The sequence below is a fragment of the Paenibacillus sp. Leaf72 genome, assembly GCF_001422685.1.
Taxonomy (GTDB): Bacteria; Bacillota; Bacilli; order Paenibacillales; family Paenibacillaceae; genus Pristimantibacillus.
Window position 1 is genome coordinate 288,358 of the sequence record NZ_LMLV01000012.1, and the last position, 115,343, is coordinate 403,700.

Below are 115,343 nucleotides of genomic sequence, written 5' to 3' on the forward strand. Positions count from 1 at the left end.
CGCGCTTTAAACTTGCTTAGTCTAGTCTAACCTAGCCTAGCCTAGCCAAAAGTGCTACGCCTGCGTAGTTGCATAGCGTCCGCGCAGCGATTGCGCCATGGCTTCAATCTGCTGAGGCGACGGCATCTGGAGCCTAGCCGCCGCTGCGGCAAGACCATCCGCCGTCTGACCGCTGCGGATGATTTGCTTGACGGCGTCTGCGAAGCGCTCCGCGCCGCCGCCCTGCGCCAAGCCGACCAGCTCTTCGAGGCTGGCCGTGCTGCTGCTCTCTACGAGCGGATGCGCGCCGGGCTCGGCATCGCCCGCTGCCCGCTCATAGAAGGAGCGGACTAGCGCCGCCCGCTCCTGTCCTGCGCCCTCGGCGACGATGAACGCCTGCACGATATAGGCGTGGGCCTGGCGGCGCTGCGCAATGCCGCAAAACTTAAAGCCGTCGATGCTGAGGTCGAAATCGCCCGGACAATACGCCCCGGCGATTTCGCCTTTATCGACTGGCACGCCAGCCCCGGCAAGCGCGGAGCGAATGAGGCTGTACATCAGCTCAAAATCCTGATGAAAATGAAAGTCGAGCGTGTTCGCCTTAGGCAAAATAAGCGAAATATTGACGACGCCCGGATCAAGCGGCACTGCTGCGCCGCCAGAGTTGCGCACCGCCGTCTTGTAGCCGAGCGATTCAAGCCAGCGGGAGGCGTCGCCCGCCAGCGGCAGCCTGCTGTCGCGCAGGCCAAGTATAAAGGCGCGCTCGTGGCGCCAAATATGGCATATCGCTGGCCCGCCCTGCCCTGTGCTGCGGCACAGCAGCTCATCCAAGGCGAAGGGATAAAGCGGATCGGTCTGCGAATAATCGTTCATCCGGTCAAGCAGCAGCAGATTTTGCAGTCCGGGAACCGGACTTGCTGGCTGGATTGTCATCGTGAGCTGCTCCTCTCTAGGCTTCCTGTTCCTCCATCATACTAAGCGGCGGGGCTAGAAGTCCAGCCTGACTCTATAGAGGAGCGGAAGCAAAAAGGCAAGCTGTTGAATATATTATTTTAAAATATAAGTCTTTATAAGTTTCACCCTTATGGTAGGAAGGAGTGATAGAGTGGACATGGACTTGCTGCGAACGGTATTCCCTGCAAAGCAAAAGGATGGGCATACGCTAATTGGCGAATACACCGTTGGTGAACCGAATGTTTTCTCCTGGGGGGAGGGAACGAAGCTGACAGTCGGCAAATTTTGCTGTATTGCCGGTGGCGTTTCAGTCATGCTCGGAGGGAACCATCGTACGGATTGGGTATCGACGTATCCGTTTACTTCCTTTCTTTCGAAGCATTTGCACATTACCGGCCATCCGCAAACGAATGGTGATGTCGTCATCGGCAACGACGTTTGGATCTGCACGCATGCGACCATTATGTCTGGCATTACGATTGGCGATGGGGCGGTCATTGGCATGAATGCGACGGTAACGAGAGATGTTCCGCCTTATGCGATCGTAGGTGGCAATCCGGCGAACCTCATCCGTTATCGCTTCAGCGATCTCGTCATTGCCAGGCTGCTGCGTATCAAATGGTGGGATTGGCCGCCGAAACGTATTGAGAAGGTGGTGCCGCTCATCGCGTCGCACAACATGAAAGCCTTTCTGGATTACTGCGATTCGCATGGCTACTAAGGAAATGAAGGTGTGGGGGAAAAGCAAAAAAAGACGCGGCAGCCAGCACGAACAGCTGCCACGTCTTTTTTTGCTGATTGTGTCTAGGCAGTGGTATGCAAGGGTTCCTCCTTGCAAATGCGAGTCGCCGCCGGCTATCCGGTCGGCGCCACATCCTGAATGACAGGCAGCCGAATTTCCACTTGCGTGCCAATGCCTTTCTTGCTTTGGAATGACATCGAGCCGCGATGATTGGCAATAATCTGATAGCATACCATCAGGCCGAGCCCATTGCCCTCCTCCTTCGTTGTGAAGAACGGCTCGCCGAGCCGCGACAGATTGTCCTCTGTAATGCCGAAGCCATGGTCGGTTATGCGGATAATGATGCCGGTCGAAGGCGTATAGGACAGGTCGATGTCGAGCTCGCCGCCTTCCGGCATCGCTTCGATCCCATTTTTAATAATGTTGACGAATACTTGCTTTAACTGATTGACCTCGCACTTCATTTCAGGTATCTCAGTATCAAAGCGCGTCGTGAACTGGACATTGCTAATGTTGGCCTCGGAATCGAGCAGCATAATGATGCCCCGCATAATTTCATGAATGTTGGCGCGCTGGAAGCGGCTGGCCTGCGGCTTGGCGAACACAAGAAACTCGCTGACGATAAAATTAATCCGGTCCAGCTCAGACAGCATCACATCGATGTAGGCGGGCGCCAGCTGCCCATTTTTCTTCATCAGCTGTACAAACCCGCGCAGCGTCGTTAGCGGATTGCGTACCTCATGGGCGACACCCGCCGCGAGCTGCCCGACGACGGACAGCTTCTCCGAGCGGCGCAGCACCTCTTCCGTCTGCTTGCGCGCTGTAATGTTGCGCGAAATCGTCGCAATCGCAATAATCTGTTCCTGCTCATTGCGAATGGAAGAGACGGTGATGCTCACATCGAGCAGCCTGCCGCTTTTGTCATAACGCATCGTATCGTAATCGGCAACGGAGCCGCCCTGCTGGATGAACTCCAGCATAAAGGTGCCTTCCATCGCAAGCTCTGGCGGTGTGTTGTTAAGCGGTTGGCCAAGGAGCTCCTCCTCCGTCCAGCCATACATTTTCTCAAACGCTTTATTCATCTGAATGACAGAGCCGTGCAGATTGGAGACATGAATTGCATCGGAGGTATGATTGACGAACGATTCCAAATACTGCTTCGTCTGCCGCAGCTCTTCCGCTGATTCGGTCAGCCGATTCATATACGTATGAAGGTTTTGCCCCATGGCATTCACGCGATTAGCTAATACGCCGAATTCATCATTGCTCTTTAAGGAAATACGGGCGCCGAAGTTGCCATTGGAAATTTCATTGACCTTGCTGACGATTTGATTGAGCGAGCGCACCATGAAGCCGGAAATAAAGTAGCTGCACAGCACCGTCGCCAAAATCAGGCCAAGAGATATTGCGCCTTGCGTCAGAACCTGACGCATCAGCGTCTGCTGCAGGGCCGAGTTGTTGAAGGTAATGCTAATAACGTACGGCTTCGATCCCTGGACGGGAATAAAGCTCTTGATGACCTGCTTGCTGTTCAGCTTGCTTTCAATCGTAACGACTTCGTTTTTCTCAATCGCTTTCTGAGTATTTAGGTGATCGTTATCCGGGTCCTTGTAATAATATTGGCCAAAAATAATGTTGCGAACATCGAGATTATAGACAACGGCCCCATTTTTAATGCTGACAGCAGGCGCTTTGCCGAAGTAGGCAGGATCGAAGCCGGTCACTTCGAGAATATTATTTTTATCACGCAAAATCTGCGCCACGATGGCATCCGCACCATATTTCTTTTTGCTATCCAAAAAAGTTTGCGCATGAATATAAGGATTGATCATATAGTTGGTCGTGCCGTCATAATAGTTGCCCCATTTAAACACTTTTTCGGGGTCGGAGGTGCCGAAGTTGATCGGTCCCGCCCAAAAATGCTCCAGCTTCTGTCCTTCGGGAATCGTGACATTATGCTTCTCGAATAGCTGGGTAAAGGCGGTATACCAGTAGTTCCACGTTTTCGGACTCATATAAAGCTCATCGGGGTTCGTCGAGCGTACCGATAAAATATCGTCTTTCGTCTTGATCCACAGTGTAATGTGATCAACGCCCAGCTCCTTGCTCAGCTGAACCAGCTCACTGTTGCGGACATTTTTAATATCGGGATCGAGCTTGCTTTGTATGGCAATCGCGACAGCGCGCAGCCGCTCCCCCAGCGCGTCCTCCGTCAACTGGCTGTTCTGCTCGGCCGAGGCGATGGAGACGGCTATCTGATTGCCAATAAAGCGCATTTGCTGCTCTGCGTTCTGTTGCAGCTCACCCTTGGAGGACATATAGTAAATCGTAATATTGAGTAGCAAAATCACGGTAACGGTAACCGATATGAGGCAAACGAGCTTCGCTCTGATCGACAAATCCTATTCCTCCTGGCCATGGTCGCGGATGCTTCTGTATTATTTGACATCTTTAAGGCAAATTCCTTGTTTGTGAGAGGAGATAGAGACTATTTTACTGCTTAAAATAAATTTGGAAAATAGTTATAAATGCTCTATATTGGTGTCAAAGAGTCATAAACGGGGGGAGTTGCACGATGTTTAGGCTGAAGAAGAACAATGTCATTGTTTTTCTGCTTGTAAGCGCCATTATTGTTTTGGCAGATGCTCTGCTTGTGCAGTCGCTATTATTCGTTCAGCATGCTGAGGTGCTTGGTACTGCCATCGTAGCAGATTTTGTGCTGGTCATACCACTGCTGCTCTATTTTCTCGTCTATCGAAAAATAAAAAAGCCGTTGCTGGGCGTGCTGCCCCTCGCCATTGCAGGCTATTTCGCAATTCTGATGCTGATGCCGAAAACAGACAATGTGGCTGTTGTGATCGCAAAGTATACGCTGCTGCCGCTGGAGCTTGCCTTCATCAGCTATGAGCTATATAAGCTGTACCGTATTGTTAGAGCATTCAAGAGCAATTGGCAGCCGGATGTTCATCCGATGGATACTATGAGGATCAGCCTGCAAACTGTTGTTCGTTCTCCACGCTTAGCCGCATGGCTTCTGCAGGATATATCCGTCGTTTATTACGCCTTTCTCACTTGGCGACGAAAGCCGTATATCCGCTCGGAGACAGCTGTTTATACTTATCATGAAAATACCAACTCACTCATTATTGTATTGTTTCTCTCAAAAATATTGCTGCTGGAGGGCGCAGTGGTTCACTTTCTGTTGGCGCAATGGTCGCCTTTGGTGGCTTGGGTACTTTCTATAGGAAATGTTTGGTTTATCATTTTGCTGGTGGCAAACTACCGTGCAATGCGCCTGAGCCCGATATTAATGAATGATCGAAGCATCCATATCCAGTACGGCATTCAATTGCGGGTGAAAATCGACATCAATAATGTAGCGTCCGTAAAATTGGTATCGCCAGAGGAGTTGAAGGAACGGAGAGAGAAGGAAGGGCAGGCAGCCATTCAGCCGCACGGTGTGGAGCCGAATGTAAGTATTCGCTTGAAGGAGAACTTAGTGGCCTACGGCTTGTTTAGCAGCCAGCGGAGCGTTCGTGAGGTTTATATCTTTATCGATCAGCCGCAAGTGTTTCTGGCGGATTGCCTCTTTCGCATGAGCATTGCGGAGGATTCGCTGCACGTGGAAGGTTAGAAGGGCTAGCAGCATCAGGCATAAAAAAACCGGCTCCGCTGGTGAAGGGCGATCCCTTCAAGCGGAGCCGGAGGCTCTGGTCTATGCGATTATTGCTCTTTCTTGCGCGACAGCATCGCGAAAGCTCCTACGATAATAAGGGCAATGGCGAGCAGCGGCTGTACGGTGGCAAGTTGTCCCGAGGCAGCGCTCAGCGAGAAGACACCGAAGAACAGCAGCGATAGGACAGTTAAAATGTTGATCGGGATAAGCAGCCACTTGTTGCGGCTGCCAAACCAATAAAATTCAAACAAGCCGACGGCTACCGCCATAATGAAGCCTGGCCACAAAATATGCCATGCCGAGAATAACGTAGAGAGCTGGCAGACGAGTCCAACAGTGAACAAAATGCCTCCCGGAATGAGCAGGCCGACCCCTTTGCCACCTGTCACGCCGAAATACAGCCAGTGGAAAAATAGTCCCAGCGGGATGATGAACATGCTGGCCCAAAAATTTGCGAACACAGCGCCCGCTCCAAATGACTGACCTTGGTTGAAATAAAGAAATACACCAATCAGCATAAGGACAGGGCCGATAATCGATCGCTTTAACATTTTTTGTTATCTCTCCTCTTTTAATTATTTATCCGTTGCTTTTCTTAGCAACAATAGCATAGCACAGGCCCCCGCAGCATGTCGTCATGCTAGAGGTAAAGCCGCAAACTAGACTAAAGTCTAGGCAGCTGGAGGAAACGTCACGGTTTCGACTCTTTTTCACCAAATTTCCTAACAGATATGAGCGAAAAAGCAGCGTCATGGGCCAGCCCATGTTCGCATATTTATCATAATATGCTACGATGGGCATAGGCATGTAGCTTCTAGCGGAGCTTCTGGCGAAGTCTCGGGACGAAGCCGGGTTAAATTGATGGAAAGAAGGAACGGAAATGATCATTATTAAGACCGAAGCGGAAATCAACCGCATGCATGAGGCGGGTAAAATATTGGCGGAATGCCACAGGCAAATTGCCAAGCTCATTCAGCCTGGCATCACGACGCATGAAATCGACCAGTTTGCGGAAAAGTTTATGAAGCAAAATGGCGCAACGCCGGAGCAAAAAGGCTATAACGGCTATCAATACGCGACCTGCGCTTCTACAAACGATATTATTTGCCACGGCTTCCCGAAGAAGGAGAAGCTCAAAGAAGGCGATATCGTGACCATCGACATGGTCGTCAACCTGAATGGCTGGCTTGCGGATTCCGCATGGTCTTATGCGGTTGGCGAAGTGAGTGATGAAGCGAAGCATTTGCTGGCGGTGACGGAAAAATCGCTGTATCTCGGCATCGAGCAAGCGCTGATCGGCAAGCGGATTGGCGATGTGTCTCACGCGATTCAGTCTTATGCTGAGGCGGAAGGCTTCTCGGTCGTGCGTGATTTTATCGGCCATGGAATTGGGAAGGACATGCATGAAGACCCGCAGGTGCCTCACTATGGACCACCGGATAAAGGGCCAAGAATTAAAGAGGGCATGGTATTCACGATTGAGCCGATGCTGAATGCAGGCACGTATTTCAGCAAGCTGGATTCCGATGGATGGACGGCGCGGACACGCGACGGAAGGCTGTCGGCCCAGTACGAGCATACGATTGCGATTACGAAGGATGGCCCGCTTATTTTGACCCAACAGTAGAACTTTACATGTATGTAACGCGAAGAGGGAGAAATCCCTCTTTTTTTTGCATGACAAAAATGGTTAATTCATCTAAAATAAATGGAATGATGGGAATGATCGTCCAAAAGCTCGACCTACATAACGTGATCATTACATGATTTTAGTCATTTTGGGGAGGGTATTCATTTGTTGAGATCGTCAGTCGTATGGAGAAATGCTCTATCTATTGCGGTTACTGTAGGCTTGGTCGCAATGCCCTTTACTGCAACAGCGGCATCTGAGAACAGCAGCACAGTAAAGCTGCGTATTATGGAAACGACCGATTTGCATGTGAACATGGTGAACTATGATTATTTTGCGGACAAGCCGACCGATGAGTACGGCTTTGCCAAAACAGCGACGCTCATCAAGCAGGCGCGCGAAGCGGCGACGAACAGCTTGCTTTTTGACAATGGCGATCTGATTCAGGGCAACCCGCTTGGCGATTACACGGCGGTTATCAATCCATTGAAGCAGGGCGAGACGCATCCGGTGTATAAAGCGATGAATTTGCTCGATTACGATGCTGGGAATTTGGGCAACCACGAATTCAACTATGGGCTGGATTTTCTGAATAAATCGCTGGCGGGGGCAGATTTTCCTTACGTCAATGCGAACATCTATGTGGATGATAAAGATAAAGACGAGTCAAACGATAAAAATCTGTTCACGCCTTATTTGATTTTGGACAAGGAAGTGAAGGATGAGAGCGGCGCCACACATAAGCTCAAGGTGGGCGTTATCGGCTTCGTTCCGCCGCAGGTGATGCAGTGGGACAAGGCGAATCTCGAAGGCAAGGTCATTGCCAAGGATATTATCATAACGGCGGAGAAATTCGTTCCGGAGATGAAAGCGAAGGGCGCGGACATTATTGTAGCGATTCCCCATTCCGGCTTTGAGGATATTCCGCAGGCTGAAAATATGGAAAACTCCGTGCTGTATCTCAGCAAGGTCAAGGATATTAACGCAATTTTGTTTGGCCATGCCCACAAAGTATTCCCGGACAAGTCGTTCGAGGGCAAGCAGGGCGTTGATTTGGAAAAAGGAACGATTAACGGCGTGCCTTCCGTCGAGCCTGGCTTCTGGGGCAATAATCTCGGCATTATTGACCTTGATCTGTTGCTCACAGACGGCAAATGGTCGGTTGTGGACTCCAAGGTGGAGGTTAAGCCGATCTTTGATGCGGTGAACAAGCAGCCGCTCGTAGAAGCGGATCAAGCGGTGCTGGACGCCGTAGAAGATGACCATGAGCATACGCTCGATTACATTCGCGGCCCAGTAGGCAAGACGACGGCGCCTATCAATAGCTGGTTCGCGCTCGTACAGGATGATCCATCGATCCAAATCGTAACGAATGCGCAAAAATGGTACGTAGAAAAGCAAATGCAAGGCACGGAATACGAGGGTATTCCGGTATTATCCGCAGGAGCGCCGTTCAAGGCAGGCGGACGCCAAGGCCCGAACTACTACACAGATATTGCTGCAGGCGATATTGCGATCAAAAACGTAGCCGATCTGTATCTGTACTCCAACACCGTTAACGCTGTATTAGTAACAGGCGCCGAGCTGAAGGAATGGCTGGAATGGTCCGCTGGACAATTCAACCAAATCGATACCAAGTCGACAGCGAAGCAGGAACTGGTCAACCTGGATTTCCCGACCTACAACTTCGATGTCATTGACGGCGTAACGTACCAAATTGACGTGACACAGCCAGCCAAATACGATGCTAAAGGCACAACCGTTCATGAAAAATCGAGCCGGATCGTCAATCTGCAATTTGGCGGCAAAGCGATTGATCCAAAGCAGAAATTCATCGTAGCGTCGAATAACTACCGGGCATCGTCGAGCAAGTTTGCTAACCCGGATGGCAAGCGAATTGTTTTGGCATCGCCGGACGAGAACCGTCAGGTTGTCATTGATTACATTCGCTCCAACAAGACGATTAACCCTGCTGCCGACGGCAACTGGTCGCTTGCGGCGATCAAAGCGGACGTCAACGTTTCGTTCAAAACGTCGCCTGCTGCCAAGACGCTCGCGGATTCGCTCGATGCGCTGTCGTATGTAGGCCAAACCGATGATGGTTATGCGGAGTTCAAGATTAATTTGTCAGCTGGCGCGACAACGCCAACAACTCCAACAACGCCTACGAAGCCAACTGAGCCAGGCCCAACGAAGCCGACAACGCCAACAACACCAACAACACCAACAACACCGACGAAGCCTGCTCCGACGACGCCTACGAAGCCGGCGACCGGTACGACGCAGGATACGGTGTATATCGTGAAGAGCGGCGACACGCTGTACCGCATCGCGCTGAATCATGGCACGACATGGCAGAAGCTTGCCGCCTATAATAAGCTGGCGAACCCAAATCGCCTGTCTATCGGCCAGAAGATTTTGATTCCGGCAGCGCAATAAGCAGAGCTTAGTCTCGCTTGCCTGGGGGCTAGCCATTTGAGAAGAAACACCCTTTCGACATTCGTCCTTGCAGCCCCTGGGTTTCCACGGCTGTTTGGATGAATGCTCGAAGGGTGTTTTTTAATTGTACAAGGGAAGTCCGCTCAAAGTGGAGTCTGGTCTGGAGGACACAGATAACGTTATTTTGTCTAAATCGCAGGGTTTGCAGGTGTTCGCGGACACAGGAGCCGCTATTGGTTCCCAATTCCCTGTTTTAACGCCATGATCAAGGGATTAGCGGATTTCCTGTCCGCTCATATGCCAAAATCGCTCGAAACGCTCAAATAGCGGAATGTCAGTCCTCCAAGAAAAGAGAGAGAATCGTGTCCGTGTAGCTGACAATAATCGGAGCCTCTACGGTAGGGATATATGACTATAATCATTTTAATCATCTTGATTTTCTCCCTAAGGGGGAGTTGAATCCAAGCGCTGCCGTTTCTCCAGATGGCCAATGTAAAATTCGGACTTATTACTATAATGGGCTATTTTATAGAACGGCGCGAGCCGAAGCTGTGGATATAGAGAGTGGGAAGAGCAAGACTATCTACTTTAATGATTATGATCGCAGTCCGGCTGTTCAGTGGATAGGCAATAGTGTGGTGAAAATTGGCAGAGAAACGTTAGATGTTTCGAAAAATGAGGTTTTTGACTTTCGCGATAATTTGCAAGCAAGTAAAACGCTGCCCCCGCAAGGAGGAATATAGCGCTTTGAGGCGCGCTGAAAAACAGATGATCTAGAGCTAGATAGCTCTAAATCATCTGTTTTTTGTGGAGTGGCTATGCCCGTGGGGCTGGACTAGCTCGTCGTTGTGAATGAAAAATGCTTATTCATATTGTTGTCATCCGTCCATTGGATGGCGTCGGCGCCATTGTCGGAGGAGCCGCCCGTAATGTAAAGCACTTTGCGGCTTTTGACGTTCATGATTTTGAAATAACCGCTTCCGGCGCTTAAAATGCGGAATTGCTGATTGAGCCCGCCGTTGCTCGTATATTGAATGACAGTAGCGCCATCAGCAACCGAGCTGCTGGTAATATCCATGACTTTGCCGCTGTTGCGGTTCTTGATCGTGTAATAGCGTCCTCCAACGTCAGTGAACTGCCAGTGCTGGCTTGTCCAACCGCCATCGGTGTATTGCTCGATCTGCACGCCGTCCGTCGTGCCGCCGCTAGTGACGCCAAGGAGCTTGCTGCTGGCGCGATTCGCGATTTTGTACCAGGACGTTGTATTGACAGGCGGCGCTACAGTACCGGTGGCGCTGCCTGTCGCCGCATCAATCGTAAGCTGGTCGGCCCAGTCCAGCGTCATGGTAGTAGACGAAGGGAAGGTAATTGGCAGCCACACATACTCTGAGGTGTTGACCGCACCGCCCCAAGCGCCGGCCCAGCGGTCGCCCATGTAAAGAAACGAAGTAGTGGATGAGCCCTCAATAGGCAGCACATACGTAGATTGCGAGTTGTAAGTATTGCCATTGCCAACGTTCGTCAGGCCGCTCCAAGTACCGGAAATACTGCTGGCCGTCGCATATTTCGCCTGGTTCGGCGCCCAGCCAGTCGCTCCGGAGGTGACGAGGAAGTAGGTGCTGCCCCGCTTGAACATGGCAGGCGCTTCGCGGTATTGGCCAACCCACAGAGTGGAGACGAGCGAATCGACGCCAAGGAAGTCGGAGGTCAGGCGATAAATATTTAAATCGGCGTTGACGCGGGTAGCGGAGATGAGATAGGCGGTGCCATTGTCGTTGTAGACCGTCATATCACGGGAATCGTAGTTCAGCGGACGGAAGCTGCCGTGATACGTATAGGGGCCTTCAATGTTGGTGGAGGAAGCGACAGCGACCTGTGCATCGCCGTAGTCTACGCCGTTTTCCTTATGCATCCACATCACATATTTATTCGTAGCCGCATTATAGATGACTTTGGGGCGCTCAATGTTGGCGGTTGCCAGCTCAGGCGACGAGGTTTTGCTGAGAACATTGGCACGAAGCTCCCAGTTTTTCAGATCTGCTGAGCGATAGACGGAAACGTAATTGACGCCGTCGCGATTTTCGCCAAACCAGTAATAATAGCTGCCTGATTTGAGAATTCCGCCTCCATGAGCTTGAATCGGGTTGCCAGCGGTGTCTTTGAACTGAATGCCATTGTCGAACGTTACAGGAGCAGCGGCCGCAGGAACGGTCATAAGAGTAAGAGCCAAAGCGACGGTGAGCACATACGCGAGCAAAAGCCGGGACTTGCTTTTCATCATAAAAAACCTCCTTGGAATGTGATGAGGCAATCGCAAGCATCGGCGTAAGCATGGACCGCATAGCTGCTCGGAGCCCGGCTTAGGCTTAACTCGGGTTGTGGGGTTGAGTAGGCGAATAACGAGAAAAAAGTAAGCGCTTGCAAATAAGATTGTACAACGACGATGAGGGAAAAGCATCCTATTATTTTTACTTATTTTGGTGGGTAAGCAGTGTATGGAGGGGCATCGCGGCATTTGACGTGAAACCGCTATCGCGGTACGCTAAAAGCAAAATAAAGCCGCCATGCGGTACGGCGATGATTGAGGCGGACAGGGGAGCAGAAGGATGGGAAACAGCCGCGCGAATTGGCGCAATGTCGGGATTTTCGCTCATGTCGATGCAGGCAAAACGACGACGACGGAGCATATGCTGTATGTCAGCGGACGCACGCGGACGCTAGGCAGTGTCGATACAGGAACGACGATAACGGATTCCATGGAGGTTGAGCGGGCAAGGGGCATTTCGGTACGGGCAGCGATGACCGCATTGGAGTGGTGCGGTACGCATGTGCAGCTGGTCGATACGCCAGGACACGTCGATTTTCTCTCGGAGGTGGAGCGTGCGCTGCGGGTAATGGATGGCGCTGTCCTGATCGTGTCCGCAGTGGAGGGCGTGCAGGCGCAGACGGAGCTGATCTGGAATGCTCTGCGCAAGCTGCGCATCCCTACGCTGATTTATATCAATAAAATGGACCGCGTCGGCGCTGATTGCGAAGCGGTGCTTGCTGATATCCGCAGCTATTTGACGGCGGATCTGCTCGCGGTGCAGCGTCCGCTCGGCAGCGAGCAGCAGTTCGCTGGCGCGGAGGATTTGTGGGCGGAGGGCGCGGATGCAGATGCGCGCACGGCGCTGCTTGAGGCGCTGGCGGAGCAGGATGAGCGCCTGCTGGAGCGGTATGTCAGCGGCGAGGAAGTGCCGCTGGCGGAGTGGCGTGCGGCAGCCGCCGCGAAGGCGCGCCGTGCGGAGGTTTATCCGGTGCTGTACGGCGCATCGAGCAAAGGCATTGGCGTGCAAGCGCTGCTGGACGCGATGATCGAATATTTGCCAGCGCCGGGCGGAGAGGCGGAAGCGCCGCCTTCAGGCATTGTTTTTAAGATTGAGCGTGACAAGGTGATGGGCAGGATGGCTTACATCCGGCTATATCAAGGGAAAATCCGCAATCGCGATGTCGTTCGCAATTTTACGCAGCAAATGGATGAGAAGGTGACGCAAATTCGCAAAATGGACGGCTTCCGCTCCGAGGACGCCGGAGAGCTTGCGGCTGGCGGCATTGCTGCCGTATGCGGCATGTCGCATGTGCGGATCGGCGATATTATCGGCAGCCCGGATGCCGTTCCCGAAGAGGCGCGGCTCGCTGTTCCGCTGCTGACCGTTCAAGCCCATTGGGGCGATGCCCAGCATTATCCGGCAATGGTACAGGCGCTTACGGAGCTGTCCGATGAGGACCCGCTGCTCAATGTGCAGTGGCTGCAGGACGAGCGGGAGCTGCATGTTAAAGTAATGGGCCCGATACAGCTGGAAATATTGACGAGTGTTATTGAGCAGCGGTATGGACTTGCGGTGCGCTTCGGTCAGCCATCTGTTATTTATAAGGAAACGCTTGAGGAAGTGGGGGAAGGGTATATTTCCTATTTAATGCCCAAGCCTTGCTGGGCGGTATTGCGGTTTCGGATGGGGCCGGGCGAGCGTGGAAGCGGGCTGCAATATGCTTCGGTAGTACGCTCCGAGGATTTGCTGCCGCAATACCAGAGCGAGGTGGCGCGGCGCGTGCCGGAGGCATTGGAGCAAGGGCTGTACGGCTGGGAGGTCGTTGACCTGAAAGTGACGCTGATTGAAGGGCAGCATCATGTGTGGCATACGCATCCGCTGGATTTTGCGGTGGCGACGCCAATGGGCATTATGAGTGGGCTCGCGTCGGTAGGCACCCGTCTGCTGGAGCCGATTCTCCAGTTCCGCATCGTCGTGCCCGAGGAGGCGGGAGGCCGGGTAATGAACGACCTGTCGTTAATGCGCGGCACATTCGGTGCACCCGTGCTGCATGGCGACAGAATGATTATCGAAGGGCGCGTACCCGCAGCGACTTCGCTGGAATACGCGGTGGAGCTCAGCTCGCTGACGAAAGGACGCGGGACGATTGCCACCTTTTTCGCTGGCTATGAGCCCTGCCCGCTTGATGTGAAAGCCGAGCGCCAGCGGCGCGGTGTCAATCCGTTGGATCAGTCAAAATATATTTTGAGCGTGCGCAAGGCGCTGCAAAATTAGATACGCTAGAGCTGATCAAATTAAGGATTCAGATTATGGGTTCAGATTAAGGATTCAGATATCGTGCCGATGGACTGCTCTCTGCTCTTCGTTTCAGAGGGATGCAACCTGCACAATGATAGTCTTGGCGGACACAGCAGCAGCTATTTCAACCAAATCAAGGGTTTGGGCACAGTCTGCGGACTCAGGAGCCGTTAATTCGCTGCAAATGGCCATTTAGCTGGGGTGAAGAGGGTAATAACGGATTTCCTGTCCGCTTACGGCCCGAAATCGTATCAAAAGCCAGAATAGCGGAACCTCAGTCCTCCAAAAAAGGAGTGAGCATCCTAAGCTGTGGGCAAGTTGTGTACCAACGCGTACCATCTGGGTACCAACAGCGTACCAACGACGACCAAGTTGCGTACCAATCGGTTACCAAGTGCGTACCAAGTGCGTACAAGTGCGTACAAGTGCGTACAAGTGCGTACAAGTGCGTACAAGTGCGTACAAGTGCGTACAAGTGCGTACAAGTGCGTACAAGTGCGTACCAACAGCGTACCAACGACGACCAAGTTGCGTACCAATCGGTTACCAAGTGCGTACAAGTGCGTACCAACAGCGTACAAGCTACGAGATCCCAGCAACCGTGTTCTCAGCAGCATTGGCATCTTGTGGCTTCCTGGCCATGATCGTCAGATGACATTGGCATCGAAAAAGCGCAAAGCAAGGCGCAGCAGGCCGACTCCGGTATATGCACGCCCCTAGCGCCACATGATGAACAGCAAAGACAATATAGACAGCAGAATCGACGTTATGGTCATGGCGAGCAACGGGCGAAGCGCGCGGGAGCGCAGCTCCCTCAAGTTGACGTTCAGCCCTAGCCCGACCATAGCCATCGTCAACAGGATGGTTGTAATCGTGGGAAGGCTGCCTAAGGTCCGAGCGGAAAGTTCCAGCGTCGTGCCTGCAGTCATACTCCCGAACAAGCTGAGGGCGATGAAGCCGAGCAAAAACCATGGGAATTCAGGCTGGGCCTTCATCTCTTGGGCGCTAGCCCCCATCCCGCGGTGGCGGCGGTTCATAATTGCCATCAGTATGAAGCTGACGGGAACGAGCAAAAACACGCGGCTCAGCTTCGCCAGCAGCGCCAGGGCGACAGCATCTTGCCCGGCCGGCTCTGCGGCAAGCGCCACATGGGCAATTTCATGCAGGCTGATGCCTGCCCAAATGCCGTATTGCTCTGCAGTCAGCGGCAGCAGCGGCTGGAGGGCGGTGTAAGCGAGTGCGGCAATCGTGCCGACCAACGCAACGAGCCCGACGCTTGCGGCTGTGTCCTCGCCGCGAGCTTTAAGAATCGGCGATACAGCCGCAATGGCTGCCGCGCCGCAGATGCCTGTGCCGATTCCGAGCAATAGCGACAGCGGCATATCGGCTTTGAGCTTGCGGGCGACAAGCAGGGTGAAGAGGGTGGAGAAGAGAATGGTGGCTGCGGCTTGCAGCAGCAATCCGGTCCCCTGCTCCAGCAAAACGTTCATATTCAGCTTGAGCCCAAACAATATAATCGCAAGCCGCAGCAGCTGCTTGGAGGAAAATTGGATGCCAGCGCGGAGAATAGCCGGATATCTAACGACTTGGCGAAAAAGCACAGCAGCGATTAAGGCAATCGCCATAGGCCCTATGCGGCTGAAGCCGGGAAGCATGGCGAGCGCATAAGCAGCGGAGGCAAAAGCAGCTGTCAGCGCAACCCCGCCCAGCCAAGCCGCAGCATGCCCCTTGGCAAGCCTGCTTAACGCTCCCTGCGGCTCCGTCTTTTCCGAAGAGGGCTGCCTCATCATCATCGCGTTTATTTCTGCTTTCATAGCTGTCACCTCATTCTCATCCTGTAAGCGAAAAGCCCGCTGCTACTGCTACTGCTTCCGACGCCGATGCCGCCAATAGCGGGTGCATGCTTCCTGCTTGTTTTATAAATTAAGCATAAGGGATGGCTTACGATAAGAAAAATAAATTGTTACGATTATAATCATAACTAAATACTTATGGTATTTTCATAAATAGAAAAGACAACAGATGGAGAGAGAGGAGCGTGTTTAAACGATGGATCAATCCCTGCTCGTTTTTATTGCGGTTGCTGAGGAACGGAGCTTCACTCGCGCAGCGGAAGCGCTGCATATGACGCAGCCAGCAGTCAGTCAGCATATTCAGTCGCTGGAGGCGGATTTAGGCACCAAGCTGCTGGATCGCAGCAGCAAGTACGTCCGATTGAATAAAGCGGGTGACATCGTGTATCGCCATGCGAAGGAAATCAGCGGATTGCATGCGAAAATGCAAAGTCTGCTGGGTGACCTGCTTCACACGGCAAGCGGCGCGCTGTCGATCGGCGCAAGCTTCACCTTTGGCGAGTATGTGCTGCCGCATATGATAGCCTGTTTGCGGGTGCGGTATCCGCTTATTACGCCCACAATTACAATCGGCAACACGAAGGACATTGCGGCGCTCGTTGCAGCCCGCCAGCTGGATATTGGAATCGTAGAGGGTGCGGTGCCGGAGCAGGACAAGCTGCAATGCGAGCCTTTTGCCAAAGATGCGATGTATGTCGTTGTTGGCGCCAGGCATCCTTACGCGCGGCAGCATGATATAGAGGCTGAGGCGCTGCTGGGCGAGCATTGGATTATGCGGGAGGAAGGCTCGGGAACGCGGACGGCAATGGAAAAAATGTTCGAGCAATACAATATTCGGCCGCTTAACCCTATGGCGTTTGGCAGCACGCAAATTATTAAGGAGTCTGTGGAGGCGGGGCTCGGCATCTCTTTACTGTCAGAGTGGGCTGTGCGCAAAGAAATTTCGCTCGGGACGCTGAATAGGCTGACCATCGATGGCCAGCCTGTTCAGCGAGATTTTTCGATAATTACGCTGCGCGATTCATTTCATACGAAAGCGGCGGAGCTATTCATTGAAATGGTGCGTGCCCGCGAAGGCATGCCGCAGCAGCCGAATTAGGAATATCCGGGTTCAGTAGCTATAGGGCTACATTCTCTTATGAAAAATAGTCCCTGCCACCCGGCCCATAACCGGCTGCGCTGCTACAGGCGTACACTATGGCGAGTTCCTCCGAATTTATCGGCTAACTCAGCCGGTAAAGCGCGAATGGCTCGCCATGCTTAAATCGCAGGCTGATTTCATTCAGCCGCTCCATGACGGCCGGCTCAGGCTGAAGGCTGGCTGAAGCCAGATTGGCCTCCAGCTGCGCTGTGCTCGTCGCGCCGACGATAACGCTTGCCACGGCGGGCTGCTGCATAAGCCAGTGCAGGGCAAGCACAGCTGGCGTGCAGCCAGCTTCAGCCGCAAGCTCGCCGACTTGGCGGCTGAGCGTGAAGCCTTCGCCGGTGAAGAAGCGGGCGAAGTCCGGATTTTTGTCCAAGCGCGACCCTTCCGGCGCGCTTTGCTGCTCGCTGTATTTTCCGGTCAGCAGGCCGCCGGCAAGCGGAAAATAAGGGATAATGCCGACGCCTTGGTCGAGGCATAGCGGCGTAATGTCGCGCTCCGGCGTCCGGTCGGCGAGCGAATAGCTGGTCTGAATCGACACATAGCGATTCAGGCCAAGGCGGTCGCTGATGCCGAGTGCCTTCATCAGCTCCCAGGCCGCATAGTTCGATGCGCCGATGTACCGGACTTTGCCGGCGCGCACCATATCATCGAGCGCCCGCAGCGTTTCTTCCAGCGGCGTCTCCGGATCGAAGGTGTGGATTTGGTATAAATCCACATAATCCGTCTGCAGCCGTCGCAAGCTTTGCTCCAACTCCAGCTGCAAATGATAGCGGGACGAGCCGCGCTCATTCGCACCGCTGCCGCGCGGCAGCCCGGCTTTGGTGGCAATGACGGCCTCATGCCTCCGTCCTTTAAGCGCTTCGCCGATAATCGTCTCGGATGCGGTGCCCGAGTAAATATTGGCAGTATCCAGAAAGTTAATCCCACTGCCAAGCGCAGCATGTATAATGGAAATAGAGCTTTGCTTATCCGCCCGCGAGCCGAAGGAATTAGTTCCAAGGCCAAGAGAGGATGCTTTCAGTCCACTAGTGCCAAGACGTTTATAGATCATAAGCTAAAGTCACTCCGTTCAACATTTAATTGGTTCCTTTAGGCAGTAGCTTGCTCTTCTGCTGCTCCAAGGCGATCTTTTTAAATACAATAATTTAAAAGTTCTTTAAAAATACGATTTTATTTCACTATAGCATAAGAATGCGGGGGACGACGATGCAAAGAGTGATAGCGCGGGCACAGCTGCTTGCAGATGAAGAAATGAAAGCGCTCGCTTCTGTAGAACGCTTGAGAGAGCAGCTGCTTCCTTGGATTGAGCAGGGCAAGTTTATGACAGCTGCTTTATTTAAATGGGAGCGTAATCTTTTCTTATACGTAGAGAGTCTGATCGATGAACCGCCAGCGCCCGAGGAGCTCATGCGTGATTTGAGCCGTTACTTGGAGCCATGGCCGGGCCAGGCTGAGAAGCGCTTATGGATTCCGATGATTGATGTTTTTCATTTCAATGCGCCAGCAAGCCCGGAGCATTGGCGGCGCAAGGAAGCGGTGGAGCGGCGTGTCGGGCGCGTGGCGCATTTGAAGCCGGAGATGGTGGCGAGCTACATTTATTATCACTACCAGCTGCAGGAGGAGCATGCATTTCATGGACCCAAATATGAAATCATCGCGCTGCACGAAAATTTGCTATTCGGTTATCAGGAGTTTCCAGCTATCGTGGAGGAGCCGGTGCTGCCGCGCAAGCTGAAGACAAACGGAACGCCTGCGGACTGGAGCGAATCGCGAATGGATTTGCATTTTCAGCCATGGCCCGATGGTCATTTGTATTTCAAGCCGGTGGAAACTTGGTTTGCTTTGGGTGAATAAGGAACAAACTGACAAAATTCATCATAATTTTATGAAAAATGATTAGTTAGAATTAAGGGAATCTTAAGATAAATCATGTATAGTAAAGGTACAAGCTGTTTAGGCAGCATTCGAAGCCGGGAGGGGACCTGTTATGCGTGAGCCAGTCACTTATTCCGTAGTCATTCCTGTGTATAATGATGAGCAAATGCTTTACGACACCTACAAGCGGCTAAAACGAATTATTCCGCCTATTGGCGAGAATTACGAATTGATTTTTGTAAATGATAACAGCACCGACCGCTCAGCAGATATGCTTCGAGTCTTTTGTGCAGCCGATATTCGGGTACGTGCGATCCATTTCGCCACCAGCTTTGGCTATGAGGCGGCTGTTGCAGCAGGAGCCGATCATGCCTCTGGCGAACAGAAGATCGTCATGGAGGTATCTGACCGCTTCCGCAGCGTTAGTGCAGGATTGCAAGGGGCTTCTCCGTTTTATGTTGTACGGGCTAAGGAAGGCTTTACCCATTCCCCGCTTTGGGATTTTGCTTCGGAGAGTGCCGCATGCTAATAAATAGAACAGCTGGATGGTTTTTTGTTCGCAAAAAATAACCCTCGCCTTATTAGGCGAGGGTTATTTTTAACTGGAGCGATGCTATTTATGCATATGCGCAGGTTTGTCCTGATGTGCCCCGTAGAAGAGCGGCTGCTGCGGATCTGTTATTGTTCAATGTAAAAGCCGAATGAGTGCAGGTTGTCCGCATTATTGGTCATGGTTAGCGCTTCCGGCAAATCGATTTTGTCAAAGGCGTTGTAGTAAGGAGTTCCAGCAAGCAGCACAATAGCAATGGCAATAGCGAGTCTGCGCACCAACCGCTCGCTTGGGCGGCGATTGAGCTTCGCCTTCGGCAAGGTCACTCTGCTGCTGCGCTCGCCATGAATCATCCAGAGGACGGCAGCGGCGAAGCCAAGCATGGAAAGCGGAATAGTGAGCGGCATCGAATGCAGCGATACGGCGACTGATAAGGTCAGGTAAAAGATCGTTAGCGTACAGAGCGACAACAGCTGGTAGGGCAAAATGAATGCGGGCTCTGAAGCGCGATACAGCATGCGTACAGGCAATGGATCGCTGGACTTCCGTCCTGTGTTTTTCCGCATTCTGAGCAGCTTCGGCATGCTTCTGACCCACAGCAGCGCTAGTGACAGAGTCAAGATCGGTACACAGATGAGCATGCCCAAATCGTAATCCGGAGGGAGCTTGACGGCCATGGTGACGACTCCGCCCAATGCGGCTGCTGTTGGGATGGACAGCACAATTGTCCAAATTAACAAGTTTTTGGCACGCTGGTGCAGCTGCTGCTCGGATTTGCTGTAGAGCAGGGAGGAGGCCTTATTGCCGGCAATCCAAGACAACAGCAGCGCTAGGAATAAACAACCAAGCGTAAGATGAACCAAGGTGATATACAAAATAGCTTACCTCCCAGTATAATAATAACTAGATATATTTTATCGCCTGCGAGCTCCTCGCTATAACAGTCTCTGGTTCAGGTAGTACCTAGACTTTAGACGAGGGAATATCAGGAATGGTTGCTTTATACTACAAGAGTAACCGATTTGAGTCTGGAGGTGAAGAAGCTGCTCGAGCTGCATGATATTATACCGTATTTTTTCTCTGTAAGCATTATCTGCACGTTCGCTTATGCAGCGTATTTCACTTTTCATGCTGCAAGCGAGCCGTCCCGCTGGTCGAAGGACAAGGTCCATACGCCAGCACCTGAACGTATTTTGCCAACTGTTCAACGGGCTCATACCGTTGCGCTCTGGCTTGTACGAAAAGTAAAAAGAAAAGAAGCGCCTGATGGTGATCCCACAGATTGCAGCTCCTCGTTTGTGAAGCAACATCCAAACAAACGAGGAGGATATATATGTTATCTAAATATACAATGGAAATGCTTAAAAAATACCGCTTTATCCTTATTATCGGGCTGCTGCTCATCATTAGCGGCTGTGGTGCGCCGAATGGAACGATTGATTCAGCGACGCCAGGATTTTTCAACCATTACGTTGTTTTCCCCATCTCTTATTTAATTCAACACATTGCGCAGTTTTTTAACGACAGTTTTGGCATGGCGATTATTGCGATTACGTTGCTTATCCGTCTAGCCCTGCTTCCGCTTATGCTTCGCCAATCCAAGAGCCAGCAGGTGATGAAGCAGAAGATGAGCGTTATGCAGCCGCAGCTGAACCAAATTAAGGAAAAATACAAAAACGACAAATCGCCTGAAGCACAGTCGAAAATGCAGAAGGAAACGATGGCGCTGTACGGCGAGCATAAGTTTAATCCGCTTGCCATTGGCTGCCTTCCGATGCTCATTCAACTGCCAATTTTGTCAGGACTGTATTATGCGATCAAAATGACGCCGGAGCTGGCGCAGCATTCCTTCCTCTGGTTCCAACTGGGCGCGCCGGATCACATCCTGCCGTTTCTCGCCGCTGCTATCTATTATGTGCAGTTCCGCGTGTCTCAAATCGGGATTGACCCTGCCCAGCAAAAACAGATGGCGCTGCTTGGTTACATTTCACCGATCATGATGGGCATTTTCTCTTTTACCGCGCCTGCTGCTGTACCTTTGTATTGGGTTGTAGGCGGCGTGTTTATGATTTTGCAGACGATGCTTTCCAAGCGGCTTTACCCAATGCCGACAGTGCCGGCCGCTTCGGCAGTTGAGGCCGCGAAGCCAGCGCCAGTGAAATCCAAAAACAAGAAGCTGCCAGCCAAATCTTAACCCGGTTATGGAATAGACGCTCCAGAGGGCTCTCAACCCTCGGGGCGTTTGTTTTTATTTTTTTGAAGGCATAAGAAAACGGCGGGCAGAAGATTATAAGTCGAAAATCCTATAAAGCACTTTATTATGATACAATAAGTGTAAGGTTTAGTTTGGCATGCGGACAATGGAATGGAAAAAGGAGGCCTTGCACGATGATTAAGCGTTATCCTGCGAACGAGCGGAACTTTTTTGATATTGGTTGGTTGAGGGGCTCACGCAGCTTCTCGTTCGGTGATTATTATGATCCCGATAACGCTCAGTTCGGCGTCATGCGTGTATGCAACGAAGATGAGATTGCGCCGGGCCGCGGCTTCGGAGCGCATCCTCATAGCGACATGGAAATTGTCACCATTGTGTTGAAAGGCCGCCTCAAGCATGAGGATAATTTGGGCAATATGGAGGTTACCTCTGCGGGAGAAATCCAGCGAATGACAGCGGGCTCCGGCATTGTCCATGCAGAATACAATGATTCGGATACCGAAGAAGGACATTTTCTTCAACTGTGGTTTATGCCTCGCGAGCGCGGGCTGACTCCTTCCTATGAGGTGCATCGGTACGATCAGGAGAAGCTGGTCAATGCTTTTCTGCCGATTGTCACGCCGGAAGGAACGAATGGCACAGCGATGATTCATCAGGACATGTCGATTCATCTGGGCCGCGTTGAGGCAGGGAAACGTTTGTATTACAGCCAAAAGGCAGGCCGGCGTGTGTTTCTCATGCTGATTGAGGGCGCTGCCGATGTGAACAATCTTAATATGGTGGCGAAGGACAGCCTTCGTGCGGAGTTTGAACCGGAAATTCTAATCAAGGCGAAGGAAGATACATTCGTCATGCTCATTGATATGCCATAAGGACGGAAGTTTCTGCGCGAGGAGGAGAAAGCGATGAAGGAAACGTTATTAATCAAGCATGCGGTTGGAGGAAGAACCTTTGTAGATTCCAGCAAGCATGGCGTTCATTATCACATTGAGCAGGCTGCTGATTTGTGGGCGTTCACGGTCACTGTGCCGCCGGAGCTTGATTTGGCTAACCTGCTTGCGTGGAAGGAAGAACTGAACGTCTTTCTTTTCCAAGAGCATGAGGATAAGCCAACGGTCAAAATTTGGTTCTATGTACAGGAACAATCTGTCAGCTTTCAAGCTAATGAACGCAAGCTTGCGTTCAAGGCGAAGGCGATGATTGAATATATTCCACACAATTACGGCTACAAGCTGTAAAGCAGGGCCAAGGTGAAACGGCTTAAGCCGTCCTTTGGCGGCGTAGCGCGTTTCAGTCCGAGAAATATAAGCGTATTTATAGATGTAAAACTTATAAATTCTTATATTTCAAGCAAAAACGACTTCGTCGTCCTTCTGTGACGAGCGAAGAGCTTTGCCCTAGAATTCTAAGCGGATATAAGGAGCAAACGAGCAAACTTATACATGCTTAGAATTCAAGGTGAAACGGCTGTCGCCGTCCTCTGGCGGTAATGCTAACGTTTCGCGGTGAATTATAAGCTAAGTATAAAGAGAAAACTTATACTTTCTTATATTTTAATAAAATCGCTCGCTGCTGCATATACATCCTTTATGCGAATGAAGGACAGGGTGCCTTGGCTTGACTTATTCAGGCGTACCGATCAGTTGTACAACGATTCATTGCTTGGGCTCGGGCGGCTGGTAATAAATTGCGTCCAATTCCTATGTATGGAATTTCGCGAATTATCAAACGCTAGGAGCAGGAACAGGATTATCATGGCAATAGCATGTCCAATTAAAGGAGGCGTTGACGATCTATAGTCGGAAAAAGTTTCAAGAGGAAGTCCCTGAGGTCAGCACGAAAATATGGGCTTGTACGAGTGATGTTTGCAATGGCTGGATGCGTGCAAACTTTTCGTTCGAGCAGTCGCCTACTTGCCTGCAATGTAATTCTCCTATGGAAGAATCGGAGAAGATGCTGCCACAGCTCGTCAACTCCAATGATATAAATCGGGCGAAAAACAGCATACCCGTTACGGAATAAACCGAATAAATGGTGGATTCAAACAAAGGGCGCCCATTGGGCGCCCTTTGTTTGGGCAAACCGCCGAAGAGCGTCTGCTGCTGTTCATGCATTGACACCTATCGCGAGTTGTAATTATAATTGTTACATCATGAAGGGACGCAAATGGACGATAGAAATGGAGAGATAGCTCGATGAAACAACAGGTGCTGGCATCACAGCAAAAACCGGCTTCTTCGGCACGAATAGGGATGGCGCTGCTGCTTGGCGCTTTAACGGCCTTCGCTCCGTTATCCATCGATATGTATTTGCCGGCATTGCCGGAGCTGGCAAATTATTTTGGCGCGAGCACCTCCATGGCGCAGCTGAGTTTGACGGCTTGCTTGCTCGGCATTGCTGTAGGCCAGCTCATCATTGGCCCTCTTAGCGATGTTTATGGCAGGAAAAAGCCGCTTATTATTGGACTCATCGTATACGTTATAGCCTCCGTGCTATGTATCGTCGCGCCGTCAATTGAGACCTTCGTGCTGCTGCGGCTCGTTCAAGGCTTGGGCGGGGCAGCGGGAATTGTGCTATCCAGAGCGATTGTGCGGGATATGTATGAGGGGCCCGAAATGACGAAGTTTTTCGCCCTGCTTATGCTGGTGAACGGTGTAGCTCCAATCGCTGCGCCCATAGCAGGCGGCCAGCTGCTGCAATGGACGTCATGGCGCGGTGTTTTCCTCGTGCTCGGTGCGATTGGACTTGTTATGCTGCTTGCTTCATGGCTCGGGCTTAGAGAGACGCTGCAGGAGCAAAATCGATTGAAAGGCGGGCTTCAAAGTACGCTGCGTACCTTCGGCACATTAATCCGGGACCGCGTATTTATGGGCTATGCGCTTTCTCAAGGCTTTGTAACCGCGGCGATGTTTGCTTATATATCGGGCTCTCCGTTTGTACTGCAGGAGATTTTTGGCGTATCGCCGCAAATGTTCAGTTTATGCTTCGCAATCAATGGTTTGGGCATCATTATTGCCAGCCAAACCGCTGGCAGGCTTGCTGGCAAGGTCAGCGAGACGAAGCTGCTTATCGTCGGGCTAAGCATGGCATCTATTGGCGGTGTAGCGCTGCTGCTCGTCATATTAGCCGATCTCGGGCTGATTGCCGTACTCATTCCGCTATTCTTCGTCGTATCCAGCGTCGGCGTCATCCAGACGGCGAGCTTTACGCTGGCGATGCAAAGCCAAGGCAAAGCAGCCGGAAGCGCTTCGGCGCTGATCGGCTTGCTATCCTTCGTCATCGGCGCAATTGCAGCGCCGATGGTAGGTCTGGGCGGCAGCCACACGGCGCTGCCGATGGGCCTTGTTATTGCAGCATCGAGCATCCTTGCTGTGCTGTTCTATGTGTTTATGGCGCGTAGGGGGACCGCAAGTTAGCTGGAAACTCACACAAAAACGACTATCCGAGCAAGTTATCGGATAGTCGTTTTATTTTTGCCGCTATTTTTCGATTCATAGAGGGCTTGATCCGCTTCCTGGAAGCTCGTTCCTTTGGATTCGCCAGGGAGATGCTCATGCAGGCCGATGCTGACGGTGACGGAATGGTTATCCATTTCAGCGATTTTGGTCTGAGAGATGGAAACGCGAATTTCCTCCACGAGCGCAAGCGCCTTCTCCAAACTCTCTTCATGAAGGATGAGAATAAATTCCTCACCGCCATAACGGGCGGCAAAATCATCGGTTTTCAAGTGCTTCAGCAGCGTCGCCGCCATCTGCTTCAGCGTAATATCGCCAACCCAATGCCCATAGGTATCGTTGACATGCTTGAAGTTGTCGATGTCTATAATCGCTAGCTGGAAGTTGAACGGATTAGCCTCTTGGTACTCAATGAGCTTTTCCGCATATTCGTGAAACGTTTTATGGTTATAAAGATCGGTGAGCGGGTCGATTTTCGACATCCGATCCATCACGATATTTTTGATCAGCAGCTCCTGCTCTGATTTCAGCGTCCGGTTGAGCGTGACAAGCAAGCCTCTTGCCCGTTGAATAATGGCGAATCCTACTAGCGCTGTCGTAATTAGAATACCCGCGAAGAAGAAGGCGTCGAGATCTGTAAATCCTTCATCATAATAATAAGAAAAATAAATATAAAACAGGTAAAGCATCGAGACGAGCAGCGAAACAAATAAATAATACGGCCGCAAAAATAAAATCGTAATCAGCATCGGAAGCAGCAGCAAGGCGGGTGCCGTTAAAAGCTGTGCATTTAAAAAAAATAAGAAGCTCATCGTAATGAGATGAGCGCCGATAATGAGTGCTTTTTCGATAAAGCGGTTCGCATAGCGGATAATGACTTCAAGGGATACCATAACGACAAGCAGAAATATGTTTTGCGCCAGGATGTCATAAGTAAATAGTCGGTTTGTGAAAAAGGTATCTTCCGTTGAAGTATTTTGGAGAGCAAATATCGTGTATTGACAAGTAAGCGCTAGTATACATAACACCCAATACACATTGAGCATAATGCGGTACCAGCTTGATGAATCATGTCGGGGTAATGAAGATAGACTGAACATATCTGCCTCTTTTCCAAAATGGTGCCTCCGTTAGATGGCTAGCTGAATAGCTTCGACAGACCATTCCTTCTATCCTGCAAATTCGACACTTATTCATGCGAAATTTAGAGGTTTGCTGTAGAAAATTGTTTATTAAGGTAAAACGAACCTTGAAAACCCGTAAAATGGGCACAACTATTTTACGTATAAGGTATTGACAGCATTTACAAGCGGTGATAAAGTGGCAGAAGATTAAACAAATGGAAAGGAGGATTATGTCTCATGCGTAAATTTACTGTACATCTAGGAAAGAAATTTGATTTTGTAAATATGAATTTAATGAGCGTAATCCATCCGTGCGTTAATTCTCTTTGATGAATAAGGGAGCTTTCCCATAAATCAAAGGCGTATGGTTGTGTTCGATGCAGCCGTGCGCCTTTTTCAATGCTTTTCGACCCGCCAGAGGTCGGTGATGCATGTGAAGGAAGCGTATCGTGTAACCGATGCGTTTCCTTTTTTTTATGGGAAAAATAAACGTTTGGATGGATATGGGGAGGTATCAAAGCAGCGCTATGTTTATCGTACTTAAGAAGCTTGGATGGTTTTTCAAAATGGATTGGAAGCGCTACGCGATAGCGGGCGTGCTGCTGATTTTGGTTGGCGTACTGGATATTATTCCGCCTTGGATGACGGGCTATGCCATCGATGGCATTTCGCAAGGCTCACTTGCTGACAAAGAGTTTTATTTCATCATTGGCGGCTGGATTGCCATTACCATTGTAGGCTACATCATGTCCTATATTTGGTTTTATCAATTGTTTGGCGGCTCGTTCCTTCTGGAGCGCATTATGCGTTCCCAGCTGATGAAGCATTTTATGAAAATGTCGCCGACCTTCTTTGAGCGCAATCGTACTGGCGATTTGATGGCTCGGGCAACGAACGATTTGAAGGCGGTGTCGAACACAGCGGGCTTCGGCATATTGACGCTCATTGACTCGACCTTCTTTATGGTGACCATTCTCGCGGTTATGATCGCTACAATCAGCTTCAAGCTGACACTGGCTGCGCTGCTGCCACTGCCGCTTATGGCACTGGCGATGAGCTATTTCGGCGGCAAAATCCACCACCGCTTCATGGAAGCGCAGGATTCCTTCGGCGAGCTGAATGACCAGGTGCTGGAGGCAGTGTCTGGCGTGCGCGTCATTCGCGCCTTCGTACAGGAGGAAGCGAGCCAGCAGCAGTTCAGCCGCAAGACAGACGAAGTGTATGAGAAAAATATTGAGGTTGCCCGCATCGATGCGCTGTTCGAGCCAACGATGAAAATTCTCATCGGCCTCAGCTATTTAATCGGTCTATGCTATGGCGGCTACATGGTGTTCAAGAGTGAAATTACGCTGGGCGAGCTGGTTTCGTTCAATATTTACTTGGGGATGCTCATCTGGCCGATGCTTGCGATCGGAGAATTGATTAACGTTATGCAGCGGGGCAATGCTTCGCTTGATCGGGTTAACGAATCACTGAACTATAAACCGGATGTAAAGGATGCTGCAGATTTAGTCGCAGTGGATGAGCCGGAGACGATTGCATTCCGTAAGGTGACGTTCCGCTATCCTTCGTCGAAGGTCGATAATTTGGTCAATGTTTCCTTCGCGATCCGCAAAGGCCAGACGCTGGGCATTGTTGGACGCACAGGCAGCGGCAAGACGACGCTGCTCAAGCAGCTTCTGAGGGAATATCCAATTGGCAGCGGAGAGATCTCCGTCTCGAATGTGCCCATCGACAAGCTGGAAATTCAGCGCTTGCTCGGCTGGATCGGCTATGTGCCGCAGCAGCCGGTGCTGTTCTCCCGTTCGATTCGCCACAATATTTGGTTCGGGAAGAAGGGTGAGGCCAGCGATGCGGATTTGCAGCGTGCGCTGGAGCGTGCTTCCTTTGCCAAGGATATTCAGTTTTTGCCGGATGGCTTGGAAACGATGGTCGGTGAGAAGGGAGTTGCCCTTTCAGGCGGGCAGAAGCAGCGTGTGAGTATTGCGCGTGCGCTTATCGCTGATCCGGAAATTCTAATGCTCGATGATGCGCTGTCTGCCGTAGACGGCAAGACGGAGGCGGAAATTATTGAGGGCATCCGCACAGAGCGTGCGGGCAAAACAACGCTCATTACGACGCACCGCTTGTCTGCGATTCAGCATGCGGATTGGATTATCGTGCTCGATGAAGGACGTATTGTGCAGGAAGGCACGCATGAGGAGCTGCTGCGAGCGGGCGGCTGGTACAGGGAGCAATATGATCGCCAGCAGCTGGAGTCGAGTATTGAGTCCTAATAAGCAACGGACGAAAAGTGAAGGAAATGGGGGGCGCTAGGGACAATGGGCTTAACAGGTAAACGATTGTTTCAATACGCCATGCTATATAAGAAGCCGATTATTGGAGCTCTTGTGCTGCTGCTGTTAGCGGTAACCGCAGAGCTCGCAGGACCGTTCATTGCCAAGCGCATGATCGACCAAAACATACTTGGCATTGAGAAGACATGGTATGAGACGGCGAAGCAGGACAGCTTCGCGGTTGAGCATAATGGAAAATGGTACAAACGCGTGGATCACCTGTCGGCTGGAGAGCCAAAGGGTGACAGTGTGCGAATATTGCAGTCGGGAAGAACGTTTTATTGGCTTGAAGGGCAGCTGCCCTTTGAGGATGGAAAGCGCAAGGTAGAGGGTGAGCAGATGACCTTCACGAGCAAAGCGACAGGAGAGGTGGTTGCTTTTCCTGTAACCGCATTGTCTGCAAAAGAGCTGTTCGCCTTCTACAAGCCAGAGACGCCTGGCATTATAAAGCTTGCGGCGCTTTATTGCGTGCTGCTGCTCATAGGCGGATTTTTGACTTATGGCCAAAGGCTGCTGCTGCAAACGTCAGCTAACAGCATCGTCCGCCGCATGCGTAATGATGTATTCGAGCATACGCAGCGGCTACCCGTCAATTATTACGATACACTGGCCGCAGGCCAAGTCGTATCACGGATTACGAATGACACCGAAGCGGTACGGGAGCTATATGTTTCGGTATTGGCGAACTTTTTCTCGGCCATCATTTATATGTCGGCGATTTATGTGGCATTGTTCCTGCTCGACTGGCGTCTGGCGTTGTTCGCGCTGCCGCTTGTGCCGCTGCTGCTCGTGTGGATCAAGGTATATCGCCGTTACGCGGCGTATTACAATAAGGTTATTCGAGCTAAGCTGAGCGAAATTAACGGCATGATCAATGAGGCCATTCAAGGAATGCCGATCATTCAAGCTTTCCGCCGCCAGAAAGAGATGATGGAGGAGTTTGATGAGCTGAATGATCATTATTTTAAATTTCAAAACAAGCTGCTTCATTTAAACTCCATCACCTCGCATAATATGGTTCAGGTCATCCGCAACATTATGTTTCTTGTGGTCATCTGGATGTTCTGGGGCAATTGGTTCGGCACAGTGCTGCTCGTCGGTACGCTGTATGCTTTTATAGATCTCATGAACCGGATGTTCCAGCCGATCGTCGGCGTGGTGAACCAGCTCTCCAATCTGGAGACGGCACGCGTATCGGCAGAGCGCGTCTTCAAGCTGATGGATGAAGAAGGCATTGATGTTGCAACGGGCAAAATCGAGCGCTACAAGGGCGAAGTGCAGTTCAAGGACGTCACCTTCGCCTATAAAAAAGAAGATTATGTGCTCAAGAAGATTTCCTTCGTTGCTCGTCAGGGCGAGACGGTAGCGCTTGTGGGGCATACCGGCTCTGGCAAAAGCTCGATTCTCAACCTGCTGTTCCGGTTCTATGACTTAAAACAAGGCAGCATCTTAATTGATGGCCGCGATGTACGGGAAATTCCGAAGCAGCAGCTGCGCCAGCATATGGGCATCGTGCTGCAGGACCCGTTCCTGTTCACGGGAACGATCGCGTCGAACGTCAGCCTAGGCAACCCGGAAATTAGCCGGGAGCGGGTAGAGCAGGCGCTGCGCGATGTAGGCGCCTACGAGATGTTTATGCAGTTCCCCGGCGGCATCGATGCGCCGGTTATCGAGAAGGGCAGCACGCTGTCTGCGGGACAGCGCCAGCTGATTTCTTTTGCAAGGGCGCTCGCGTATGACCCGGCGATTCTGATTTTGGATGAAGCGACTGCGAGCATCGATACGGAGACGGAAGCGATTATTCAGAAGGCGCTGGATGTGCTCAAAAAAGGGCGCACGACGTTCGTTATTGCCCATCGCCTATCGACGATTCGCCAGGCCGATCAAATTTTGGTGCTGGATCATGGCGAGATCGTTGAGCGGGGCAACCATGATCAATTGATGGAGCATAGCGGCAAATACTTCGCGATGTATCAATTGCAGCTGGGAGCGCCAGTAACGGCGTAGGGCTGAAAGCTTTATTTTCAGCAAGAGTAGGGAACAGGATCGTATAGAATGCAGGGCGGAGCTGATGAGGCTCCGTCTTTTTTTGTTGAAATATAAGAATTACTTTGCCGCCAGAGGACGGCTATAGCCGTTTACGCTTGGTTTTCTGAATAAATCCTCACGATTTTCAGGTAATATTCAGCTAGGTTTATAACTGAGCTAATAATGGATGCCTATGATAGGAAATGTAAGGCAAATTCAACTGAAAGGTGGAATACAGTCATGAAGGGTACGAAAACGATCGTCGCAAGCGCAATTGCATTATCGCTGGTGGTAGGCGGAGGTGCGCTGGCTATACCGGCCATCCATGCAGCTTCAACGGATACAAGCACGCAAAGCGCCGCGGATGGAAGCGGAGCAACGCGTGAGGCAGGCAAGCACAAGGGCGGATCTTTCGGCTTTGGACAGTGGAAAACGCAGCTTGCTGAATATTTGAAGCTTGATGAAGCGACGCTGGATACGCAGCTCAAAACGCAAACGCTTGCCGAGGTCGCCTCCGCTCAGGGCGTAGACCGCGAGACGCTGAAGGCCAAGCTGGTGGAATGGATGGATGCGGCGGCTGCTGCCCGCAAAGAAAAGCTTCAAAGTGAAGATCCAGACAAAGCGTCCGATGCGACAAAAGCAGACAAGCAGTGGGATAGCTCGGCAATAGCTGATAAAATATTAGATTCAAATGGCCAAGCTGGTCTTGGCGGTGAAGGCGGCCATCGTGGCGGTGGCAAAGGCGGATTCGGCAAAGGCGGCTTCGCAAGCGAGGAAACGGCTGCCGTTCTTGGCGTGACGGTCGATGAGCTGAAAACGGAACTGAAAGCTGGAAAATCGCTCGCTGACGTCGCAGCTGCAAAAGGCGTTGATGTGCAGAAGGTCATTGATCAGAAAGTCAGCGAAGAAACAGCTAGACTGGATCAAGCACTTACAGATGGGAAGCTGACGCAGGAGCAATATGATGCGAAAATCGCTAAGCTGACGGAGCGTGTCACCCAGTTTGTTAATGGCGAGTTCACAAAGCCGGAAGGTGATGGCACGGCACGTCAGGGCAAGCATGGGAAGCGTGATACAGCAGTTGAGTCGACGGATGCAGCTGCTGATCAAACTGCTTAAGCTGACGGTATAGGAAAGCATAAGGTGTGGAAAAACATAAATGTAAGATGGAAGAAGCTGCGAGACGGTCATTTTTGGCCGCCTCGCGGCTTTTTTTGTTTGCTTTAAACGCGACGAGTCCCTATACCTCTTTTGAAAATAGCCGCTTGACGTTGTAAGGCTGATTTTGATATAGTTCTATCAGTGAACTATTTCATCATCGAACATTTTAGAGAGAAAGCATAAATGGAAAGGAGGAAGCGGGATGGTAGATCAAAAACTGTTGCTGGACATTATTGCGCGGTATGAGGCGACCTATTTTGCCGTCAATCGTCAAATAAACAGCTTGTTCCGGGAAGCGATGCCGGAGGGGCTTACGGTCGAGCAATATTCGGTGCTTCGTTATTTGCGGAAGCAGGGAAAGACGAACTCTTCCGAGCTTGCGGATACGTTTTGCGTAGGACGAAGCTCCATTACGGCACTAACGACACGTTTATTCGATAAACAGCTCATTGAACGGCAGCAGGACTCGAAGGACAGAAGGGTTACTTATTTGAAGCTTTCGCCTGCGGGCGAGCAATTGACGGATCAATCCGAAATAAAAATTCAAGAGATGCTGGCTCTGCATATTCAGCATTTTGATGAGCAGGAAGCACTGCAGTTTATTACTACCTATGAGAAGCTGGCTAAAGTTATGTCTGGCACGTACGGGATAGAAGGAGGAGAAACAGAGCAATGAAGACGGTAATAAAGCTAAGATGGGTACTCATGCTCGTATGGCTGCTTGTCACGGTCGGATTAATGGTGAGCGCGCCGAATATGGAAGGGCTCGTTCGTGAAAAGGGGCAAGTGTCTGTCCCGCAAGGGTACTCTTCCACGATTGCTGAGAAAATGATCGAGGAGATTGGCGGCAAAGAAGCGGGTAATGGCTCTTCGACCGTGCTTGTCTTCCATGATCCAGAGGGCTTATCCGATGCGGACTTGGCGGCGGCCAAGCAAGGCGTGGAGAAGCTGAAGGCTGGGAAGGAACAGTATCATATCACCTCGGTTACGACACATTTTGATACCGAAGAACTTAAAAAGCAAATGCTGTCCGAGGATGGCAAGACACTGCTGGTGCTTGTGAAGGTGGATATTTCCAGTGGTGATTTGGCCGGGATACGAGACGGACTGTACAGCGCCGTTACGGATGTTCCAGTAACGCACTACTACACGGGCGGCTGGATTATCGGTGACGATGTCGCGTCGAGCGCACAAGAGGGCTTGAAGAAGACGGAGTTTATTACCGTTGGCTTTATTTTGATTATATTATTCCTGGTGTTCCGTTCGGCCGTGGCGCCGATTGTGCCTTTGCTGACGGTGGGCTTTACCTATTTGCTGTCCCAATCCATCGTTGCCTTTCTTGTAGAATATTTTGATTTTCCGCTTTCGAATTTTACGCAAATTTTCCTCGTTGCTGTCTTATTCGGGATCGGTACGGATTATTGCATTTTGCTGATCAGCCGCTTTAAGGAAGAACTGGCGCATCGGGGCGGAGATATTCAGGAATCGATTTTGGCAACCTATAAGACAGCGGGCAAAACGGTATTGTTTTCTGGCCTTGCGGTATTTGTCGGTTTTGCCTCTATTGGCTTTTCGACCTTCGTGCTGTACCGCTCGGCGGTTGCGGTAGCGATCGGCATTGCGATTTTGCTGATTGCGTTGTTTACGATCGTTCCGTTCTTTATGTCGGTGCTTGGCGCCAAGCTGTTCTGGCCGTCGAAAGGCTCGCTTGAGCATAAGGAGAGCGGGCTCTGGGGAGCGGTTGGCAGCTTCTCGCTGCGCAAGCCGCTTTGGGCGCTCGTTGTCGTTATCGTTCTGACGGTTCCTTTTCTAGTGGCGTACAAAGGCAATGTTTCCTTTAACTCGCTCGATGAAATTGGCGACAAATACGATTCGGTGAAAGCTTTTAACCTCATTTCGGAAAGCTTCGGGCCTGGTGAATCGCTGCCTTCGACGGTTGTGGTGAAAACAGCTGTACCGATGGATACAACGGATGGGCTGGCTACCATTGAACAAATTACCCGTGAGCTTTCGAAGGTGGAAGGCGTGGCGCTTGTTCGCAGTGCGACTCGCCCAACAGGCGAAGAGCTTGTCGATCTCATGGTATCTGATCAAGTGGGCACGCTGAAGGACGGCCTCGACAAAGGCGAGGAAGGCCTTGGAAAAATAAGCAGTGGCCTTGCAGAAGCGAGCACCAAGCTGAGCGAAAATGAGCCAAAGCTTAATGAAGCAGCGGAAGGCGCAGGCAAGCTTGCTGCGGGAACGAAGGATTTGAAAAGCGGCATTGTACAGCTAGGAGATGGCTTGAAACGCATTCAGCAAGGGCTGAATGATGGCTCTGCTGGAGCAGGTGAGCTTGCTGAAGGCTTGAAGCAGGCGAAAACGAGCGCCGACCAACTGGCAGCAGCCAGCAAAGAGCTGTTGGCGAATTATGAAAAGCTGGAAGCAGGCGTAGGCCAGCTATCACAAGCCTACGGCGGCATTGCGGCTGGGCAGCAGCAGCTGGCAGGAGGGCTCGCTGATCTTCACAAAGGCATCAGCGGCTTGGGTCAGAAGTATCCTGAGCTGGCAGCCGATGCTGATTATGCGCAGGTGCTAGGCGCAGCTTCCCAGATGGAACAGACGGCGACAGTGCTCAGTGAGCAATTGACGCAAATGAATGGACAGCTGGGCGGCATTACTGATGGCCTGAAGCAGGCGAACGGGGGACTTTCCCAAGCTTCAGCTGGCCAAGGCGAGCTTGCGAAAGGCTTGGAGAAGCTGGCACAAGGCATTTCCCAGCTTCAGCAGGGTATTGCTCAGGCCGCGGCTGGCCAAGGCCAAATTGTAACGAAGGTTCCTGACATAACGAAGGGTGCTGACCAGCTGGCAAGCGGGCAATCCGATTTGCAAGCAGGCTTTGCCGATTTGAACGGTCAGCTCAGCCAGCTGACGGACGGACTTGATCAAAGCGTGGATGGCATCACGCAGGTAAGCGATGGTCTTGGGTCGGCGAAAAGCTATTTGAGCGAGCTCGGCTCCTCGCCAAACAAGCAGATGACGGGCTGGTTTATTCCAGAGGAAGCGATTGAGAAGCCGGAATTTCAGCAGGCTCTTGATGTTTATATGTCCGAAGATCGGATGAGCGCTAAATTCGATGTTATTTTTAGCGGCAACCCGTATGATATGGCGACAATGGCGAAAATCGAAGATTTGAATGCCGCAGTTGGTCGTGCGCTGCAAGGCACAGCTTATGCGCAGGCTGATTATGCGGTAGGTGGAGTGACGAGCTCCAACCATGATTTGAACAATATTTCGAATGAGGACTACTCTCGTACGATGATGCTGATGCTGGTCGGCATTACGATCATTCTGATTTTGTTGTTCCGCTCCATTGTTATGCCGCTTTATTTGATGGCATCGCTTTTGTTGACCTTCTATACGTCAATGGCGATAACAGAAGTGATTTTCGTTCGCTTGCTCGGCAACTCGGGCATCAGCTGGGCGGTTCCGTTCTTCGGTTTCGTTATGCTGGTTGCGCTGGGCATCGACTATAGCATTTTCCTAATGGACCGTTTCCGGGAGTATCGCGATCTTTCGCCGACCCAGGCGATTTTGAAAGCGATGAAGAGCATGGGCGGCGTCATTATGTCGGCTGCGATTATTCTGGGTGGTACCTTTGCGGCGATGCTGCCTTCAGGTGTAATGTCCTTGCTGCAAATCGCGACACTCGTATTATGCGGATTGTTCATGTACGCGCTCATTATGCTGCCGCTGTTCATTCCAGTCATGGTGCGCATGTTTGGCAAAGCCAACTACTGGCCGTTTATGAATGAGAGCGAGCACGAGGCTCGTTATTCAACGACGAAGGATATTTCGCATCATTCCTAAGATTAAGATATGAACCATTCACTAAGCCTTCTTATCCATTGGATAAGGAGGCTTTTTGTGTATGGGCGGCAGTGAAATTGCTATTTTGGCAGATGCGGCGGGCGGCTCCTCGTTCAGAATGCGTTCAGAGGCAATTGGTATAATTAGGGCGATAATAATTGGATTTGGATAGGAAAAAGCATAAGGATAAGGAGAGGAAAGCGTGAAGAAGAAGGGATTCATAGGTTTATTGACCGCTATCATAGCAATCCATTTTATATTTGGCGGACTATATGGAACTGGAACGGTGCATGCAAGCTCCTTGGCCGGACCGCCGCTGGCGGCTATAGCCGGGCATGATTTTACGTATGGCGCTTATGTAGGGGCTCCTTATTATATTGGTATTCAGGATGGAGGCACGAAGGAGTATCATGCTTTTGTGCGATTCAACAAAACGGCGAGCGCACCTGCCGGTTACAAGGTTTACTTGCGAATTAATGTAGGCAATAACCTTGGTGGTGGAGATGAAGGTCTGGCCGTTCGTGGAACGCCTATCGCCAAAGTATGGGCATACAAGACGACGCTCCTTCCAACCAGTGTGGAGAACGCGCATACAGGCTGGCCTAGCATGAGTGATGTGCTGAATACACCCAGCAAGTACGAACTATTGGATAGTGTGATGAGTGGAATTGTCGCTGGAAAGCTGCTTTCCTTCGATGTCACGAATTATTTCAATAATGCTTCGAACGGAATGCTAACATTCTTTCTGACAGGCACAGAAAGCTTGAATGGAACCAACGTTGATCGGTATCGGTTTGATGCCGATCCGTATATTGTTTATGAACAAACCGTTGTGAATCAAGCTCCGACCGTGACAGACTATACGGAATCGGTAGATGAGGACGAATTCGTGACTGGTAACATTGCTGGCTCCGATAACGATGGCGACATGCTGACCTATTCGGTGTCGCAGCAGGCAGCGAATGGGACGGCAACGGTCGATGCGTCAACGGGGGCATGGGAATATAATCCGAATGCGAATTATCACGGTCAGGACGTATTTAAGGTGTTGGTTAGCGATGGCAAAGGGGGGACGGCGACAAGCACGGTTACGATTACCGTCAACCCGGTGAATGATCCGCCTGTTACGAGCGACGACACCGCGACAACCAATAAAAATGAGAAGACGACGGGTCAGGTGACGGCAAGCGATGTGGACGGCGATACGCTGACCTATTCCATTTCGCAGCAGGGGGATCGTGGTTCGGCAGCGGTCGATCCGGCGACCGGAGCATGGGAATATACTCCGATGGATGGTTATTATGGCCAGGACGTTTTCGAGATCGAGGTTAGTGATGGCAACGGCGGCATAGCAACGAGCACAATAAGTGTAACGATTGTGAACGTCAATGTAGCTCCGACAACGTCGGACGATACGGCCACGACCGACGAGGATACAAGTATGACTGGTCAGGTAACGGCAATGGATACGGATGGCGATATGCTGATCTATTCGGTATCGCAGCAGGCAGTGAACGGGACGGCAACGGTTGATGCGTCATCGGGGGCATGGGAGTATAGTCCGAATGCGAATTATCATGGCCAGGACGTATTCAAGATTGAGGTTAGCGATGGCAATGGTGGCATGGCAACCAGCACCATTACCGTAACTGTGACGCCGGTGAATGATCCTCCTGTTACGAGCGATGACACCGCGACGACCAATAAAAATGAGCAGACGACGGGTCAGGCCACGGCAAGCGATGTTGAGGGCGATACACTGACGTATTCCATTTCGCAGCAGGCGGCTCATGGTTCGGCAGCGGTTGATCCGGTGACTGGAGCATGGGAATATAACCCGGATGAGGGTTATCACGGTCAGGATGTATTCAAGATCGAGGTTAGCGATGGTAACGGCGGCATAGCAACGAGTACGATAAGTGTAACGGTTGTAAACATAAATGTAGCTCCGACAACGTCGGACGATACGGCCACGACTGACGAGGATACAAGTACGACTGGTCAGGTAATCGCAACGGATGCGGATGGCGACACGCTGATGTATTCGGTATCGCAGCAGGCAGCAAGCGGAACGGCAACGGTCAATCCGTCGACCGGAGCATGGGAGTATGCTCCGAATGCGGATTATTACGGCCAGGACGTATTCAAGATATTGGTTAGCGACGGCAACGGAGGTACGGCGACTAGCACCATTACCGTAACTGTGACGCCGGTGAATGATCCGCCGACAGCTGCGGATGATTCTGTAACGACTGATGAGGACACAGCGGTTACCGGACAAGTATCGGCAAACGATGTGGAGGGTGACACGCTGACTTATTCCATTTTGCAGCAGGCTACCCATGGAATCGCAACGGTTAATTCGACGAGCGGAGCGTGGGAATATACTCCGGACGCTAATTATTATGGTCAGGATGTATTTAAAATTGAAGTAAGCGATGGCAACGGAGGCACGGTGGTTAGTACGATATCGGTTACGATTACCCCGGTAAATGACGCTCCCGAATTGACGGGTATTGCCGCAACTCCATTAGAGCTATTGGATACGGATACGGAGCAACCCTTTACTGGCGTATCGATAGAGGATGCGGATCCCGATCAGACGCTAACGGTCAGCATCGCACTGGATACTGCGGCAAAAGGCGAATTTACCGCTGCCTCCCTTCAGGCATCCGGCTTCAGTCTGGTTGGCAGTCAATACGAGGCAAGCGGAACAGCCGATGATCTGACTATAGCCATTCGCCAATTGGTATTTGCGCCGAAGGCGAACCGGGTTGCTCCGGGAACGACGGAGACCGTTGTTTTAACTGTGACGGTGGATGACGGGATAGCTGCGCCAGTTGTGGACAGTCAGACTTCTTTGGTTGTGACGTCGGTGAATGACATCCCGACGGTAAGTGCGATTGCCAATCAAAGCATAAGCAGAAATACAGCTACGCAGGCTCTAAGCTTTACTATTACAGATCCTGACGCAGAGCCGAGCGATTTTACAGTAACTGCAGAATCGAGCAATACCGCTCTTGTTCCGCTCAGCGGAATTACACTAGCGGGAAGCGGGAAGCAGCGCACGGTTACCGTGGAGCCTGCTCAAGGAATGCAAGGCTCAGCTGCCATTACGATCCATGTATTGGACAGCAGTCTGGCGGAAGGCACAACGAGCTTTACGGTGACTGTGGGGAACACCAAGCCTGTTGTGACGACGATTGCTCCTCAGCAAATGGATGAGGACGATGTATTGGGCTTGACACTGTCGGGTACGGATGAGGATCAGGATGCGCTGACCTTCCTAGTCGACGATCAGGCGGAGCACGGGCAAGCGGTTATTATCAATGGCAATCAACTCACCTACACGCCGAATCAGGATTTTAACGGGGACGACAGCTTTACAATAAAGGCCTTTGACGGGGTGGATGAATCCGATCCGGTTACGGTCCAGGTGACGGTCACGCCGGTGAATGACCGGCCGGCAGCTGAGAATGCAAGCTACGATGTAGAAAGTCTGACATCTTTGACCCAAAAGCTGCATGCAACGGATGTGGATGGAGATTCATTGACCTTCCGCCTGCTCACAACCGGTACGAAGTCCTCCAGCGTGACGATTATTAACGGCGATGAGTTTGTTTATGTGCCGAGTCCTGGTCAGCTAGGGGCAGACAGCTTCACATATGTAGCTTCGGACGGACAGGAGGATTCTGATACAGCCGTTATTACAGTAAATATTACACCTTATGGAATTAGCGAATTAGGGGCGCTTTCGACCAGCACGGGCAGCCTTTCTCCTACTTTCCACAAGGATACGCTGAGCTACGAGCAAAATGTAGCTTATGCAGTTGAAGCAACGACGATTACAGCTGAAGCCTTTGATCCGCTTGCGACGGTAACGATAAACGGCCAATCGGCAGAAAATCCGGTTACAGTGCAGTTAAGTGTCGGTCTGAATGAAATTCCGGTCACGGTTATGGCGGCTGACTCAACAAAGCCGAGCCGTACTTACCTGGTGAAAGTGACCCGCGCCCAGCAAAGCTCAGGTTCAACTCCTTCAACAGGCACTTCCGTACAAACGGGGACAGTGGCAGCGGGAATCGGCATTTCAGTATATGTAGACGGAGTGAAGCAAGAGCAGACGGCTACGGTGCAGACGTTCACCAGCAATCAGCTGCGCTATGCGACAGTAACGCTCGACAACGACAAAATCATTAAAAAGCTAGAGTCCGAATCCAATCGCGAAGTCACGATTCCGTATACAGAAGCCGCAGATAGCGTGAACAGCTTATTGAATGGTCAACTGCTCAAGGTAATGACAGATAAAACGGCGACGCTTGAAATTCAAACGGCCTCAGCCTCTTATGCATTCCCGGCTTCGCTTATCCCTGTGGATGCGATTGCCAAGGAGCTAGGAGCGCAGAACAGCTTAAAGGACATTATTTTCAGCATCACAATAGCAAAATCGGCAAAATCGGAGTCTGATCAAGTATATGCTGCGGCATCCGGCCAAGGTATGGAGATTGCCGCCTCGCCGCTGGAATTCCATATTTCAGCTTCTTACAACGGAAAGCAGACGGCTGTCTCCACTTTCAGCGGCTATGTGCAAATGATGATTCCAATGCCGGAGGGCGCTGATGCGAGTCGTATTACGACAGGAGTCGTGCTGCATTCCGATGGACAGCTCTATCATGTACCAACCAATATTACGAAGCTGAACGGGAAGTATTATGCAGTGATCAACAGCCTGACGAACAGTACGTACTCCGTCATTTGGCACCCGCGGGAGATGCAGGATCTGGCGAAGCATTGGAGCCGCGATGAGGTGAACGACCTGGCCTCCCGCATGGTTGTACAAGGGACGAGCGAGACGGCCTTCTCTCCGGATGCTTCTATTACCCGCGCTGAGTTTGCGGCGATTATCGTACGTGGTTTAGGCTTGCGCCCAGCGGCTCTACAAGGGCAAAGTAAGTTTTCAGATGTACAGGCCGGAAGCTGGTATGCCGGTTATACGGAAACAGCTGCGGCTTATGGTCTTATTACCGGCTATGCTGACGGCACATTTGGCCCCCTAAAGACAATTACACGCGAGGAAGCAATTGCGATTATCGCAAGAGCTGTAGCTTATACGAAGCTGAGTGCTTCGGGATCTATGGATAAGCTGTCCGCTTTCGTGGACCAGAATGAAATCAGCAGTTGGGCGAAAGATGCTATGGCCGCTGCGGTTGAGCTTCAAATTGTGACGGGGAATTCCGGACAGCTGCATCCGCAGGACGACATTACCCGTGCGGAGGCTGCTGCACTCATTCGCAGACTTCTGCTGCAGGCTGATTTAATCAACGGGTAGTCTGCTAAACAATCGGCACAGAACAAATAATCCGAGGAGGAAATTAAAATGGCAGATTCATATTTAGGCGAAATCAGGCTGTTTGTCGGCACGTACGCGCCGCAGGATTGGGAACTATGCAACGGGCAAGTGCTGCCGATTAAGAATAATGAGGCGCTGTTCGGCCTTCTCGGGGCAACCTACGGAGGGGACGGGCAAACGACGTTCGCCCTACCGGATTATCGGGGCCGGGTTCCCATTCATATGGGGACCAGCTCAACGGGCAGCAAATTTTCTCTGAAAGATAAAGGCGGTAAGGAGACGGTTCAGTTGACGCAGGCACAGCTGCCGGCCCATACGCATATGGCGGCAGCCCAGCAGTCCGCAGGCGATGAGGCGTCTCCGACAGGCCATTTTTGGGCGGCGAGCACGGTCAAGCAATATTTTGAAGGAACAGCAGCGCCTAACGCCGCGATGAACAAAACTGCTTTGTCCACGGTAGGTGGCAATCAGGCACATAACAATATGATGCCTTTCATGGCACTAACTTATATTATTTGTATGCGAGGCACCTATCCGATGAGGCAGTTTTAAGCATATAAGACAATAGCTAATCAAGAGGAGGAAGGCGTTTATGGAAGAATGGTTTCTTGGCGAAATACGTTTGTTTGCAATCGACTACGCTCCTGTAGGATGGGCCCAATGCAATGGACAAATACTTAAAGTGAGTGAGAACCAAGCTTTATTCTCGATAATTGGCAATAAATTCGGTGGGGATGGCCAAGCCACTTTCCAACTGCCAAATTTGCAGGGAAGGGCTGCCCTAAACCCAACAACAGACGAAGTATTCCCTGTATATTCGAACGGCGGAACAGAAACGCATGCCTTGACGATAAATGAAATTCCCCAGCACACGCATTCGCTGTCTGCCAGCTCAGCCACAAGTACAAAGGGCGCGGCTGCCTCCAATGTATGGAGTGAAAGCAGCGCAAAGGCCTACAGCAAGACGGCGAACGGGTACATGTCGCCTCAGGCAATCGGGATGATGGGCGCGGGACAGGCCCATTCCAATATGCAGCCCTACGTGGTCGCAAATTTTTGCATTGCAATGACAGGGACTTATCCACCGAAAAATTAATTAGAATCAGAAAGCGAGGCTTGACATGGACGCTTTTATTGGAGAAATTCGCTTATTTACAGGAAACTTCGCTCCGCGGGGCTGGGCCTTTTGTCATGGACAGCAGGTTTCTCTCCCGTACAATCAACCATTGTACTCGATAATAGGAGGTGCGTTTGGCTCGGACTATAAAACGTATTTTACATTGCCTGATTTGCGGGGCCTAGTGCCGATACATCAAGGCAGCGGGGTAGATCTGACTCCGAGGAAGTGCTATGAAAAGGGCGGCAGCATGACAGAAACGATTACCACCTTTGAAATGCCGAATCATACACATCAGTTGAACGCTCAGACATTGGGAAATACGACGGATACAATCAATAATATTTGGGCCACTACACCGCGGGGTACTACAGTTAGTGTGTATAATGAAGAACAGCCGAATGCCAACATGCATGTGAATGCTATAACTGCAAGCGGGGGGTCTCAAGCACACAATAATATACAGCCATACTTGGCGATAAATTATATTATCTGCCTGGATGATGGCGTGTATCCGGTTAAAGCTCAGTAGCAGCAGCGGAGAATAGGATAAAAAAGAAGCGGCCCTGCACAAACGCGTTGGCGAATGTGCAGGGCCGCTTCTTCTTCATGATGAATGGCAGAAGGTTGTATGCTGCTTCCTTATGCCATCGTCTGCGATAGCACGATGCCGCCGTAAGCGAAGGCGACGCAGATGACGATCGCCGGATGGATCTTCTTGCGCTCCATCGCCCAGTAGGCGACGGCGGCAATGGCAAGTGTCTGCCAAAGGCCGGCGGATTGCACGGCTGTGCTTGCCATTTGCCAAGTGAGCAGCAGCATCATGATGGCGACAACGGGTTGCACGAGCAGCGTCATCCCTTTGACGATGGGAGATTGGCGATGCTTTTGCAGCAGCTTAAGCAGAAAAATCAGCGCCACAGCCGAAGGTACAATCGTTGCTGCAAGCGCGATTGCCATGCCTGGAATGCCGTATACATCATAACCGACGAACGCGGCGATTTTCGTAGCAATCGGCCCCGGAAGGGCATTGCCAAGCGCGAGTATGTTTGAAAATTCAGCATCGGTTGACCAGTGGTAACGGTCCACGACCTCATGATACATGAGCGGAATGGAGGCAGGACCGCCGCCATAGCCTAAAATATTTGCGAGAAAAAAACCAATAATTAAATCCAACCAATCCATAGTGACTGCTCCTTATGCGCTCGCGCTCGTATTGTTGTCTTTATCGCGCCGATTGTTTCTCCACTTCTTCACCCAGGCGGCAGCCTTGAAATGCATCGCCCCATAGAGAAGGAAGGCGGCAATAACGACCGCATCCTGAATATTCACGACCTGCAGCAGCAGAAAAGCGAGCGCACAGCTGATGAGCCCAGTTACCCAGCCCAGTCCCTTCACCGCACGGTTGCCGAACTCATATGCCATTACGCCAAGCATGACTGCGATAACGGGAATAACCGCGGCGATCATTCCCTGCACAACAGCCGAGCCGCTAAGAATTTGTACAGCGGACAGCAAGGCGATCATCGCGATGGCCGAAGGCAAAATATGAGCAAGTACAGCGGCGAGCGCGCCCAGCCAGCCTTGCAGCCGGTAGCCGAGATAAGCGGCCATCTTGGTGGCTATGGGTCCGGGCAATGCGTTGGCCAGTGCCAAAATTTCAGCAAATTCCTCATCATTAATCCAGTCGTAGCGGGTAACCGCCTCATGCCGAATTAAAGGAATAACAGAAGGGCCGCCCCCAAAGCCGAAAATGCCCGTTTTAAACATCGCCAAGGAAAGCTGTCCATATGCTTTGGCGCTTGTTGTCGTCTCCATTTTTTACAGCCTCATTCCCATTCTACTTTTGTAGCGATTGATTAAAACCTGGCAATCAACGCTCATGATGCCGGGCAGCGGGTACAGTTTTTCTTTCAAAAATAGCTCCATTTCCTGATTGCTGGTGAACAGGCCATGCATATGCAGCTTGCTGGGGCCTGTCATGTGATACAGACTAGTGACGACGGGCTCCTCGGATAAGCGATCGGCTACTTCATGCAGAAATTTAGGCTCCACCTCGACATTGAAAAAAGCCGATACCGTCACGCCAATTTTCTCCGGATTGATGACGGCTGTGAAGCGCTCAATAACGCCTTGCTCCAGCAGGGTGTTGATTCTGGCTTGCACAGCAACGCGGGATAAACCGATATCCTTGGCTAAGTCAGTGTAAGATATCCTTCCGTTAATATGCAGGGCAGCGATGATTTTACGATCAATATCGTCAATGGCGTGCTCCGCCTGGGCGGGCGGCATTTTGGATTGCATATGAAAAGCTCCTTTTGCTCCTTCGAGCGAGAATATCAAAACGTATGTGATAAGTTCGATTCGATTACGATATGAATAAATATATAACCAAATTCATTCCTTATCAATATGAAATTTGTCAATCGTGGGCAAAAAGAATTTTATAGTTGCCACTAGCCGAACTGCCATGTTACTTTAATACTCAATAGATCATGTCAGATAACTTGACTTATAAAGGGTGGAATAGCATGAACAAGCCGATAATCGGCACGAAGGCCATGGTTGTAAGCCCCCACCATCTGGCTTCGGCAGCAGGGGCGCGAATACTAGAGCAAGGCGGCAACGCCTTTGATGCTGCAATTGCGGTCAGCGCTTGTCTAGCTGTCGTCTATCCGCATATGACGGGACTTGGCGGAGACTCGTTTTGGCTCACATACGAACATAAGGAACAGCAGGTGAGAGCCTATAATGCTAGCGGGCGATCCGGCAGTTTTGCAACGCGCGAGGCTTATGCTGGCGAAGCTGCGATTCCGGTACGCGGGCCGCGCAGCGCTATTACAGTTCCGGGCATGGTGGACGGCTGGCATGCCGTGCATAGCCAATATGGGCGTCTGCCTTTTGCACAGGTGTTAGATATGGCTATTGGATATGCGGAAGACGGCTTTCCGATGTCGCCGGATCAATATGAAAATACGGTGCAGCATGCGGACATGCTGGCACAATTTCCAGCTACTGCGGCGGTATACCTGCCGCAAGGGCGCGTTGTTCAGGCGGGGGAGCGCTTTGTGCAGCGCGACCTCGCAGCGAGTCTTCGCGCTATCGCGGAGCAGGGGCGCGATGCTTTCTATAAAGGCGATATTGCGGAGCGGATCGCTGCTTATTTGCAGAGCAGCGGCGGGCTGCTGACCAAGGAAGATTTTGCCGTGCATGCGGGCGAATGGGTTGCGCCGCTTAAAGGCTCTTACCGTGGGCATGACGTGTACCAGGTGCCGCCGAACTCGCAAGGCTTTGTGGCGCTGATGGCGCTGCAAATGTTGGAGAACTATGATCTGAAAAGCTACGGGCATGGCTCATACACGTATTATCATCTTATGATTGAGGCGCTTAAGCTCGGCTTCCGCGACCGCAATTTATTTTTGACGGACCCTGCTTTTGCGGAAATTCCGCTCGAACGCTTGCTGAGCTCTGCCTATGCGGCGGAGCTTGCAGCTTCTATTAAGCTGGATGAGGCCTGCTCCATCGATACGAAGCCTGTCGGCAATGATACGGCCTATGCGGCGGTCGTGGATGAGGAGGGCAACGCGGTTTCCTTCATTCAGAGCTTGTATTTTGAGTTTGGCTCAGGCGTTGTAGCTGGGGATACGGGCATTTTGCTGCAAAATAGAGGGTCCTTCTTCTCGTTGGAGCCCCAGCACGTGAACCGTTTGGAGCCGCGCAAGCGGACTTTCCATACGCTGATGCCAGCCATGGCGTGCCTGAATGGCAAGCCAAGCCATCTGTTCGGCACGCAGGGCGGCGAAGGGCAGCCGCAGACACAGGTGGCGATCCTTACGCGGATGATTGATTTTGGCATGAATCCGCAGCAGGCGGTGAATGAGCCGCGCTGGGTGTGGGGCCGCACATGGGGAGCGCAAACACAGGAGCTGAAAGTAGAGAGCCGCCTAGCAGACGAGGTTACGGAGCAGCTTGAGAAAGCCGGGCATGATGTTCGCCGCATGAAAGAGTTTGACGGCATTATGGGCCACGCCCATGCGATCACGATTAGCAAGGACGGCGTCCTTAGCGGCGGAGCTGATCCGCGCAGCGATGGAGCGGCAATTGGCTGGTAAGCGGCTCGACTCGGAAGTGTGTGCAAAACGTATGGCAAAGAGTAAAGCAGATCGGCTGTGATGGGCAGCCCATTTTTCAGCCGCGAGTGCGGAGTTGGTTGTAGGCAAAGATACCGAAATCGGCCTGATCGCTAGAATATAGGCGGAGCAGGTTGGACAGGAGAGACAGCAATCATGCAGCATAAAATAATGGATACATTCCATGCTTTTATTAAGCCGGAGCTCACGCTTCCGGCAACTCATACGGGCAATTTAGACGGCCTACGTTTTGCGGTTAAGGATGTGTTCGCGATTAAAGGGCATATAAGCAGCGCGGGCAACCCCGACTGGCTGCGCACACACGAAGCGGCGGAGCATACCGCCTCAACCATAGAACGGCTGCTTGACGCGGGAGCGGCACTGACCGGAGCAACGCATACCGATGAATTAATGTACAGCATCAATGGGCAAAACGCCCATTACGGCACGCCGATTAACCCGCTTGCGCCGGGTCGCATACCGGGGGGCTCTTCCAGCGGTTCTGCCGTGGCCGTTGCAGCGGGGGCAGTGGATTTTGCACTCGGGACGGACACAGGCGGCTCGGTTCGCGTGCCCTCCGCCTATTGCGGCGTCTATGGTTTTAGGCCGACGCATGGCGCAGTTGCGATGGATGGCGTCATTCCTCTGGCTCCGAGCTTTGATACGGTAGGCTGGATGGCACGGGACAGCACGCTGCTGCTGAAGGTTGGCGAGCTGCTGCTTGCTGCGGAGGCGGCCGCCCGAGTGGAGGGCGATGCAGCTGCTGCTGCGGATGTAAAGCTCTTCAGCCGCTTGCTGATCGCAGAAGATGCATGGAGCAAGGCGGATTCTACTAGCGTACTACAGCTGAGACCATTCGTTGCTGAACTGGAGGCCGTTATCGCAAATACCGAGCGGCTGACGCTTGCCCCAGAAGGGCTTGACCAGTGGCTGGAAGCATTCCGCACGATTCAAGGTTTGGAAATTTGGCAGACGCATGGCGAGTGGATTACGCGCGAGCAGCCTGCTTTTGGCCCAGGGATAGCGCAGCGATTTCGCTGGGCGAGCACTTTGCGCAACGAAGACAGCGAGCAAAAGTTAGAGGAACAGTGCAGCATTCGTGCCAAGCTGCGAGAGCTGCTTGGAATAGATAGCCTGCTTGTCCTCCCAACCATTCCCGGAACGGCGCCGGACCGCCACATTAGTGGAGAAGCGGCAGACAAGCAGCGTGCTCTAACGATGCAGCTATGCTGTATAGCAGGGCTGTCAGGCTTGCCGCAGGTAACGCTTCCGGTTGGCGAGGTGGATGGGGCACCAATTGGTTTATCCATTATTGCAGGGGCAGGGCAGGATTTGAAGCTGCTGCGATGGATAGTGCAGCATGCGGAATTATGGGAGCGAAGGAGAGGCGGCAACATAAAATGAAGCTGGTGACGATCCATTACGAGGGTGTGGAGCAAGCGTGCATTAAAATTGAAGATCGCTATGTGCGGCTCTATACGATTAATCAGTTGGAGCAGATGGGTTGGCCCATTAACGTGTTTGAACTGCTGCGATTAGGGCAATTGGATGCGTTGACGACATGGTATAACGAGGGCGGTCGTGAAAAGATCGGAGCGATGGAGTTTGTGCAAAGCGAAGCGATGACAGCTGCGCCATTATATCGCCATCCACGAAAAATTTGGGGTATCGGCATGAATTATGTGAAGGAAGCGGCCAAGCGTGAGATACTATTCGCTGAAGCTGATCCGGTCAGCTTTATGAAGCCGGATACGTCGCTTATCGGCCCAAATACGGCAATTGAGCTGCCTGCCCAGCAGACGGAGCATGTGACGGCGGAGGCTGAGCTGGCGATGATTATCGGGCGTACTTGCAAAAATGCAACCGAAGCCGAAGCAATGGGCTGCGTAGCGGGTTTTGCCGTATCAGTCGACGTAACGGCTGCGGATATTCATGCCAAGCATCAGCGTTTCCTGACGCGTGCCAAAAGCTTTGATACTTTTTTTGGCTTCGGCTCGGAGTTGATTACGCGCGATGAAATCGCGGACTTACCCCAGCTGGCAGTGGAAACCTGGCATAACGGCGAGCTTGTCCATCGCAATGTGCTGGCTAACATGATTTATCAGCCGGCGTACCTCGTCGCCTTTCATTCGCAGGTCATGACGCTGCTGCCCGGCGATGTGATTTTGACAGGGACGCCTGGTGCAGCCGTCATTCGCGATGGCGACGTCATCGAGGCGCGCATTGCCGGCTTTGAGCCGCTGCTGCATCCGGTTAAAGCGGATGTTCAGGACAATCGCTTACTGAATCAGTCAGAAACAGAAACAGAAAGCTGAAGAAGCTTTAGCAGATAATTGTGATCCCAACCGCAAATTTTCAGCTTGGTGCGCATGCTGCCCTTCATTGTGTTTTCTTTCTTTACCAGATTAAGGGCAAGATGACGCAAGACATTGTGGTATTCTGCCCCATGCCCGCTGCAAGGTCTTTGCGAGAAGCAGTTTGGCTAAAATCCATTCCTTTACGGTCCTGTGCCGCAGGGAAGTCTGCTGCAACAGAAGATGCTGCATTATTGTAAGCAGGTGGAACTGGCGTTTGCGCAGGAGTCCAATCAACGAACTTCCGTCATGAAGCACAAGAAGGTGCCGATTCGTACAACCGAACACGTTGAGAAATATGTAGCCCAAGAGATTCAGGTTTAGCTAATCTCGCTAACGCTTCAGCAATTTTACCCTGAAAATAAGTTTTCTGAATATTCATTCTTCGGAATAACTGATGTTTTATGCTAATGGCAGTGCCAAAATTTTGATTAAAATATTTTTTTTGGAGAAAATACTAGTAATAATGGATTGAATGTTTTATAATATGAAAAATACAAAAAAATGGATTGAATGATTGTTTTAGAGAAAATTACATACAAAAAGACCGATATCAGTCTACTTTGGACGGTGAGCTGATATCGGCCTGGCAGCCTAGTTTGTTTTTGATGCAAAAAAAAGGCTATTCCTAGTTTATCAGATTATATTTCGCTTGTAAAGAATTCTGAAGTAATACTTTGAGGAAGCTAAATTAAAGTGATTTATTAGAGTTTGTGTAATTAATGTGGCTCAATCTAAAAATTTGTGGTTTACAATCCAAGGTGAATTTAAGGTGGGTTCCTGAAGTGAGTGAAATAGTGCTTTGTTAAAGAGTTTCAATAAGCTAAATTGGATATGAAGAAGTAAAAGATTAACAATATTGTAGTCTTTCGCAATTAAATGAAGCAAATCGGGGTCTGAATTGAACTGTTTACGACACTAGAAAATGGGCGCTTTCTACGGATCCTATTCTTGTTTCTGGCTGACGTACTCGGCATCAATGTGGTGGCCGATCATATAAACATTGATGTTTCAAGAAAACCCTTGTCCCATCTGCCGAGGCGAATGACGAGAGGATATCATTATAAAATGAGGAATGTATTAAATGAAAAAAACAATAATAACAGGTAAATTTTTATTAGCAACTATTTTATTTGTTTTTATTATAGGGTGTAGTTTGAATAAATCTCCAGAAGAAAAAGTGAGCATATCGATTTTATATAGTTCTCTCTCCGAATTTAAAAACGACGTAGGGGATTCTATTGACGAGAAATTTGATGATGTAAATATTAGAGTTATTGAGTATAAATCTGTACTTGGTGAGGGAATGTGGAACGATTTTGAATATGTCCCTGTTTCAGGGGGCGATTGGGATGTGAAATCTTTAATTGATTTGATAAATAAAGAAAAACCGGACATTATTTATTTTCCAGCCTCTATTTTTTCAGTTTTCATTAACGAAAATATGTTGCAGGATGTTACTGATTACTCAAAAACGAATTCTGAAGTTTCAGGGATAGACCCAGTTATATTGGAAGCAATGCAAACGATGGGTGATGGAAGAATCTATTTTCTTCCGGACTCCATGGCATCACAAGCTGTCTACTATAACAAAGACATATTTTTGGAATATGGAATTTCAGAGCCGGCCGATTTCATGAGTTGGGACGATCTTTTTGAATTGTCTTCCAAGATTGCGCAGCAGGGTGTTCAAGACAATATTTCTGGGTTGCAGACTCCCAATTACAGCCTTGTTGATATATTTCTACAAATCGGCAAACAGAATGGTTTGAGTTGGTACGATTCAAATAAAAATAAAGCGTTTTTTTCGAGTGAATCTTGGAAAAATGTATTAGGTTTAGTTATTCAAAAGTATAAGTTGGACAGCAAAACGCAAATTTCGGATAAGCGGTCTTCTGAATTGTTTATCGATGGTAAAACAGCAATGGTTTTAGACACCTTTCGATTGAGAGATGAACTTGTGAATCATCAAGAAATGAATTGGAGCGTTGTCACACAACCTGTAGGTGAATTTTTAACGGATTCGAGCAGCTCGCTTGCGTTCCAATATCTGAACGGAATATACAATCAAACCCCACAGTCAGATAAGTCACGAGAGATTTGGTCCTACCTGAATAGTGAAGAGATTTCTAGAAATAAACATAATGCAAATATGTTCAGGTACACATTGCCTGTAAGATCCAATCTCATTAGCGATAGCGATATGAGAAATCTCGCCGCATTCTATAAATTAAAACCAATGGTTACCTCAGCAAGTAGGGAAAACGATTTACCTATTGCATCAGAGAATGCTGTGAAGTTGTATTTATTTGATCAGATGCAAAAAATTATAAAAGAAGAAATTAGCATTGATGAGGCAACATCTTTATGGGAAGTGGAAGTACCCGCAATTTTAATGAAAAAATAAGTGGAAATAATTTTAAGATGGAGGATTAATGAATAAGAAGATTAAATTGATCTTAGTTTTTAGCGCTTTTTTATTACTAGTTGGATGTGTTTCATCTCCGAGGAAGGAAGAAGAAAGAGATTATTCTAATCAAACTATTCGTATTTATACACCCGATACAGAACAAATTTTTTATCGAAACTACGGAAATTACATTCTTAAGCAATTTCCTGGATTAGATATTCAACTTATTCAAGCAAACTTTCAATTAAGCGGGAAAGATAGGCTAGAAGAAGTAAAACGAGTGTCTCCGGATTTATCTATATCAAACTACACGGAGTATAAGAAAATGCGAGATGAATCTTACTTAATAGATCTTAACCCGATGATACAGCAGGCAGGATTTGATTTAAACAAATATTACAAAGATATGGTAAGCATTTTGAGCCAAGATGGATCATTATACGGTTTATCCCCTCGAGTTAATGTTTTGGGATTCTATTATAATAAAGAGTTATTTGATGAAAAAGGAGTTTCTTATCCAACAAGCGGAATGGATTGGTATGAATTCCTTCAAATGGTTGGTAGTTTTACAGACGGAATATCGGGTCTTGAAACGAATAGAGCTCCTAGTTCCATGCTTATGATGATTGCTGCCACGAATAAATGGAGCTTTATTAATCGTGAAAATAATAAAATTATGTTTAACGAGCAAGATTGGGTACAAGCAATAAACAGCATCGTTTCTTTATATAAGTCGAATTCTATTGGGAAAAAGGGAGGAAAATTGTTTATAGAAGGTAAATCGGCATTAATGGATTCGTCAATTTCTTTTGCTGATGAGCTTATTTCAAAGAATAATCAGCTTTCTTGGGGATTTGTTCCTTCACCAGTAAATACAAGTGAAAAAGCAGAAAGTCGCAGTGTTTTTTTGGATCAAGTTTTTTCGATTCCTTCTACCTCTGTTCAAAAAGAAATATCTTTAGAAATAGTAAAAGCAATTATGGACGAAGAAGCAGCGGACTATATTGATAGCAATCAGTTGTTTCCTAATATCTCAACCTTGTCGAACCGTATGAAAGATTATCATGGAGTAGACTTAGAAGCTTTTTGGCAGCAATCCATTGATGCAGATCCAGGCATTAACTTTGATGAATCGAATTATTCATGGGAATTCGTCGAAGAATTTTATGATATATTGAATAAAAGTCTACAAATGGCTATTGATGAGGATCTATCAGTAGAGGACTGCTTTGATATGATTCAAGAGAAAACGATTGAAGCCTTTGAGAAGGAGAGATTGCGGAATGAATGAAACAACTGAGCATCACCAGTTTTACAAGTCTAAAATTGAATACAAAATTGGGAGATATATTCCGAATAGTATTCGTCTATTTGAAGGATTTCCTAAAGAAGATATGTCTTGGATAAAAGAAAGTAATTATGGAAGTGTTCTTTATTTTTTTGGTGCTAATTGTCAAGCGTGTGATATTGAAGTCGCTTTTAAAACCTATTCAAATCATAAGGAATTTAATTATGTAATTTTTTGCGAAAATTATAATGATGAATTATTGAAAGAATATCAAACTAGGCATGAAAGTGTGAAAGTATATGCTTATAATTCTAGATGTATAAGCAGTGAAATAGGTGTTAATGTCGTTCCGTTTATGTTAGTGGTCAATAAAATAGGTCAAATAATTACTGCGGGAGTTGTTAATAGCTATGATCACTCACAAGAACTGTTAAGTCCTTTGGTACGCACTGTACAGAGAAGTATATGAAAAGGTTCTATAGTGTAATTAGGTTATCCTTTAACTCTTTTAAAGAAGTATATAGTTTTAATCGTTCTATTGTTTTGTTTGCGATTTTAGTGCTATTTGTTAGCGCATTAAGTACATATTTCAATATGTACTTATCCAAAGTGATCGTAGATACCATATTTAATAAAGACCTAAAATTTTTTTACTTGTCGTTGATATCGCTGATAGTCATACAAATAGTTAGTAATTACTTAATATCTCTGTCTTATTCTAAAAATAATGAATTAAATTATGCCTTTAATAACAAATCTGATGAAGAACTAATTGATAAAATTGAGAAGATTGACTTGATACATAAGGAAAATCCCAAGTTTAATGCCGATTTTTCATATCTTCAATACGTTAAGGGCAAAACCTACGAATTATATAATCAATTAAATGAATTCGGATTGAAAGTTGTGTCACTTTTAATTGGCATGCATTTCTTGTTCAACATTAATCTATTGTTTTGTATTCTTGCAGTTTTCTTTGGAATTATTAAAGGGTTATTTAATGTAAGGCCTGTTAAATCTAGAGTAAAGATAACTAAAGAACTGCAACGAAACGCAATAAAGCATAGCTACTTATACGACTTACTCGTTGGCATGAAAAACCAAAAAGAATTAACAATCTATAGGGCATTCAATCATTTTAAACAAAAGTGGAGGTTGCAGAAGGAGATATTTGATCAACAGCAATTGAAACTTGAAAAAATCAATAACAGCGTATTTAGACAACAGGAGATTTTAGAAATAATATTCAATGCAATAATAGTCGTGTTATTTGCAAATTTAGTAAAGTTTAATAATTTTACAATGGGCGATTATGTTTTAACAACTATGGCGGTAAGTGTTACGATATCAAATATTTCCATGGTCATTGGAGATTATACTCGGATGTTCGAAAACTCTGATCATTTTAATAAGCAAGCTGAAATTGATTCGTATTATAGAACCTTTCTGGATAACCCGAATGATGGACAATTAGATTTTAGTTTGCTGAAAAATATAAAGATTTCGGATCTTAATTTTTCTTACCCTAATAATTCAGTTGAAGTATTGAAAAAAATTAATTTAACGATTAATAAAGGTGACACCGTTGCAATACTGGGTGAAAATGGATCAGGAAAATCAACGCTAGTCAAAGTATTGCTCGGTCTCTACGAGACGAAAAAAAGTCATGTGCTTTTTGATGGAATACCGATGAATTTGATTAATAAAGAGAGTATGTTCAAGAAAACAAGTGTAATTTTCCAGGACTTCCTTCAATATCATACCACAATACAAGATAACATTGGAATTGGTGATCTTGAAAATTATCATAATGAGAAACGCATGCTTGAAACCTTAGAGAAAGTGGATATCAAGTCGCTTGGTTATAATCTTCAAACAAGCATTGGGCTTGTTGATGAAAACGCTATTAATTTATCAGGAGGTCAATGGCAGAGAGTGGCTTTAACAAGATTCTTTTTTAAAGAAAATCTTGAGTTGGCTATTTTTGATGAACCTACCTCAGCATTAGATCCTCTCACAGAACTGAGACTATTTAAAGATATTTTATCTCGTTGCGAGGAGATTACAACTATAATTATCTCTCATCGTGTAGGTATCGCAAGAAAGGCAGATAAAATCGTTATTATGGAGAATGGAAGTATTGTAGAGCAAGGCACACATAAAGAATTGATTGATTTAAAGAACATATATTATGATATGTGGATGTCTCAACAAGAGTGGTATCAAGAAGATGAAAAAGAAGTATTAATTAGTACTTCAATCTGAGATTTAAATTAATTAGGTGGAATTAGGAGGGGAAATATGAATAGCACGAGGGAAATTGATGAGGATTTATTGGGTGCTTTTCTCACCTTAAAGTTTATAGATTCAAAGGGGGAAAAGTCAACTATTAGTCGTGGTGAAGGAGAAACGATACTATTCTTCACATCTCTTTACTGTATACATTGTATAGATCTATTACCGCACCTTATTGAAATACAGAAGCTGGTTGAAGAATCTACGATCATCTTGTTTTCCGATGGTAGTTCTGAGGAACTTAGTGATATGATCAATTATTTTGATTGGCCATTCCAAGTTCTTCGATATGAGGAAAGCAATATGGAAGATTATTTTCCTCAGGTAATGCTCCCGTTTACTGTTATTTTAGATACAAATAATAAAGTTAAACATGTGGCTACAATTTATAACAAGAATGATTTTATGGTGACACAATTTGATTAAACTCTAATAAAAATACTGCTCAATTTTGAAAGGAGGTGATAAATATGGGATGCCCTTGTCCAGCAGGATATTCACTTGCATCTTCAACGACACAAAAGACTTATTGTAGTAATGGCTCTTGTCAAGATGGTGGTACCTTCTACACTAAAATTTTATATGCTCAGATCATATCGATTTGCCTTGACGCTAAAGGTGTAGGTAAGCCGGTTGGTTGTGATCAAAAAGTTGGTTGTTGTGCGTAGCTGCTAATGAAATAAATGAAATGGAGGAAATTAGTTTCCTCTATTTCATTATTCTAATTTAAAGGAGAATTGTCAGTGCACACACAGCTCATAGTTTGCGATGAGATTTCTTTTGATATTCATAAAAAAAAACATGTTTTAGGATTGGTGATAAACCAAATTAAGGTTCAGGTGCTTCCATCAGTCGTCAGTTTTTCATATTTGCTTAAAATAACGAACATGCCTATAAATCAGGAGGTTCTTACAGAAATGAAGGTCGTTAATTCACGACAAGAAATTTTGGGCTCCACGACATATTACAATAGAAATTATAGAACAAATAGTGAAATTCCAGGGGTAGATCAAAATTATGATATCGACTTACTTGTAGAGGAAACGGGACCTATATTTCTTGAATGTTATATTAATGATAACAAAATGAATTGGTATCCTATTGATATTAGTTTTGAAGATGGTTACCAGTCTTAATGTTTATTTACTCAATAATAATAAAAATGATTACTGAGGGGTATTGGTAATGGTGTTTCTCCTCTATACTGCTAATATAATTATTGCTGTTTCTTTTTTGTTAGCTTTTAATTCTAAGTTGAGAAATATATTCAATTTTCAGTTGGAAATTTCATCCTATAATATTTTACCATTTAAAACCATTTCTATAGCTGCAAGGTTAGTTATCGGTTTGGAATTATTATTGGCTATTGCATTTATTTTTGATTTATGGGAAGTATGGAGACAGGCAATGAGCATCATACTGCTTGTTTTTTTTAGTATAATCACATGGAGAAAAAATCGTGGAAAAGCACAAAATTCTTGTTCTTGCTTTGGAGAAGTATCATTTTTAAATAAAAACCCATTACTAAGAAATGGATTATTAATACTATTTGTTTTAATTACAATGTATAATGCTGAAATTCCTATTAACACAATTGTTTCTCTTCAATTAATGTTTTTATCTATTTGGTTAGTTTTGTTGATTGAAATTTTGTTTATAAAAAATTGGGTTAAAAGGATATAATGATAATTAAATTGATTATGTATACAAACACTGTAATTTTTATAATTGTATTTATTTTATATATTCTAAAAAAATCCCGAAATATTGCTGTTTTGCGGTCGCTCTACTCACAAATATCTTTACTACTTGTGCAAAATCAAATAAGGGCAATCGTTCTTGACTATAAAAATGCTTCCTATGAGCAGATAGACCGTTTACTTTGCGAGTCAAGTATTTCTGAGCAAGTTATATTTTTTTCAGCTCCGCACTGGTTATACATAATCAAAAAAAAAACTTGGAAGAAACACAAGGTTTTTCATATTTCCTCTTTGGAGAATATTGAGATTAACGAAGGTTCGGGATATCTTATTTATTGCAAAAAGAATAAAATTGTAATAATTAGAGAATTAACTGAATACTTAATACATTTAAAAAGAAAATTGTAACTACTTAGGTAACACTTAAGAAGCGAACTGTCCACGGAGGGAAATGGCGAGAGCCTTGATGACTTCCCAGTTTTCTTTCTGAAATTCACAAAGAAGGTGCGTAGCCCATTCATGCCCGTCTGATGATTCAATACTGAGACATTCCAGCAATAAATGAGCGATGCACAAGACATGTTTATAGTGATAATCCGTGTTGAAATAGGTGCTAAAACAGTTATGGACGACAATCCCTGAACAAAAGGGTAAGCAGGCGATAGAAACTATCGGCTGCTTACCGCGACCCTGATGAATGCCTGAACAGATCCAGTGCGGGTCCCCCTGTATCATGATAGTTGTCGTACCTCTCAAAAGACTTAAAGACAGCAAAGAGTGTCACTTAAAGCTGACCTTTTCGAAGCTATGGGAACAGGAAACACCAGAGTAGGCTAATTCCTTCTAAGATGACTGGTATTATTGGGAAACTCATAGTCAAATTTCAGATATGATAAAAGCCGATTCGTCAGCATCAGCAGGGCACCATATCTTACGGCGGTTTACATCCAAAGAAACCAACGGCATCTTTGAGACTATAGATGGGCTTGTGCAATGCGTGAAACGACGAGCGCATGGTTACAGATCGGTTAGAAACCTTACTAAGATGATTTATTTAATCACTGGAGGATTGAAGCTCAAAATGGCCGTATCTGACAAAGAAGAACCGTAGATCAGTTTGGAGCCACAACCCGCTCATCTCACCGAATACGATTCCTTTGTCCAAGTTTTATAGGTTTCAACTACCTAAGCGAAACTGTGAGTAGCCCTCTATTTGATGTTCGATTCAATATGTTATGCCATCTCATCCCGAATCGACTCAATCAAGCCTTTCAGCTTGTTCGCCGACTTCTGGAACAGCGCCGTTTCTTCGTCCGACAGTGTCAGCTCCAGAACGTTGCGGATACCGCTGCGATCAACGACGCATGGAACGCCGATGTATACATCGGATACGCCGAGGTAGTTGTCGAGCAGGGTCGATACGTTCAGCACGGCGCCTTCATCTTGCAGAATCGCGGTACAGATGCGGTCGAGTGCCAGAGCGATGGCGTAATACGTCGCGCCTTTTGCTTCGATAATTTGGTAAGCGGCATCGCGTGTGCCGGTGAAAATCCGTTCTTTCTGTTCGTCGTTCAGTCCGAGCTCTGTACCCGCAACGTTCGACAGGCTCCATACCGGCAGCTCGGAATCGCCATGCTCCCCGATAATTGGGGCGTGGACGCTGCGCGGATCAATGTTCAGCTCTTCGCCAATCAGATAGCGGAAGCGTGCGCTGTCGAGCAGCGTGCCTGAACCGATGACGCGGTTAACGGGCCAGCGCGATTTTCGCAAGGAGAAGTAGCTCATGACGTCCACTGGGTTCGAGGCGATCAGCAGAATGCCATCGTCATTATATTTCAAGACCTCATCAATAATTTGGTCAAAAATCGCTACGTTGCGCTTCAGCAGCTGAATGCGCTCTTCGCCTGGACGCTGGGCCACACCGGCCGTAATAATAATGATGTCCGCGCCTTTGCAGTCCTCGTAAGTGCCTGCCCATACCTTCGTGCCGCCAAGGAACGGCATGCCGTGGTTCATGTCGAGCGCATCGCCGATCGCTTTCTTCTCATTGGCATCGATAAGCACCAGCTCATCCATGCGATTGCGAAGCAGCAGTGTATAAGCGGTTGTTGAGCCTACAGCCCCAGCGCCAATGACAACAATTCTTGATTTTTTCATATCCGATCTCTCCCCGTCTAATGGTGTAGTTGCTTCTAGTTTTGCTTTTGCCATTACTCCTGAATTACTTCTGCAATGCCTTCTGTTCTTGCTCTTGCGCGTGATCCTCTTTGTCGAAATAAGGCTTGTTCACGAAATAATACATATATCCCATTAATACGCCGCCGCCAATCAGATTGCCCAGTGTGACAGGCACAAGATTGTGAATGACGCCGCCGTAAGTAATCGTGTCTGGATGGTCGACGACTAGTGCAATAGCAAAGGTGCACATGTTGGCAATGCTATGCTCGTAGCCCGAAATAAAGAAGCAGAAGACGAACAGCATCATGGAAAACATTTTTGCCCCGTCATGCTTCATGCCCATCGGGATAAAAAAGGCGAGACAGACTAGCCAGTTACATAAAATCGCCCGGAAAAAAAGCTCCATCGACGACGTATGCATTTTCGCTTCGACGACACTGAGCAGGAACGTATTGACCTTCTCGCTGTCGAACAGTCCGGTTGTCATAATGAGCAGGGCGAACACGGCTGCGCCAAGCAGGTTGCCAGCGTAGCTGGTCAGCCACATTTTGATGGCGTCGGTCCATTTGAGCTTGCGCCGGAGCGCGGTAAACGAATAATAAAACGTATTGCCGGTAAACAAGTCGCCGCCGCCGTATGCGATGAGAATAATCGCAGCTCCGAACGTTAGCGCGGCCATCGGATAAGCGAGTGGAGAATGCTCGGCGTAAAAAAAGTTACCCGTCTTAAAGGCGACTATAACGCCAAAGCCAATGAACATGCTGGCGAGCATGGACCTGGAAATATACCGGATGCGGCTTTGCTGAAAAATCATATGCTTCTTGTGTGCGAGTTGCTCGACCTTGCGTAGCGGTTCAGTTTCCATGAGCATTCACTCCTCTTGCTGCTTACTGAGGTTAGAATAACACAGGAGGGACACAGTCGATTGTGACATTCCTCACAGGTAAAGGCGAAAATTGTTACAGAAATAAGGGATTCCCGGCGGAGTGGACAACTACTGAGCTAATGATTATTCCTGTAATGGCAAAAATTAGGTAGTCTTCTTGTAGATGCAAACGGAGGTGCACATCTATTTGCATAAATATAGCGGCATTAAAGAATGAGGCTTCACCACAACCAAATTAAATGGAATAAAGGAGAGTTTATTCGATGAAAAAATGGATTGGTGCTCTATTATCTTTGGCCCTTATTATTGCAATTGCTGGTGTGCAGCCTGCCCCTGTATCAGCGGCAGAAGTTGTAAACGCTACCATTATTGTTCCTAAAAATACGACCTATGACGGCAAAGGCAAAGTTTTTGTCGCGAACCCGAGTACGTTAGGGGATGGCAGCCAGGCTGAGAACCAGAAGCCGGTATTCCGTCTGGAGGCAGGCGCAACGCTGAAAAATGTCATTATCGGCGCTCCTGCTGCCGACGGCGTTCACTGCTATGGCAGCTGCAATATTGAGAATGTGACATGGCAGGATGTAGGCGAGGACGCTTTGACTCTAAAATCTTCCGGTACCGTTAATATTACAGGCGGCGGCGCATATAAAGCCTATGACAAGGTGTTCCAAATGAATGCATCCGGCACGATCAATATTAAAAATTTCAAGGCCAATGACATCGGCAAGCTCGTTCGTCAAAATGGCGGCACCTCTTATTCGGTATCCATGAATGTTTCAAATAGCGATATTTCCAAGGTGAAGGATTCCATTTTGCGTACAGACAGCAGCTCCACAACGGGCAAAATAACAAACACGCGCTATTCTGGCGTGCCGACGCTGTTCAAAGGTTTTGCATCCGGCAAAACCAGTCAATCCGGAAACACGGCTTATTAGGCAATCCTTCCAAAAAAAGACGCGGCAATGCCGCTTAAGCTTTAGCTTAAGCCTTAGCTTGAACCTGAGCCTGAGCCGCAGAGCCTAGCGTTTGGAAGGATAGCCGTCCCCCGTAAGTAAGCCTGTTTATAAATCATCAACAGGGCCTGTGCCGAGATTAGGCGGCATGGGCTCTGTTTCCCATTTGGCGACAATGAGCATATCCAAATGTCTGGCGGAGCGTAGCAAATCCTGCACAATCGTTTTGCGGACGAGCATTTGCCACGGCGGCCGGCGCGATTGTCCAATAATGAGCTGGGTCGCTTGCAGGTCAGCCATCTGTTTCAGCAAAATTCCGCTAATTTCCTGGCGTCTATCTGCCGCACTTACCGCCAGCTGGCCGCCAAGCCGCTCGCACAGCTGCCGCAGCGCATGAAGCCGCTTTTGCTGCACCTCGGTTTGCTGAATTTTACGGCTGTGCACATAATGGACATGCCATTCTGCCTTCAAGCGGTGAGCGATGCGAAAGCCGCGGCGAATCAGCCTTTCCGCCTGATCACCCAAATCGATGCATACAAAAATCACCTCGCGCTTGCGCCAAGGTCCCCGAAGCGAAGGGCCGCGTTCCCACGACTCCAGCCGTTCATCGACATCATCCGCAATTTCGCGCAGCGCCAGCTCTCGCAAGGCAATCAAATTGCCGATTTTGAAAAAAGAGCCCAGCGCCTGCTCCACCTTTTCCTGCTTGTAAATTTTGCCGTCGCGCATGCGCTGCGCCAGCATTTGGGGCGTAACGTCAATGAGCTCGATTTCACTTGCCATTTGTAAAATCGCGTCCGGCACCGTTTCTCTCACCCGCACACCGGTCAATTGCTCCACCGCGTCATTCAAGCTTTCCACATGCTGCACGTTCACGGTGGAAATAACGGAAATCCCGTTTTCCAGCAGCAGCAAAATATCTTCGTACCTTTTCTTGAGCAGGCTGCCGGGCACATTCGTATGGGCAAGCTCATCGATCAGCACAACCTCGGGGCGGCGCGCGATAACAGCCGTTGTATCCATTTCCTCAAGCCGCGCTGCCCCATAGGGAATAACTGCCCGGGGCAAAATCGCCAAGTCGCCGACCTGCTCGGCCGTTTCCTTGCGTCCATGCGTTTCCAGCCAGCCAATGACGACATCTACGCCTTTACGCTTAAGAATGTTACCCTCCTGGAGCATTTTGTACGTTTTCCCGACGCCAGGAGCGGCTCCGATATAAATTTTGAACGTGCCGCGTCGCATGCGCTGGGCCTGTTCCTCCATCTCGCGGGAGTCCAGACGATGAAAAAGCGCCTCCTGCCCGCCCCAGCGGGTTTTAACGGGCAAAATCCGCTCTCCCTCATGCTCCGCCCGATCCGTCATCACAAACACGTCGATGTTCCGTATTTTACGGAGCACGCGGTTGACGATAGAGCCTTGCAGACGCTCCTGCCATGCTTTCTTCTTGGAATGGCCCATCACAATGCGCGTCGCATGCTGCCGCGTTGCATATGCCACAAGTGCGGCAGGCAGCTTGCGCGCATGCGCCAGAGGGAGCTCCTCGAACGCGCCGCCGACCTTCGCCACCAGCTTTTGCATCGAGCGTTTGATCGTTTGCTGCTCCTTCGATAAGCTGCGGCCCGGCAGCAGAAAGGTGACAACGGCAAGCTCGCCATGCAGCCGCTTGGCAATTTGCTGGCCCCGGCGCACATATAGGGAGCCGTTGAAGTGATATTGCGCCGACACCACAATCCGCTCGGCTGCTCCTGATGGGCCGCTTAAGCCCAACGCTTCGCGGTGCTTTTCCAGCGTTTCGTGAACACCCTCTGCCATGAGGCAGAGAGCGACTTCACGCAGAACAGCCAGATTGCCGGGCAGCCGCATAGCCGGATGGAGGGAGCTGCCGAGCAGTCCCTCTTCCATCCGGCTCAGCATCGTCTCAGGAGAGACATCAATGAGGCGAACCTCATCGGCCCATTCCAGCGTGTCCGCCGGAACCGTCTCCTCCGCACGAATGCCCGTCATTTTGAAAATAACCCCGTCCTCGCCCTCCAGCTCGTAGACATTAATCGTCGTAATGATGCTGATGCCATGCTCCAGCAAATATTGAATATCCTCCAGCCGCATCTGGAAGCGGGCGCACGTACGGTTGCGATGGGCGAGGCCATCGACGAGCACGACCTCCGGGTTGCGGGCGAGCAGCGCCTCCAGCGGCAAATCCTGCTGCTCCTTGCCATCGCGCTGCCACTTAATGCTCGGGACATGCTCCAGCTCAGACTCAAGCGCTGCTTGATTCCTATTTGTACTTGGAGCTGGCGTTAAGGCGCAAATGACGACATCAATGCCCTGCTGCTTCAGCAGCTGGCCTTCCTGCAGCAGATGATACGTTTTGCCGGAGCCTGCGACCGAGCCAATGATGATTTTCAGGCGTCCCTTATGCAGCCGGGAGATAGAAGCCAATATCTCCTCCGGCGTCTTGCGTTGATACGGTGGCATTCTGCTCCCGCCTTCTTTTTTATTTGGCGATTCGAGTGGATAAAGCCAGATTCAGCTCCAGCACATTGACGCGCTTGTCACCGAAGAGGCCGAGCTCGCGTCCTTTCGTATGCGCGTGTACAAGTTCTTCAAGCTCTGCCTTCGGCAGTCCTGTCAGCTTGCTAATTCTTGCAATTTGTACGATAGCCGACTGCGGCGTAATATCCGGGTCAAGCCCGGAGCCGGAGTTCGTTATTAATGCAAGCGGCAGCTGAGCAATCGGCACCTCGGGATTATCCTGCTGCCACTGGGCGATAGATGCTTTCATGCGAGCCAGCAGCTCCGGGTTCGAAGGGGCATAGTTGTTAGAGCCGGAAGCTTCCGCCTTATAGTCAATGCTCGACACCCGCCCCTGAAAATAGCGCTGATCGGTGAAAGGCTGACCGATCAGCGACGAACCAACGACGTTGCCTGCGCTGTCCTTGAGCAGGCTGCCATTGGCCTGGGCCGGGAACAGCAGCTGCGCGGCGCCTGTGCTCACAAGCGGATACACGATACCGCAAAGGAGCAGAAACAGCAGGCTGGCGCGCAGCGACATCCCGATTACGGAAGATGGGGAGGGCGGCACTGATGAAGACGAAGCGGATGGCATAGGTGACGATGGACGTTTTCCTTTTAAAATAGCATGCATAGCACAATTCCCTTCTTTCTAATTAAAGGTTCGTTTCATTAATAGGCCGCAGCCGATCTGGACGGCGTTAAATCCAAATATGAACCATCATGTCGATGAGCTTAATGCCGATGAACGGCGCGATCATGCCGCCGAGCCCGTAAATGAGCAAATTGCGGCTGAGCAGGCGGGCGGCGCTGAGCGGACGATAGGCGACGCCTTTCATCGCTAGCGGAATGAGCAGCGGAATAATGATCGCATTAAAGATGAGCGCGGACAAAATCGCCGACAGCGGCGAGCCAAGCTGCATCACATTCAGCGCCTGCATTTGCGGAATCGCCAGCATAAACATCGCGGGAATGATGGCGAAATATTTGGCTACGTCATTGGCAATGCTGAAGGTCGTGAGCGCGCCGCGCGTCATAAGCAGCTGCTTGCCGATCGAAACGACCTCTATAATTTTGGAAGGATCGGAGTCCAAATCCACCATATTGGCAGCTTCCTTCGCCGCCGTCGTGCCGCTGTTCATCGCCAGGCCGACATCGGCCTGCGCGAGTGCGGGCGCGTCATTCGTCCCGTCCCCCGTCATGGCGACGAGCTTGCCTTCCGCCTGCTCGCGCCGGATGACGGCGATTTTATCCTCCGGCTTGCTTTCGGCAATAAAATCGTCGACGCCCGCTTCTCTGGCGATAGTTGCCGCCGTAAACGGATTATCGCCCGTACACATAATCGTTTTGATGCCCATCGCTCGCAGCTGGTCGAACCGTTCCTTCATGCCCGGCTTGACCGTATCCTTCAAATAAATCAAGCCGAATATGTGCTGATCGACGGCGATAGCGAGCGGCGTGCCGCCTTCCTTGGCAATCCGCTCCGTCTCCTGAGCCAAATCAGCGGGTATGTCTCCTCCTTGGGCGAGCACCCAGCTGCGAATCGCTTCAACGGCTCCTTTGCGCACGAGCCGTCCATCGGCCAAATCGATGCCGCTCATCCGCGTCTCGGCCTGAAAGGGAACGAATTGACCGCCTTCGCCAAGCGCGGCATCGTAGGTTTTATCATGCTTTTTCATCCATTCCAGCACTGAGCGGCCTTCCGGCGTTTCATCCTGCAGGGAGGAAATAGCGGCCCATGCCGCTGCCTCATCTGCCCCAGCAGTGCCCACCGGATTGATTTCGCTAGCCATCCGATTGCCGAAGGTGATCGTCCCGGTTTTATCCAAAATCATCGTATTAATGTCGCCAGCTGCTTCGACCGCCTTCCCGGACATGGCCAGCACATTGAACTGGGTGACCCGGTCCATGCCGGCGATGCCGATGGCGGACAGCAGGCCGCCGATTGTCGTCGGAATGAGGCAGACGAGCAGCGCGATGAGCACGGGAATTTCCAAATTGACGTCCACATAAGCGACAATCGGGCCAAGCGTGACGACGACGATGAGGAAAATAATCGTCAGGCTTATCAGCAGCGTGTTCAGGGCAATTTCATTCGGTGTTTTCTGCCGCTTCGCGCCTTCGACGAGCGCGATCATCCGGTCGATGAACGTTTCACCGGGCTCGCTCGTGATTCGCATTTTGATGCGGTCGCTGATGACCCGCGTTCCGCCCGTCACGGAGTTGAAGTCGCCGCCCGCCTCCTTGATGACGGGTGCCGATTCGCCGGTAATAGCCGATTCATCGACGGAAGCGAGGCCTTCAATGACCTCGCCGTCGCCGGGAATCATTTCCCCTTGCGAGACGATAACGATATCCCCTTTGCGCAGCTCCGTAGAAGGGACGATTTGAATGCTGTCGCCCAGCAGCTTATTCGCCATAATTTCCTGCTTCGTTTTTTTCAGCGAGCCAGCCTGTGCTTTCCCGCGGCCTTCGGCTAAAGCTTCGGCAAAGTTCGCGAACAGTACCGTAAAGAGCAAAATAATAAAAACAGTCAAGTTGAAGCCGATGCGATCCTGCGAGTCGAAGTACCCTGGAAATAGGGTCATGAGCAGAACGATCAGCGTTCCAATCTCGACAACGAACATGACCGGATTTTTCATCATATGGACCGGATTCAGCTTGAGGAGGCTCATCTTTAGCGCCTCGGTCACGAGCGGTCCGGTGAACAGTTTTTTAGCACGTTGGTCATTCATAACGCTTACCCCTCATTTCCCTTTAACGGATCGTTAAAAACTCGGCAATTGGCCCTGTGACAATGACGGGCAGAAACGTGAGCGCGCCGATCAAAATAACGACGCCCATTAGCATAACCGCAAATAGCGAATTGTCCGTTCGGAACGTGCCTATCGTCTCCGGCACCCACTGCTTGCGGCTGAGTGATCCGGCTACAGCTAGCAGCGCGATCATCGACATATATCTGCCGAAAAACATCACGAGCCCGGTCGTTATATTCCAGAACGGTGTATTGTCGGCCAGCCCCTCAAACCCGGAGCCGTTGTTGGCGGCCGAGGACGTATATTCATAAAGCACCTGCGTAATGCCATGAAAGCCCGAATTGGATATAGCGCCTTGCCCCAGGTCGGTTAGAAAAGCCGCTGCCGTTGGCGCGAGAATAATAAACGGATGCACAAGAATGGCGATAGCAATGAGCTTCATTTCGCGCGGCTCTATTTTTCGTCCGAGAAATTCTGGTGTCCGTCCGACCATCAGCCCGCAGATGAACACCGTCAGCATCGCATACATCAGCATATTGACGAGCCCGACGCCTTTGCCGCCGAAGACGACGTTCAGCATCATTTGGGCAAGGGGAACGAGCCCGCCAAGCGGAGTGAGCGTATCGTGCATCGAATTGACCGAGCCGGTCGTGGCCGCCGTCGTCACCGTCGTGAACAGCGCGGACTGGGCGATGCCGAAGCGAACCTCCTTGCCCTCCATGCTGCCTTGCGAAGCGTCGATGCCGAGTGTGGCGATCAGCGGGTTGCCGCTTTTTTCAGCCGTATAGGAAATCGTAAGAAAGATCAGAAACAGCGCCATCATCGCCGAAAAAATAACCCAGCCCTGCTTGCTGCTTTTCGCAAACCGGCCATACATGAAGGGCAGCGCGGCAGGCAGTGCCCACATGGACAAAATCTCAATGACATTCGTCAGCGGGTTGGGATTTTCGAACGGATGGGCGGAGTTGACTCCGAAAAAACCGCCGCCATTCGTGCCAAGATGCTTAATCGACTCCAGCGAGGCGACTGGCCCGATGGCGATATGCTGAACCGCGCCCTCGAGTGTCGTAACGGTCAAGGTAGGGCTAAGCGTTTGCGGCACTTGCAGCGCCACAAGCAGCAGCGTAATGATAATAGCGAGCGGGAAGAAAATCCGCGTATGTGCTTTGACGAAATCCTCGAAAAAGTTGCCGAGCGTTCCGCCTTTGCTCGTAATGCCGCGCACGAAGGCGACAGCAACGGAAAAGCCGGTAGCGGCGGACGTAAACATCATCATCGTAATGACGGCCATTTGCGCAAAATACGTCAGCCCTGATTCGCCGCTGTAATGCTGGAGATTCGTATTGGTCATAAAGCTGATGACCGTATTTAGGACGAGTGTCGGCTCCATGCCGCCGATTCCATTCGGGTTAAGCGGCAGACCGCTTTGCACCCTCAGCAGTACATAGCTGACAGCTACGAGCACGAAATTGAGTGTAATAAAGCTGAGCGCATATCTTTTCCAGCTCATGCCTTGGCGATTTTTGAGCCCGATTACTGCATATATGAGCGCTTCGATTCGTCCAAACAGCTTGTCAGTACGGTTTGGAACGTTTGAAAACACGGAATATAAATAATGCCCAAGCGGCTTTGCGATCAGCATGATCATGCCGACGACTACCGCCATTTGCAAGACGTCCACAGCTGTTCCTCCCTTGCTATAAATGATGAAACGTTATTTGCTAAAATTTTTCCGGATGGAGCAAGGCGTAGACGAGATACACCAGCAAAGCTCCTGTAACGAGCAATATGACAATCATCCCCGTTCCTCCATTTCGCTAATGGACCGATCGCACCAGCGTATAAATCCGGCAATCAGCCCGAAAGCTGCGATTAAGGTCAAAGCCATTCCGATATCCAGCATAGCTGCATCGCTCCTTATTTCGTTTTATCCCTAGTCATTTTGGAAAAAAAGGCAACAAAAAAGAAGCCTTGGGCAAAGAGGACTCTTCACCCGCAGCTTCCTTCATCCGGGCATCATACGCCCCTGATTCGCCTGCGATAAGTGTAAGTGTGGCCTCTCCCGTTGACGCTTGCGAGGTTAGCTGTCGGATTCGGGCGCGAGAGACGCCCTACGCTTGGCACTTATCGTGCCCTTGCGATTCACCCCGTGACGCTCCCTGCCATCGTCCATTGGACAACGACAGAGAGCCGTCGATGGTTCCCCCGTTTCTGCGGCAGTGCAGAACTCAGCGTTTGAAACAAAATGCCTGCCGATGTTGCGAGTGCTATTTTCGAAAAAAAGACAACAAAAAACCACAGAGGCGTATGACGCTCTGTGGCCTGATTTACAAGGTCACAATCGTTCACCATTCCTCTCTACACCTGCGCTTACGAGGTTAGCTGTCGGATTCGGGCGGTGAGAGTCGCCCTACATTTGCCTGGAGTTTCATGACACTCCTGCAAACGATTCACCCCTGCGCTGCCAGCTTCCGACTCTCACATCGGATGGCTGCAGTGCGTTTGGTTCCCCCGCTCTTCGCCTATTGGGCGAAGACTCAGCGATCAAGCAAAAACGACTTCGTCGTCCTTCTGGGACGAGCGAAGAGCTTTGCCCTTAGAAATATAGAGAAAGGATAACGAAAACCTATACTTTCCTATATTTCAAGGTGAAACGGCTATCGCCTTCCTTTGGCGGCGCAGCGCGTTTCAGTCCGAGAAATATAAGCCTATTTATAAGTGCAAAACTTATAAATTCTTATATTTCAAAAAAAGGTTCATGCATGCTATGAATCATACTCCCCCGCCGCGATTGCTGTAAAGGAAGCTTACGCCGCAAAAGAGAGCGAATGCAGCGGATTAGTTTGATTTTAAACGCTTACAACGAGATTTATCTTTAGCAAGGTCGATTTATCTCGCGATTTCTTTAAAATATAGGAAAGCATATGATTTTTTTCTTCCTTTCTCTATATTTCATCGCGAAACGGTAGCTTTGCCGCCAAAGGACGGCTTCAGCCGTTTACGCTTGTTTACTCAAAGCACCCCCTCTTTCCAGAAAACAAGGAAACGAATATGATAAATAGCATGCTGACAGAATCAGGTGTTTGCGGCTGCTCGGCCGCGTATTTAAATAGCGGGGGGATGAACGATGTATAAAGTGCTGCTGGTAGATGATGAAGAAGAGACGCGCAGCGGGCTGCTGCACGAAATTGCATGGGAGCGCCATGGCTTTGAAATTGTGGATACGGCGGCGAACGGCAGGGAAGCGATGGAGCTGATCGAGCGTCTGGAGCCGGACATCGTAGCGACGGATATTAGCATGCCGTATATGAACGGCTTGGAGCTGGCGGAATGGACGAGGAAGACGTATCCGCTGACGCGCATCGTTATTTTTTCCGGCTATGATGAATTTGAATATGCCAAGCAGGCGATTGGCTTGCAGGTGGATGAATATATTTTAAAGCCTTTTTCCGCGCAGCAGCTGCTTGAGGTGATGGACAAGGTGAAGGAGCGGCTGGATGATGAGCGTGAGAAGCGGGAAAATATGCAGCTTTTGCAGGAGCATTACCGTACAAGCCTGCCGGTCGTAAAGGAGCTATTCCTGTCGTCGCTGCTCACCCGCAAGCTTCCGCTGCGGCATATTGAGGAGAAGGCAGAGAAATATGGGCTGGATTTAGCGGGCGAGGCGTACATTGTGTCTGTGCTGCACACGCATGTATTGGAAGCGCTTCCTGGATTGCCGCTCCGCGCAGCGGAAAGCTCGCTTGCGGCCTCCAGCGATCTCGACCTCAAGCTGTTTGCCCTGCGCAATGTGGCGGAAGAGGTGTGGGGCAGACTCGGACTGGGCAAAGTTTTTCTGCATCAGGACCAGGTGGCGCTGCTCGCAGTTGGACGGGGAGGAAGCGCGCAAGAGCTGATGGAGCGGACGCTGGGCGGGCTTGCTGAAATGCTGCAAAATGTTCAGAAATACTTGCGTTTTCCCGTGACGATTGGGGTCAGCTCAACGCTGGCGGATGTCGCGCAGCTAAAGCAGGGCTATGAGGAGGCGCAGCAGGCGCTCGATTATCATAATTTGGTGGGCAGCAACCGGATTATCTGCATTGACGATGTAGAGAAGCGCTATGTTGAAGAGCTGCAATTTGACGAGCTCAAGGAGCAGGCGCTCATTCGCTGCCTGCGCGTAGGCACGCATGAGGAGCTGAAGCAGCTGGTGGCTGCGCTTTTTGACGAGATTGAAGGCGTCCATGCCGCTTACCGGGAATACCAGCTTTACATGCTGGAGATGATGACGGCGGTCATGAAGCTGGTGAGGGAGGCAGGGCTGAACCTGTACGATATCGTAGGATACGAGCTGCAAATTTATGAGGAGCTGCAGCAGCTTAGCGGGCTGTCGGAGACGAGAAGCTGGTACATGTCGCTCTGCGAGAAAATTCGCCATCATATCGCCAGCCGCAGGCAAAGCTCCTACAAGCAGCTGGTCGAGGAGGCTGTGCGTTATACGAAAGCAAACTTCCATGACAGCGAGCTGTCGATTGCCCGCTTGTGCAGCCATCTGCATATTAGCGCTGGGTATTTCAGCAGCCTGTTCAAGAAGGAGGTGAAGCTGACCTTCGGCGGTTATTTGCTTCAGCTGCGGATGGAGGCGGCGAAGGAGCTGCTGCGGGCGACGGAGCTGAAGACGTTCGAAATTGCCGAGAAGGTCGGCTTCTCGGACCCGAATTATTTTTCACTATGCTTTAAGAAAAATGTCGGCGTCTCTGCCAAGGATTATCGCAATCAGGCGATGAATATGGATGCGCCATGAGGAAGCGCAGCATCCAGTTTCTCATTTCAGTGGCGCTGTCGGTATTTGCGGCTGCGGCGATTATAATGGTCAGCGTGCTGCTGTTCAACAAGTTTTCGCAGACGGCAGAGACGAATGCGCTGCGCAATACCCAGCAGGTCGTCGATCAGGTCAGCTACAATTTGGAGGATTATATCCAGGGCATGTCGGAAATTTACGGCGTTCTCCACGATACAATCAGCCGCAGCGGCGATGTGAACGAAGAAGAGCTGCGCAGCCAGCTGAATACGATCATCGGCATTCGGGGAGAAATTGTGTCGCTGGCCGTCATCGGGCATGACGGCGAGGTGATGATGAGCATTCCCGGCGTTGCGCTCAAGGAAAATTTGAGTCTTTACAATCAGCGCTGGTTCCAGAGCGCGCTTCAAACGCCGAACCATCTCAGCTACTCGCTGCCGCATGTGCAGAACATGTACAAAATGCAGTACAAATGGGTTGTCTCGCTGAGCAAAGGCATTACCGTAGTAAGGGGCGGGAAAACGGAGCATGGCGTGCTGCTGCTGGACGTCAATTTTAACAAAATCAATCAGCTGTCCTCGCGGGTTGTGCTCGGGAAGAAGGGCTACGTCTACATTGTGGACGAAAGTGCGGGCAATATGGTGTACCATCCGCAGCAGCAGCTCATCTACGCCGGGCTGAAAAGCGAAAACGTCGAGCAGGCGCTGAAATATACGTTCGGCAGCTTTCATGACGAATCCGGAGACGAGGATAAAATGATTACGGTGCAAACGATCGGCAACATCGGCTGGAAGGTGGTCGGAGTGTCCTTTACCGATGAGATTATTACGACAAAGCGCGAGCTGAACGATTATTTGCTGAATCTGCTGCTGCTTTTGCTTGTATTCGTCATTGCGCTGTCGTGGCTTATTTCGCGCATTATTGCCCGTCCGATCCGGCAGCTGGAGAAGTCGATGAAAAATGTCGAGCGCGGCGATTTCCATACGATGACGACCATTCGCGGGCCGCTGGAAGTAGAGCAGCTGTCCAGACGCTTCAATTTGATGGTAGCGCGAATCCGCGAGCTGATGCAGCAAATTGTTGTGGAGCAGGAGGCGAAGCGCAAATATGAGTTTGAGGCGCTGCAATCGCAAATTAATCCGCATTTTTTATACAACACGCTCAATACGGTCGTGCGCATGGTCGGCATGAACCGCAACGAGGAGGTGGTGACGACGATTACCTCCTTGTCGAAGCTGTTCCGCATCAGCCTTAGCAAAGGCAAGCCGATGATTCCGCTGGCGAGCGAGCTGGAGCATGCGCGGAACTATCTCATCATTCAAAATATCCGTTTCAAAAATAAATTCGATTATGTGTTTGACGTCGAAGAGGCCGCGCTGCCCAGCTTGTCGCTCAAGCTGATTTTGCAGCCGCTGCTGGAAAATGCCATTATGCACGGCATTGAGCCGTCTGTCGATAAAGGGTTGATTACCGTTCGGGCATGGATCGAGGCTGGGCAAGTGTACTTGCAGGTGAGCGATAATGGGCTCGGGATGAGCGGCGAGCAGCTGGCGGCGCTGCTCACGGGAGAGACCAACAGTAGTACCGCCAAGCCGTCTGGATATGCTGGAGACCGTAAGGCTGATCGTGACGGCACCATTGGAGGGGCTGCTCCAGAGGCTTCTAAAAGGTCAACCTCCGCCAATTTTGCATCGAGTTCTGCATCCAGTGCGGCTTCCGGCGCGGGCTCCGGCGTAGGCGTGCGCAATGTGCATGAGCGGATTCGGCTGTTTTACGGCGAGCCGTATGGCTTGCAGTTTGAGAGCGAGCTGGAGGAGGGAACGACCGTGACGATACGTTTCCCGTTCAAGCCAGCTGGCGCTGAAGCCGACGAGAGGAGTGAGGAAGGATGAGCGTAAAACGCAGGTTGGGACGGCTCACTATGCTGTGCATGGTGGCTATGGCTGCGCTGCTGCTGGGCTCCTGCACGACGCATCCGGCAGAGGACAGCGCCATTCAGCGCGAAAATATCGACATCAGCCTGCTGCTCAAGCGGCTGGACGGCGACTACTGGAACTCCGTCGTCATGGGCGCCGAAGCCGCATCGAAGGAGTTTAATGTGACGCTGCATATTTCCGGACCGGATAAGCAGGGCAGCCCGGAGCAGCTTTTGGAGACGGCAAAGCTTGCGCTGGTGCATCATCCTGATGCGGTCGTATTTGCCTCCGGAGACGAAGCGGTTACGACCGGCATTGTCGAGGCTAGCAAGGCAGCACGGATTCCGCTCATTGCGATTGACACGGAGACGGAGGAAGCGGGCATCAGCTCGAGCATCACGATTAATCATCATCAGGCGGGACGAGCGGTTGCCCTCAAAATGAGCGAGCTGCTGGCAGGCAAAGGCAGCGTCGCCCTGCTGACGGACGGCCTTGGGGACAACAACCAGCTGCGCCGCGAGGAGGGCATTAAGGAGGCGCTTGCCGAGGAAAGCGGCATGGCGCTTATCGGTATTGAGCCCTGCTTGGAGGCTGACGGCAACTGCCGAAGCGTCGTCAGCAGCTTGCTGGACGAGCAGCAGGTGGATGGCATATTGGCGCTTAATGTCCAAGCCGCCGTATCAGCTGCCCTTGAGGTGAAGCAGCGGGGGCTCGGCGGCAAAATTAAAATTGTCGCCTTTGACAGCTCCATGGAGCTGCTTGAGCTGCTGCAGGAGGATCAGCTGCAAGCGGTGCTGGTGCAAAATCCGTTCAGCATCGGCTATCTTGGCATCAAAAACGCCGTACTCGCTTTGCGGGGCGAGGAAGTGCCACTGCATGTAGCGATGGAAGCCAAGCTGGTAAATAGCGACACGATGTTTTGGCCTGAAAATCAGCGGGTGCTGTTTCCCTTTATCCAGAAGTAAGGAGGATTTTAATAAAAATGATGAGGATTTTACATTCGTTTCCGGCCCCGTTTCAGCCATAATGAGGACACGAAAGAGAAACAGAGCTGCACACGCTCATCAGCATGAACTAAAAATGGGGAGGTCATGATGAAATGAAAAAGGTAACGGCTGCGCTGCTGATCGGCGCATTGACGGTAGCGGCAGGCTGCTCGGCATCAAACGGCAACGCAGGGGGAAGCGAGGGCGACCAGCCGAAGGTTGGGGTCGCGATTTACAAGTTTGACGATACGTTTATGACAGGCGTCCGCAACGCGATTACGGAAGCAGCGGCAGGCAAGGTGCAGGTGGATATCGTAGACAGCCAAAACTCGCAGCCGACGCAAAATGACAAGGTTGACCTATTCATCACGAAGAAGGTCAAATCGATGATCATTAACCCGGTAGACCGCACAGCAGCGGGCGTCATTATTGATAAAGGCAAAGCAGCGGACATTCCGGTCGTCTTCGTTAACCGCGAGCCGCTTGCGGATGATATGGCGAAATGGGATAAGGTGTATTTTGTCGGAGCGAAGGCGGAGGAGTCGGGCACGATGTCTGGCGATCTCATCGTTGATTACTGGAAGGCACATCCGGAAGCGGATAAGAATGGGGACGGCGTACTGCAATACGTCATGCTCAAGGGCGAGCCGGGCCATCAGGATGCCGAGCTGCGGACGAAGTTTTCCGTGCAGGCGATTGAGGATGCAGGCATCAAGGTCGAGAAGCTGGCAGAGGACACAGCGATGTGGGACCGGGTAAAAGGCCAGGAAAAAATGGCTGCGTTCATCGCTTCCCATGGCGATAAAATCGAAGCTGTCCTCGCCAACAACGATGATATGGCGCTCGGTGCGATTGAAGCGCTGAAGGCGGCGGGCTATTTTACAGGCGATAAATATATTCCGGTTGTCGGCGTAGATGCTACGGCTCCTGCGATTCAGGCGCTGGATGAAGGCACGCTGCTCGGCACAGTGCTCAACGATGCGGTGAACCAAGGCAAGGCGACGGTCGAGTTGTCCCGCGTACTGGCTGCTGGCGAAACGCCGAGCAAGGATAACACCGGCTTCGACATTACCGATGGCAAATACGTGTGGATTCCATACCAGAAGGTAACGAGCGAGAACAAGGATCAAGTGCTGAAATAGTCGCCTGAGAGGGCGAGCGGAATAAAGCGGTACGAAAGGAGCAAGGGAAGCATAAGGCTGGCGCTGCCCTTGCTTTTTTTAAACGGTAGCTTTGCCGTCAGAGGGCGACAGCCGTTTACGCTTGCAGCAAAACGAGCATTGCCTCCAAAGGCTGGCAGTGCCGTTTAAACACGGCTATTTACTGGATAACTTTAACTTAATTGTTTTGTAAAGGGGTGTTATACAAATGCCAGAGCATCCGGCTTATGTGCTAGAGATGAATAACATCTCCAAATCTTTTCCCGGCGTGAAGGCGCTCGACGATGTGACGCTGAAGCTGCGCCCCGGTACGGTACATGCCTTGATGGGTGAAAATGGTGCAGGAAAATCGACGCTGATGAAATGCCTGTTCGGCATCTACAAGCCCGATGGCGGCGAAATCATGCTTGCCGGGCAGCATGTGCACATCAACAGCTCGAAGGACGCGCTGGCTCTCGGGGTGTCGATGATCCATCAGGAGCTGAACCCGGTGCCGCAGCGCGACGTCATGGAAAATATCTGGCTCGGGCGATTCCCGACCAGAGGTCTAGGGCCTTTGCAATTCATCAACCACCGCAAAATGCAGGAGGATACGGTGAAGCTGCTCAAAGATCTGGAGATGGATATTCATCCGAAACAAAAGGTAGGCGACTTGTCCGTATCGAAAATTCAATCGCTGGAAATCGCCAAAGCGGTATCGTTCCACTCGAAGGTCATCGTCATGGACGAACCGACCTCCTCGCTCACCGGAAATGAAGTGGAGCAGCTGTTCCGCATCATTAATGAGCTGCGGCGGCGCGGTGTATCAATTATTTATATATCCCACAAAATGGAAGAGATATTGCGTATTTCAGATGATGTAACCATTATGCGAGATGGCAAGCATGTCGGCACATGGGAAGCGAAGGAGCTGACGATTGATAAAATCATTACCCGCATGGTGGGCAGGGATTTATCGAATCGTTATCCAGAGCGGACGAACGTGCCGGGCGAGGTGCTGCTGCGGGCAGAAGGCTTGACCTCCGTGCATCCGCATTCGTTTAAGGATGTTTCGTTCGAGCTGCGCAAGGGCGAGATTTTGGGACTCGGCGGGCTTGTAGGAGCGCAGCGGACCGAGGTGATAGAAGCGCTGTTCGGGATGCGGGCGCTTAAGCGGGGCAGCATTCATCTGCATGGCAAAAAAATAAAGCTGAATGCGCCATCGGACGCCATTCGCCAGGGTATTGCGCTGCTCACCGAGGAGCGGCGGGTGACGGGGATTTTTCCGGTGCTGACGATTGCGGAAAATACAGTCATTGCGAACTTGGGCAGGTTCAAGACGCCCTATGGTTTAATTAGCAATGCGCGGATAGGCGAAGTGTCGCAGCAGAGCGTAGAGAAGTTTCGGGTCAAAACGCCATCGACCAAGCAGCTCATTCGCAACTTGTCCGGCGGCAACCAGCAGAAGGTGCTGCTCGCCAGATGGCTGCTGACCGACCCGGAGGTGCTGCTGCTGGACGAACCGACGCGCGGCATCGATATCGGAGCGAAATATGAAATTTATTCGTTCATGATCGAGCTTGCCAAGCAGGGCAAAAGCATCATTATGATTTCCTCCGAAATGCCGGAGCTGATCGGCATGTCCGACCGCATCATCGTCATGCGCGAGGGGCGCATATCCGGCATCGTAGACGGCAAAGCGGCGACGGAAGAAGAAATTATGCGGCTTGCCGCACAGTAGTAGCGGGCAGGACAACTTGGAGGAGTGAATACGATGAATGCACTGGATGCAAAAGGAGTTAAGCATTTTTTCTCCCAAAATGCGATTTATATTATATTGGTTCTGCTTATTATTGGCATAGCAGTTGCTGACCCGAATTTTATCGGCATTACGACGCTGCGGGATATTTTGCTGCAATCGTCGACGCGGGTCATAATCGCTCTAGGCGTAGCGTTTGTGCTGATTACGGGCGGAACGGATTTGTCTGCTGGGCGGATAGTTGGCCTGAGCGCCGTCGTCTCTGCGTCGATGCTGCAAATGTCGGATTATCCGCGCAAGTTTTTCCCAAATTTGCCGGAGCTGCCGATTATCGTGCCGATTATACTGGCGATTGTCGTCGGTTTGATTTTTGGCTTGATCAACGGCATTATTGTCGCAAAATTTCATGTTCCACCGTTTATTGCGACGCTTGGCTCAATGGTTATCGTATATGGCGTAAACTCGTTTTACTTCGATATGAAGCCGAACCAGTCGCAGCCAATCGGAGGCTTAAGCAAGGAATTCAGCAAGCTGGGGACCGGGTATATCGGGCCGAACGGCACGTATTCGATCCCGTATATCGTCATCATAGCGATTGTTGTCTCGTTTATCGTCTGGGTCATCTTCAACAACACGCGGCTGGGCAAAAACATGTACGCCATCGGCGGCAATATCCAAGCGGCTAATGTATCGGGCATTAATGTATCGCGCAATTTGATTTATATTTATGCGATTGCTGGCGCGCTGTATGGGCTGGCAGGCGTGCTGGAGGCTGCCCGCACGGGGGGAGCCACGAACAATTACGGCAATATGTACGAGCTGGATGCGATTGCGGCCTGCGTCGTCGGCGGCGTATCGACCGCAGGCGGTGTCGGGCGCGTGCGCGGCATACTCGCCGGAGTGCTCATTTTCAGCGTCATCAACTACGGTCTGACCTTTGTCGGCGTAAGCCCGTACTGGCAGCTCATTATTAAAGGGATGATTATTGTTGCTGCGGTTGCATTTGATATTCGCAAGTATGTGGCGAAGAAGTAGGGGCGCGGCGATTTGACGAGGCAGTGGCAGGAGAAGTTTTTGCTTTCTAGGTGAGGAATGCGGTCTTGGGGCCGCATTCTTTTTTTGTTATATACAGGTTTAATCCGTGTCGTAGAGCGGCAGTATTTTCTTTTAGCATTTCTTCAGATTCATTTAACGCTGTTTTCATCTTGCCTTCCTATACTTAGCTAAACTACAACGAGTAGGGTAGGTGGAGAAGGATGAGCGGAAATTCGAAATGGTTAAAATGGCAGCTTGGAGCCGCAGGCGCGGCGGGCATTTTTATATTATTCAGTACGGTGCAAAATACAGCGGCTTTTCAGGCGGCGCAAACAGCGGCGGCCGAAGGCAGCACAACCTCCGGAACGGAGCGGCAGGGCGATCAGCAGGATACGGTGGACCAGTGGATGTCCACGGGATCTAGCGACAGCGGCAGCGGCAGCTCGGATTGGAATAACGGCAGCAGCGGAAGCAGCTGGTCAGACAGCTCCAGCGAAAGTGGATCGGATAGCTCCAGCTCAGGCAGTCGCGGCAGCGTAGACGACCGGAGCAGCAGTGGAAGCGGCAGCTCCAGCAGCTCGGGCGGCATGCGCTCCCAGTCAGGCAGGTCCTAACGATGAGCGGGCGGGGGACGATACGGTTTCGGGCGATGAATACGAATGTCGAGATTATACTGGATTATGCAGCGGATGAGCCCCGCACGACAGCCTTTTATGCAGACCGCGCTCGCGACTGGTTTGAGGCAGTGGAGCAGCGGTTTAGCCGCTTCCGCCCGGATAGCGAGTGGAGCAGGCTTGGCCGCTCGGCAGGCAGCTGGGTCGTCGTGTCGGACTGGCTGTTTGAGGTTATTGCAGCGGCGGAGAGCTATCGCCGTCTGACGGCAGGGGTGTTCGACCTGCGGATACTGCCGGGGCTGGAAGCGTCCGGCTATACGGAATCTTTCGAGCACGCGGCGGCGTTCCAGGCGGGAGCTGGCGGGGCTGAGCGGCGGAAGCTGAGCCCTGCTGGCGAGCTGGAGCTGGACTATGGCATGAAGGCGGTGAAGCTCGCCGAGGGAACGAGTATCGACGCCGGCGGCATCGCCAAAGGCTGGGCCGTGCAGAAGCTCGCCGATTGGCTGAGGCGCAGCAGGCGGATTCCGGCAGGCATCGTCAATGCCGGAGGCGATCTGTATGCGTGGAACAGCGGGGACGCAGCGGCGCAGCCAGCCATTATTGATCTCCAGCATCCATGGGAAGCTGGAGCAACGGTTGGGGAGCTGCTGCTCGCTAACGGCGCAGTTGCGACCTCAGGGAAGCTGGGCAGGCAGTGGGGAACGGGCAGCTCGGCCGCGCATCATTTGATCGATCCGCTGACGATGCAGCCAAGCGTCAGCGATGTCGTTCAGGCGACGGTTGCGGGTCCCGATGCCGTCGCTTGTGAAATATGGGCGAAGACGCTGTGCATCGCCGGCCGCGATCAAGGCTTGCGGCTGATGGACGAGCATGCGCGTGACTGTGAAGCCGTTATTTTCATGAGCGGCGGCGAGATTGTGAAATATGGTAAAAGCCGCAAGTCCGGCTTGGAGTGGAATATCCGTGAGCCGCTGCATAGAGCGGGAACCGCGGAGGCTAGGGGTAGAGCCAGCAGCGGAAGCGAAATCGAATGCGAAAAGGAGGAGTCAGCATGACAGAATGGATTTTGAGCTGGCCGACATGGCAAATGACGCGGGTGCTCGGCATTGGCTCTTACTTGATGCTGTTCGTCGGCATGTCGCTGGGCATGCTGTACAGCTATCCGTTTGTGAAAGGGCCCAGCAAAGCCCGCGTGTACAATTGGCATATCCGTTTCACGAATGGGGGAACGCTGCTGGCGCTGCTGCATATGGCGGTGCTCGTCATTGATACGTACACGCCATTTACATGGGGCGAGCTGCTGATTCCTTTTACCGCGCATGATCATCCGGTGATATATGGCATAGGTACGCTTGCGCTTTATGGCATGCTCGTGCTGATTTTGACCTCGGACCTGCGTCCGAAGCTGAAGCGCAAAGTGTGGCTCGCTATACATATGTTAGCCTACCCGATCTATTTACTGGCTTTGTTTCACGGCATATTGGCTGGAACGGATACACAGCTTGGCCTTGTGCAGTTCATGTATGGTGCGACGTTAATCGTTACCGTAGGCTTGTTTTTGGGACGGGCGACCGTCAAGAAAAAGCCAGGCGCTGCGAAAAATCGGGATGTCGTGGCAAAAAGCGGGTAACTTATCCTGTTTTTCCTGTAGGATCGTATAGGTTTAGACAGCTTGCGGAGAAGATAGTAGAATGAATGGGAACTGGTATGAACAGGCGGCTGGTGCGAAGGGCGACCTTCAAAGCTGCTGGATATGGAGGAAACCAAGTGAGCAATCTTCTAGTTATTTTCACGGGTGGGACGATTGGCAGCAAATCTGGCGCAGGAGCGATTAGCGTGCGTGAAGCAGGCTCCTATGCGATTATTGAAGGCTATCAATCGGACCCCCGTTACCGCGAGTCTGTAAAGCTGGAATGTGTGCAGCCGCTGAATATTCTCAGCGAAAATCTGGTGCCAGACGATTGGAATGTGTTGATTGAAACGATCCGCAGCGCGGACTTGTCCCAATATGACGGCATTATCGTCACCCATGGCTCGGATACGCTTGCTTATTCGGCTGCAATGCTTAGCTATATTTTGTGTGATAGTCCCATCCCGATTGTGCTGGTGGCCAGCAACTATCCGCTTGGCGATCCGCGCAGCAATGGACTGCGCAACTTTGCCTCGGCCGTTGAGTTCATAGATGGCGAGAAGCTGAAGGGCGTCTACGTCGTCTATGAAAATAGTGCAGGCGAGGCTATCGTGTATTTGGGTACACGCGTCACGCAAGCGGTGTCGTTCACTGACCAATTGGAATGCCCGTATGACGTGCATTACGGCATCATGAGCGAGGGCAAGCTGATCGTCAACGAGCATCCTTACAACCCATCTGCACAGGAGCTGCATTCTCGCAAGCCTGCCCCGAGCCCGTTCACCGCTGGCAAGGATAAGCTGCAATCGGGCCTGCTGTATGTGAAGCCGTTTTTGGGCATGACCTATGATTATTTTGATTTTGGGCAAAAAGCGCCGAAGGCTGTCGTTCACGATCTGTTCCACTCCAGCACGGCGAATACGAGTGCGAGCGAGCGCCATTCCCTGCTTGCATTCGCCGGGTATTGTGCCCAGCATAGCGTAGACTTGTATTTGTGTCCGCTCAAGGACAGCTCGGAGACGCTATACGCGTCGTCGGTCGCTTTGCAGCAGGCGGGAGTGGCCTTTATCGAAAATATGTCGGTGGATGCGGCGCTTATGAAGCTGACGCTTGCTTATTCCCTTTATGTCGATAAGCAGCAAATTCGCGAGTTTGTGATGAACACACCGCTTTTCTATGAGTTTGTAGCATCTCGCTGATGGACATGCTATCGTTGTTTGAGTAAGCAAAGCAAGTGGAAATATCCAATACGAAGGAGCTGATTGAACATGACGCAAGTGCAAATTGGACAACAGGTTGAGAATTTTACATTGCCAGCCTCGAATGGCAAGGACGTATCGCTGCAGGACTATAAGGGCAAGAAGCTGGTCATTTATTTTTATCCGCGGGATATGACACCGGGCTGTACGACGGAATCGTGTGACTTTAGAGATTACAATGGACAATTCAAGACGTTCAATACCGAAGTCATAGGCATCAGCCCTGACGATCTGGCGTCACATGATCAGTTCATTGCTGCTCATGAGCTGCCTTTCCTGCTGCTCTCGGATACGGATAATCAGGTTGCCGAGCAGTTTGGCGTATGGAAGCTGCGCAGCCGTAATGGCGAGGAATTTATGGGCATCGAGCGTTCAACCTTTCTGATCGACGAGGAGGGCAAGCTGGCGAAAGAATGGCGCAGTGTCGTCGTTGAGGGCCATGTGCAGGAAGTGCTGGAGGCGGCGAAACAGGCCTAACAGGCGCGGCAGGCAAACAGCATGATAGATGACAAGCGATTTTGTGAAAAATAAAGCGGCAGGCAGGATTAGAGCATTATGCTCTGATCCCGCCTGCCGCTTATTTGCGTCATTTCTGCGGTTCGCGGTCTGGCAGCTGGCTAACGTAGCTGTCGGAGAGCTGGAGCAGCTCCAGCGCGCGGTTGTATTCATCCTCGGTTGCTTTCTTGGCGCTTTCCATGCCATCGCCTGCGAGCGGGTGATGGGTGCCATCGTCGTAGCCGCTGCCGGACAGGAATAGCTCTTTGCTGCTGACAAAGGAGCCTGTCGGCAAATAATAGCGCTGTGGCAGCAGGTTATACGAGCTGCTGTTCAGCAGATCTTGGCCGAAATGAATTTGCTTATCCAGCGAAACACCAAGCAAGTTCGAAACCGTCGGCAGCAAATCAACCTGCCCGCCAAGCTGGTCAAACTCCTTCGGCGAGGTAATGCCCGGAGAAGCAATAATAAGCGGAATATTAATCATATCGGTATAGCTGTACTCATAACCGTAAATTTCTTCCATTAGCGCTTTATCATCGCGATCCAGCGAATAAATCGGCAAGCCCAGATGGTCGCCGTATAACACGATTAGGCTGTCATCCCAGAGGCCGCGCTGCTTGAGATCGTCAATAAATTGGCCAAGCACGTAATCCGCATAGTTCTGGGCGCGAATGTAGTCGCCGACGAACGTGCCCTCGTAACGCTCAGGCAGCTCCATTTTATACTTCGTATCCGGTATGGTGAAGGGGTGGTGAGCGGTCATCGAAATGACTTGAGCATAAAATGGCTGGTCCTTGCTATCCATTTTCTCCAGCTCAGCCGCTGTTTTCTTATAAAGCACCTCATCGGAAGCGCCGAAAAACACCGTATCGTCCTCACCGAAAAAGGCTTTATCATAATAGCGATTGAAGCCAAGCGCCTGATACAGCTCGCCACGGTTCCAAAACTCCACGACATTCGTATGGAACGTCGCCGTATCATAGCCGTTTTCCGTCAAAACCCGCGGCAGGCTCGGCAGCACCTTGCCAGCATACACTTGGGTAGCTGCGCCATTAGGCGGAATATAATAGGACGTGTTTACAATGAATTCAGCATCAGACGTATTGCCCTGACCCACGCCTTGGTAAAAATGCTTGAAATAATAGTTGTCCTTCGCCAGCTTATTCATATTCGGCGTAATTTCCTTGCCGTCAATGGTGAGGTCGATGAGGAAATTTTGGAATGATTCCAGCTGGATAATAATTAGGTTTTTGCCTTTGGCAGCCCCTTGCAGCTGCGGCGCAGCGACAGGCTCAAGCGTCTTGAGGCTGTTGATCTTCTCCTGCGTAATGGTAGAGGAATCAACAAGCTCGGGTTCTTTTTTGCCAAAAATCGTATAGGCCTCATAATTCAGGATGCCCATTTGCTCGGCTTTCACAATTTCATTCATGCTCGCGCTATTCGGCAAAATGTTGAATAGGCACAGGCCGAGCGATACCGCGAAGACGGTCGTTAGCATTCTTTTGCTCACACGAGTCTGGCTGGCGGTTTTCCAATACTGCGCCTTCTGCTTGCGAACGAGAAAATAAAACATAAGGATTACATCAATAAAGACGAGTAAATAATACGGGTCCATCAGTGAAAATACGCTGTTGCTAACCGCCGTTACCTGATTGACCTGCTTTAGGGCAGAGGTGGTGACGATGACGCCGTAATATTTATAGTACATCAGCACAGCAAAGAGAATGGCTGTTATTAGCAAATTCGCTGTTAAATAATACGTCAGCTTGCGTTTTGTTGCGAACCACTCAATGAGGCAAAAGACGATTAACGCAAATGGAACCTCCTTGAACAAGGTGCTCCACGACGGGCTTCCGAATACAACCATCCAAGTAAGAAAGCTTTTGAAAAGAACAATAATGGAGAAAACAATAATCGGTCTGGTGCTGAACAGACGTTTTGGTGCAGATAAAGTCAAAGTATCGCCTACCTTCCCTCGACAAATTAAGGCCGAGTCCCTCGTAAATTTACGATAAATTCATACTTATTATGCCTCTTCCTATAGTAGAATGTCAAAATGCAAAATTAGCCCTATGCCGCATATTCGCGGAGGAGGCTCACAAAAATTACATAGGAAATTTCGGCAACCTTTTAAGACAGATTGAAGTCTATTAGGTATAGTATAAAAAGAACAGACTAATCGTTTATTACCCTTTTTCCTGTAAATTAAACCATATAAGGAGTGCATCATGAAGAGAAAACGCAGAAGAGCGGTCGTTATTTTGTTATCTTTATGCCTAATTGCGATGGCTGTTATAGTAATTGTGAAGTTTGATAAAACGGCGGCTCAAGCGCCAGGTGATACAGCGGCAGTTGTTGCGCCAACAGTGGAAGCGAGTGCCGAGGTGGACGCTTCGCCATCCGTATCGCCGATCGAGGAAAGCACGACGCCGGAGGCGACAGAAACGGCAACAGCGGAAGAAACACCAACAGCAGAAGAAACGCAAGCGGCAACGCCTGCTCCTACACCATCTCCGACTGTGAAGCCGACCCCAGAGCCGACAGCAACGCCGAAGGCAACAGCAAAGCCTTCCAGCGGCAGCTCTTCTGGCGATTTGGATGAAGGCTTAGCCGTTGTAGCAGAGCCGGAAAGCGTCACGGCGCTAGTGAATAAGCAAAACAAGCTGCCGGATGATTACGAGCCTTCCGAGCTGGTATATCCGGATGTGGCATTTATTTTCAGCGAGAAAATCGATAAGCGCAAAATGCGCAAAGTAGCGGCGGACGCTTTGGAAGAGCTGTTTGCAGGAGCGAAGAAGGACAAAATTTATTTAGCTGGTGTGTCGGCCTACCGTTCGCAAGCGACCCAAAAGGCGCTGTTCGATCGTTATGTGAAAAAGGATGGCCTGGAGAAAGCCAGAACGTACAGCGCTATCCCGGGGACGAGCGAGCATCAGACTGGGCTTGCGATTGACGTGTCTGGAAGCGACGGCAAATGTGCAGCCGAAAGCTGCTTTGGCGGTACGGATGAGGCGGTATGGCTGGGCAAGCATGCCTATGAATATGGCTTTATAATCCGTTATCCTGAAGGCAAAGATAAAATTACCGGCTATAAATACGAACCGTGGCATCTTCGTTATGTAGGCAAGGCGCTGGCGAAGGAATTGACGGATAACGACGAGACGCTGGAGGAATATTACAACGCCATTCCAGTAAGCAAATAATAGCGGAAATGCAGCGTTTACCGAGTCTGGGCATGAGCTCAGGCGGGTAGACGCTGCTTTTTTCTGTGAAAATATTGCCGCTTTGCTATCCGCTTCAGAACGATATCTAGATCTTTGCCTCGAATGTGCGGCAGTCTGTTTCCGCAGATTCGGACGCCCGCTTGCCGCGGTTGCTTGCTACAAAAATCGAAGCAGCTCCGCAGTGGTTGCCGGCGGTTCAGAACTTGCAGGAATTGACGAAAGCACAATACGTCCTTTGCCATTGACAGCTCACCTCCTCAGCTATAGGATGGACAAATTAAGGATCAATTTATACAAGTGAAGGGAATGGATGCTGATGGGAACCAGGCTTTATTACAATCATGATGCGGGAGTAGATGATCTCGTTTCTTTATTTCTAGTTTTGCAAATGAAAGAGGTAGAGCTAGTCGGTGTATCGGTCATCCCGGCTGATGGCTATTTGGAGCCCGGCATGAAAGCCAGCCGCAAAATCATTGACCGCTTTGGACGCGGCGATGTCTCGGCAAGCGTCGAGGTAGCGAGATCCAATTCTCGCGGGCGCAATCCATTTCCTGCGGAATGGCGGATGCATACCTTTTTCGTCGACGCGCTGCCGATCCTTAACGAGCCGGAGCAGATTAAGACGCGTGAGGCGGAGCTGCCGGCCCATCTTCATATGATTGAAGCGATTCGCGCCTCGGATGAGAAAACAGCGCTGCTGTTCACTGGACCGCTGACGGATTTAGCCCGTGCATTAGATGAGGCCCCGGATATTGAAGCGAAAATCGAGAAGCTCGTCTGGATGGGCGGAACGTTCAATGAGAAAGGCAATGTGCAGGAGCCGGAGCATGATGGTACCGCAGAGTGGAATGCGTTCTGGGACCCGGAAGCGGTAGAACGGGCATGGGCCAGCGAAATTCCGATCTTCCTCGTTGCTTTGGAAAGCACGAATAAGGTGCCGCTGACGGTGCCGATTCGCAATCGCTGGGCTTCGCTGCGCCGTCATGAGGGTATGGATTTTGTCGGGCAATGTTACGCCGCCTGTCCGCCGCTTGTATATATGGAGACGAATTCGACGTATTACCTGTGGGATGTTCTAACAACGGCAACGGTGGGCGATTCAAGCCTCGTCTCGATGAAGATGGTCCACAGCAAGGCGATCGCGCATGGCGCCAGCCAAGGGCGCACCATAGAAGCGGCGGATGGCCGTCCGGTCAGCCTCGTGTACGATGTGGAGCCGGAGCGTTTCTTCGACTATATAACGGAGCTGGCCTGCAGCGCAGAGCTTAATCCGGCGTAAGAAGGGTGTCCAGCGGGAATTTTAGTAACAGGAAGGATACTGGGTTTGCTTTTGCTGCATTGTTTTTGCTGCATCTTACAATGTAAGAGTAACTGTGAATAAAACGTTTCAAGACTTGTTGTGCGGTTTATTAATATGAAGAGGCTTCTGAATTCATTTTGGAAAAAAGAAAGAGATGAGGCTGATGCGCTTCATCTCTTTTTTGCTTAAGTAACATACTTAAGCGGCATATTTAAAATGTTTTTTCTAGAAGCATGGTGAAAAAGGCGGAGCGGAATGAAAAGGTTGGACTGTAGAAGCGTTAGCGTTCGTTTTTGCCCTTGAATGTCCACCTGTGGTGGCTCATTCGATGACATTCAAGGGCAATGACGATCGGAAGCCAATCTTTTCATGCAGCGCAGCCTCTTTTTTCACCAATGCTAGAACGACGCTTTAAATTAACGCTAGTCCATTTCATAGATCGAGCCCGATTTGCTAGCATAAAGCTCAGCGTAGACCTTCTCCGCATAAGCATCGGTCATGCCGGAAATATAATCCGCGACGAAGCGCGGCCAAGTCCAGTTTTGCTTATGCTGCTCATAATTGGCAATCCAGTCTGGCGGAATGATGAGCCGTCCGTGCTCGGGGATGCGGAAGCTCTCCCACAGTCTGCGGATCATAATTTCGCTGCGTTTTTGCAGTCGTTGGACGCGGAAATCTTTAATCAGCGTCACCCATGCCAGCTTCTTGAGAATTTCCATCGTCCGCAGCAGCTCCAGATCCTGCTGTCCATCCTTGACGAAGGTAACCTTCTTCCAGCCTGGGGTAGAGGAGTCAATAATGCCGACCTTTCCGGCAAAAACGCTGACCCAGCGCGCTTTCATCTCCCTGCGCGTACGCGACGTTTCCTGATCGTACAGCGCATACAGCTCTTCCCATTGCTCCAAATAAGCGGCGAGCACCTTCTTCACCATCGCGGGAATGTCCACCTGATGCCAGCCAACCTCCATATTGCCTTGGTCCTCAACAATTTCCTGTACCAGATGGTCAATTAGGCGCTGATCTTCAAAAAACGTGCGATTCATCTGGATTTTGCCTGCACGGATGCCATCCTCAATATCATGGGTGGAATAAGCGATATCATCGCATAAATCCATCAGCTGTGCTTCGAGGGTGGAACGGCCCTTGGGCATTTTCCAAGAATGGCGCAGCTGCTCAATATCTGCCCATTCGGAGCTGTACAGCCCTTTAAGACGTCCGGGCTCATCCAGCGAATAAGGGTATTTATTCGTAGCCAGAAGCACGGCTGCGGTCAGATCAAGCCCGCTGCCGCTGCCGGCGCGCTTCTCCAGAAACATGAGGATGCGGAAGTTTTGCGCATTACCTTCATAGGTCATGCCATGCTCTTCATGAAGCAGGTGATCGAGCACCTCTTCGCCTTTGTGGCCGAATGGCGGATGGCCCAGATCATGGGCCAGCGCCGCAATTTCGACGACGGCGGGATCGAGCATCAGGCCGGGATGTTCTTTTTTAGCTAAAAAGGCATATTGCTTGCCCAGTCTCCGCGCAACCTCACGGGCGATTTGGGAAACTTCAAGCGAGTGCGTCAGCCGCGTGCGGTAATAATCGCCAGAACCAGCGCCGAACACCTGTGATTTTCCCTGCAGCCTGCGAAAAGCGGGGGATTGAATCAAGCGGGCATAGTCCCGTTCATATTCGTCTCGTTCTTCACTGAAAGTTCCCAGCGCAGGTTCGTCCAATCGTAGCTTGCGTAAGTCCATTGTTGTTCCTCCCATGCCGCTCCAGCAGTTCTTTTGAAAAATTGTAGCATACTTTCATGTTTGAACATATACCGCCCATAGAGTATGATTTGATTAATTATAAAAAAATGTGCATGTTGTAAATGGCATAACGGGGGAGCTTTAGCGATGACTACGTATCAAGACTTTTATTTCATCTTCACCTTGCTGAATATATTGCTCGCTTTCGCCCTTGTCTTCTTGGAGAGACGCAACGTCAGCTCTACTTGGGCTTGGATTATGGTATTATCTTTCATCCCTGTATTCGGTTTTATTCTTTATTTGATTCTCGGCCAGCAGCTGCGCAAGCGCAAATTGTTCAAGCTGCTCGGAGACAGCCAGCGCATCATAGAAGATACCGTGGATCGGCAGAAGCTTCAGCTTCAGGATCGCAACACCGTCTTTCATGATGCCGAGACGAACAACTACCGGGATATGATTTTTATGAATTTGGTCAGCAGCTACGCCTTGTTCTCGCAAAATAACGCCATTCGTATCTATACGGAGGGCAACGAAAAATTCGACGCGCTAATTGCGGATATCGCCTCCGCAGAGCATCATATTCATCTGGTGTATTACATTGTGCGTAATGATGTGCTGGGCAACAGGCTGCTCCGAGCATTGGTAGCGAAAGCGCAGCAAGGCGTAGAGGTCAAGTTTCTCTATGATCACATCGGGAGCTCGGGACTGCCGCGGTCGTTTTTCAACAAGCTGCGGGAAGCAGGCGGCAAAGCGCAAGCCTTTTTCCCCTCGCGCATTCCTTATGTAAATTTAAAGCTGAACTATCGCAATCATCGCAAGCTGGCCATCATCGACGGCATGACCGGCTATATTGGCGGATTTAATGTGGGAGACGAATATTTGGGCTTGGACAAGCATTTCGGCGAGTGGCGGGACACGCATTTGCGGGTGAATGGACATGCGGTGCATCAAATGCAGGCACAGTTTCTCATGGATTGGAATCTCGCGTCGTCAGGCACGGTGGAGCTGAATAGCAGCTATTTTCCGGTAATCAAAGAAGGCGGCGGCATTGGGATGCAGGTTGTAGCCAGCGGCCCAGATTCCGAGGATCAGCAAATTAAAGATGCTTATATTAAAATGATTTATTCGGCAAAACGGTCGATTTGCTTGCAGACGCCTTATTTTGTGCCAGACGAAAGCTTAATGACCGCCCTGAAAATTGCCGTCCAATCCGGTGTGAAGGTGCAGGTTATGATTCCGAAAAAACGCGATCATTTCTTTGTTTATTGGGCGACCCGCGCTTATATTGCCGAGCTGCTGGCAGGCGGCATTGAATGCTATTTGTATGAAAAAGGCTTCCTGCATGCCAAAACAATTGTCATCGATGGCAAGATCGCTTCGGTGGGAACAGCGAATATTGATATTCGCAGCTTTAAGCTGAATTTTGAGATGAACGCTTTTATTTATGAGGAAAGTACCGCGGGACAATTAAAGGAGATTTTCGAGGCGGATATTGAAAATAGTATCAAGCTACAGAAAGACGAGTTTGCAAAGCGTCCGCTCTTTGAACGCTTCAAGGAGTCGATCAGCCGGCTGCTCTCACCGATTCTGTAGGCAGCATAAAGGGATTCCGCTTATCGATGATAACCGGAATCCCTTTAACTTTCTGACTCACTTCTATTCAATTTATTCAAACGCTCCATTCCAAAGTTCGCATTTCCATGTACAACTTCCATTCATTATTGCACTTGCCATAACCGAATGAACTCTCATTGAAAACCAAACTATCAAAGTTAAGTATTGCTTGAATTATTGGTATTGCTAGACTGGGTGACGGTGCAGCCTTCTCGCTTGCTCATTATGGTGAGTTCCCGCATGTCCGGATGATCCTTGCAATCTCCTCTCCGTTTAAATGGGTGACATGCTTCGCTTACGCTACTCCAACGGGCTATCCCCTCTCGATTAGGATAGGTACATCATATCTTATTATTTGAAATTTGTAAATATTCAGAATATTACAATTCCTTATTTTTCGCAAAATGATTCCAAAGTCTTGAGCACTTGGATTCAGCTTGATTTTGGCAATAGGCCATAAGGGCATAGAGGTGGGGTTGACTGATTTTGACAACATAATTATACTTAGTCTAAATCAAAAATTGAAGGAATGAAGGCCTTATGGCAAAACTAAACTTAACGGTTCAGCGCAAGGCGATTTTGGACGTGATCCAGCAATCTCACGACCATCCGGCAGCAGCTGATATTATTGAACGTTTGCGGAGCAAAGGCTTTAACTTTGCTTACGGAACGGTATACAATTCGCTTCGTTATTTAACCGATGCAGGGGTGATCCGCGAGCTCAAGCTTGGTGAGGCGGTTAGCCGTTACGATGGGCGTACGGAAGAGCACCAGCATGTCATGTGCAGCAAATGTGGGCGTATTGAAGAAGTGATGATTGAGGTGCCGCAGGAATGGACGCGCCGAGTTGCGGAGGAAACGAGGTTCATTATTCACCATTCACATATTGTGTTAGAGGGGGTTTGCGAGTCATGCGCGAGCCAATCGTAACGAATGAGGACAAACAGACAGCTTTAAATGGAAATAAGCTTGCCGGGCTGAATCAGGACAGCTTTGAGCCGGGTTTCACGGAGCAGGCGGACGCAGATATGCTGCTGGAAGGTGCGGTCTGCTCCATGACGAAGCGGGTTATGGTTGTCAGTCCGTTCCCGCAGCGGGTGCATAGCCTTCTGCAGCTGCTTGCCGCAGATTGCTTTGATCTATTTACGCTGCACGATTTGAATAGAGCGTTCGTGCATAGTTTGCAGCCCGAGCTGCTGATCTATGATGCGACGCCGTATGTCCAAGGCCACACGGATGCGGTAGAAGCGCTGCAGGCTGCTTTGCAGCACACGGCCCATCTTAAGGGAGTGCCGATTTTGTTCCTCGCAGGCGCTTCGGCAGGGGTGATCCGCCATCTGCTGCCTGATGCCGCAGCTATGATTGAATGGCCGGCAGTGCCGCAGGAGGCCGTTAACCAAATCAACCGCATGATGGAGCAGCAGCCACAATCGAGCCCAGTGGTCGTATCCGGCTACCATTATAAAGATCTGACGGTCGATCTGAAAAGAATGGCCGTTTTCCGCGGCGAGCAGCGCATTGATCTGACAAAGACGGAATACGATCTGCTGCTCATGTTTATTACGTCCGACGGCTCCGTGCTCTCACGCGAGACGATGTTCGATTCCGTATGGGGCAGCCAGTTTCTCGGCGGCAGCAACGTAGTAGATGTGCATATTAAGTCGCTCCGCAAGAAGCTGAAGGACAGCGCAGTAGCGCCGAAATATATTGTGACGGTGCGCGGCGCGGGCTATCGGCTGGCGGATGAGGCAGCTTCATCTTAATGAAAATACCACTGGGGGTATAGCAGCCCTCAGTGGTATTTTTTATATGAAATGGTGTTCATCCGATCTTCATCATACGTTCATCTAAAATTCATGACAGGCATCGTTTGGTCTCGCTATAATAAGGTTAAATATTTAGACCAAGTCTAAATCCAAATCGGAGGTAATAACGATGACCAATACGACGAATGTAACGAATACGAATCATCAATCTAATGCGAACTACATGACGACCAATCAAGGCGCGCCTGTTGCCGATAACCAAAATTCGCGCACGGCCGGACAGCGCGGCCCTACGCTGCTGGAGGACTATCATCTGCTGGAGAAGCTGGCGCATTTTGACCGCGAGCGTATTCCAGAGCGGGTTGTCCATGCCAGAGGCGCTGGCGCGCATGGCGTATTCCGCGTAGAGAACAGCATGGCTGCTCATACGAAAGCTCATTTCTTGCAGGAGGCGGGAGTGGAGACGCCGGTATTTGTCCGGTTTTCGACCGTCATTCATGGAACGGGTTCACCTGAGACGGCGCGTGATCCGCGCGGCTTTGCGGTGAAGTTTTATACGCAAGAGGGCAATATGGACATTGTGGGCAACCATCTTCCGGTATTCTTCATTCGCGATGCGATGAAATTTCCGGATATGGTGCATTCACTGAAGCCGTCGCCGCAGACGAATGTGCAGGAGCCTGGCCGCTATTGGGATTTTATGACGCTGTCGCCGGAATCGACGCATATGCTGACATGGCTGTTTTCCGACGATGGCACGCCTGCGACCTACCGGGAAATGGATGGCTTTGGCGTGCATGCGTTCAAGTGGATTAATGCCGAAGGCAAGCTGACCTACGTGAAATACCACTGGAAATCGAAGCAGGGGGTGCGCAATTTCACCGCTGAGGAGGCTTCGGAGATGCAAGGGCGCGATTTTAACCATGCGACAAGGGATTTGCACGATTCCATTGCAAAAGGAGATTTCCCGGAATGGGATTTGCATGTGCAGCTGCTGCCTCCTGAGCATATGGAGCGCTACTCCTTTGATCCGCTCGATCCGACCAAGACGTGGCCGGAGGATATGTACCCGCTGCATAAAGTCGGTACGATGACACTTGATCGCAACCCGGAAAATTATTTTGCCGAGGTAGAGCAGTCGGCATTCTCGCCGAGCGCTTTGGTGCCGGGCATTGAGCCGTCGGAGGACAAATTGCTGCAAGGCCGTTTATTCTCCTATCCGGATACGCAGCGTTACCGTCTGGGCGCGAATTATTTGCATATTCCAGTCAACTGCCCGTATGCGCCTGCCCGCAACCATCAGCGTGACGGAGCGATGACGATGAAAGCCGATTCCTCCAGCGTCAATTATGAGCCGAACAGCTTGAGCACAAGCCCGCAGGAAGCTGGGCAGGACCACGCCGACCATGCTGTTCCTGTTCACGGCTTTGCCGGTCGCCAGAAAATCGATAAAACCGATGATTTTACGCAGGCAGGCGAACGTTATCTTTCCCTTGCGGAACCACAGCAGGACAACTTGGTGAAAAATTTGATCAATGATTTGGGGCAGACGAACGCGGATATTCAGCTGCGTGCCATTTGCAACTTTTTCCGGGCCAACGTGGAGCTGGGGATGAGACTGTCTGAAGGGCTGGGCGTAGATATTCGCAAGCATATGCCGCAGCGTTAAGCAGACTCAGGGTACAGCGGAAAAGGATGCTTTTATATGGAATAGAAGAATGAAGCAGCAGACAAATGGCAGAAAAAAGGCAAGAAAAACAGGCGGGTACCCTGATCAATGGGGGCTCCGCCTGTTTGCTTTTATTTATTTTCCTCCTGCATCAAGCAGTTGGGAAATTATGCTGCAGCTGCTAGTAAACAGCCGTTTTTCTCCCCCCAATGATGACCGTCAAGTCGACTGTTACTTCAAGCGTAGGCCTCTGTTTTATTTGCTTTACAAGCGATTCTTTCATTCTCCAGGACAATGGCGTCATAGCAATGAAAGGCTCAATCAGCGGCTGGTGCAAAAGAAAGCGGTAGTGCAGCCGCCGGCTGCCCAGCACTTCAAAATATTCGCTAAAACGCTCTATAGTCGCAAGATTATCGTAAACGTTCCTCTTAAGATTCGTGCTGTGACTGCTATCCGTGCTGTTGTATAGCAAGGAGCGCAGCTCCTTTAAATAATCAGGTCCAGGAAAAACTTTAATGACATTGCCTGTATCAGCAAGCAGCCGCTGGAACTCGGCATAATTGGAAGGTGATAGGATATTGACGATGAAATCAAAGGAGTGGTCGGCAAATGGGCTGTAAGCCAAGTCTGCGACGCACCAGAATGCTTCGCCGTTATTTTTCGAAGCAAGCGCTATTGCCTCCTTGGAAATATCTAGGCCTGCCGCCAGCACCGCAGTATCTGAATTGCGGCTGAGCTGCTGCTGAAGCACGGACAAATGCGAGCCTTCCCCGCATCCAGCGTCCAGCAGCCTGATAGGCCCAGTCCGATCCTGCCATGAGCCGTTTATGCTCTCGGAAATATGGGAGAGGACGGGAGCGAAGAAGCCGCTGTCCATCACCTTTTTCCGCGCCTCGAATAGCGTTTTTTCGTATTTTGTACGCACAGGGCGGCTTAGAAAATGGACATAGCCATGCTTCGAAAGATCGTAGCTATGCTTGCTGCTGCACACCAGGCTTCGGCCGTCCCGCAGCTGCATGGAGCCTGTGCACATCGGGCAGCGGAGCAAATTGGAATAAGCGGGGGAGGTTAACGCCACCGCGAGCTTTTTTCTATTTTCACGCATTGCAAAAAGCACCTCATTCATTTGATTTGAGTAAATGAAAGTAGGCACAGATAAATAAACCTAGCTCCTTTGCACGAAAAAAGCTTGGCTCATCCTTCTGTACCTCTCATTAACGCAAACGAATGAATTTGATGATCATGCCGAGTTAACACTCCCACTGATGAATTTGAACGCAGAAGCTGCCGAAAGGCGCTTCCCTCAATAGATTATAGCAAAAAATCAACGAGCCTTCTCCTGATCAATATCGGGAAAAGGCTCATTTATTGGAGTGGACAGGTTTTTTGATGAGTACTCCACTAAGGAGCAATGCTTCCATCGCGAAGGGGCGGAAATCAAAATTCCTATTTTCACAAACTTTATAAAGGTGTTGTAATAAATGCGTTTTATGGTTAATATTGTTTCGGAAATGGCGATTATAAAAGAACGGGATGTGAACAGCGATGAGTACTGAGAACCCGTATGCCGGGCATGTAGTTCCAACCAATAATGATAGCGAGACTACAGGATCAAAGGTTTATACGCTAGTTTCTTTGATTGTTTTGGGTATCGGTTTATTGATGGCATTGGTTGGCTTTGGAAAAGAAATCATGATGAGCATGAAGGATTATAAACCGTTTGCTGGCATGACGGACTCGGCTTGGGTGGGGCTTCAACATTTGCGAGCTTTAATGGAATCATCTGAGTTTATGCATGTCGTAGGCAACACAGTCACCTTTAACCTGAAGTTTGCGGGCCTCGTATTTGTGCTTGGGGCTCTAGCGGGGTATGCCCTGCTTGCCTTGCCTTCCAAGATGCGGCAGGGAGTCGTTATGCTGGGAGCCTTGATTGTTTTTGTGCCTGCTAGCGTCTACAGCCATTGGTGGATGTATGTGCTTGGCAGCGAGCCATTTTTGCAGGAATCGGTAATGAGCATTCTGCATCCGCTGCTCAGCGCTTTGAAATATGCGGGTATACCTATCGCTATCATCTTTGCTGCGGGTGAGGGCCGGAGCCGCAGGGATGCTTGGCTGCCAGTCAAAGGGGCAGGCCTGTTTGCCCTCTCATCGCTTGCCTTTATAGGCAGCGGTTTGTTTTCCATGACCTTTCTGTTGTCGAATCCGGTGACTATGGGCTCAACGGATGTGTTGGACATGTATATATTAAGATCAGGACTGATGCAGGCCAACTTCAGTTCCAGCGCCGCCGCCAATGTGCTGCAAATGCTGCTGTCAGCCGTGTCTTTGCTGCTCCTGTTCATTCCGCTGCGCCTGCTTTACAAGGCGACTTTCCTCGGAGAACGAGAGCTAGAGAAAAAGGTTGGTTATGCGGGACGCGCCATTACAGCAGCTGTGGTTTTTGCACTATTTACAATCATTTATTTTCTGCCTTACTGGGTGGAAGGCGGCTCGTTTGAGCCATTGCCAGAGCAGGGATGGCCGTCTTTTGGCTCCTCTATTTTATTATATTTCCTCATTTCGCTGGCAGGAGCGATTCCGCCGGCCGTGATTGCAATGGCGATGGCTGGGGCCTTTAGATCCAAGCAAAAAATAATCGTGTGGTCAGCTTCTATTGCCCTTTCAATTATTACCCTGTTAACCATTCAACCGTTTAAAATATCCAGTTATATGACCATTCGAGAGATGGGAATGTTGAATACGTTGTTTGCCGTTGTAACAGTCACCAGCTTCTCGGCAGCGGCAGTTTGGGCGGTCGCCGCTGTGCTGCGGCTGGAGGCCAAGCTGTCTATTCTCACGCTGCTGTCCGCTGCAGGCGGCATGCTGCTGCTTCAAACAGCACTGAATTACGGCAACTTCGTGCCTTCCTATCTGTACATTACAGATACTCATCGGTCGCCTGTAATGATGTTTATGCAAATGACACGAAGCGCGGAGATACTCAGCCAATCAGGAGAGGCAGTCATGAGAACAATTGGGGGGCTGTACGGCTATTGGATTGCCCTGCCGCCATTGCTCTTGTATGTGGCCGCGCATATGTTCCTTCCCAAACGGCAGCTGCTGCTCATTTTGTCAGGCGGGTTAAAAAAGTAGAAGCAGCTGAGAACGATTTTATCAAATAGGCAAACCATGCTGAAAATAAAGCAAAGGCGAGCGGAGTGATCTCCGCTCGCCTTCTTTGCCCTTGCTTGCGGCTCTAGCCGCTGCGCTGGAACTGGCTCATATACAGCTCATAGTAGAAGCCTTGCTGTTCTAATAGCTCGTCATGCGTGCCGCGCTCTTTAATGCCGCCGTCCGCAATGACGAGAATTTGATCCGCCTGGCGAATCGTGCTGAGACGGTGGGCGATCACAAAGCTGGTGCGCCCTTCCATCAGCTTGCGCATGGCGGCCTGTATATGCATTTCCGTCCGCGTATCAATGCTGCTTGTCGCCTCATCCAGAATGAGGATGGACGGATCGGCAAGCACAGCGCGGGCGATGGTCAGCAGCTGCCGCTGCCCTTGGCTGAGGTTGCCGCCACCAGCGGTGAGCGGCGTGTCATAGCCCTGAGGCAGCTTGCTGATAAAGCTGTGGGCGTTCGCCAGCCGCGCTGCTTGCTCAATCTCCGCGTCGGAGGCGTCCAGCCGACCGTAACGCAAATTTTCACGAACGGTATCGGAGAACACATAGGCATCCTGGAGCACAATGCCAAGCTGGCGGCGCAGGCTGTTTCGGTCCAGCTCGCGAATATTGGCATCATCGATTGTAATTTTGCCATGGTCAATATCATAAAAGCGCGTTAGCAAATTAATGATCGTTGTTTTGCCGGCTCCGGTCGGACCAACGAGAGCGATCATCTGTCCAGGCTTGGCCTCGAGCGATACATGGCTCAAGATCGGATGGCCTTCGCGGTAGCTGAACGATACGTCGTCGAAGCGGACATGGCCGCTGCATGCTGCAAGCTGCTTGGTGCCATCGCCTTCGTATTCCGTATCGGTATCGATCAGCTCAAATACGCGCTCGGCGCTCGCCACAGCAGATTGCAGCAAGTTAAACTGATTCGCAAGCTCGTTCAAAGGGCGCTGGAATTGCTTCGAGTAGTTCAGGAAGCTGACAATGATGCCGACGGTCGTCCAGTGATGCAGCGCCATCCAGCCGCCAACGGCAGCGATAAGGGCAAAGCTGAGATTGTTCATGACGTTCATGAAGGGGCCGATTGTTCCTGAATAAATTTGCGCTTGAATGCTCGCATTCGTCAGCTCGCCGTTCATTTTATCGAATTGCTCCGCAGCCCGCTGCTCGCGGCGGTACACCTGCACCACCTTTTGCCCGGCTACCGTTTCCTCAATAAAGCCATTCAGCTCGCCCAAATGCTGCTGCTGCTTGGAGAAGAAACGGCGGGTGAAGCCCGCCACCTTCTTAGTGAACAACAGCACGAACGGTATCGTTACCATGCTAAGCAGGGTCAGCCATAGATTGAGCGACAGCATAATGGCGAGTGATCCGGCAAGCATGATGACGCTGGACAACAGCTGCGTGACGCTTTGGCTGAGCGTACTGGACACATTTTCAATATCGTTCGTTGTCCGGCTCATCAGCTCGCCGTTCGTCTTGCCGTCGAAGAAGCGAAGCGGCAGCAGCTGCAGTCGGCCGAACAGGTCGCGGCGCATGTCCAGCACCGTATTTTGGGATGCGCTCACAACCAGCTTCTGCTGAAGCCAGGTCAGCACAGAGCTGCCTGCATATACAGCAAGCAGCAGGAAGCATAGCGACAGCAGTCCGTCATAGCTGCGCGGAATGATGTATTGGTCGATGGCGTAGCCAATGAGATACGGCGCGGCGAGCGACAGTAGCGTTGCGCCTATTGTTGCAAGCAGCACGCTTATTAACGTTGTGCGGTAGCGGCTCAAGTAGTTCCAAATACGGCGCAGCGTCTGGAGCGTATTTTTGGGCTTGGCTTTTGCGGTTGGAATGCCCGGAGGACCGCCGCGCATTCCAAGGTTCGGCAGAGCCGGAGCTGACGCTGGCGGGCGCTCACTAGGAGAGAAATGCTTAGGATCAGCCATGAACGGTCGCCTCCTTGCCAGCCTGCGACTGGTAAATTTCTTGATAAAGCTCAGAGGTGCGCAGCAGCTCGCTATGGGTGCCCTCTGCGGCAATTTGCCCGTCATCGAGCACGATAATATGATCGGCGTCGATGACGGAGGAAATGCGCTGCGCGATCATAATGCTGGTGCGTCCGTGCATCAGCTGCCTCAGTGCCGCTTGGATCTTCGCCTCCGTTCCCATATCGATGGCGCTCGTGCTGTCATCGAGAATGAGCACCGATGGCTGGAGCAGCAGCGCACGAGCGATCGACAGCCGCTGCTTCTGCCCGCCGGACAAATTGACGCCGCGCTGGCCAAGCTGCGTGTCGTACCCTTCGGGAAGGCGGGTAATAAAATCATGCGCCGCCGCTGCCTTGGCGGCGGCAAGCATTTCGGCTTCGGTGGCCTCTGGCTTGCCGAAGCAAATATTTTCACGAATGGTGCCCGTGAACAAAATCGACTCCTGAAGCACGATGCCAATATGGCTGCGCAGGCTATTAAGCTCAATGTCGCGCACATCAACACCGTCCAGAAGCACGCGCCCTTGTGTGGCTTCGTACAACCGAGGAATCAGGCTGACTAGCGTAGACTTGCCTGATCCGGTTGCTCCAATCAAAGCGAGCTTCTGTCCCGGCTTAGCTGTAAAGCTAATGTCGCGCAGCTCATACGCCTTCTCTGCCGCAGCTATGCCCGCATAAGCGAATGAAACATGCTCGAACGCCACTTCTCCCGTTGTATCGTTATGTTGGGCAGCCGATTCGGCTGAGCGAATTTCCGATGACGTGTCAAGCACCTCCTGCACGCGCTGTGCAGAAACCTTCGCCGTCGAGAAGCGGACGAGCATCATCCCAATCATCGACAGCGACATCATAACCTGTGTCACATAATTAATAAAAGCAATTAAATCGCCGACGGGCAGCGTACCTTTTTGCACATCAAGACCGCCATACCAGAGCACGGCAGCAATCGCCGCATTCAAAATAAAAGTGAGAATCGGCATATTAATGGCGACCAATTGCATCGCCTTAATAGCCGAGCCCGTATAATCCCGATTCGCACGGCCAAACCGCTCGTTTTCATAGGTGGAGCGGACAAATGCTTTGGCGACCCGGATGCCGGTAAAGTTTTCTTGCAGCACCGTATTTACCGCATCCAGCTTCGACTGCATGCTCGCAAACAGCGGCAGAGTAGAGCGAATCAGCGCAAACATAACGATGAACAGCAGCGGAACGACAATGGCGAGAATGAGTGCCAGCTTCGGGCTAATAGTAATCGTCATAATAATGCTGCCGATGGCCAGCATTGGCGACCTGACAAAAATGCGCAGCAGCATCTGCACCATCGTCTGGAGCTGGACAATATCACTCGTAAGCCGCGTAATCAACGATCCGGTCTTAAGCTCATCCAGGTTTCGGAAGGAAAACGTCTGTACCTTGCGGAACAAATCGCCGCGCAGATCGGCTCCGAATTTTTGCGAGGCAATGCTGGAGTATACGGTGCAGCCAACCCCGCCAATCAGGCCAACTAATGCAGCTGCAAGCATATATAAGCCTGTTATTTTGATATGGCTTAAATCGCCTTTAATGATGCCTTCATCGACAATGCTCGCCATCAGCTTAGGCTGGAGCAGGTCCATGCATACTTCCAAAACCATCAGCAATGGGGCAAGCAATACAGCGACCCAGTGAGGTTTTAAATATCGCGCAAGCTTGAACATCGTCCACTTCCTCTAATCCTGATTTCCCTCGGCAGGGTTCATCGCGTTTATATTATCGCCAATTCGGTGCAGCATCCCTTTGAGGATTTGTTTTTCTTCCTCGCTGAAGCCTTGCAGCGACTGCTCCTCCAGAAGGTGAAGCGTCTCGCGCAGCTTGCCAAGCATCGCTTTTCCTTTGTCGGTCATAAAAATGCGCGACACGCGCTGATCACGTTGATCGGCTTCCCTGCGGACAATGCCGTTCTTCTCCATCCGGTTCAGCATCACGGTCAGCGTTGCCGCTTTAATATCAAGCTCCTGTGCCAGCTCGTTCTGGCTTCGTCCCGGTCCACGCTCCAAGGCGAACATCAGCGGCGGCTGCCCCGGATAAAGATCATAATCCTGGAGCTGGGCATGCAGCTGCTTCTGATGCTGACGGGTTAAATGGCGGAAAATCCGCGTAATATGGTCAGGCCCTCTGCGAAATGGCATAGCGGCACCCCTCTCTTTTTGAACATCATGCAGAAATTAGTTTGTCGACTAACTATATTTTAAAACGAGGCTGGAACCGCCGTCAAGCTTTATCCTTAGCGTCATGCAGCCTAATCCTAGTAATCATTGTGGTATTATAAAAAGTATTTTTGTATAAATTTGTATTGAATGTTATTGGTAACTATATTAAAATATGAATTGAGATTAACATAATTTCCTTATTTTATAACATAATTGATTGGAACCTAATAGGCAGATAAGGGAGGGGTATATTTTTTTAATGGGGAATAATCAGTTATGGTAGTTTTATGGGAATTTTACGGAAATGAAAAATCGAAAAAGATGGAGGAAAAGACAATGAAAAGAAAGTACGTGACTACGCCTTTTTTAGTTCTCATGCTGTTTTTCGTAATGGCTCTTCCTATTTCAGCCGAAGCCGTCACTTTTAATCAACCGGAATTGCTGCCCGCTGTTCAAGCAGAACCTGATTTAATCGGGGAAGTAGAAAGCATTCAAACCGATTGGGAAAGCGGTGTAGCGCTCAGTGCGTCCGATCTTTTGAAAAAACCGAATCCAGCAAATGCGGCAAGCCGCTTAAATTATAATGTGGAAGGAGATATCCTGTTCCATAGCAGCTCATTAACGGCGAGCAATCCGCAAAATTTTTATTTCTTTAGTTTGGCGACAGCACGCAGCATCATTTTTCGGACTCAATCTGCCAATGCCAGCTACCGTGTAGATTTGTACCAGATTGATTGGAGTACGGGAACGGCTTATCCGACAGGCATCGGCAATACAAGCGGCAATCTGTCAGCTGCCAACAATTTGCCGGCTGCCGACTTTGGACTATTAGTTACTTCTATGGGCACAGTAGGAGACACCTATACTATCCAGTCCAATGCTTCCGCTCCAAATGGCGCCATATCATATAATAGCGTTTCAAATCTTTTGCAATCCGTGGTATGGAAGTATTCGAATAATGATTTATATCTCAACAATAAGCAGGTTGCCAATACGACCAATGCTGCGAATACGAACCCGCAATTGGATTGGGAGAGAGAGTATTATTTTTCTTATGGAGGCAACTATCAATCACGCACTCATAGCATTTCAGATGCACGAGTGAATTATATTACAACGGCGGTAGACTATCATTCTACTTATGCAAGCTCCAACAATGCCGTACTTATAGTATTGAAGGAAGATACATTATTCACGTATCACTATTCGTCCTTCGCCTCTGGCCCTCCAACGCAGTATTTTCAAACCTTTGTTGATACGAAAGGGTATACAACGCCAAGACGATTTGGCTTGCTGGACATGCTCGGAAATCCCCAAATTTTAGTTTATGACTTGAATACGAACAAGGTTATTGATTTTGTCAGCGACTTGAATTTCTACTATGCAAATGGAATCGAGCCTGCGCCTACCGTTAATTACTATAACTAGATTCGTATAAATACTGCCTAGAGCTAGCATTGAATACAAGGCAGGCCATGACAAAAGCTATCCCCTACACCGTTTTTGAACGGCTTCAGGGATAGCTTTTTCTATTATTTGTGGTTTCAATGCTGTTGTTACAAATAAAGGCCCTATCTAATCATCATCCTCCAGCAGCTCGGTCAGCTCGGCGCGGTATGCATCGTCTGCTGTTTTGTGAACCGTGCCGTATGGATGCTCGGCAGGCGCATAGATGCTGTGAATTTGGCCTGTTCGCGAATACGATTTTGGCGCCAAAGCGGGCGTTTGTCTCACAACCGCCCTGGGTTCCTTATTTCTCTTGTTACAAATGAACGCCATCCGAGGTGTTGACCGCTTCATTCAGAACGCGCTAGAACCAGCGGTTTTAAGAGATTAGACAATATTTGCAGCGGCCTGTTTTTTGAAGTAGGATAAAGAAAGAAAAGGCATTCTTTTAAGAGCAAGGGGGTAAAGGGCGGTGCAGCTGTCTACTGAAACGATTCAGGTAGGCTTCATTATAATGTCGGCTATCGCAGGGCTTATGCTCATCTTATTGCGTATCCGGGCAGGCAAGCAGCCGACTACCCTTCGTAAAATCATTATCCCGCCAGTCGGCATGTCGACCGGTTTTATGATGTTCCTGGCACCTATGACTCATATTCCATGGGGCTGGGGGGTCGCGGCATTCGGGACAGGCCTATTGATATTTTCTTTTCCGCTGGTCGTATCGACCCGGCTGGAGCGTATTGATGCCGATATTTATGTCAGGCGTTCCAAAGCTTTTATTTTCATCATGCTGACCTTATTCATTATTCGAATGGCACTGCACAGCGTTGTGGAGCAATATATGTCGATTCCGCAGACGGGGGCGATGTTCTATCTCGTGGCCTTCGGCATGATTATTCCGTGGCGGCTGGCGATGGTCAATGATTATCTCAGATTGTACAAGCTTTCTTCATAGATGGAGTCGGATAAAGGGTAGAGCTGCCTAAGGGGGAACCGAAATGGACGGATCATTGACAGAACGTGTAAAGCTTACGCAAAAGAGGCTTCGGAAACGGACGATTACCGCCGTTCTTACTGAATTTGATCATAAAATCATGAGACTGGGCAGCGAGAAGCGCGAGGAAAAGTACCGCAAAATGTCGCTAAGCCCGTTTTCCTTTTTTCGCGGCAGCGCCTATTTATTTTATATGGATGTCACAAGGGAATGGTTTCCCTATCACACGCCGGCAGAGCGTCCAACCTGGATTCAGGGAGATTTGCATTTCGAAAATTTTGGGGCTTTCCGTAACGAGCAGGGGACGCTTGTCTATGATGTGAATGATTTTGACGAGGGCTATTTGGGCTCGTATTTATATGATTTGCTGCGCATGTCGGTCAGCATCGCACTTGTGGGCCGCATGAAAGGCGAGTCGGAGGAAGCCCAGAAGGAGCAAATGGAAGCTTATCTGCGCGCCTATGTAAAACAAATGTGGAAATTCGTTAAGGGCAAGGATGATCCGGCTTCGTTCACGATGGATGAAGGGCGGGCAAGCGGCAAGGTCAGGAAGCTGCTTCGCAAGCTGCAGAAGCGCCAGGAGCAGCATTTTTTGGAAAAGGTTACGGCGCTCGTTCAGGAGCATCGCAAGTTCGCCCATACGGAAGAAATCGTCGCTCCAACGGAAAAAGAGCGTGCTGCGCTTCTTGAGGCTTGGCCGCAATATGTGGAAAGCCTGCATGCTGATGATGCGCAGGAGGCTGCCCATTATCACATTAAAGATATAGCGGTTAAGCATGGCTCTGGAACAGCCTCGATCGGGCTGGACCGTTTTTATGTACTGATTGAAGCGGGCAGCAGCGAGCAAGGCCACGAGGATGATATTGTGCTGGAAGTGAAAGAGGTGCGCGTTGCGGTTCCGGCTTATTTTCTGCCCTATGATGATTCGTTCTGGACAGCGTTCGAGCATCAGGGCAAACGCGTGACGATGACCCAGCAGGCGATGCACCATGAGGCTGATCCGTATCTCGGTCACCTGACGATTGGCAACAGGCAGTTTTATGTGCGTGAGCGCTCCCCTTATAAGAAGCGGCTCAAGCTCGAATCGCTGGAGACCGCTGAGGATATGCGAATCGTAACAGAGACGATGGGCAAGCTGACCGCGAAGCTGCATGCGCGTGCAGATCGGGATGTGCAAAGCGGCGTTCTGGATTATCACAGCGAGCAGGCAATCGTCAAAGCGATGGGCAGTGACGAGGAGGCCTTTAGCCGGTTCATTGCAGAGTGGGCGATGTCCTATGCGGATCAAGTGGAGCAGGATTATGGGCTGTTTGTAGATTGGCTGGGCAATAAGTCCAATGCGGACTAGCGGATAGTGTGCTCCGCAACAGCTGCCAAGCGTGGAGGCAGACGGGAAAACAGGTTGGAAGACAGAAAAATAAACCTACTAATAGGAGTGTGCATTCATGTCTATTTACACTTATCAAGCGGATACGATAACAGGAAAGACGGTTAGCCTGGAGGATTATAAAGGCAAGGTTGTTATTATTGCTAATACGGCAAGCAAATGCGGCTTTACGCCACAATATGCTGATTTGCAAAAGCTTTATGAGCAGTACAAGGATCAAGGTCTGGAAATACTCGGATTCCCGAGCAATCAATTTGGCGAGCAGGAGCCGGGCGAAAACTCGGATGTACAAAGCTTTTGCCAGCTGAACTACGGCGTAACCTTCCCGCTGTTCGCGAAGACGGATGTGCGGGATGAAACAGCACACCCGCTATTCAACTATTTGACGGCAGAGGCGCCGTTTAACGGGTTTGATACAACGGAAGCAAGCGGCAAAATGCTAAGCGCATTTTTGACCGAAAAGCTGCCGCATTTTATGGATGGAGACTCGATCAAATGGAACTTCACCAAGTTCCTCATTGACCGTGAAGGCCGTGTCGTCAAGCGTTTCGAATCGACCGAGGAGCCGCTCAGCATGAAGGAAGATATTGAGAAGCTGCTATAAAAATGCTGCAATAAAAAAAGGAAGCGGCCTTCGTCCTAAGTTTCATCGGACGGAGGTCGCTTCCTTATTAAAGCCAGGGAAAGACCTCTGAAAAGGTTTCATAGCGTCAATGATTTGGAGCTAGGCTGCCCGTAGTCATTCTCCCTTTGATATCCCTCGATCCTCCCAGCGAACAAGCCGGGGGTTCGCATCAAGAATCGAGGCATAGTGGGCAAGGCTGCGCCATTTGCCATCCGGGTCAAGCTGCATATGCCGCTCATATTTGCGAAGGCGCTCCTCCGCGCATCCTGCCCAGCCGAAATGCTTGATGCGCAGTTCGGTCTGCGCTCCGGGAAGCGCGCAGCAGGTAAGCGGAAGACGAGGCGCATGCTGCGCCCATTGCGGGTAGGCATAATGGTAGCCTGGCAAGTAGCGAGCGAGCGCCACCGTCGGACGTTGATGCAAATTCCACAAGGCATCCTCCCGGTAATGCGTTGCTGAGCCCCAGAAATCATACTTTCGAAAAGCAAACCAGTCGTACTCGCCCTGATTAATCAGGCTCCGCATCTCAGCCTTGGCAGCATCCTCATAAAATTCGTCCGCATCGACCGCAAGCAGCTAATCCGGCTCGGTTTCTTCGGCTGCGCGCCAGAGCATTTGGCGCAGCCACCATTCGCAGCCGAACAACCGCTCCTCGTTTTCTACCAGCTTCACGACTTTGCGGCTGGCGCTGCATATCGCGACGGTTGCATCGGTGCTGGCATCGTCCACAATGACAATTTCATCGACGAAGCTGGACAGGTCGGCAAGCAGCGTCTCCAAATAACGGCCTTCCTCATTGCGTACCTGCATGATAGCGGTGAGCTTATTGCCTGATATTTTGCGCGGAATACGAAATGGCTCCAAGCCGCTCATGGCTGAACCTCCCTGCCGTGATGGTGCGCCTGCTCCATTACGATGCTATCGAGCTTGGCGAGTTCAATGATGCTGCTAAGTGCTTTGTTGTTAGTCTCCGCCGCGATAAGGCAGCTGTGAATCGCTTCATGGCGCTTGCCCTGCAGCAGCAGCACCGTGCTGGTCATCAGTTGAAACTGCTCGCGTTCAGCTATGCTGCCGAGCGGTTCCTTCGCCAGCAGCAGGTAGGCACATTCCAGTCTGCCGCTTTGCAAATAAAGCTCCGCAAGCAGCCTGCGGGCTTCCGGCTCGGCTTGCTGTGGCTCAAGCAGGGCAATCGCGGAGCGATAATCATCGTTGAGCCGGTACAGCAGCGCCTTGGCTAATAGGCGCTTGCCACCATCCAGCCATCGGAGCAGCCGCTCGCCCTGCCGCTGCTCCTCTTCGGTGAGCGCAGTATACAGATAGGTGCGCACCGCATCATCCGTCAATCCCAGCTCGAGCTGCATGGCGGAACGAAACCGATAAATATGCTGCAGCGCCTGCTCGCGCCCATCCAGCACTGCTTGCTCGAAGGCGGCGAGCAGCTCGCTCTGCGCTCGCAAGCTTTCGCCGATCAAGTAACGGTATAACGCATGGGAAAAAAGCTGATCCGCCAGCCGCTCTTTTCCTGCAGCAGACGGGCCAGCCGCACGCGTCTTGTCGGCTTGCTCCTCATGCCAAATCGCGCGGTAGCGCTGCTGCAGCCGTATGAGCGTCTTCGAGGCATAGCCGTCCAAATGCCATTCAATCGCTTGTCTCGCCAGCAGATCGGACGTTTCGTCGGTGCCATCAAGCAGAAAAACATCGTCACGGCAAAAGGCCTGCTCCAAATAATATGCCTCCGTATAGGCAATGACGAGCGTCGCCCGCGCGCACAGCCAACTGCGGTAGGAGCGCCATCGCTCTTCTTCCTGGGGCTCTGAATCGGGAAAGTAGGCAATCAGGCAACGCGTTGCCAGCGGTGCTGCAATATGCGTCCAGCAAGGATGGAGCACTAGCGCGCAAGTGCTGTCCCAATCCAGCTCAGGCAGACGAGCGAGCGATAGGGGAGCAATTGCTGAGGTGATTGCCCAGTCAGGGAGCGCATCCTCGGCGACCATGTAGATTTGGCGCTGCTTTCCGAGCTTAGCCAGCCAATCGCGCTCCGCCGCCGGGAACGCTCCAAAACGGCTGTAGGGAAAAATAACGATCGGCTTCCCAGTCATGATGTCTTCACCATCCGTTCAGGTTGCCCCAGCCTCTGGCAGCGCACGCCGTGCCGCGAGCAAATACATGATTAATAGAACCTATGAAAACAAAGGTTGATCACATGCCATCTATTTTATTATCCGGTCCGATGATCTTATAATTTTGCGGGATTTTGTGTATTATAGAAAGATATCTATTTTTCGTGGGAAAGGTTGGTCACAATGGAAAACAACGTGGACACAAAGCTGTCATCCTCTAACTTTATAAAAAATATTGTGAGCGAAGATTTGAAGACCGGCCATGTTCAGGAAATCGTGACGCGCTTTCCGCCGGAGCCGAATGGCTATTTGCATATTGGACATGCGAAGTCGATTTGTCTGAATTTTGAGCTGGCTGACGATTTCAAAGGCAGAACGAATCTGCGCTTTGACGATACGAACCCGGTCAAGGAAGATACCGAATACGTCGATTCGATTCAAGAGGACGTGAAGTGGCTGGGCTTTGATTGGGACGAGCTTCGTTTTGCCTCGGACTATTTCGAAGAGCTTTACAATCGGGCGGTGCTGCTCATTAACAAAGGCAAAGCATACGTATGCGACTTGTCCGCCGAGCAAATTCGCGAGACTCGTGGAACGCTGACGCAGCCGGGACAAAACAGCCCTTACCGTGAGCGCAGCGCAGAAGAAAATCTCGATCTGTTTGCCCGTATGCGTGCCGGAGAATTTCCTGACGGCTCCAAGGTGCTGAGAGCAAAGATCGATATGGCTTCGCCGAATATTAATCTGCGTGATCCGGTGCTGTACCGTATCGCTCATGCCCACCATCACCGGACTGGCGATGCGTGGTGCATTTATCCGATGTACGATTATGCGCATCCGATCAGCGATGCGATTGAAGGCATTACCCATTCCATCTGTACGCTGGAGTTCGCCGATCACCGCCCGCTCTATGATTGGGCGGTCGCTGAATGCGAGATGCCGGCGGTGCCTCGTCAATACGAGTTCGCTCGTCTGAACGTTACTAATACCGTGATGAGCAAAAGAAAGCTGAAGCAGCTTGTGGATGAGGAAGTTGTAACTGGCTGGGATGATCCGCGCATGCCGACGATTAGCGGTCTGCGCCGCAAAGGCTTTACAGCGGAAGCGATTCGCGCCTTCTGCCGCGAAATCGGGGTTGCCAAGGCGAACAGCACGGTCGATGAGCGGATGCTGGAGCATTTTATCCGCGAGGATCTTAAGCTTAAGGCGCTTCGTACGATGGCTGTATTGCGACCGCTCAAAGTCGTCATTACGAACTATCCAGAAGGCCAAACCGAGCTGCTGGATGCAGAAAATAACGCCGAGAACGAAGAAATGGGCATGCGCCAAATTCCGTTTGGCCGCGAGATTTATATTGAGCAGGACGATTTTATGGAAAATCCGCCAAATAAATATTTCCGCCTGTTCCCTGGCAATGAGGTGCGTTTGAAGCATGCATATTTCATTACTTGCCAAGAGGTTGTGAAAAATGAAGCCGGCGACGTTATTGAGCTTCGCTGCACATACGATCCGGCAACGAAAAGCGGCTCGGGCTTTAACGCCCGCAAGGTGAAGGGAACCATTCACTGGGTTGAAGCGTCGCAGGCGGTGCCTGCGGACTTCCGCTTGTTCGAGCCTCTGATTACGAATGAAGCAGAAGAGGATGGCAAGCCATTCCTTGAATGCATCAACCCGAACAATCTGGAGCAGCTTCAAGGCTTCGTAGAGCCGAACATGAAGGATGCCGAAGGACAGGCGAAGTTCCAGTTTTTCCGCCACGGCTATTTCAATGTGGATCCGAAGGATACGACGCCGGAGAAGCTTGTTTTCAACCGCATCGTTTCGCTGAAAAGCTCTTTCGATCCAGCGAAAGCATAATAACAGCGGTCAAGCAATAGGATAAGCCGTGAATGCCTGCCTTATGGGTGGTGTTCGCGGCTTTTTGCTTTTTTTGAGCTGCAAGCAGGAATTTGTCACTTTTTGGTGAATTTTACCTAGTGGCTGCTGCGAAAAAAAGAAAGCACAAAAACATAACTAGGAGCTGAAATGATGAAAAAATTGGAAATTAAAGGGATAGGTACGGTCAGTGCTTTTAAAGCGACGGCGTATATGATGATTATTCCTTCTGCCCTTTTATTTTTATTAGGAATTGGCTTGTTAATGGTAGGGTTGATTACTGGGGAACCTACCGTCTTGATCCTCGGTATAACCTATACATTAATGCCGGTTTTTCTAATTGGTATCTACGGTGCAATTAGCATGCTTATTGCTTTGCTGTATGGCGTATTGGCCAAGAAATTCGGCGGCTTGGAGCTGATCGTCGAAGAGAAGACAGAGCTGGATTTAACGAAGGGGCCAGCAGGAAACGGCTATGCGCCGGGGCCGCAGTCCAATTTTAGCCCGTCCAGCAGCCCAATTAACAGCCCGTTCAACTCTGGAAGCGCGAACCCGCAATCCAATATGACGCCGCCTCCACTGCCCAATCTGCCTACAGGCCCTGATCAAAACAACAATACGTAGGTGCCGTTTGGATTCATTGCCTCTATTCGAAATAGGAGTCCGGAAATAGTTTCAACCATGAAATCCTTCTGATCTGCAAGAAGGATTTTGTTTTGTTCTCTTAGATGCTGGGTGTCCAGTTCAACCAATAAACGAAATAGGGGGATTACATTTGGATACAACGATCGTAAGAGAAGCACAGCGAGTGGCAGCTTTGGCGGCGAGGGAGGCGGGAGCGCTGCTGAAAAAGCTTTTTGAAAAGCTGGATTCCAGTGCCTTTCAGCATAAAGACGAATCTGGCGACTTGGTGACCGAAGCCGACCACAGGGCGGAAGCGATCATTTTGGGCAAAATTAAGCAGGCGTTTCCGGGACATCAAGTGATTTCGGAGGAGGCGGGGGACAACCGCTTGGCCAGTGACTGGCTGTGGTTGGTTGATCCGTTGGATGGGACGAATAATTTCGCGGTCGGGATGCCGTTATTTGCCGTATCCATTACGCTCATGTATCAGCGCGAGACGGTTATGGCGGTCATTTATGAGCCGCTGACGGACCGCTTGTATGAGGCGGTGGCAAGCGGCGGCTTTCGCTGCAATGGGCGAATCATTCGAATGGGCGAGCCGCGTCCCTTCAAGAGAGCGACGGTCGGCTGGATTCAAGGGCATAAAGTACAGCAGGAGCAGCGGGCAGTAAGGTTGCGCCAGCATATTGATGCAAACACGAAGCGAATGATGCGGCTGTGGGCGCCTACTTTGCAATGGAGCATGCTGGCGAAGGGCGATTTGGATGCGATTATTTTGTACAACTCGGAGGGCGAGGATCTTTATTCGGGGATGCTTATGGTGCGCGAGGCTGGCGGCGTCATTACCGACTATGATGGCAGGCCATTCGCGGGCATGAGCAGTGAGCCATACCTCATTGCATGCCATCCGCAGCATTTGCCTTTTTTTCGCGGGCTTGTGCATAATGGTCTTGTTGGGAAGTAAGCGAAGCTGATTTACGAAACCGCTAGACCAAGCTGGCAGCAGCAGGAGGTTTACGAAATGAATCTATCTATTCAAGCAGGGTTAATAGGGCTTTGTATTGGGGATGCATTAGGCGTTCCTGTGGAGTTTTGCAATCGAAAGGCACTAGAGAAAGCACCTTTAACGGACATGGTCGGTTATGGCTCGCATCAGCAGCCGCCGGGCACTTGGTCGGATGATGCGTCCTTGACCTTATGTCTGGTGGAGAGCCTTGCTTATTGCAAAAGCGTAGAGGTGCATGATATTGCGAGCCGCTTCGTGGAATGGAAGCGGGGCGAGCGCTGGACGCCGCATGGCGAGGTATTTGATATTGGCATAGCGACTAGCGAGGCGATCGACCGTCTTGCGCGTGGGGCAGAGCCTGAATTGGCGGGCGGCAGCGGCGAATACAGCAATGGCAACGGTTCATTGATGCGTATTTTGCCGATGGCCTATTGGATGCATGATGCTGGCATAGAGGAACGGTCGGCTGCGGTTGGCAGGGTTTCATCGCTAACCCACAGGCATCCTATATCGATTATGGCCTGTGTCTATTACACGGAGTATGCCGTGCAATTGTTGAAGGGCCACAGCCCGCAGGAGAGTTATGCGGCAACGAATCGGACAATCCAGCTGTTTTATGCGGGCCACAGCGATCTGGATCGTTTTGAACGTCTGCTTAGCGGGCAGCTGGCAAGCCTGAAGGAGGACAGCATTGCTTCGTCAGGCTATGTCATGCACACGCTGGAAGCCAGCGTCTGGAGCCTGCTGACGACCGACAGCTACGCCGCAGCAGTACTTCGCGCTATTAACTTGGGCGAGGATACGGACACGACAGGTGCGGTAACAGGCGGTCTTGCGGGCATCTATTATGGTCTGTCGTCCATTCCCTCGCATTGGCTGGAACAGCTTGCGCGAGCGGATGAGCTATTTCAGCTATGCAACAGCTTTAACGAAGTGCTTGCGGAGCCAAAGCGATAGGGTTATTTGGGGCTGGCTAGGCTCCCACAGATTGACTTGTTTTTCTTTGTTTAACTTTGCATAACCGTTCCCCAGCCCCAAATATAAATAACCGCCGCCGATTCCCTTAGCTCCACCTGGGGGCGGCGGTTTTGCGTATTAATGGCTCGTTGCTTTAGTAAAGCGATTGCGCGGCAGCGGCAGGTTAAAATGCTCCCGCAGGGTAACGCCTTCATATTCAGTGCGGAAAAGGCCGCGCTGCTGCAAAATCGGCACGACAAGGTCGACAAACAGCTCCAGCCCATCCGGCAGCAGCGGAGCCATGAGCATAAAGCCGTCAGCCGCCTGCTCGGCGAACCATTCCTCCAAAGTGTCCGCGATTTTCTCGGCGGTGCCGACGAGATGTTCCCCGCTGAACGAGCCTGTGAGAAAGGAATACACCTCGCGCAGCGTCGGGTTTTCCCTTGCAATAACCGGCTGGTGCTTGAGGTAGTCCGTTTTGTTCAGCTTAATGCGGTCGAGCCCGACCTCGCGAGCGCGTGATTCCAGCGTATAGCCAGAGAAATCGATTGCCTGAAAATAATCCGCCAGAAAGCCGATGCCCTGCTCCTCTGTAATCAACGCTTCAAGCTCCTTAAGCTTCGCCCGCGCTTCCTCCTCGGTATCGCCAATAATCGGCGCTATGCCTTGCAAAATATATATATCCTCAGGTGCGCGCCCCCATTTAGCAGCTTTCCCTTTAAACGATTGATAGAATGCCTGTGCTTCCTCCTTGCTGTGCTTGATAGAGAAAATGACTTCCGCCGTTCGCGAGGCGAAGTCCTGCCCGGCCTCAGAGTTTCCGGCCTGCACGAGCACAGGATGCCCCTGCGGCGAGCGGCTAATATTTAGCGGCCCTTCCACCGAGAAAAACTTGCCTTGATGCTGAAGACGATGCAGCTTCTCCTTGTGGAAAAACTGCCCTGATTCCTTGTCGCGGATGAAGGCATCGTCCTCCCAAGAATCCCATAACCCTTGCACGACCTCGAGAAATTCCTCCGCCCGCCTGTAGCGAAGACTATGCTCGAAATGCTCATCCCGGCCAAAATTGCGTGCCGTATTCCCTGACAGATCCCGTGTAGTGACGATGTTCCAGCCAACCCGCCCCTTGCTGATCTGATCGGCAGACAGAAGCAGCCGAGCCAAATTGAACGGCTCAATATAAGAGGTTGAGGCGGTGGCGACTACGCCGATATGCGTCGTGGCGCATGCTAAAGCCGTAATCAGTGTAATCGGCTCGAACCGGCTTAGTATGTTTGGATGAGACTGCTCATTAATCGCCAGGCTGTCCGCGATAAAAGCGATATCGAATTTCCCGCGTTCAGCGGTTTGGGCGAGCTTCCGGTAATAGTCGATGTCGATGCTGGCATCCGGCTGTGCATGGGGATGGCGCCAGCCCGCCACATGCATGCCAGTGCCAACCAAATAAGCGGATAATTTTATTTGCCGGCTTTTTCCCGCAGTTTGTTGGGACATGTCAAGCTCCTCCTCGATAAATATGTATAATATTAAGTGAACAGGGTGGAATAGTTTGTTTTAATTTATCACCTTCATTTTCTAGCGTCAATCCCGATTATTGCCAAAAAAAGAAGTTGACACCGCCAGGCAATTGCTTTAAATTTATAAATCAAATAGGAATAGTTGGTTTTTGGGCGATCAGCCCATAACTAGTTGACCAGAACACTGGAAACTAAACTCTCCACCGAGCAGATTGAACGGTGCTGAAGTTTGGTTTTTTTTATTTAAATATAGGAAAGTATATGATTTCGCCATACTTTCTCTATATTTCTCGGACTGAAACGCGCCGCGCCGCCAAAGGACGGTGACAGGTGACAGCCGTTTCACCTTATCAGGGAGGAGAGGAGTTTTTCCGCATGATCGTCATAAAGGATTTGCACAAAACCTATACAAGCGGAAGCAGCACGATTACCGCCTTGAATGACATTAATCTGACGATTGATAAGGGGGATATATTCGGCATTATCGGCTTTAGCGGGGCAGGCAAATCATCATTGATCCGCTGTCTGAACCGGCTCGAGGAGCCTGATTCGGGCTCGATCGAAATTGGCGGCAAGGTGCTGACGGATCTGTCTGGCAAGGAGCTGCGGCTGGCTAGGCGGAAGATTGGAATGATTTTTCAACAGTTTAATTTGCTGGATTCACAAAATGTGTTTCAAAATGTCGCGTTTCCGCTTCAAGTGGCCGGTTATCCAAAGCCGTTCATTCGAGAGCGCGTGCGGGAGATGCTGGAGCTGGTCGGGCTGACCGACAAGGAGCATATGTATCCGTCCCAGCTCAGCGGCGGCCAGAAGCAGCGGGTGGGCATTGCCCGGGCGCTTGTGAATGAGCCGGATGTGCTGCTCAGCGATGAGGCGACCTCGGCGCTTGATCCGCAGACGACCTACTCCATTTTGGAGCTGCTCCAGGATATTAACCGCAAGCTGAAGCTGACTATCGTCTTAATTACACACGAGCTGGATGTGCTTCAGCATATTTGCCGCCATATGGCGGTCATCGAGCATGGCTCTATCGTCGAGACAGGGACGGTCGACAAGCTGTTTATGAACCCCGTCAGCTACACCGCCCGGCGTTTCGTCAGCATCATCGATTATTATCGTGACAAACGGTCGATCATGGAGGGGCTGGGAGCAGGAATATGAGAGATGATCTGTTCGAGCTGCTATGGGAGGGACTGCTGGAGACGCTGTATATGGTTGCTTGGTCTTCGGTATTTGCTTTAATCATTGGCATTTTGCTAGGCATTACGCTAGTCGTCAGCGAGAAGGGCGGCATTTTGGAGGCGCCGATCATCAATAAAATCATTGGGACGGCGATTAATGGCGTGCGCTCGCTGCCCTTTATTATTTTAATCGTGCTGCTGCTGCCGTTGTCCCGGCTAATTGTAGGCACCTCGCTTGGCCCGACAGCAGCCATCGTCGCTTTATCGATTGGGGCCTCGCCGTTTCTAGGCCGCATTATTGAAAACTCCTTAAAGGAGGTGAGCGCGGGCAAAATAGAAGCGGCCAAAGCGATGGGAGCGACGCCGCTAACCATTATATTCCGCGTGCTGATTCCCGAAGCGCTTCCGGCGCTTGTGCGGGGGATGACCATCGCTGTCATTGCGATTACGGAATTTACAGCGGTAGCAGGAGCGATTGGCGCAGGGGGACTTGGCAGTCTGGCGATCCGCTTCGGCTATCAGCGGTTCCGCGAAGATATTTTAATTGCGACTGTTATCGTCATTATTTTGTTAGTGCAGGCGATTCAGCTGTCAGGCGATAGCGTAGCTAAAGCGATTTTGAAAAAGCGTCATCTAGGGTAGCTATAGCGGCCCTCAAACCTAAATAGAGAAAGCAGGAGAGTAACCATGAAAACGATGAAAAAAACGAAATGGACCTTTATATCCGCCCTTATTCTTATGTTCAGCCTTATTGTCTCTGGCTGCGGTACCGCAGCCAATAATGCCCCGGCAAGCTCGCCGGAAGCGAGTGCAGCCGCAAGCCCTGCCGAGTCGACCCAGTCGCCGGAGGCTTCCGCTTCGGCAGCCCCGCAAGAGGCAGTAACGCTTAAAGTAGGCGCTGCTCCAGTGCCGCATGCTGAGATATTGGAGTTCGTTAAGCCGCTGCTAAAGGAGCAGGGCGTTAATTTGGAAGTCGTTGTGCTCGATGATGAAGGCCAGCTCAATCCGGCGCTGTTTGAGAAGCAGATCGATGCGAACTACTTCCAGCACGTTCCGTATCTGGACTCGATTAAAGGGGAGAAGGGGTATGATTTTGCGGTAACCGCGAAGGTGCATGTCGAGCCGATTGGCTTTTATTCCGAGAAGCTGAAAGCGAAGGGTGACATTGCGGATGGCGCAACGATTGCGATTCCGAACAACCCTTCGAATGAATACAGGGCGCTGGTGCTGCTCGAGCAGCAAGGGCTGATCAAGCTGAAGGAAGGCTTGGAAAATACGTACGAGGCAACGCCGAAGGACATCGTAGACAATCCTAAAAATCTCAAGTTTGAGGAAGTGGATTCTGCAACTTTGCCAAGGGTATTGCCTGACGTAGATGGCGCCATTATCAACACGAACCTGGTTTTGGAGGCGGGCATTGATCCGAACAATGCGCTGTTCCGCGAGGATGCAGAATCGCCTTACGCCAACATTATCGTCGTCCGCAGCGGGGATGAGAACCGCGAAGAAATTAAGAAGCTGGATGCGGTGCTCGTGTCGCCCGAGGTGAAAAAGTTCATTCAGGACAAATACGGCGTGGCGGTTGTGCCAGCTTTTTAAAAATAAAAGAGGCCAAACGGCAAGATAAGCTCGGCGAACCCTTGAAAAGTATGTTCCGTACCGCTGCTGCGGGAAAGAACATGCTTTTTTATTTAAACCAGCCCTTCTCCTTAAAACGGGTAATCGCCTCAATTCGATTGCTCACGCCCAGCTTATCCAAAATGACCGAAATATAATTGCGCACGGTGCCATTGGTCAAATAAAGCTGGTCGGCGATTTC

General features: G+C 50.4%; 95 protein-coding genes, 1 pseudogene and 2 riboswitches (1 of these 98 running past the window's edge). Of the genes and pseudogenes, 65 read left to right on the forward strand and 31 right to left on the reverse strand.

Features of this window, described 5'->3' with window-relative positions:
- Window positions 1-54: 54 nt before the first annotated feature.
- Window positions 55-912, reverse strand: a complete 858-nt coding sequence (locus tag ASF12_RS16025; RefSeq protein WP_056036515.1) for a lipoate--protein ligase family protein — start codon at window positions 910-912, stop codon at window positions 55-57.
- Window positions 913-1,090: 178 nt separating this feature from the next.
- Here ASF12_RS16025 and ASF12_RS16030 point away from each other — a divergent pair, with 178 nt between their 5' ends.
- Window positions 1,091-1,654 carry a CatB-related O-acetyltransferase gene (locus tag ASF12_RS16030; protein ID WP_056036516.1) on the forward strand — a complete coding sequence of 188 codons (564 nt, stop codon included), beginning with the start codon at window positions 1,091-1,093 and terminating at the stop codon, window positions 1,652-1,654.
- 134 nt (window positions 1,655-1,788) lie between these two features.
- Here ASF12_RS16030 and ASF12_RS16035 read toward each other — a convergent pair whose 3' ends face one another.
- The gene (locus ASF12_RS16035) at window positions 1,789-4,074 is read right to left on the reverse strand and encodes an ATP-binding protein (protein ID WP_056036518.1); all 2,286 of its coding nucleotides are present in this window, start codon (window positions 4,072-4,074) and stop codon (window positions 1,789-1,791) included.
- A 176-nt stretch (window positions 4,075-4,250) separates the two neighbouring features.
- Here ASF12_RS16035 and ASF12_RS16040 point away from each other — a divergent pair, with 176 nt between their 5' ends.
- Window positions 4,251-5,309, forward strand: a complete 1,059-nt coding sequence (locus ASF12_RS16040) for a hypothetical protein (protein ID WP_056036520.1) — start codon at window positions 4,251-4,253, stop codon at window positions 5,307-5,309.
- An 89-nt stretch (window positions 5,310-5,398) separates the two neighbouring features.
- Here ASF12_RS16040 and ASF12_RS16045 read toward each other — a convergent pair whose 3' ends face one another.
- On the reverse strand, window positions 5,399-5,902 hold the full coding sequence (locus ASF12_RS16045) for a hypothetical protein (RefSeq protein ID WP_056036522.1): 504 nt from the start codon (window positions 5,900-5,902) through the stop codon (window positions 5,399-5,401).
- A 329-nt stretch (window positions 5,903-6,231) separates the two neighbouring features.
- Here ASF12_RS16045 and map point away from each other — a divergent pair, with 329 nt between their 5' ends.
- The 4 genes from map (at window position 6,232) to ASF12_RS16060 (ending at window position 10,163) form a co-directional block, all read left to right on the forward strand.
- Window positions 6,232-6,978, forward strand: coding sequence for a type I methionyl aminopeptidase (map, locus tag ASF12_RS16050; RefSeq protein WP_056036524.1), 747 nt, complete (start codon window positions 6,232-6,234; stop codon window positions 6,976-6,978).
- Between the two features lie 234 nt (window positions 6,979-7,212).
- Window positions 7,213-9,420, forward strand: a complete 2,208-nt coding sequence (locus tag ASF12_RS16055) for a bifunctional 2',3'-cyclic-nucleotide 2'-phosphodiesterase/3'-nucleotidase (protein WP_081418868.1) — start codon at window positions 7,213-7,215, stop codon at window positions 9,418-9,420.
- Window positions 9,421-9,544: 124 nt separating this feature from the next.
- A complete protein-coding gene (locus ASF12_RS34520; protein WP_155973193.1) occupies window positions 9,545-9,685 on the forward strand; it encodes a hypothetical protein in 141 nt (46 codons plus the stop codon).
- Window positions 9,686-9,803: 118 nt separating this feature from the next.
- A complete protein-coding gene (locus ASF12_RS16060) occupies window positions 9,804-10,163 on the forward strand; it encodes a DUF5412 family protein (RefSeq protein WP_268795443.1) in 360 nt (119 codons plus the stop codon).
- Between the two features lie 92 nt (window positions 10,164-10,255).
- On the opposite strand, the gene ASF12_RS16065 is transcribed toward ASF12_RS16060, so the two are convergent.
- The gene (locus ASF12_RS16065; protein ID WP_442952535.1) at window positions 10,256-11,698 is read right to left on the reverse strand and encodes an RICIN domain-containing protein; all 1,443 of its coding nucleotides are present in this window, start codon (window positions 11,696-11,698) and stop codon (window positions 10,256-10,258) included.
- Between the two features lie 328 nt (window positions 11,699-12,026).
- On the opposite strand from ASF12_RS16065, the gene ASF12_RS16070 reads away from it, so the two are divergent.
- Complete coding sequence (locus ASF12_RS16070) at window positions 12,027-14,003, forward strand: GTP-binding protein (RefSeq protein ID WP_056036530.1); 1,977 nt, start codon at window positions 12,027-12,029, stop codon at window positions 14,001-14,003.
- A gap of 740 nt (window positions 14,004-14,743) precedes the next feature.
- Here ASF12_RS16070 and ASF12_RS16075 read toward each other — a convergent pair.
- Entirely contained in the window at window positions 14,744-15,841 is a 1,098-nt protein-coding gene (locus ASF12_RS16075) for a YeiH family protein (RefSeq protein ID WP_155973224.1), read from the reverse strand.
- A 235-nt stretch (window positions 15,842-16,076) separates the two neighbouring features.
- On the opposite strand from ASF12_RS16075, the gene ASF12_RS16080 reads away from it, so the two are divergent.
- Window positions 16,077-16,979, forward strand: a complete 903-nt coding sequence (locus ASF12_RS16080; RefSeq protein ID WP_056036532.1) for a LysR family transcriptional regulator — start codon at window positions 16,077-16,079, stop codon at window positions 16,977-16,979.
- A 124-nt stretch (window positions 16,980-17,103) separates the two neighbouring features.
- Here ASF12_RS16080 and ASF12_RS16085 read toward each other — a convergent pair whose 3' ends face one another.
- Window positions 17,104-18,078, reverse strand: a complete 975-nt coding sequence (locus tag ASF12_RS16085; RefSeq protein ID WP_056036533.1) for an aldo/keto reductase — start codon at window positions 18,076-18,078, stop codon at window positions 17,104-17,106.
- Window positions 18,079-18,233: 155 nt separating this feature from the next.
- On the opposite strand from ASF12_RS16085, the gene ASF12_RS16090 reads away from it, so the two are divergent.
- On the forward strand, window positions 18,234-18,881 hold the full coding sequence (locus ASF12_RS16090) for a hypothetical protein (RefSeq protein WP_056036535.1): 648 nt from the start codon (window positions 18,234-18,236) through the stop codon (window positions 18,879-18,881).
- A 133-nt stretch (window positions 18,882-19,014) separates the two neighbouring features.
- Window positions 19,015-19,431 (forward strand): glycosyltransferase, encoded by a 417-nt coding sequence (locus ASF12_RS16095; protein ID WP_056036537.1) that lies wholly within the window; start codon window positions 19,015-19,017, stop codon window positions 19,429-19,431.
- A 149-nt stretch (window positions 19,432-19,580) separates the two neighbouring features.
- On the opposite strand, the gene ASF12_RS16100 is transcribed toward ASF12_RS16095, so the two are convergent.
- A complete protein-coding gene (locus tag ASF12_RS16100) occupies window positions 19,581-20,327 on the reverse strand; it encodes a hypothetical protein (RefSeq protein ID WP_056036539.1) in 747 nt (248 codons plus the stop codon).
- A gap of 458 nt (window positions 20,328-20,785) precedes the next feature.
- Between ASF12_RS16100 and yidC the strand changes: the two genes are divergently transcribed.
- The 5 genes from yidC to ASF12_RS16125 all read left to right on the forward strand — a co-directional run bounded on the left by yidC (window position 20,786) and on the right by ASF12_RS16125 (window position 25,083).
- The gene (yidC, locus tag ASF12_RS16105) at window positions 20,786-21,646 is read left to right on the forward strand and encodes a membrane protein insertase YidC (RefSeq protein WP_056036542.1); all 861 of its coding nucleotides are present in this window, start codon (window positions 20,786-20,788) and stop codon (window positions 21,644-21,646) included.
- 194 nt (window positions 21,647-21,840) lie between these two features.
- On the forward strand, window positions 21,841-22,539 hold the full coding sequence (locus ASF12_RS16110) for a pirin family protein (RefSeq protein ID WP_056036544.1): 699 nt from the start codon (window positions 21,841-21,843) through the stop codon (window positions 22,537-22,539).
- A 33-nt stretch (window positions 22,540-22,572) separates the two neighbouring features.
- On the forward strand, window positions 22,573-22,905 hold the full coding sequence (locus tag ASF12_RS16115) for a hypothetical protein (protein ID WP_056036546.1): 333 nt from the start codon (window positions 22,573-22,575) through the stop codon (window positions 22,903-22,905).
- A 547-nt stretch (window positions 22,906-23,452) separates the two neighbouring features.
- Complete coding sequence (locus ASF12_RS16120; protein ID WP_442952533.1) at window positions 23,453-23,689, forward strand: cold-shock protein; 237 nt, start codon at window positions 23,453-23,455, stop codon at window positions 23,687-23,689.
- 173 nt (window positions 23,690-23,862) lie between these two features.
- Complete coding sequence (locus ASF12_RS16125; RefSeq protein ID WP_056036548.1) at window positions 23,863-25,083, forward strand: Bcr/CflA family multidrug efflux MFS transporter; 1,221 nt, start codon at window positions 23,863-23,865, stop codon at window positions 25,081-25,083.
- 35 nt (window positions 25,084-25,118) lie between these two features.
- Here ASF12_RS16125 and ASF12_RS16130 read toward each other — a convergent pair whose 3' ends face one another.
- The gene (locus ASF12_RS16130) at window positions 25,119-26,168 is read right to left on the reverse strand and encodes a GGDEF domain-containing protein (protein ID WP_056036550.1); all 1,050 of its coding nucleotides are present in this window, start codon (window positions 26,166-26,168) and stop codon (window positions 25,119-25,121) included.
- 605 nt (window positions 26,169-26,773) lie between these two features.
- Here ASF12_RS16130 and ASF12_RS16135 point away from each other — a divergent pair.
- The 9 genes from ASF12_RS16135 (at window position 26,774) to ASF12_RS16175 (ending at window position 42,619) form a co-directional block, all read left to right on the forward strand.
- Window positions 26,774-28,522, forward strand: coding sequence for an ABC transporter ATP-binding protein (locus ASF12_RS16135; protein ID WP_056036552.1), 1,749 nt, complete (start codon window positions 26,774-26,776; stop codon window positions 28,520-28,522).
- A gap of 45 nt (window positions 28,523-28,567) precedes the next feature.
- Window positions 28,568-30,589 carry an ABC transporter ATP-binding protein gene (locus ASF12_RS16140; protein ID WP_056036554.1) on the forward strand — a complete coding sequence of 674 codons (2,022 nt, stop codon included), beginning with the start codon at window positions 28,568-28,570 and terminating at the stop codon, window positions 30,587-30,589.
- Window positions 30,590-30,850: 261 nt separating this feature from the next.
- Window positions 30,851-31,729, forward strand: a complete 879-nt coding sequence (locus tag ASF12_RS16145) for a hypothetical protein (protein ID WP_056036555.1) — start codon at window positions 30,851-30,853, stop codon at window positions 31,727-31,729.
- Between the two features lie 244 nt (window positions 31,730-31,973).
- Complete coding sequence (locus tag ASF12_RS16150; protein ID WP_046231224.1) at window positions 31,974-32,447, forward strand: MarR family winged helix-turn-helix transcriptional regulator; 474 nt, start codon at window positions 31,974-31,976, stop codon at window positions 32,445-32,447.
- On the forward strand, window positions 32,444-35,620 hold the full coding sequence (locus tag ASF12_RS16155; RefSeq protein WP_056036557.1) for an MMPL family transporter: 3,177 nt from the start codon (window positions 32,444-32,446) through the stop codon (window positions 35,618-35,620). The genes ASF12_RS16150 and ASF12_RS16155 overlap by 4 nt, the downstream gene beginning before the upstream one ends.
- A gap of 202 nt (window positions 35,621-35,822) precedes the next feature.
- Window positions 35,823-40,949, forward strand: a complete 5,127-nt coding sequence (locus ASF12_RS16160; RefSeq protein WP_056036559.1) for an Ig-like domain-containing protein — start codon at window positions 35,823-35,825, stop codon at window positions 40,947-40,949.
- Between the two features lie 48 nt (window positions 40,950-40,997).
- Window positions 40,998-41,522 (forward strand): phage tail protein, encoded by a 525-nt coding sequence (locus tag ASF12_RS16165; RefSeq protein WP_056036562.1) that lies wholly within the window; start codon window positions 40,998-41,000, stop codon window positions 41,520-41,522.
- 40 nt (window positions 41,523-41,562) lie between these two features.
- Window positions 41,563-42,066 (forward strand): phage tail protein, encoded by a 504-nt coding sequence (locus tag ASF12_RS16170; protein WP_056036568.1) that lies wholly within the window; start codon window positions 41,563-41,565, stop codon window positions 42,064-42,066.
- A 25-nt stretch (window positions 42,067-42,091) separates the two neighbouring features.
- Window positions 42,092-42,619: a phage tail protein gene (locus tag ASF12_RS16175; protein WP_056036570.1), complete on the forward strand. Its 528-nt coding sequence runs from the start codon at window positions 42,092-42,094 to the stop codon at window positions 42,617-42,619.
- 110 nt (window positions 42,620-42,729) lie between these two features.
- Here the strand turns inward: ASF12_RS16175 and ASF12_RS16180 are convergent, their stop codons facing one another.
- The 3 genes from ASF12_RS16180 to ASF12_RS16190 are packed head-to-tail and all read right to left on the reverse strand — an operon-like array spanning window position 42,730 to window position 44,391.
- Window positions 42,730-43,272, reverse strand: a complete 543-nt coding sequence (locus tag ASF12_RS16180) for a chromate transporter (protein WP_056036572.1) — start codon at window positions 43,270-43,272, stop codon at window positions 42,730-42,732.
- 12 nt (window positions 43,273-43,284) lie between these two features.
- Window positions 43,285-43,905 (reverse strand): chromate transporter, encoded by a 621-nt coding sequence (locus tag ASF12_RS16185; protein WP_056036574.1) that lies wholly within the window; start codon window positions 43,903-43,905, stop codon window positions 43,285-43,287.
- A gap of 3 nt (window positions 43,906-43,908) precedes the next feature.
- Complete coding sequence (locus ASF12_RS16190; protein ID WP_056036576.1) at window positions 43,909-44,391, reverse strand: Lrp/AsnC family transcriptional regulator; 483 nt, start codon at window positions 44,389-44,391, stop codon at window positions 43,909-43,911.
- A gap of 227 nt (window positions 44,392-44,618) precedes the next feature.
- Here ASF12_RS16190 and ggt point away from each other — a divergent pair, with 227 nt between their 5' ends.
- The 11 genes and pseudogenes from ggt to ASF12_RS33765 form a co-directional block, all read left to right on the forward strand.
- The gene (ggt, locus tag ASF12_RS16195; protein ID WP_056036578.1) at window positions 44,619-46,199 is read left to right on the forward strand and encodes a gamma-glutamyltransferase; all 1,581 of its coding nucleotides are present in this window, start codon (window positions 44,619-44,621) and stop codon (window positions 46,197-46,199) included.
- Between the two features lie 174 nt (window positions 46,200-46,373).
- The gene (locus ASF12_RS16200; protein WP_056036580.1) at window positions 46,374-47,621 is read left to right on the forward strand and encodes an amidase; all 1,248 of its coding nucleotides are present in this window, start codon (window positions 46,374-46,376) and stop codon (window positions 47,619-47,621) included.
- A complete protein-coding gene (locus tag ASF12_RS16205) occupies window positions 47,618-48,532 on the forward strand; it encodes a fumarylacetoacetate hydrolase family protein (RefSeq protein ID WP_056036582.1) in 915 nt (304 codons plus the stop codon). The genes ASF12_RS16200 and ASF12_RS16205 overlap by 4 nt, the downstream gene beginning before the upstream one ends.
- A gap of 1,123 nt (window positions 48,533-49,655) precedes the next feature.
- A complete protein-coding gene (locus tag ASF12_RS16210) occupies window positions 49,656-50,978 on the forward strand; it encodes an ABC transporter substrate-binding protein (protein ID WP_056036584.1) in 1,323 nt (440 codons plus the stop codon).
- Window positions 50,979-51,006: 28 nt separating this feature from the next.
- The gene (locus ASF12_RS16215) at window positions 51,007-52,272 is read left to right on the forward strand and encodes an ABC transporter substrate-binding protein (protein ID WP_056036586.1); all 1,266 of its coding nucleotides are present in this window, start codon (window positions 51,007-51,009) and stop codon (window positions 52,270-52,272) included.
- Entirely contained in the window at window positions 52,265-52,738 is a 474-nt protein-coding gene (locus tag ASF12_RS16220; RefSeq protein WP_056036588.1) for a hypothetical protein, read from the forward strand. The genes ASF12_RS16215 and ASF12_RS16220 overlap by 8 nt, the downstream gene beginning before the upstream one ends.
- A gap of 326 nt (window positions 52,739-53,064) precedes the next feature.
- Window positions 53,065-54,534 (forward strand): ATP-binding cassette domain-containing protein, encoded by a 1,470-nt coding sequence (locus ASF12_RS16225; protein WP_162241902.1) that lies wholly within the window; start codon window positions 53,065-53,067, stop codon window positions 54,532-54,534.
- 36 nt (window positions 54,535-54,570) lie between these two features.
- Complete coding sequence (locus ASF12_RS16230; protein ID WP_056036592.1) at window positions 54,571-54,990, forward strand: TlpA family protein disulfide reductase; 420 nt, start codon at window positions 54,571-54,573, stop codon at window positions 54,988-54,990.
- Window positions 54,991-55,307: 317 nt separating this feature from the next.
- Window positions 55,308-55,700, forward strand: a complete 393-nt coding sequence (locus ASF12_RS16235; protein ID WP_056036597.1) for a hypothetical protein — start codon at window positions 55,308-55,310, stop codon at window positions 55,698-55,700.
- Between the two features lie 49 nt (window positions 55,701-55,749).
- Window positions 55,750-56,247 carry a MauE/DoxX family redox-associated membrane protein gene (locus ASF12_RS16240; RefSeq protein ID WP_056036599.1) on the forward strand — a complete coding sequence of 166 codons (498 nt, stop codon included), beginning with the start codon at window positions 55,750-55,752 and terminating at the stop codon, window positions 56,245-56,247.
- Between the two features lie 876 nt (window positions 56,248-57,123).
- Window positions 57,124-57,375 (forward strand): annotated as a pseudogene (locus tag ASF12_RS33765) (transposase); the annotation flags it as partial.
- 122 nt (window positions 57,376-57,497) lie between these two features.
- Here ASF12_RS33765 and ASF12_RS16250 read toward each other — a convergent pair.
- Window positions 57,498-58,421 carry an L-lactate dehydrogenase gene (locus tag ASF12_RS16250; protein ID WP_056036602.1) on the reverse strand — a complete coding sequence of 308 codons (924 nt, stop codon included), beginning with the start codon at window positions 58,419-58,421 and terminating at the stop codon, window positions 57,498-57,500.
- 64 nt (window positions 58,422-58,485) lie between these two features.
- Window positions 58,486-59,307 (reverse strand): formate/nitrite transporter family protein, encoded by an 822-nt coding sequence (locus ASF12_RS16255; protein WP_056036604.1) that lies wholly within the window; start codon window positions 59,305-59,307, stop codon window positions 58,486-58,488.
- Window positions 59,308-59,591: 284 nt separating this feature from the next.
- Here ASF12_RS16255 and ASF12_RS16260 point away from each other — a divergent pair, with 284 nt between their 5' ends.
- A complete protein-coding gene (locus tag ASF12_RS16260; protein ID WP_056036605.1) occupies window positions 59,592-60,263 on the forward strand; it encodes a pectate lyase in 672 nt (223 codons plus the stop codon).
- Between the two features lie 126 nt (window positions 60,264-60,389).
- Here ASF12_RS16260 and ASF12_RS16265 read toward each other — a convergent pair whose 3' ends face one another.
- The 5 genes from ASF12_RS16265 to kdpF all read right to left on the reverse strand — a co-directional run bounded on the left by ASF12_RS16265 (window position 60,390) and on the right by kdpF (window position 67,347).
- On the reverse strand, window positions 60,390-62,756 hold the full coding sequence (locus ASF12_RS16265) for a histidine kinase (protein WP_056036607.1): 2,367 nt from the start codon (window positions 62,754-62,756) through the stop codon (window positions 60,390-60,392).
- A gap of 19 nt (window positions 62,757-62,775) precedes the next feature.
- Entirely contained in the window at window positions 62,776-63,387 is a 612-nt protein-coding gene (kdpC, locus tag ASF12_RS16270; protein WP_056037065.1) for a potassium-transporting ATPase subunit KdpC, read from the reverse strand.
- A gap of 106 nt (window positions 63,388-63,493) precedes the next feature.
- Window positions 63,494-65,527, reverse strand: coding sequence for a potassium-transporting ATPase subunit KdpB (gene kdpB, locus ASF12_RS16275; protein WP_056036610.1), 2,034 nt, complete (start codon window positions 65,525-65,527; stop codon window positions 63,494-63,496).
- A gap of 22 nt (window positions 65,528-65,549) precedes the next feature.
- Window positions 65,550-67,229, reverse strand: a complete 1,680-nt coding sequence (gene kdpA, locus ASF12_RS16280; protein WP_056036611.1) for a potassium-transporting ATPase subunit KdpA — start codon at window positions 67,227-67,229, stop codon at window positions 65,550-65,552.
- A gap of 40 nt (window positions 67,230-67,269) precedes the next feature.
- The gene (gene kdpF, locus ASF12_RS36570; protein WP_081418871.1) at window positions 67,270-67,347 is read right to left on the reverse strand and encodes a K(+)-transporting ATPase subunit F; all 78 of its coding nucleotides are present in this window, start codon (window positions 67,345-67,347) and stop codon (window positions 67,270-67,272) included.
- Between the two features lie 255 nt (window positions 67,348-67,602).
- Window positions 67,603-67,792: riboswitch (cyclic di-AMP (ydaO/yuaA leader) on the reverse strand.
- Between the two features lie 108 nt (window positions 67,793-67,900).
- Window positions 67,901-68,101, reverse strand: a riboswitch (cyclic di-AMP (ydaO/yuaA leader).
- A gap of 574 nt (window positions 68,102-68,675) precedes the next feature.
- Between kdpF and ASF12_RS16285 the strand changes: the two genes are divergently transcribed.
- From ASF12_RS16285 to bcp, 11 genes are all read left to right on the forward strand, one after another.
- The gene (locus tag ASF12_RS16285) at window positions 68,676-70,331 is read left to right on the forward strand and encodes a response regulator (RefSeq protein ID WP_056036613.1); all 1,656 of its coding nucleotides are present in this window, start codon (window positions 68,676-68,678) and stop codon (window positions 70,329-70,331) included.
- The gene (locus tag ASF12_RS16290; RefSeq protein WP_056036614.1) at window positions 70,328-72,220 is read left to right on the forward strand and encodes a cache domain-containing sensor histidine kinase; all 1,893 of its coding nucleotides are present in this window, start codon (window positions 70,328-70,330) and stop codon (window positions 72,218-72,220) included. Before ASF12_RS16285 ends, ASF12_RS16290 begins: the two co-directional genes overlap by 4 nt.
- Window positions 72,217-73,209 (forward strand): substrate-binding domain-containing protein, encoded by a 993-nt coding sequence (locus ASF12_RS16295; RefSeq protein WP_056036616.1) that lies wholly within the window; start codon window positions 72,217-72,219, stop codon window positions 73,207-73,209. Before ASF12_RS16290 ends, ASF12_RS16295 begins: the two co-directional genes overlap by 4 nt.
- Window positions 73,210-73,343: 134 nt before the next feature.
- Window positions 73,344-74,372: a galactose ABC transporter substrate-binding protein gene (locus ASF12_RS16300; RefSeq protein ID WP_056036619.1), complete on the forward strand. Its 1,029-nt coding sequence runs from the start codon at window positions 73,344-73,346 to the stop codon at window positions 74,370-74,372.
- 226 nt (window positions 74,373-74,598) lie between these two features.
- Window positions 74,599-76,110: a sugar ABC transporter ATP-binding protein gene (locus ASF12_RS16305; protein WP_056036621.1), complete on the forward strand. Its 1,512-nt coding sequence runs from the start codon at window positions 74,599-74,601 to the stop codon at window positions 76,108-76,110.
- A 33-nt stretch (window positions 76,111-76,143) separates the two neighbouring features.
- Complete coding sequence (gene mglC / locus ASF12_RS16310; RefSeq protein WP_056036623.1) at window positions 76,144-77,163, forward strand: galactose/methyl galactoside ABC transporter permease MglC; 1,020 nt, start codon at window positions 76,144-76,146, stop codon at window positions 77,161-77,163.
- A 221-nt stretch (window positions 77,164-77,384) separates the two neighbouring features.
- The gene (locus ASF12_RS16315) at window positions 77,385-77,777 is read left to right on the forward strand and encodes a hypothetical protein (protein ID WP_056036624.1); all 393 of its coding nucleotides are present in this window, start codon (window positions 77,385-77,387) and stop codon (window positions 77,775-77,777) included.
- 2 nt (window positions 77,778-77,779) lie between these two features.
- Window positions 77,780-78,832 (forward strand): FAD:protein FMN transferase, encoded by a 1,053-nt coding sequence (locus ASF12_RS16320; RefSeq protein WP_056036626.1) that lies wholly within the window; start codon window positions 77,780-77,782, stop codon window positions 78,830-78,832.
- Window positions 78,829-79,407, forward strand: coding sequence for a ferric reductase-like transmembrane domain-containing protein (locus ASF12_RS16325; protein WP_056036629.1), 579 nt, complete (start codon window positions 78,829-78,831; stop codon window positions 79,405-79,407). Before ASF12_RS16320 ends, ASF12_RS16325 begins: the two co-directional genes overlap by 4 nt.
- 137 nt (window positions 79,408-79,544) lie before the next feature.
- Window positions 79,545-80,606: an asparaginase gene (locus ASF12_RS16330; RefSeq protein WP_056036631.1), complete on the forward strand. Its 1,062-nt coding sequence runs from the start codon at window positions 79,545-79,547 to the stop codon at window positions 80,604-80,606.
- A 69-nt stretch (window positions 80,607-80,675) separates the two neighbouring features.
- Window positions 80,676-81,143, forward strand: a complete 468-nt coding sequence (gene bcp, locus ASF12_RS16335) for a thioredoxin-dependent thiol peroxidase (RefSeq protein ID WP_056036633.1) — start codon at window positions 80,676-80,678, stop codon at window positions 81,141-81,143.
- Between the two features lie 109 nt (window positions 81,144-81,252).
- On the opposite strand, the gene ASF12_RS16340 is transcribed toward bcp, so the two are convergent.
- Entirely contained in the window at window positions 81,253-83,121 is a 1,869-nt protein-coding gene (locus ASF12_RS16340) for an LTA synthase family protein (RefSeq protein WP_056036635.1), read from the reverse strand.
- Between the two features lie 271 nt (window positions 83,122-83,392).
- Between ASF12_RS16340 and ASF12_RS16345 the strand changes: the two genes are divergently transcribed.
- Window positions 83,393-84,367 (forward strand): M15 family metallopeptidase, encoded by a 975-nt coding sequence (locus ASF12_RS16345; protein WP_056036638.1) that lies wholly within the window; start codon window positions 83,393-83,395, stop codon window positions 84,365-84,367.
- Between the two features lie 106 nt (window positions 84,368-84,473).
- Here the strand turns inward: ASF12_RS16345 and ASF12_RS36575 are convergent, their stop codons facing one another.
- Complete coding sequence (locus ASF12_RS36575; RefSeq protein WP_442952536.1) at window positions 84,474-84,554, reverse strand: hypothetical protein; 81 nt, start codon at window positions 84,552-84,554, stop codon at window positions 84,474-84,476.
- Between the two features lie 150 nt (window positions 84,555-84,704).
- On the opposite strand from ASF12_RS36575, the gene ASF12_RS16355 reads away from it, so the two are divergent.
- Window positions 84,705-85,667: a nucleoside hydrolase gene (locus ASF12_RS16355; protein WP_056037068.1), complete on the forward strand. Its 963-nt coding sequence runs from the start codon at window positions 84,705-84,707 to the stop codon at window positions 85,665-85,667.
- A gap of 443 nt (window positions 85,668-86,110) precedes the next feature.
- On the opposite strand, the gene ASF12_RS16360 is transcribed toward ASF12_RS16355, so the two are convergent.
- Window positions 86,111-87,427, reverse strand: coding sequence for a deoxyguanosinetriphosphate triphosphohydrolase family protein (locus tag ASF12_RS16360; RefSeq protein WP_056036644.1), 1,317 nt, complete (start codon window positions 87,425-87,427; stop codon window positions 86,111-86,113).
- Window positions 87,428-87,574: 147 nt separating this feature from the next.
- Here ASF12_RS16360 and cls point away from each other — a divergent pair, with 147 nt between their 5' ends.
- The 4 genes from cls (at window position 87,575) to ASF12_RS16380 (ending at window position 92,476) form a co-directional block, all read left to right on the forward strand.
- The gene (gene cls / locus ASF12_RS16365) at window positions 87,575-89,020 is read left to right on the forward strand and encodes a cardiolipin synthase (RefSeq protein ID WP_056036645.1); all 1,446 of its coding nucleotides are present in this window, start codon (window positions 87,575-87,577) and stop codon (window positions 89,018-89,020) included.
- A 561-nt stretch (window positions 89,021-89,581) separates the two neighbouring features.
- On the forward strand, window positions 89,582-89,971 hold the full coding sequence (locus ASF12_RS16370) for a Fur family transcriptional regulator (RefSeq protein ID WP_056036648.1): 390 nt from the start codon (window positions 89,582-89,584) through the stop codon (window positions 89,969-89,971).
- Window positions 89,953-90,804 (forward strand): winged helix-turn-helix transcriptional regulator, encoded by an 852-nt coding sequence (locus ASF12_RS16375; protein ID WP_056036650.1) that lies wholly within the window; start codon window positions 89,953-89,955, stop codon window positions 90,802-90,804. Before ASF12_RS16370 ends, ASF12_RS16375 begins: the two co-directional genes overlap by 19 nt.
- Before the next feature lie 172 nt (window positions 90,805-90,976).
- Entirely contained in the window at window positions 90,977-92,476 is a 1,500-nt protein-coding gene (locus tag ASF12_RS16380; protein ID WP_056036652.1) for a catalase, read from the forward strand.
- Between the two features lie 181 nt (window positions 92,477-92,657).
- On the opposite strand, the gene ASF12_RS16385 is transcribed toward ASF12_RS16380, so the two are convergent.
- Window positions 92,658-93,581, reverse strand: coding sequence for a methyltransferase domain-containing protein (locus ASF12_RS16385; RefSeq protein ID WP_056037072.1), 924 nt, complete (start codon window positions 93,579-93,581; stop codon window positions 92,658-92,660).
- A gap of 440 nt (window positions 93,582-94,021) precedes the next feature.
- Between ASF12_RS16385 and ASF12_RS16390 the strand changes: the two genes are divergently transcribed.
- Window positions 94,022-95,608, forward strand: a complete 1,587-nt coding sequence (locus ASF12_RS16390; protein WP_056036654.1) for a hypothetical protein — start codon at window positions 94,022-94,024, stop codon at window positions 95,606-95,608.
- Between the two features lie 103 nt (window positions 95,609-95,711).
- On the opposite strand, the gene ASF12_RS16395 is transcribed toward ASF12_RS16390, so the two are convergent.
- The 3 genes from ASF12_RS16395 to ASF12_RS16405 are packed head-to-tail and all read right to left on the reverse strand — an operon-like array spanning window position 95,712 to window position 99,771.
- A complete protein-coding gene (locus ASF12_RS16395) occupies window positions 95,712-97,562 on the reverse strand; it encodes an ABC transporter ATP-binding protein (protein WP_056036656.1) in 1,851 nt (616 codons plus the stop codon).
- Window positions 97,555-99,300, reverse strand: a complete 1,746-nt coding sequence (locus ASF12_RS16400) for an ABC transporter ATP-binding protein (RefSeq protein ID WP_056036659.1) — start codon at window positions 99,298-99,300, stop codon at window positions 97,555-97,557. The genes ASF12_RS16395 and ASF12_RS16400 overlap by 8 nt, the downstream gene beginning before the upstream one ends.
- Window positions 99,301-99,312: 12 nt before the next feature.
- Entirely contained in the window at window positions 99,313-99,771 is a 459-nt protein-coding gene (locus ASF12_RS16405) for a MarR family winged helix-turn-helix transcriptional regulator (protein ID WP_056036661.1), read from the reverse strand.
- A gap of 357 nt (window positions 99,772-100,128) precedes the next feature.
- Between ASF12_RS16405 and ASF12_RS16410 the strand changes: the two genes are divergently transcribed.
- Entirely contained in the window at window positions 100,129-101,220 is a 1,092-nt protein-coding gene (locus ASF12_RS16410) for a hypothetical protein (protein WP_155973199.1), read from the forward strand.
- A gap of 147 nt (window positions 101,221-101,367) precedes the next feature.
- Here ASF12_RS16410 and ASF12_RS34530 read toward each other — a convergent pair whose 3' ends face one another.
- Window positions 101,368-101,526 (reverse strand): hypothetical protein, encoded by a 159-nt coding sequence (locus tag ASF12_RS34530; protein WP_155973202.1) that lies wholly within the window; start codon window positions 101,524-101,526, stop codon window positions 101,368-101,370.
- Between the two features lie 184 nt (window positions 101,527-101,710).
- Here ASF12_RS34530 and ASF12_RS16415 point away from each other — a divergent pair, with 184 nt between their 5' ends.
- From ASF12_RS16415 to ASF12_RS16425, 3 genes are all read left to right on the forward strand, one after another.
- Entirely contained in the window at window positions 101,711-102,193 is a 483-nt protein-coding gene (locus ASF12_RS16415; RefSeq protein WP_235533186.1) for a CcdC family protein, read from the forward strand.
- Between the two features lie 43 nt (window positions 102,194-102,236).
- Window positions 102,237-103,580 carry a DUF2252 domain-containing protein gene (locus ASF12_RS16420; RefSeq protein WP_056036664.1) on the forward strand — a complete coding sequence of 448 codons (1,344 nt, stop codon included), beginning with the start codon at window positions 102,237-102,239 and terminating at the stop codon, window positions 103,578-103,580.
- A 97-nt stretch (window positions 103,581-103,677) separates the two neighbouring features.
- Window positions 103,678-104,223: a glutathione peroxidase gene (locus ASF12_RS16425; protein WP_056036666.1), complete on the forward strand. Its 546-nt coding sequence runs from the start codon at window positions 103,678-103,680 to the stop codon at window positions 104,221-104,223.
- Window positions 104,224-104,358: 135 nt separating this feature from the next.
- Here the strand turns inward: ASF12_RS16425 and ASF12_RS35685 are convergent, their stop codons facing one another.
- From ASF12_RS35685 to ASF12_RS16435, 3 genes are read right to left on the reverse strand one after another with little or no spacing between them, the layout of a single operon-like run.
- Window positions 104,359-104,769 carry a hypothetical protein gene (locus ASF12_RS35685; protein ID WP_235533187.1) on the reverse strand — a complete coding sequence of 137 codons (411 nt, stop codon included), beginning with the start codon at window positions 104,767-104,769 and terminating at the stop codon, window positions 104,359-104,361.
- Between the two features lie 51 nt (window positions 104,770-104,820).
- Window positions 104,821-105,117 (reverse strand): glycosyltransferase, encoded by a 297-nt coding sequence (locus ASF12_RS35690; RefSeq protein ID WP_235533188.1) that lies wholly within the window; start codon window positions 105,115-105,117, stop codon window positions 104,821-104,823.
- Window positions 105,114-106,343, reverse strand: a complete 1,230-nt coding sequence (locus ASF12_RS16435) for a hypothetical protein (RefSeq protein WP_056036669.1) — start codon at window positions 106,341-106,343, stop codon at window positions 105,114-105,116. Before ASF12_RS16435 ends, ASF12_RS35690 begins: the two co-directional genes overlap by 4 nt.
- A 204-nt stretch (window positions 106,344-106,547) precedes the next feature.
- On the opposite strand from ASF12_RS16435, the gene ASF12_RS16440 reads away from it, so the two are divergent.
- The 4 genes from ASF12_RS16440 (at window position 106,548) to ASF12_RS16455 (ending at window position 110,826) form a co-directional block, all read left to right on the forward strand.
- Complete coding sequence (locus tag ASF12_RS16440; protein WP_200931624.1) at window positions 106,548-108,221, forward strand: glutamine--tRNA ligase/YqeY domain fusion protein; 1,674 nt, start codon at window positions 106,548-106,550, stop codon at window positions 108,219-108,221.
- 168 nt (window positions 108,222-108,389) lie between these two features.
- Window positions 108,390-108,863, forward strand: a complete 474-nt coding sequence (locus ASF12_RS16445; protein WP_155973205.1) for a hypothetical protein — start codon at window positions 108,390-108,392, stop codon at window positions 108,861-108,863.
- Between the two features lie 151 nt (window positions 108,864-109,014).
- Entirely contained in the window at window positions 109,015-109,827 is an 813-nt protein-coding gene (locus ASF12_RS16450; RefSeq protein WP_056036673.1) for an inositol monophosphatase family protein, read from the forward strand.
- 57 nt (window positions 109,828-109,884) lie between these two features.
- Window positions 109,885-110,826 carry an ADP-ribosylglycohydrolase family protein gene (locus ASF12_RS16455; RefSeq protein WP_056036675.1) on the forward strand — a complete coding sequence of 314 codons (942 nt, stop codon included), beginning with the start codon at window positions 109,885-109,887 and terminating at the stop codon, window positions 110,824-110,826.
- A gap of 138 nt (window positions 110,827-110,964) precedes the next feature.
- Here the strand turns inward: ASF12_RS16455 and ASF12_RS16460 are convergent, their stop codons facing one another.
- The gene (locus tag ASF12_RS16460) at window positions 110,965-112,320 is read right to left on the reverse strand and encodes an LLM class flavin-dependent oxidoreductase (protein ID WP_056036677.1); all 1,356 of its coding nucleotides are present in this window, start codon (window positions 112,318-112,320) and stop codon (window positions 110,965-110,967) included.
- A gap of 398 nt (window positions 112,321-112,718) precedes the next feature.
- Between ASF12_RS16460 and ASF12_RS16465 the strand changes: the two genes are divergently transcribed.
- The 3 genes from ASF12_RS16465 to ASF12_RS16475 are packed head-to-tail and all read left to right on the forward strand — an operon-like array spanning window position 112,719 to window position 115,123.
- Window positions 112,719-113,504 (forward strand): methionine ABC transporter ATP-binding protein, encoded by a 786-nt coding sequence (locus ASF12_RS16465; protein WP_056036678.1) that lies wholly within the window; start codon window positions 112,719-112,721, stop codon window positions 113,502-113,504.
- Window positions 113,501-114,166, forward strand: coding sequence for a methionine ABC transporter permease (locus tag ASF12_RS16470; RefSeq protein WP_056036680.1), 666 nt, complete (start codon window positions 113,501-113,503; stop codon window positions 114,164-114,166). The genes ASF12_RS16465 and ASF12_RS16470 overlap by 4 nt, the downstream gene beginning before the upstream one ends.
- A 54-nt stretch (window positions 114,167-114,220) precedes the next feature.
- Entirely contained in the window at window positions 114,221-115,123 is a 903-nt protein-coding gene (locus tag ASF12_RS16475; RefSeq protein ID WP_056037080.1) for a MetQ/NlpA family ABC transporter substrate-binding protein, read from the forward strand.
- 88 nt (window positions 115,124-115,211) lie between these two features.
- Here the strand turns inward: ASF12_RS16475 and ASF12_RS16480 are convergent, their stop codons facing one another.
- Window positions 115,212-115,343 carry the end of a response regulator transcription factor gene (locus ASF12_RS16480; protein ID WP_056036682.1) on the reverse strand. 468 nt of this gene lie beyond the right edge of the window, so only the last 132 of its 600 coding nucleotides appear in the window; its start codon lies off the right edge, out of view; it ends in the stop codon at window positions 115,212-115,214.

What these genes read in the sequence shown, in the direction of transcription:
- ASF12_RS16435 (WP_056036669.1), bottom strand. Translation starts at nt 106,343, where the DNA reads ATGACTGGGAAGCCGATCGTTATTTTTCCCTACAGCCGTTTTGGAGCG.
- ASF12_RS16085 (WP_056036533.1), bottom strand. Translation starts at nt 18,078, where the DNA reads ATGATCTATAAACGTCTTGGCACTAGTGGACTGAAAGCATCCTCTCTT.
- ASF12_RS16130 (WP_056036550.1), bottom strand. Translation starts at nt 26,168, where the DNA reads ATGCTCAATGTGTATTGGGTGTTATGTATACTAGCGCTTACTTGTCAA.
- ASF12_RS16315 (WP_056036624.1), top strand. Translation starts at nt 77,385, where the DNA reads ATGAGCGGAAATTCGAAATGGTTAAAATGGCAGCTTGGAGCCGCAGGC.
- ASF12_RS16150 (WP_046231224.1), top strand. Translation starts at nt 31,974, where the DNA reads ATGGTAGATCAAAAACTGTTGCTGGACATTATTGCGCGGTATGAGGCG.
- yidC (WP_056036542.1), top strand. Translation starts at nt 20,786, where the DNA reads ATGTTATCTAAATATACAATGGAAATGCTTAAAAAATACCGCTTTATC.
- ASF12_RS16170 (WP_056036568.1), top strand. Translation starts at nt 41,563, where the DNA reads ATGGAAGAATGGTTTCTTGGCGAAATACGTTTGTTTGCAATCGACTAC.
- ASF12_RS16110 (WP_056036544.1), top strand. Translation starts at nt 21,841, where the DNA reads ATGATTAAGCGTTATCCTGCGAACGAGCGGAACTTTTTTGATATTGGT.
- ASF12_RS16025 (WP_056036515.1), bottom strand. Translation starts at nt 912, where the DNA reads ATGACAATCCAGCCAGCAAGTCCGGTTCCCGGACTGCAAAATCTGCTG.
- ASF12_RS16045 (WP_056036522.1), bottom strand. Translation starts at nt 5,902, where the DNA reads ATGTTAAAGCGATCGATTATCGGCCCTGTCCTTATGCTGATTGGTGTA.
- ASF12_RS16125 (WP_056036548.1), top strand. Translation starts at nt 23,863, where the DNA reads ATGAAACAACAGGTGCTGGCATCACAGCAAAAACCGGCTTCTTCGGCA.
- ASF12_RS35690 (WP_235533188.1), bottom strand. Translation starts at nt 105,117, where the DNA reads ATGAGCGGCTTGGAGCCATTTCGTATTCCGCGCAAAATATCAGGCAAT.
- ASF12_RS16405 (WP_056036661.1), bottom strand. Translation starts at nt 99,771, where the DNA reads ATGCCATTTCGCAGAGGGCCTGACCATATTACGCGGATTTTCCGCCAT.
- ASF12_RS16410 (WP_155973199.1), top strand. Translation starts at nt 100,129, where the DNA reads ATGAAAAGAAAGTACGTGACTACGCCTTTTTTAGTTCTCATGCTGTTT.
- ASF12_RS16200 (WP_056036580.1), top strand. Translation starts at nt 46,374, where the DNA reads ATGCAGCATAAAATAATGGATACATTCCATGCTTTTATTAAGCCGGAG.
- ASF12_RS16165 (WP_056036562.1), top strand. Translation starts at nt 40,998, where the DNA reads ATGGCAGATTCATATTTAGGCGAAATCAGGCTGTTTGTCGGCACGTAC.
- ASF12_RS16240 (WP_056036599.1), top strand. Translation starts at nt 55,750, where the DNA reads ATGGTGTTTCTCCTCTATACTGCTAATATAATTATTGCTGTTTCTTTT.
- ASF12_RS16135 (WP_056036552.1), top strand. Translation starts at nt 26,774, where the DNA reads ATGTTTATCGTACTTAAGAAGCTTGGATGGTTTTTCAAAATGGATTGG.
- ASF12_RS16390 (WP_056036654.1), top strand. Translation starts at nt 94,022, where the DNA reads ATGAGTACTGAGAACCCGTATGCCGGGCATGTAGTTCCAACCAATAAT.
- ASF12_RS16285 (WP_056036613.1), top strand. Translation starts at nt 68,676, where the DNA reads ATGTATAAAGTGCTGCTGGTAGATGATGAAGAAGAGACGCGCAGCGGG.
- ASF12_RS16425 (WP_056036666.1), top strand. Translation starts at nt 103,678, where the DNA reads ATGTCTATTTACACTTATCAAGCGGATACGATAACAGGAAAGACGGTT.
- bcp (WP_056036633.1), top strand. Translation starts at nt 80,676, where the DNA reads ATGACGCAAGTGCAAATTGGACAACAGGTTGAGAATTTTACATTGCCA.
- ASF12_RS35685 (WP_235533187.1), bottom strand. Translation starts at nt 104,769, where the DNA reads ATGCGGAGCCTGATTAATCAGGGCGAGTACGACTGGTTTGCTTTTCGA.
- ASF12_RS16370 (WP_056036648.1), top strand. Translation starts at nt 89,582, where the DNA reads ATGGCAAAACTAAACTTAACGGTTCAGCGCAAGGCGATTTTGGACGTG.
- ASF12_RS16320 (WP_056036626.1), top strand. Translation starts at nt 77,780, where the DNA reads ATGAGCGGGCGGGGGACGATACGGTTTCGGGCGATGAATACGAATGTC.
- kdpB (WP_056036610.1), bottom strand. Translation starts at nt 65,527, where the DNA reads ATGAATGACCAACGTGCTAAAAAACTGTTCACCGGACCGCTCGTGACC.
- ASF12_RS16030 (WP_056036516.1), top strand. Translation starts at nt 1,091, where the DNA reads ATGGACTTGCTGCGAACGGTATTCCCTGCAAAGCAAAAGGATGGGCAT.
- ASF12_RS16305 (WP_056036621.1), top strand. Translation starts at nt 74,599, where the DNA reads ATGCCAGAGCATCCGGCTTATGTGCTAGAGATGAATAACATCTCCAAA.
- ASF12_RS16355 (WP_056037068.1), top strand. Translation starts at nt 84,705, where the DNA reads ATGGGAACCAGGCTTTATTACAATCATGATGCGGGAGTAGATGATCTC.
- ASF12_RS16140 (WP_056036554.1), top strand. Translation starts at nt 28,568, where the DNA reads ATGGGCTTAACAGGTAAACGATTGTTTCAATACGCCATGCTATATAAG.
- ASF12_RS16360 (WP_056036644.1), bottom strand. Translation starts at nt 87,427, where the DNA reads ATGGACTTACGCAAGCTACGATTGGACGAACCTGCGCTGGGAACTTTC.
- mglC (WP_056036623.1), top strand. Translation starts at nt 76,144, where the DNA reads ATGAATGCACTGGATGCAAAAGGAGTTAAGCATTTTTTCTCCCAAAAT.
- ASF12_RS16065 (WP_442952535.1), bottom strand. Translation starts at nt 11,698, where the DNA reads ATGAAAAGCAAGTCCCGGCTTTTGCTCGCGTATGTGCTCACCGTCGCT.
- ASF12_RS16145 (WP_056036555.1), top strand. Translation starts at nt 30,851, where the DNA reads ATGAAGGGTACGAAAACGATCGTCGCAAGCGCAATTGCATTATCGCTG.
- ASF12_RS16250 (WP_056036602.1), bottom strand. Translation starts at nt 58,421, where the DNA reads ATGAAAAAATCAAGAATTGTTGTCATTGGCGCTGGGGCTGTAGGCTCA.
- ASF12_RS16290 (WP_056036614.1), top strand. Translation starts at nt 70,328, where the DNA reads ATGAGGAAGCGCAGCATCCAGTTTCTCATTTCAGTGGCGCTGTCGGTA.
- ASF12_RS16215 (WP_056036586.1), top strand. Translation starts at nt 51,007, where the DNA reads ATGAATAAGAAGATTAAATTGATCTTAGTTTTTAGCGCTTTTTTATTA.
- ASF12_RS16445 (WP_155973205.1), top strand. Translation starts at nt 108,390, where the DNA reads ATGATGAAAAAATTGGAAATTAAAGGGATAGGTACGGTCAGTGCTTTT.
- ASF12_RS16380 (WP_056036652.1), top strand. Translation starts at nt 90,977, where the DNA reads ATGACCAATACGACGAATGTAACGAATACGAATCATCAATCTAATGCG.
- ASF12_RS16375 (WP_056036650.1), top strand. Translation starts at nt 89,953, where the DNA reads ATGCGCGAGCCAATCGTAACGAATGAGGACAAACAGACAGCTTTAAAT.
- ASF12_RS16155 (WP_056036557.1), top strand. Translation starts at nt 32,444, where the DNA reads ATGAAGACGGTAATAAAGCTAAGATGGGTACTCATGCTCGTATGGCTG.
- kdpC (WP_056037065.1), bottom strand. Translation starts at nt 63,387, where the DNA reads ATGCCATCCGCTTCGTCTTCATCAGTGCCGCCCTCCCCATCTTCCGTA.
- ASF12_RS16460 (WP_056036677.1), bottom strand. Translation starts at nt 112,320, where the DNA reads ATGTCCCAACAAACTGCGGGAAAAAGCCGGCAAATAAAATTATCCGCT.
- ASF12_RS16230 (WP_056036592.1), top strand. Translation starts at nt 54,571, where the DNA reads ATGAATAGCACGAGGGAAATTGATGAGGATTTATTGGGTGCTTTTCTC.
- cls (WP_056036645.1), top strand. Translation starts at nt 87,575, where the DNA reads ATGACTACGTATCAAGACTTTTATTTCATCTTCACCTTGCTGAATATA.
- ASF12_RS16400 (WP_056036659.1), bottom strand. Translation starts at nt 99,300, where the DNA reads ATGTTCAAGCTTGCGCGATATTTAAAACCTCACTGGGTCGCTGTATTG.
- ASF12_RS16440 (WP_200931624.1), top strand. Translation starts at nt 106,548, where the DNA reads ATGGAAAACAACGTGGACACAAAGCTGTCATCCTCTAACTTTATAAAA.
- ggt (WP_056036578.1), top strand. Translation starts at nt 44,619, where the DNA reads ATGAACAAGCCGATAATCGGCACGAAGGCCATGGTTGTAAGCCCCCAC.
- ASF12_RS16465 (WP_056036678.1), top strand. Translation starts at nt 112,719, where the DNA reads ATGATCGTCATAAAGGATTTGCACAAAACCTATACAAGCGGAAGCAGC.
- ASF12_RS16210 (WP_056036584.1), top strand. Translation starts at nt 49,656, where the DNA reads ATGAAAAAAACAATAATAACAGGTAAATTTTTATTAGCAACTATTTTA.
- ASF12_RS16325 (WP_056036629.1), top strand. Translation starts at nt 78,829, where the DNA reads ATGACAGAATGGATTTTGAGCTGGCCGACATGGCAAATGACGCGGGTG.
- ASF12_RS16475 (WP_056037080.1), top strand. Translation starts at nt 114,221, where the DNA reads ATGAAAAAAACGAAATGGACCTTTATATCCGCCCTTATTCTTATGTTC.
- ASF12_RS16180 (WP_056036572.1), bottom strand. Translation starts at nt 43,272, where the DNA reads ATGGATTGGTTGGATTTAATTATTGGTTTTTTTCTCGCAAATATTTTA.
- ASF12_RS16345 (WP_056036638.1), top strand. Translation starts at nt 83,393, where the DNA reads ATGAAGAGAAAACGCAGAAGAGCGGTCGTTATTTTGTTATCTTTATGC.
- ASF12_RS16055 (WP_081418868.1), top strand. Translation starts at nt 7,213, where the DNA reads ATGCCCTTTACTGCAACAGCGGCATCTGAGAACAGCAGCACAGTAAAG.
- ASF12_RS16295 (WP_056036616.1), top strand. Translation starts at nt 72,217, where the DNA reads ATGAGCGTAAAACGCAGGTTGGGACGGCTCACTATGCTGTGCATGGTG.
- ASF12_RS16255 (WP_056036604.1), bottom strand. Translation starts at nt 59,307, where the DNA reads ATGGAAACTGAACCGCTACGCAAGGTCGAGCAACTCGCACACAAGAAG.
- ASF12_RS16395 (WP_056036656.1), bottom strand. Translation starts at nt 97,562, where the DNA reads ATGGCTGATCCTAAGCATTTCTCTCCTAGTGAGCGCCCGCCAGCGTCA.
- ASF12_RS16115 (WP_056036546.1), top strand. Translation starts at nt 22,573, where the DNA reads ATGAAGGAAACGTTATTAATCAAGCATGCGGTTGGAGGAAGAACCTTT.
- ASF12_RS16080 (WP_056036532.1), top strand. Translation starts at nt 16,077, where the DNA reads ATGGATCAATCCCTGCTCGTTTTTATTGCGGTTGCTGAGGAACGGAGC.
- ASF12_RS16185 (WP_056036574.1), bottom strand. Translation starts at nt 43,905, where the DNA reads ATGGAGACGACAACAAGCGCCAAAGCATATGGACAGCTTTCCTTGGCG.
- ASF12_RS16470 (WP_056036680.1), top strand. Translation starts at nt 113,501, where the DNA reads ATGAGAGATGATCTGTTCGAGCTGCTATGGGAGGGACTGCTGGAGACG.
- ASF12_RS16205 (WP_056036582.1), top strand. Translation starts at nt 47,618, where the DNA reads ATGAAGCTGGTGACGATCCATTACGAGGGTGTGGAGCAAGCGTGCATT.
- ASF12_RS16175 (WP_056036570.1), top strand. Translation starts at nt 42,092, where the DNA reads ATGGACGCTTTTATTGGAGAAATTCGCTTATTTACAGGAAACTTCGCT.
- ASF12_RS16265 (WP_056036607.1), bottom strand. Translation starts at nt 62,756, where the DNA reads ATGCCACCGTATCAACGCAAGACGCCGGAGGAGATATTGGCTTCTATC.
- ASF12_RS16455 (WP_056036675.1), top strand. Translation starts at nt 109,885, where the DNA reads ATGAATCTATCTATTCAAGCAGGGTTAATAGGGCTTTGTATTGGGGAT.
- ASF12_RS16385 (WP_056037072.1), bottom strand. Translation starts at nt 93,581, where the DNA reads ATGCGTGAAAATAGAAAAAAGCTCGCGGTGGCGTTAACCTCCCCCGCT.
- ASF12_RS16095 (WP_056036537.1), top strand. Translation starts at nt 19,015, where the DNA reads ATGCGTGAGCCAGTCACTTATTCCGTAGTCATTCCTGTGTATAATGAT.
- ASF12_RS16220 (WP_056036588.1), top strand. Translation starts at nt 52,265, where the DNA reads ATGAATGAAACAACTGAGCATCACCAGTTTTACAAGTCTAAAATTGAA.
- ASF12_RS16190 (WP_056036576.1), bottom strand. Translation starts at nt 44,391, where the DNA reads ATGCAATCCAAAATGCCGCCCGCCCAGGCGGAGCACGCCATTGACGAT.
- ASF12_RS16070 (WP_056036530.1), top strand. Translation starts at nt 12,027, where the DNA reads ATGGGAAACAGCCGCGCGAATTGGCGCAATGTCGGGATTTTCGCTCAT.
- kdpF (WP_081418871.1), bottom strand. Translation starts at nt 67,347, where the DNA reads ATGATTGTCATATTGCTCGTTACAGGAGCTTTGCTGGTGTATCTCGTC.
- ASF12_RS16075 (WP_155973224.1), bottom strand. Translation starts at nt 15,841, where the DNA reads ATGAAAGCAGAAATAAACGCGATGATGATGAGGCAGCCCTCTTCGGAA.
- ASF12_RS16420 (WP_056036664.1), top strand. Translation starts at nt 102,237, where the DNA reads ATGGACGGATCATTGACAGAACGTGTAAAGCTTACGCAAAAGAGGCTT.
- ASF12_RS16260 (WP_056036605.1), top strand. Translation starts at nt 59,592, where the DNA reads ATGAAAAAATGGATTGGTGCTCTATTATCTTTGGCCCTTATTATTGCA.
- ASF12_RS16040 (WP_056036520.1), top strand. Translation starts at nt 4,251, where the DNA reads ATGTTTAGGCTGAAGAAGAACAATGTCATTGTTTTTCTGCTTGTAAGC.
- map (WP_056036524.1), top strand. Translation starts at nt 6,232, where the DNA reads ATGATCATTATTAAGACCGAAGCGGAAATCAACCGCATGCATGAGGCG.
- ASF12_RS16090 (WP_056036535.1), top strand. Translation starts at nt 18,234, where the DNA reads ATGCAAAGAGTGATAGCGCGGGCACAGCTGCTTGCAGATGAAGAAATG.
- ASF12_RS16300 (WP_056036619.1), top strand. Translation starts at nt 73,344, where the DNA reads ATGAAAAAGGTAACGGCTGCGCTGCTGATCGGCGCATTGACGGTAGCG.